Source organism: Actinomycetota bacterium (assembly GCA_035765775.1).
GTDB lineage: Bacteria > Actinomycetota > CADDZG01 > JAHWKV01 > JAOPZY01 > DASTWV01.
Genome location: DASTWV010000009.1, coordinates 56,996 through 146,064 on the forward strand (window position 1 = coordinate 56,996; position 89,069 = coordinate 146,064).

Annotated in this window: 92 protein-coding genes, 1 tRNA gene and 2 pseudogenes (1 of these 95 cut by a window edge); 48 read left to right on the top strand and 47 right to left on the bottom strand. The window is 70.7% G+C overall.

What is annotated here, in order from left to right:
- From VFW71_01495 to VFW71_01560, 14 genes are all read right to left on the bottom strand, one after another.
- A protein-coding gene (locus VFW71_01495; protein HEU5001440.1) for a Rieske 2Fe-2S domain-containing protein crosses the window boundary here: on the bottom strand, positions 1-180 show its beginning. Its footprint begins 579 nt before the window's first position; only the first 180 of its 759 coding nucleotides appear in the window; its start codon is at positions 178-180; its stop codon lies off the left edge, out of view.
- A 52-nt stretch (positions 181-232) separates the two neighbouring features.
- Positions 233-1,276, bottom strand: a complete 1,044-nt coding sequence (locus VFW71_01500; GenBank protein HEU5001441.1) for a menaquinol-cytochrome c reductase cytochrome b subunit — start codon at positions 1,274-1,276, stop codon at positions 233-235.
- Positions 1,277-1,320: 44 nt separating this feature from the next.
- Entirely contained in the window at positions 1,321-2,094 is a 774-nt protein-coding gene (extP, locus tag VFW71_01505) for a selenite/tellurite reduction operon b-type cytochrome ExtP (GenBank protein HEU5001442.1), read from the bottom strand.
- A 63-nt stretch (positions 2,095-2,157) separates the two neighbouring features.
- Positions 2,158-2,550, bottom strand: a complete 393-nt coding sequence (locus VFW71_01510) for a 4Fe-4S binding protein (GenBank protein HEU5001443.1) — start codon at positions 2,548-2,550, stop codon at positions 2,158-2,160.
- A gap of 93 nt (positions 2,551-2,643) precedes the next feature.
- Positions 2,644-3,009: a hypothetical protein gene (locus tag VFW71_01515; GenBank protein HEU5001444.1), complete on the bottom strand. Its 366-nt coding sequence runs from the start codon at positions 3,007-3,009 to the stop codon at positions 2,644-2,646.
- A gap of 178 nt (positions 3,010-3,187) precedes the next feature.
- A complete protein-coding gene (locus VFW71_01520; GenBank protein ID HEU5001445.1) occupies positions 3,188-3,337 on the bottom strand; it encodes a CcmD family protein in 150 nt (49 codons plus the stop codon).
- Positions 3,334-4,098: a cytochrome c biogenesis protein CcsA gene (gene ccsA / locus VFW71_01525; protein HEU5001446.1), complete on the bottom strand. Its 765-nt coding sequence runs from the start codon at positions 4,096-4,098 to the stop codon at positions 3,334-3,336. The genes VFW71_01520 and ccsA overlap by 4 nt, the downstream gene beginning before the upstream one ends.
- A 49-nt stretch (positions 4,099-4,147) precedes the next feature.
- The gene (locus VFW71_01530) at positions 4,148-4,843 is read right to left on the bottom strand and encodes a heme exporter protein CcmB (protein ID HEU5001447.1); all 696 of its coding nucleotides are present in this window, start codon (positions 4,841-4,843) and stop codon (positions 4,148-4,150) included.
- Between the two features lie 115 nt (positions 4,844-4,958).
- Positions 4,959-5,567 (bottom strand): heme ABC exporter ATP-binding protein CcmA, encoded by a 609-nt coding sequence (ccmA, locus tag VFW71_01535; protein HEU5001448.1) that lies wholly within the window; start codon positions 5,565-5,567, stop codon positions 4,959-4,961.
- The gene (locus VFW71_01540) at positions 5,564-6,781 is read right to left on the bottom strand and encodes a hypothetical protein (GenBank protein ID HEU5001449.1); all 1,218 of its coding nucleotides are present in this window, start codon (positions 6,779-6,781) and stop codon (positions 5,564-5,566) included. Before VFW71_01540 ends, ccmA begins: the two co-directional genes overlap by 4 nt.
- Before the next feature lie 16 nt (positions 6,782-6,797).
- Positions 6,798-7,250 (bottom strand): hypothetical protein, encoded by a 453-nt coding sequence (locus VFW71_01545; GenBank protein ID HEU5001450.1) that lies wholly within the window; start codon positions 7,248-7,250, stop codon positions 6,798-6,800.
- Positions 7,247-7,768 (bottom strand): cytochrome c-type biogenesis protein CcmH, encoded by a 522-nt coding sequence (locus VFW71_01550; protein HEU5001451.1) that lies wholly within the window; start codon positions 7,766-7,768, stop codon positions 7,247-7,249. The genes VFW71_01545 and VFW71_01550 overlap by 4 nt, the downstream gene beginning before the upstream one ends.
- Before the next feature lie 10 nt (positions 7,769-7,778).
- Entirely contained in the window at positions 7,779-9,794 is a 2,016-nt protein-coding gene (locus VFW71_01555) for a heme lyase CcmF/NrfE family subunit (GenBank protein ID HEU5001452.1), read from the bottom strand.
- A 16-nt stretch (positions 9,795-9,810) separates the two neighbouring features.
- Positions 9,811-10,227 carry a cytochrome c maturation protein CcmE gene (locus tag VFW71_01560; protein HEU5001453.1) on the bottom strand — a complete coding sequence of 139 codons (417 nt, stop codon included), beginning with the start codon at positions 10,225-10,227 and terminating at the stop codon, positions 9,811-9,813.
- 91 nt (positions 10,228-10,318) lie between these two features.
- Here VFW71_01560 and VFW71_01565 point away from each other — a divergent pair, with 91 nt between their 5' ends.
- A complete protein-coding gene (locus tag VFW71_01565) occupies positions 10,319-11,347 on the top strand; it encodes a hypothetical protein (protein ID HEU5001454.1) in 1,029 nt (342 codons plus the stop codon).
- Positions 11,348-11,587: 240 nt separating this feature from the next.
- Here the strand turns inward: VFW71_01565 and VFW71_01570 are convergent, their stop codons facing one another.
- Positions 11,588-12,064 (bottom strand): hypothetical protein, encoded by a 477-nt coding sequence (locus VFW71_01570; GenBank protein HEU5001455.1) that lies wholly within the window; start codon positions 12,062-12,064, stop codon positions 11,588-11,590.
- A gap of 168 nt (positions 12,065-12,232) precedes the next feature.
- Between VFW71_01570 and VFW71_01575 the strand changes: the two genes are divergently transcribed.
- The 16 genes and pseudogenes from VFW71_01575 (at position 12,233) to VFW71_01650 (ending at position 28,970) form a co-directional block, all read left to right on the top strand.
- A complete protein-coding gene (locus tag VFW71_01575) occupies positions 12,233-13,636 on the top strand; it encodes a geranylgeranyl reductase family protein (GenBank protein HEU5001456.1) in 1,404 nt (467 codons plus the stop codon).
- 2 nt (positions 13,637-13,638) lie between these two features.
- On the top strand, positions 13,639-13,995 hold the full coding sequence (ndhC, locus tag VFW71_01580; protein HEU5001457.1) for an NADH-quinone oxidoreductase subunit A: 357 nt from the start codon (positions 13,639-13,641) through the stop codon (positions 13,993-13,995).
- A 92-nt stretch (positions 13,996-14,087) separates the two neighbouring features.
- Positions 14,088-14,528, top strand: a pseudogene (locus VFW71_01585) (NADH-quinone oxidoreductase subunit B family protein).
- A 142-nt stretch (positions 14,529-14,670) separates the two neighbouring features.
- Positions 14,671-15,168, top strand: a complete 498-nt coding sequence (locus tag VFW71_01590; protein HEU5001458.1) for an NADH-quinone oxidoreductase subunit C — start codon at positions 14,671-14,673, stop codon at positions 15,166-15,168.
- 5 nt (positions 15,169-15,173) lie between these two features.
- The gene (nuoD, locus tag VFW71_01595; protein HEU5001459.1) at positions 15,174-16,430 is read left to right on the top strand and encodes an NADH dehydrogenase (quinone) subunit D; all 1,257 of its coding nucleotides are present in this window, start codon (positions 15,174-15,176) and stop codon (positions 16,428-16,430) included.
- Entirely contained in the window at positions 16,427-16,924 is a 498-nt protein-coding gene (locus VFW71_01600) for an NAD(P)H-dependent oxidoreductase subunit E (GenBank protein HEU5001460.1), read from the top strand. The genes nuoD and VFW71_01600 overlap by 4 nt, the downstream gene beginning before the upstream one ends.
- Positions 16,921-18,267, top strand: a complete 1,347-nt coding sequence (gene nuoF / locus VFW71_01605) for an NADH-quinone oxidoreductase subunit NuoF (protein ID HEU5001461.1) — start codon at positions 16,921-16,923, stop codon at positions 18,265-18,267. The genes VFW71_01600 and nuoF overlap by 4 nt, the downstream gene beginning before the upstream one ends.
- The gene (locus tag VFW71_01610; GenBank protein ID HEU5001462.1) at positions 18,264-18,782 is read left to right on the top strand and encodes a hypothetical protein; all 519 of its coding nucleotides are present in this window, start codon (positions 18,264-18,266) and stop codon (positions 18,780-18,782) included. Before nuoF ends, VFW71_01610 begins: the two co-directional genes overlap by 4 nt.
- On the top strand, positions 18,775-21,468 hold the full coding sequence (gene nuoG / locus VFW71_01615) for an NADH-quinone oxidoreductase subunit NuoG (protein HEU5001463.1): 2,694 nt from the start codon (positions 18,775-18,777) through the stop codon (positions 21,466-21,468). Before VFW71_01610 ends, nuoG begins: the two co-directional genes overlap by 8 nt.
- Complete coding sequence (nuoH, locus tag VFW71_01620) at positions 21,465-22,535, top strand: NADH-quinone oxidoreductase subunit NuoH (GenBank protein HEU5001464.1); 1,071 nt, start codon at positions 21,465-21,467, stop codon at positions 22,533-22,535. The genes nuoG and nuoH overlap by 4 nt, the downstream gene beginning before the upstream one ends.
- A complete protein-coding gene (gene nuoI / locus VFW71_01625; GenBank protein HEU5001465.1) occupies positions 22,535-23,155 on the top strand; it encodes an NADH-quinone oxidoreductase subunit NuoI in 621 nt (206 codons plus the stop codon). The genes nuoH and nuoI overlap by 1 nt, the downstream gene beginning before the upstream one ends.
- On the top strand, positions 23,152-23,688 hold the full coding sequence (locus VFW71_01630) for an NADH-quinone oxidoreductase subunit J (GenBank protein HEU5001466.1): 537 nt from the start codon (positions 23,152-23,154) through the stop codon (positions 23,686-23,688). Before nuoI ends, VFW71_01630 begins: the two co-directional genes overlap by 4 nt.
- A gap of 10 nt (positions 23,689-23,698) precedes the next feature.
- The gene (gene nuoK, locus VFW71_01635) at positions 23,699-24,004 is read left to right on the top strand and encodes an NADH-quinone oxidoreductase subunit NuoK (GenBank protein ID HEU5001467.1); all 306 of its coding nucleotides are present in this window, start codon (positions 23,699-23,701) and stop codon (positions 24,002-24,004) included.
- Positions 24,005-24,011: 7 nt separating this feature from the next.
- Positions 24,012-25,916: an NADH-quinone oxidoreductase subunit L gene (gene nuoL, locus VFW71_01640; GenBank protein ID HEU5001468.1), complete on the top strand. Its 1,905-nt coding sequence runs from the start codon at positions 24,012-24,014 to the stop codon at positions 25,914-25,916.
- Between the two features lie 25 nt (positions 25,917-25,941).
- Positions 25,942-27,498 carry an NADH-quinone oxidoreductase subunit M gene (locus VFW71_01645; GenBank protein HEU5001469.1) on the top strand — a complete coding sequence of 519 codons (1,557 nt, stop codon included), beginning with the start codon at positions 25,942-25,944 and terminating at the stop codon, positions 27,496-27,498.
- The gene (locus tag VFW71_01650) at positions 27,495-28,970 is read left to right on the top strand and encodes an NADH-quinone oxidoreductase subunit N (protein HEU5001470.1); all 1,476 of its coding nucleotides are present in this window, start codon (positions 27,495-27,497) and stop codon (positions 28,968-28,970) included. Before VFW71_01645 ends, VFW71_01650 begins: the two co-directional genes overlap by 4 nt.
- Positions 28,971-29,013: 43 nt before the next feature.
- Here VFW71_01650 and VFW71_01655 read toward each other — a convergent pair whose 3' ends face one another.
- From VFW71_01655 to VFW71_01665, 3 genes are all read right to left on the bottom strand, one after another.
- Entirely contained in the window at positions 29,014-29,760 is a 747-nt protein-coding gene (locus tag VFW71_01655; GenBank protein HEU5001471.1) for a hypothetical protein, read from the bottom strand.
- 119 nt (positions 29,761-29,879) lie between these two features.
- On the bottom strand, positions 29,880-30,869 hold the full coding sequence (locus tag VFW71_01660; GenBank protein HEU5001472.1) for an NDP-sugar synthase: 990 nt from the start codon (positions 30,867-30,869) through the stop codon (positions 29,880-29,882).
- A gap of 59 nt (positions 30,870-30,928) precedes the next feature.
- Positions 30,929-31,417, bottom strand: a complete 489-nt coding sequence (locus VFW71_01665; GenBank protein ID HEU5001473.1) for a YajQ family cyclic di-GMP-binding protein — start codon at positions 31,415-31,417, stop codon at positions 30,929-30,931.
- A gap of 68 nt (positions 31,418-31,485) precedes the next feature.
- On the opposite strand from VFW71_01665, the gene VFW71_01670 reads away from it, so the two are divergent.
- A tRNA-Tyr gene (locus tag VFW71_01670) sits at positions 31,486-31,567 on the top strand.
- A gap of 117 nt (positions 31,568-31,684) precedes the next feature.
- Here VFW71_01670 and VFW71_01675 read toward each other — a convergent pair.
- Positions 31,685-32,254, bottom strand: a complete 570-nt coding sequence (locus VFW71_01675) for an ankyrin repeat domain-containing protein (protein ID HEU5001474.1) — start codon at positions 32,252-32,254, stop codon at positions 31,685-31,687.
- Positions 32,255-32,405: 151 nt separating this feature from the next.
- Here VFW71_01675 and VFW71_01680 point away from each other — a divergent pair, with 151 nt between their 5' ends.
- Entirely contained in the window at positions 32,406-33,068 is a 663-nt protein-coding gene (locus tag VFW71_01680; GenBank protein ID HEU5001475.1) for a hypothetical protein, read from the top strand.
- Positions 33,069-33,483: 415 nt separating this feature from the next.
- Here the strand turns inward: VFW71_01680 and VFW71_01685 are convergent.
- Positions 33,484-33,909 (bottom strand): annotated as a pseudogene (locus tag VFW71_01685) (Clp protease N-terminal domain-containing protein).
- Between the two features lie 81 nt (positions 33,910-33,990).
- Between VFW71_01685 and VFW71_01690 the strand changes: the two are divergent.
- A complete protein-coding gene (locus tag VFW71_01690) occupies positions 33,991-34,335 on the top strand; it encodes an excisionase (GenBank protein HEU5001476.1) in 345 nt (114 codons plus the stop codon).
- Between the two features lie 45 nt (positions 34,336-34,380).
- Here the strand turns inward: VFW71_01690 and VFW71_01695 are convergent, their stop codons facing one another.
- On the bottom strand, positions 34,381-34,668 hold the full coding sequence (locus VFW71_01695) for a hypothetical protein (protein ID HEU5001477.1): 288 nt from the start codon (positions 34,666-34,668) through the stop codon (positions 34,381-34,383).
- A gap of 95 nt (positions 34,669-34,763) precedes the next feature.
- On the opposite strand from VFW71_01695, the gene VFW71_01700 reads away from it, so the two are divergent.
- A complete protein-coding gene (locus tag VFW71_01700) occupies positions 34,764-35,858 on the top strand; it encodes a PaaI family thioesterase (protein HEU5001478.1) in 1,095 nt (364 codons plus the stop codon).
- Here VFW71_01700 and VFW71_01705 read toward each other — a convergent pair.
- Positions 35,836-36,501 (bottom strand): response regulator transcription factor, encoded by a 666-nt coding sequence (locus VFW71_01705; protein ID HEU5001479.1) that lies wholly within the window; start codon positions 36,499-36,501, stop codon positions 35,836-35,838. The genes VFW71_01700 and VFW71_01705 overlap by 23 nt on opposite strands.
- A complete protein-coding gene (locus VFW71_01710) occupies positions 36,501-37,781 on the bottom strand; it encodes a PspC domain-containing protein (GenBank protein ID HEU5001480.1) in 1,281 nt (426 codons plus the stop codon). The genes VFW71_01705 and VFW71_01710 overlap by 1 nt, the downstream gene beginning before the upstream one ends.
- 261 nt (positions 37,782-38,042) lie before the next feature.
- On the opposite strand from VFW71_01710, the gene VFW71_01715 reads away from it, so the two are divergent.
- From VFW71_01715 to VFW71_01725, 3 genes are all read left to right on the top strand, one after another.
- Positions 38,043-39,449: a PspC domain-containing protein gene (locus tag VFW71_01715; GenBank protein ID HEU5001481.1), complete on the top strand. Its 1,407-nt coding sequence runs from the start codon at positions 38,043-38,045 to the stop codon at positions 39,447-39,449.
- A gap of 50 nt (positions 39,450-39,499) precedes the next feature.
- Entirely contained in the window at positions 39,500-39,757 is a 258-nt protein-coding gene (locus tag VFW71_01720; GenBank protein ID HEU5001482.1) for a hypothetical protein, read from the top strand.
- Positions 39,758-39,823: 66 nt separating this feature from the next.
- Positions 39,824-40,183, top strand: a complete 360-nt coding sequence (locus tag VFW71_01725; protein HEU5001483.1) for an OB-fold nucleic acid binding domain-containing protein — start codon at positions 39,824-39,826, stop codon at positions 40,181-40,183.
- A 46-nt stretch (positions 40,184-40,229) separates the two neighbouring features.
- On the opposite strand, the gene VFW71_01730 is transcribed toward VFW71_01725, so the two are convergent.
- Together VFW71_01730 and VFW71_01735 are read right to left on the bottom strand one after the other, a co-directional pair.
- Positions 40,230-40,973 (bottom strand): TrkA family potassium uptake protein, encoded by a 744-nt coding sequence (locus VFW71_01730; GenBank protein HEU5001484.1) that lies wholly within the window; start codon positions 40,971-40,973, stop codon positions 40,230-40,232.
- Positions 40,974-40,977: 4 nt separating this feature from the next.
- Positions 40,978-41,643, bottom strand: a complete 666-nt coding sequence (locus VFW71_01735; protein ID HEU5001485.1) for a TrkA family potassium uptake protein — start codon at positions 41,641-41,643, stop codon at positions 40,978-40,980.
- Positions 41,644-41,789: 146 nt separating this feature from the next.
- Here VFW71_01735 and VFW71_01740 point away from each other — a divergent pair, with 146 nt between their 5' ends.
- Positions 41,790-44,213, top strand: coding sequence for an APC family permease (locus VFW71_01740; GenBank protein ID HEU5001486.1), 2,424 nt, complete (start codon positions 41,790-41,792; stop codon positions 44,211-44,213).
- 99 nt (positions 44,214-44,312) lie between these two features.
- A complete protein-coding gene (locus VFW71_01745) occupies positions 44,313-45,059 on the top strand; it encodes a hypothetical protein (protein ID HEU5001487.1) in 747 nt (248 codons plus the stop codon).
- 17 nt (positions 45,060-45,076) lie between these two features.
- On the opposite strand, the gene VFW71_01750 is transcribed toward VFW71_01745, so the two are convergent.
- The 6 genes from VFW71_01750 to VFW71_01775 form a co-directional block, all read right to left on the bottom strand.
- Positions 45,077-46,354 (bottom strand): glutamine synthetase family protein, encoded by a 1,278-nt coding sequence (locus tag VFW71_01750; GenBank protein ID HEU5001488.1) that lies wholly within the window; start codon positions 46,352-46,354, stop codon positions 45,077-45,079.
- 3 nt (positions 46,355-46,357) lie between these two features.
- The gene (locus tag VFW71_01755; GenBank protein HEU5001489.1) at positions 46,358-47,251 is read right to left on the bottom strand and encodes a PP2C family serine/threonine-protein phosphatase; all 894 of its coding nucleotides are present in this window, start codon (positions 47,249-47,251) and stop codon (positions 46,358-46,360) included.
- Between the two features lie 74 nt (positions 47,252-47,325).
- Positions 47,326-48,903 carry an APC family permease gene (locus tag VFW71_01760; GenBank protein HEU5001490.1) on the bottom strand — a complete coding sequence of 526 codons (1,578 nt, stop codon included), beginning with the start codon at positions 48,901-48,903 and terminating at the stop codon, positions 47,326-47,328.
- A 166-nt stretch (positions 48,904-49,069) separates the two neighbouring features.
- Positions 49,070-50,026 (bottom strand): type IV toxin-antitoxin system AbiEi family antitoxin domain-containing protein, encoded by a 957-nt coding sequence (locus VFW71_01765; GenBank protein ID HEU5001491.1) that lies wholly within the window; start codon positions 50,024-50,026, stop codon positions 49,070-49,072.
- Between the two features lie 172 nt (positions 50,027-50,198).
- Entirely contained in the window at positions 50,199-51,614 is a 1,416-nt protein-coding gene (gene glnA, locus VFW71_01770) for a type I glutamate--ammonia ligase (protein HEU5001492.1), read from the bottom strand.
- A 232-nt stretch (positions 51,615-51,846) separates the two neighbouring features.
- Positions 51,847-53,688, bottom strand: coding sequence for a hypothetical protein (locus VFW71_01775; GenBank protein ID HEU5001493.1), 1,842 nt, complete (start codon positions 53,686-53,688; stop codon positions 51,847-51,849).
- 322 nt (positions 53,689-54,010) lie between these two features.
- On the opposite strand from VFW71_01775, the gene VFW71_01780 reads away from it, so the two are divergent.
- Positions 54,011-54,454, top strand: a complete 444-nt coding sequence (locus VFW71_01780) for a cupin domain-containing protein (GenBank protein ID HEU5001494.1) — start codon at positions 54,011-54,013, stop codon at positions 54,452-54,454.
- Here VFW71_01780 and VFW71_01785 read toward each other — a convergent pair.
- Positions 54,451-56,136 carry an ABC transporter family substrate-binding protein gene (locus VFW71_01785; protein ID HEU5001495.1) on the bottom strand — a complete coding sequence of 562 codons (1,686 nt, stop codon included), beginning with the start codon at positions 56,134-56,136 and terminating at the stop codon, positions 54,451-54,453. The genes VFW71_01780 and VFW71_01785 overlap by 4 nt on opposite strands.
- Positions 56,137-56,176: 40 nt before the next feature.
- On the bottom strand, positions 56,177-56,578 hold the full coding sequence (locus tag VFW71_01790) for a hypothetical protein (protein HEU5001496.1): 402 nt from the start codon (positions 56,576-56,578) through the stop codon (positions 56,177-56,179).
- Between the two features lie 111 nt (positions 56,579-56,689).
- On the opposite strand from VFW71_01790, the gene VFW71_01795 reads away from it, so the two are divergent.
- The 6 genes from VFW71_01795 (at position 56,690) to VFW71_01820 (ending at position 62,880) form a co-directional block, all read left to right on the top strand.
- Positions 56,690-57,424 carry a DUF5995 family protein gene (locus VFW71_01795; protein HEU5001497.1) on the top strand — a complete coding sequence of 245 codons (735 nt, stop codon included), beginning with the start codon at positions 56,690-56,692 and terminating at the stop codon, positions 57,422-57,424.
- A gap of 186 nt (positions 57,425-57,610) precedes the next feature.
- A complete protein-coding gene (locus VFW71_01800; protein HEU5001498.1) occupies positions 57,611-59,185 on the top strand; it encodes a class I adenylate-forming enzyme family protein in 1,575 nt (524 codons plus the stop codon).
- Positions 59,182-60,435, top strand: coding sequence for an acyltransferase (locus VFW71_01805; GenBank protein ID HEU5001499.1), 1,254 nt, complete (start codon positions 59,182-59,184; stop codon positions 60,433-60,435). The genes VFW71_01800 and VFW71_01805 overlap by 4 nt, the downstream gene beginning before the upstream one ends.
- A gap of 52 nt (positions 60,436-60,487) precedes the next feature.
- Positions 60,488-61,252: a phosphosulfolactate synthase gene (locus VFW71_01810; protein HEU5001500.1), complete on the top strand. Its 765-nt coding sequence runs from the start codon at positions 60,488-60,490 to the stop codon at positions 61,250-61,252.
- 1 nt (position 61,253) lies between these two features.
- A complete protein-coding gene (locus tag VFW71_01815; protein ID HEU5001501.1) occupies positions 61,254-61,652 on the top strand; it encodes a VOC family protein in 399 nt (132 codons plus the stop codon).
- A gap of 28 nt (positions 61,653-61,680) precedes the next feature.
- Complete coding sequence (locus VFW71_01820; protein ID HEU5001502.1) at positions 61,681-62,880, top strand: hypothetical protein; 1,200 nt, start codon at positions 61,681-61,683, stop codon at positions 62,878-62,880.
- A gap of 132 nt (positions 62,881-63,012) precedes the next feature.
- On the opposite strand, the gene VFW71_01825 is transcribed toward VFW71_01820, so the two are convergent.
- A complete protein-coding gene (locus VFW71_01825) occupies positions 63,013-63,720 on the bottom strand; it encodes an HAD family phosphatase (GenBank protein HEU5001503.1) in 708 nt (235 codons plus the stop codon).
- Between the two features lie 123 nt (positions 63,721-63,843).
- Between VFW71_01825 and VFW71_01830 the strand changes: the two genes are divergently transcribed.
- From VFW71_01830 to VFW71_01840, 3 genes are all read left to right on the top strand, one after another.
- Positions 63,844-65,055 (top strand): FAD-dependent oxidoreductase, encoded by a 1,212-nt coding sequence (locus VFW71_01830; GenBank protein HEU5001504.1) that lies wholly within the window; start codon positions 63,844-63,846, stop codon positions 65,053-65,055.
- Positions 65,056-65,460: 405 nt separating this feature from the next.
- Positions 65,461-65,592 carry a hypothetical protein gene (locus tag VFW71_01835; protein HEU5001505.1) on the top strand — a complete coding sequence of 44 codons (132 nt, stop codon included), beginning with the start codon at positions 65,461-65,463 and terminating at the stop codon, positions 65,590-65,592.
- A gap of 65 nt (positions 65,593-65,657) precedes the next feature.
- Positions 65,658-66,605 carry a CPBP family glutamic-type intramembrane protease gene (locus tag VFW71_01840; GenBank protein ID HEU5001506.1) on the top strand — a complete coding sequence of 316 codons (948 nt, stop codon included), beginning with the start codon at positions 65,658-65,660 and terminating at the stop codon, positions 66,603-66,605.
- A 30-nt stretch (positions 66,606-66,635) separates the two neighbouring features.
- Here VFW71_01840 and VFW71_01845 read toward each other — a convergent pair whose 3' ends face one another.
- Positions 66,636-67,286 carry an NAD(P)-binding domain-containing protein gene (locus VFW71_01845; GenBank protein HEU5001507.1) on the bottom strand — a complete coding sequence of 217 codons (651 nt, stop codon included), beginning with the start codon at positions 67,284-67,286 and terminating at the stop codon, positions 66,636-66,638.
- A gap of 124 nt (positions 67,287-67,410) precedes the next feature.
- On the opposite strand from VFW71_01845, the gene VFW71_01850 reads away from it, so the two are divergent.
- Together VFW71_01850 and VFW71_01855 are read left to right on the top strand one after the other, a co-directional pair.
- Positions 67,411-67,746: a dksa/trar family transcriptional regulator gene (locus VFW71_01850; GenBank protein ID HEU5001508.1), complete on the top strand. Its 336-nt coding sequence runs from the start codon at positions 67,411-67,413 to the stop codon at positions 67,744-67,746.
- A complete protein-coding gene (locus VFW71_01855) occupies positions 67,743-68,252 on the top strand; it encodes a GNAT family N-acetyltransferase (protein HEU5001509.1) in 510 nt (169 codons plus the stop codon). The genes VFW71_01850 and VFW71_01855 overlap by 4 nt, the downstream gene beginning before the upstream one ends.
- Here VFW71_01855 and VFW71_01860 read toward each other — a convergent pair.
- Positions 68,231-68,926 carry a DUF899 family protein gene (locus VFW71_01860; protein ID HEU5001510.1) on the bottom strand — a complete coding sequence of 232 codons (696 nt, stop codon included), beginning with the start codon at positions 68,924-68,926 and terminating at the stop codon, positions 68,231-68,233. The genes VFW71_01855 and VFW71_01860 overlap by 22 nt on opposite strands.
- Before the next feature lie 96 nt (positions 68,927-69,022).
- Here VFW71_01860 and VFW71_01865 point away from each other — a divergent pair, with 96 nt between their 5' ends.
- From VFW71_01865 to VFW71_01875, 3 genes are read left to right on the top strand one after another with little or no spacing between them, the layout of a single operon-like run.
- Positions 69,023-69,373 carry a DUF488 domain-containing protein gene (locus VFW71_01865; protein HEU5001511.1) on the top strand — a complete coding sequence of 117 codons (351 nt, stop codon included), beginning with the start codon at positions 69,023-69,025 and terminating at the stop codon, positions 69,371-69,373.
- A gap of 50 nt (positions 69,374-69,423) precedes the next feature.
- Positions 69,424-70,329 (top strand): formate dehydrogenase accessory sulfurtransferase FdhD, encoded by a 906-nt coding sequence (gene fdhD, locus VFW71_01870; GenBank protein ID HEU5001512.1) that lies wholly within the window; start codon positions 69,424-69,426, stop codon positions 70,327-70,329.
- Entirely contained in the window at positions 70,326-70,931 is a 606-nt protein-coding gene (locus VFW71_01875) for a molybdenum cofactor guanylyltransferase (protein ID HEU5001513.1), read from the top strand. The genes fdhD and VFW71_01875 overlap by 4 nt, the downstream gene beginning before the upstream one ends.
- A 320-nt stretch (positions 70,932-71,251) precedes the next feature.
- Here VFW71_01875 and VFW71_01880 read toward each other — a convergent pair whose 3' ends face one another.
- Positions 71,252-72,301 carry a hypothetical protein gene (locus VFW71_01880; protein ID HEU5001514.1) on the bottom strand — a complete coding sequence of 350 codons (1,050 nt, stop codon included), beginning with the start codon at positions 72,299-72,301 and terminating at the stop codon, positions 71,252-71,254.
- A gap of 23 nt (positions 72,302-72,324) precedes the next feature.
- The gene (locus VFW71_01885; protein HEU5001515.1) at positions 72,325-72,777 is read right to left on the bottom strand and encodes a helix-turn-helix domain-containing protein; all 453 of its coding nucleotides are present in this window, start codon (positions 72,775-72,777) and stop codon (positions 72,325-72,327) included.
- Between the two features lie 70 nt (positions 72,778-72,847).
- Here VFW71_01885 and VFW71_01890 point away from each other — a divergent pair, with 70 nt between their 5' ends.
- Positions 72,848-73,678 (top strand): hypothetical protein, encoded by an 831-nt coding sequence (locus tag VFW71_01890; GenBank protein ID HEU5001516.1) that lies wholly within the window; start codon positions 72,848-72,850, stop codon positions 73,676-73,678.
- Between the two features lie 12 nt (positions 73,679-73,690).
- Here the strand turns inward: VFW71_01890 and VFW71_01895 are convergent, their stop codons facing one another.
- Together VFW71_01895 and VFW71_01900 are read right to left on the bottom strand one after the other, a co-directional pair.
- Positions 73,691-74,227 (bottom strand): GNAT family protein, encoded by a 537-nt coding sequence (locus VFW71_01895; GenBank protein HEU5001517.1) that lies wholly within the window; start codon positions 74,225-74,227, stop codon positions 73,691-73,693.
- 25 nt (positions 74,228-74,252) lie between these two features.
- Complete coding sequence (locus tag VFW71_01900; protein HEU5001518.1) at positions 74,253-75,203, bottom strand: transcriptional regulator; 951 nt, start codon at positions 75,201-75,203, stop codon at positions 74,253-74,255.
- A gap of 98 nt (positions 75,204-75,301) precedes the next feature.
- Here VFW71_01900 and VFW71_01905 point away from each other — a divergent pair, with 98 nt between their 5' ends.
- Positions 75,302-76,210 (top strand): DNA-3-methyladenine glycosylase 2 family protein, encoded by a 909-nt coding sequence (locus tag VFW71_01905; protein HEU5001519.1) that lies wholly within the window; start codon positions 75,302-75,304, stop codon positions 76,208-76,210.
- A 315-nt stretch (positions 76,211-76,525) separates the two neighbouring features.
- On the opposite strand, the gene VFW71_01910 is transcribed toward VFW71_01905, so the two are convergent.
- On the bottom strand, positions 76,526-77,077 hold the full coding sequence (locus VFW71_01910; protein ID HEU5001520.1) for an SRPBCC family protein: 552 nt from the start codon (positions 77,075-77,077) through the stop codon (positions 76,526-76,528).
- A gap of 114 nt (positions 77,078-77,191) precedes the next feature.
- Positions 77,192-78,754: an HD domain-containing phosphohydrolase gene (locus tag VFW71_01915; GenBank protein ID HEU5001521.1), complete on the bottom strand. Its 1,563-nt coding sequence runs from the start codon at positions 78,752-78,754 to the stop codon at positions 77,192-77,194.
- Positions 78,755-78,861: 107 nt separating this feature from the next.
- Here VFW71_01915 and VFW71_01920 point away from each other — a divergent pair, with 107 nt between their 5' ends.
- Positions 78,862-79,242, top strand: coding sequence for a cupin domain-containing protein (locus tag VFW71_01920; protein HEU5001522.1), 381 nt, complete (start codon positions 78,862-78,864; stop codon positions 79,240-79,242).
- Positions 79,239-79,652: a hypothetical protein gene (locus VFW71_01925; protein HEU5001523.1), complete on the top strand. Its 414-nt coding sequence runs from the start codon at positions 79,239-79,241 to the stop codon at positions 79,650-79,652. Before VFW71_01920 ends, VFW71_01925 begins: the two co-directional genes overlap by 4 nt.
- Here the strand turns inward: VFW71_01925 and VFW71_01930 are convergent.
- Genes VFW71_01930 through VFW71_01945 form a run of 4 tightly spaced genes read right to left on the bottom strand, consistent with a single transcriptional unit; the run spans position 79,633 to position 85,026 of the window.
- Positions 79,633-82,767, bottom strand: coding sequence for an AAA family ATPase (locus VFW71_01930; protein HEU5001524.1), 3,135 nt, complete (start codon positions 82,765-82,767; stop codon positions 79,633-79,635). The genes VFW71_01925 and VFW71_01930 overlap by 20 nt on opposite strands.
- A gap of 11 nt (positions 82,768-82,778) precedes the next feature.
- Entirely contained in the window at positions 82,779-84,041 is a 1,263-nt protein-coding gene (locus VFW71_01935; protein ID HEU5001525.1) for a sigma-70 family RNA polymerase sigma factor, read from the bottom strand.
- Positions 84,042-84,062: 21 nt separating this feature from the next.
- Positions 84,063-84,410, bottom strand: coding sequence for a YciI family protein (locus VFW71_01940; GenBank protein ID HEU5001526.1), 348 nt, complete (start codon positions 84,408-84,410; stop codon positions 84,063-84,065).
- A gap of 28 nt (positions 84,411-84,438) precedes the next feature.
- Positions 84,439-85,026 carry a dihydrofolate reductase family protein gene (locus VFW71_01945; GenBank protein HEU5001527.1) on the bottom strand — a complete coding sequence of 196 codons (588 nt, stop codon included), beginning with the start codon at positions 85,024-85,026 and terminating at the stop codon, positions 84,439-84,441.
- Between the two features lie 230 nt (positions 85,027-85,256).
- On the opposite strand from VFW71_01945, the gene VFW71_01950 reads away from it, so the two are divergent.
- Complete coding sequence (locus VFW71_01950) at positions 85,257-86,258, top strand: ester cyclase (protein HEU5001528.1); 1,002 nt, start codon at positions 85,257-85,259, stop codon at positions 86,256-86,258.
- Between the two features lie 156 nt (positions 86,259-86,414).
- Here the strand turns inward: VFW71_01950 and VFW71_01955 are convergent, their stop codons facing one another.
- A complete protein-coding gene (locus VFW71_01955) occupies positions 86,415-86,933 on the bottom strand; it encodes an OsmC family protein (GenBank protein ID HEU5001529.1) in 519 nt (172 codons plus the stop codon).
- Positions 86,934-87,070: 137 nt separating this feature from the next.
- Here VFW71_01955 and VFW71_01960 point away from each other — a divergent pair, with 137 nt between their 5' ends.
- Together VFW71_01960 and VFW71_01965 are read left to right on the top strand one after the other, a co-directional pair.
- Entirely contained in the window at positions 87,071-88,612 is a 1,542-nt protein-coding gene (locus tag VFW71_01960) for a long-chain fatty acid--CoA ligase (GenBank protein HEU5001530.1), read from the top strand.
- A 50-nt stretch (positions 88,613-88,662) separates the two neighbouring features.
- On the top strand, positions 88,663-89,069 hold a 407-nt coding region (locus VFW71_01965; protein ID HEU5001531.1), incomplete at its 3' end, for a fructose-bisphosphatase class II.

Here is an 89,069-nt window from a genome sequence, read left to right on the forward strand (position 1 = left end):
GACGCCCGCGGCGTCGTCGAAGGAAGCCCGGGGCCGCGGGTTCCGCTCCCCGGACGAAGCCATGATCGAGCCCTCGATTTCCGGGGCAGCGTCCGGCTTGGCCCGCAGGTAGACCATGAAGAGGACCCACGCGGCCAGCGTGATGAAGACGATCAGCGCTACAAGGCTACCGATACTCATATCCGGACGGCTCCTGAACCAGTGGACGGGCGCGCGACAACAGCGGGGTGCATCACAACTCGAATCCGTGTTCCCCGAGGGAGTCGAGGTTCCGTAAGTAGAACAGCCCGTCCTTCCAGGGGTAGACCCAGTTCTGGCCGGGGCCTCGGAACAGGACGCCCACGGAGACCAGCACCGCAAAGAAGCACATGAAGATCGTCATCAGCACGATCGCCAGCTTGCGGTCCGCCGGCTTGGTGGACGGGTTCCGGTCGACGAAGGGGGCGGCCATGAAGCCCACGATGATCCACTGGGGGATGGTCACTCCGGCCACCTGCGGGTGGAAGTAGCGCAGCAGCTCCTGCAGGCCGAGGAAGTACCAGGGGGCCTTCGAGGGGTTCGGCGTCTGGTTGATGTTGGCCATCTCGCGGAACGGGGCGTTGATGACCAGCGCCATCACCAGCAGGAAGAGGGTGGCCGCCAGGATGGCCAACATCTCGGCCGCCATCAGGTGGGGCCAGGTGTTGACCCGGTCGATGGGCTCCTTCTCGACCCGCTGGATGGCCTCGGGCTTGACCACCGCCAGCAGGCGCTGGATCCGCTCGGGGACCGGCTCGGAACTGGCCGCGCGGGCGGCCCGGGCGGCAGATCCCCGGCCCCGGGGCGCCGCGGAGGCCGCGGGCGCCGCAGCGGTGGCGGCGGCCACCCCGGCACCCACCGGGACGCCCGCCGACGCGGTGGGCAGGGAGGTGCCCCGTTGGGCACGCATCCGGGCGGCCTTGGCCCGGGCCTGGGCCACCGCCGGGGATGATCCCTTGGCCTGCTCCTCGGCGAGCACCCGGGTGAAGGCGGCCTCCGGGTCCTCGCCTCCGGCGGTCGGGCCTGCCGGAGCGGCGGCCGCGGCGGCAGGAGCCTGGGCGGGGGGCGGGGCGGCCTCGGCTGCGTGGGCCGATTCCGCCGACCGCGCCGCGGCCGCCTCGGCCGCAGTGGTGGGCAGGCCCTTGGACGCCCGCATCCGGGCAGCCTTGGCCCGCGCCTGAGCGACCTGGGGCGAGGAGCCTTTCCCCTGCTCCTCGGCCAGTACCCGCTCGTATACCTCGTCTGGTGTTTCTGCCATATTCAGCCTCAATCAGCCCGTAGTCAGCCTGTGTCAGCTCGTGGTTAGAGCGGACCGGAGATACCGCCGTCCTTCCGCACCCGCCAGAAGTGCACCGCCATCAGGATGACGATCACGAAGGGCAGGGCTAAAACGTGTAAGGTATACCATCGTACTAAGGTGGACGCACCGATCTGCGAGCCACCAAGTAAGACGAAGTAGACTTCTTTGCCGACCACCGGCGAGTTGTTCATCATGTTGGTGCCCACGGTGACCGCCCAGATGGCCAGCTGGTCCCAGGGCAGCAGGTAGCCGGTGAAGGCCAGCAGCAGGGTCACCAGCAGGAGGGTCACGCCGATGATCCAGTTGAACTCCCGGGGCGGCTTGTAGGCGCCGGTGTAGAACACCCGGCCCATGTGCAGGAACACGGTGATCACCATGAGGTGGGCGCCCCAGCGGTGCAGGTTGCGCACCAACTGCCCGAAGGCCACCGTGGTGTGGAGGTTCACCATGTCGGCGTAGACCACGTCGGTGGAGGGCCGGTAGAAGAACATCAGGAAGATGCCCGTGATGGTGAGGAAGATGAACAGGAAGAACGAGAGGCCCCCCAGGCACAGGGTGTAGGAGAGCTTGATCCCGTGCCGCTTCACCTTTACCGGGTGGAGGTGGTACAGGACCGAGTTCATCACCACGTACGCCCGGTTGCGGGGCGAGTCCTGGTAGCCCTTCCGGAAGATCGATCCGGGCCGGAAGATGGCGCGGAAGAGCTGCGTCTCCCGGAACTTGCTCGCCTTTTCGGCGATCTCCGCCGGGCTCGGTGGCCGCAGTTTCGTTGCCATCTACTCGTTAGCCTCCCTACTGGCGCTACTTGGGTGCTGCTGGGTCAGGTCGGTGCAGCCCTTCTAGTCGACCCGCTGTTCCCCCGACACCGTGCCGAGGGCCCGGGCGCCGCCACCCTTGGCGGCCTCCAGGCGGCCCATGGTGAGGGCGCCGGTGGGGCAACGCTCCACGCACAGGTTGCAGCGCGTGCAGGCGTCGTCGTCGATCACGAAGAGGATGTCGTTCTCCCGCATGTCCCGGGCGATCTCGTCCGAACCGGTCTCAGAGACGATGTCCGAGGTGAGCATGAAGATGGTGTACCAGGGGCAGATGTCCACACACCCCTCGCACAGGATGCAGAGCTCAGGGATGAAGTTGATGTAGCGCGGTGGCTTCCGGATGGACTTCAGCCACTCCGGCGCCACCTCTTGGGCGACGTAATCCGAGCGCAGCGTTGGCCTCTCGATGTCTTCCATAGCCTCACCCCTTGCCGGAACGGTGCTACTTGCCTGGTACCTACCTGCTACCTGGTGCCGTGCTGCTACGTACCTGCTGCGATGCCCGTACTGCTACTTGCCTGGGAGATAGCCCTTCACATCATCCGCCCCCCGCTGCCCCAGCCGGCGGCGCTTCCGCTCGCCGTGGATGTAGGCGGCGGCCAGCACCACGGCCAGCACCGTCGTCTGGTAGCCCATGCTGATGGCGTCCCGCACCCTGGTCGAGGTGTAGGGCTGGATGGTGTGGTGCTTGAAGCCCGGGATCCAGTGCACGACGTCCTGGACGTACTTCTGGGCTGAGAGGTCCCGCGCCGTCCACCAGTAGGTGTAGTAGGACGGGATCCACGCCAGGAGCACGAGCAACAGGGCCACGATCGCGAGCCCGAGAACGATGGCTTTCACCCAGGTCGTTTCGGTGGACTGCGGTCGTCTTAGCATGCGCAGTTCATGTGGTGGCGGGGGTCCTTGGTGAGTGGCCTTGGTCCAATGACGGGCCGCATTATAGCGGAGCGGCCAACGCCCACAACTCCAGCATGAACGGGGTGTGAGCGACTACCTTCGACACGCGAGCAGGCATCAGGAGCATCTCCTGCACGGGTGTGCGCGCCGAACCGGGCTAGTCGCCGGGGCGCTGCTCGGCGGCCTGGAGCTGCTCGAGGCGCCGGTCGATGGCGCGCTGGCGGCGGTCCAGGATGATCAGGTAGCAGCCGATCGCCGCCCACACCACGATGAAGGCGAGACCCAGGTAGCCCAGTCCGCCCTTCATCCCGCCGCGGCTCCCCGAGCGGGCTCCACCGGCGGCACCGGGCGGCCCCCGGCCGGCTGGCGGCGGGCACGGGCGTCGGCGGCCTCCTCGAAGGCGGCCTCGGCCTCGGCGAGCGCGTCCTGCGCCATCTCCAGGCGCATGCGCAGCAGCATCAGCAGCACGAACAACCCGGCAAACACCACCGTCATCCACAGGAACGTCACCAGCATCTGCCAGGGCAGCGACTGGGGGCCGTTCAAGTTGATGAGCCGCATGTCGGGGTGCAGCCCCCGCCACCAGGTCACCGAGTAGTGCACGATCGGGATGTCCACGAAGCCCACGATGCCGATCACGGCTGCGATGCGGGCGCCCCGGGAGGCGTCGGTGGCCATCGCCCGGAACACCAGGTAGCCGACGTAGATGAGCAGCATCACGAAGGTGGTCGTGAGCCGCGGGTCCCAGGTCCAGTAGGTGCCCCAGATGGGCCGGCCCCAGAGCATGCCGGCCACGATGCAGGCCCCGGTGAATAGCACACCGACCTCCGCCGAGGCGTGGGCCAGCGCATCCCAGCGCCGCTTGCTGGTCTTCAGGTAGCCGATGGAGCCCAGCAGTACGAGGCCGAAGGCGAGGTAGGACACCAGGGCGGTGGGCACGTGGACGTAGAAGATGCGCTGGGGCAGGCCCTGCACCGCGTCGGTGGGCACCCAGAAGAAAATGGCGATCATGCCCGCCAGGCCGGCCAGCGGGACCGCGAGGCTCAGCCGCCGGATGGCAGACTGCATCGAGGTTTCTCGGGTCATGGGTTTTTTTGGGTCATGCACGTTCCTCGGATCATTCGTTCACCACGTATTCGAAAACCGCGGCGCCGATCGCCGGGATGACGAGATCGAAGGTACAGAGCAGCATAAACCACTGCCCCTGGGAGGCTAGGCCGCCCCCGGTGAGCAGCGATGCGGTGAGCCGCTCGGCCCCCATGATCAAGGGGAGGACCACCGGGAAGAGCACCAGCGGCAGCACCAGCTCCCGGGCCCGGACGTACTGCGAGGCCGCCCCGAACAGCGTGCCGGCCGACGCCAGCCCGATGTTGGCCACCAGCGCCACCAGCAGGATGCCGGGCAGGAGCGTGCCGGGGGAGACGTCGAAGAACAGCACGAAGGCGGGGAACAGCACCAGCTCCACCACCCACAGGTAGAGGAAGTTCGCCAGCGCCTTGGCGGCGAAGATGGCCGCCGGGTCCACCGGTGCCAGGAGCAGGCCCTCGATGCGGCCCCCCTCGCGCTCCATCGCCGCGCTGCGGCCGAAGCCGAGGATGCCGGCGAACAGCAGGCAGACCCACAGGAAGGCCCCCGCCAAGTCCCGGCTGCCCACCCCGCCCGCGGTCGGGGGCGGGATGGGGGCCCGCCCGGCGCCGGGCGGGAAGTCCAAGGTGAAAAGGAACACGAGAATCAGCCCGAACAGGACCATGAGCGGGGCGATCTCCTTGCCCCGCACCTCGGACCGCAGGTCCTTGCCCGTGAGGAGGAGCATTTTTCGCAAATTGCTCATTGTCAAGAGGCTCCCCGGACCCGTGCTGGATTCTGTCTACACCGGGAGCCGTGGGCAGCCCCTGGGTGCACACAGAATGCAAAAGCCCGCGAAACGGTCATGGGTCCACCAGGCGGCCGCGCTCGAGGGTGGCGATGCGGGTGGCGATCGCCTTGCCCCGGTCCACGTCGTGGGTGGCCACGACCAGCGTGCGCCCCTCCCGGGCCAGCACGGCGGGCAGGGCGGCCGCCGACGCCTCATCGAGGCCCGAGAACGGCTCGTCCACCAGGAGGACGTCGGGGTCGTGCAGCGTCGCCCGGGCGAGCGCTGCCCGCTGGGCCTCGCCCCGGGACAGGGTGCGGCCGAGCGCCTCCGCCTTGTGCACCAGGCCCACGGCCGCCAGCGCGGCCTCGGCCTCCGCCGGGCTCCGGTCGAAGAGGCGGGCGGCCAGGACGAGGTTCTCGGCCACCGTCAGGTAGGGGTAGAGGTAGTGCTCGTGGCCGAGGTAGCCCACCCGGCCCCGCACCGCCCGGGGCGGCTGGCCGTCGATGGCCACGTCCCCCGAGGTCGGCCGCAGGAGCCCGGCGAGGACCTTCAGCAGCGTGGTCTTGCCCGAGCCGTTGTGGCCGAAGATGACCAGGGTCTCACCGGTGGCGATGTCCAGGCTGATCCCGGAGAGCGCCCGGGTGGAGCCGTACAGCCGGGACACCTTCCGCAGGGTGATCACGTCTCTCCTGCGCCCTCGTCTACCTCTGCATCGAGGTTTCCCTCCCCAATGCCGGCCGCGGTCAGCGCCCGAAGCTTCGTTTTCAACAGCTTCCGGCGGGAGGTGTAGGTGTCATCCTCCACCTCGCCCGCCTCATGGGCTTCGTCGAGTGCGGCGATCTCCTCGACCAGATCGTCCCGGGAGGGCGCCTCCAGCCCCGGCTGCGCCGGCCGGGTGGCCTTGGCCCAGCGGAACAGGCGGGGGAAGCCCAGGGCCGAGCCGATGGCCAGGACGAGCAGGAAGGCCAGGCTGATCCACAGCGTGAGGCTGTTGGAGCTGGCGTAGGTGATGCTGGCGCTCAGCGCCGTCCCGGGCGCCAGCGCGCCACCCTGGTAATCGGTATAGGGCTTCTTCTGGATGGTGACGGTCTTCAGCTTGTGCAGCCCGGGCCCGGTGAGCGACAGCCCGGAGTCCAGAAGGATCTCCTCCCGGCCGGTCGGGTAGATGACCGGGCGCGAGAGCGGCCAGCCGCTGCGCGCCACGGTGACGTCGTAGAAGTAGGTGACGCTGGTGGTGCCCGGGTTGACCGGGTCCGAGGACATGGGCATCCCGTCGGCACCGGTGGAGAGCTGCCCGGTGATCCCCGGACCGGGGGCGAACTGGGAGAAGCCGGTGGGGGCGGGAAGCTCGACGGTCTGGCGGAGCCCGGACCCGGCGGGGTCGGGGGCTCCGATGTAGGTGCGGTCCGAGCTGTTGCGCACCGCCAGCACCTGGATGACGTTGAACGTGTCGCCCTTGGTGGTGAGCACGGTCAGCGTCTCGGAGGGCACCGAGAGCACGGTGGGGTCGGTGGTGGTCTCGTAGATGCTGAGCACGGTCGATGTCGGCGGGTGGGCCTCGGCAACGTAGGTCACGCCCAGGTAGTCGGCCGTGATGGCGAAGCGGTCCCCGGGCTTCGCCGGCAGGTTGCCGATCGACCAGGCCCCGCCCGGCCCCACCACAACCGTGCTGCTGGCGACCTCCGTGGTGGCGCCCGAGTCCAGCTCGTGGGCGGTCACGGTCAGGCCCGCCGGTACGGACCCGCCTGCCGTGGCGTTCTTCACGGTGCCCTGCAGCGGGGTGGCGGCCGGCGCCTGCGCCCGGGCAGCGGGCGCACCGCCTGCCACCAACAGGCACAAGAGGAGAGCGGCGAGGGCGGCCAGGCGCGCCTGAGTCCGCGAAGAAACCGAAGTCATGCCGGCAGTATCGCCCTCAGGCCCCCGTCTGGGGGCGCAACCGGCTCCGGGCGGCCGCGATCTCGGCCTCCAGCCGGTCCTCCAGCGATGTGCCCGCCGGGGCGTCGCCCGACTCCAGGCCGGCCCCGGCCTCAGAGTCTGCTGCCAAGGCCCCACCCGCCCCCTCCGTCCCGGGCGCGCCCCGCTCCGCCGCCATGGCGTCCATCCGGGCGAGCACCCCGAGTGCCTCGGCCTCCTGCTGGCGGCGCAGGAACACGTAGTCGGCGTCGGAGACCTTGCCCACGGCCTGGTCGAACTCCAGGTCGAGGATCGAGCGGTACAGGGCGTGCTTGGTCTCCACCAACTCCCGCCAGCGGGCGTCCTCGGCGGCCCGGGCGTGGCGGGCCGGGTGGCGCAGCGGGCGCAGGACCCACGCCAGCGCCCCGCCCAGCAGGACGACGATCAGGCCCTCCTCCACCACCGGGCTCACTCCGACGTCCCCTCGGCGAACCGGCGCAGGTCCTCGGTCAGGCGGGCGTGGTCCCCGGGCGTGATGGGGGGCAGGGCCGCCTCCGCCTGCTCGGGGGTGAGGCCGCCCGGCTTCCCGCCCCCGCGGGCCACCACGACGATCACCACCGCCAGCCCGGCCAGGACCACCAGGGCCGGGATCAGCCAGGCCACCGGGCTGCTGGGCGACCCCAGCACGGTCTTGGGGTAGGTCGCCAGCAGCCAGCGGTTGATCTGGCGGTTGGTCTCCCCGGCGGTCACCTTGGCGGCGATCGTCGCCCGCAGCTCGATCGCCTGGTTGCTGGGGCACGCCGCCAGGGTGAGGCCGGTGCAGAAGGGCGACATCGTGCGGTCGTAGACCTGTTGGGCGGTGGGGACCGCATTGGGGTCCGGTCCCCGGGCGGCGAAGATGCCGACCAGGGCGGCGATCACCACGATCGCGGCGATGGCCGCCAGCACCCCGGCGCGCCGCCGGGTGCCCGCCGCCGGTTCCCGGCTCACGGGGCAGGCCTCAGGCCGGGACGGCGACCTGCCGCCGGCGCCGGGCCTCCGCCGCCACCTCGGACGGGCCGGGCTCCGGCGGGCCGGTGGGCGGCCGCCCGCTCAGGATGATGCCCATGCCCAGCGCCATCACCGCTCCGCCGATCCAGATCCACATCACGAGGGGATTGACCCACGCCCGGATGACCAGGGCGCCGGTGACCGGGTTGAGGTCGGTCAGGACCAGGTAGAGGTCCTCGGCCGGGGTGGAGCGCAGGGCCACGTTGGCCTGCGACTGCTGCTGGGCGGTGTAGAAGTTGTCCTGCGGGACCATCGTGGCGATGTGGTGGCCGCCCCGGGAGACGTCCATGACCGCCTCGGCGATCAGCTCGCCCGGCCTCGTGCCCGTCCGGGTCGACAGGTACTTCACGGTGTAGGCGCCCACCGTGAAGCTCTGGCCCCGGGACAGCGACCCCGACCACTCGGTCACGAACGACGCCCCGGCCAGGCCCAGGAAGATGAGGACCACGCCGAAGTGCACGATGTAGCCCCCGTAGCGCCGGCGGTTCCGGCCGATGGTGCGCCCGAGCGCCCGGGGGAACGCGAGACCCTCCGCCCGGGAGTGGGCCCGGGCCCCCTTGAGGAACTCGCCGCCGATGGTCACCGCCACGAACGCCCCCAGCCCCACGGCGAACGCCGCCCCGGCCGAGCGCACGCCGCGCAGGTACAGGAGCACGATGACCGCCGCCCCGACGGCTCCGGGCACGGTGAACGAGCGCTTCACGCTCCCGGGCGAGGCCCGCCGCCAGGCGATCAACGGCCCGATGCCCATGAGCGCCAGGAGGGCGAGCGCCAGCGGGATGACCACCGCGTCGAAGAAGGGGGGGCCGACCGAGATCTGCTGCCCGGTCACCGCCCCGACCAGCACTGGGTAGAGCGTGCCCCACAGCACCGTGAAGGCGATGGCGGTGAACAGCAGGTTGTTGAACAGGAACATCGACTCCCGGGACACCGCGGCGTCCAGGTGGCGGTCGGAGCGCAGCTTGTCCATCCGCCACCCCAGGAGGGCGAACGACCCGAGCGCCACCACGCCGAGGAAGGGGAGAAAGAACTTGCCCACCGGCGACTGCGAGAAGGTGTGCACCGACGCCACCAGGCCGGACCGGGTGAGGAAGGTGCCCAGCACCGCCAGGGTGTAGGTGGACAGCACGAGGGCGACGTTCCAGGTCTTCAGCATGCCGCGGCGCTCCTGGATCATCACCGAGTGGAGGAAGGCCGTCCCGGTCAGCCAGGGGAGCAGCGAGGCGTTCTCGACCGGGTCCCATGCCCAGTAGCCGCCCCAGCCCAGCTCCATGTAGGCCCAGGCGGCGCCCAGGATGATGCCGACGGTCAGGAAGGTCCAGGCCAGCATCGTCCAGCGCCGGGTGGAGGTGAACCAGGCCGAGTCCAGCTGGCCGGAGACCAGGGCGGAGACCGCGAAGGCGAAGGGAACAGCGAACCCGGTCAGCCCGGCGTAGAGCATCACCGGGTGGATGTTCATGAAGGGCGACTGGAGCAGCGGGTTCAGGCCCTGCCCGTCGGCCGAGATGGGCGAGGCGGCGGCGAAGGGGTTGGAACCGAAGGACAGCACCACTCCGAAGAAGCACAGCGCCCCGCACAGCACCGCGGTGGCCACGGGCACCAGCTCCGGCCGGCGGGGAGCCTGCACCGCCACCGCCGACGTGGCGTACACCGAGGTGAGCAACGTCCAGAACAGCAGGCTGCCTGCCATCCCTGCCCAGAGCGCCGAGACCGTGTAGGGGAATTTCAGGGTGCGGCTGGAGATGTCGGCGACGTAGGCGATGGAAAAGTCGTGGCGGGCGATGGCCATCACCAGCATGCCGGCCGCCACCAGGAACAACCCGCTGGTGACATACAGCGCCCGCCGGCCGGAGCTTGTGAGGCGCGGGTCGCCCCGCTGCCTGCCCACCAGCGACGCCACGATGCCCCAGGCCGAGGCGGCCACCGCGGCGTAGAGGACGAGGCGCCCCGCCAGCCCGGCTTCCATGGTCTAGGTCGTCACCCTACGAGGTCCCCGAAGAGGTCCCGGAAGCGACCTTGGTGCTGAACTTGGAAGGGCACTTCGCCAGGACGTCCGAGGCGTTGAAGGTCCCCGCCGTGCTCCCTACCCCCATCGCCCCCTCGGCCACCACCGTCACCCCGGCGGCGAAGGTGTCGGGTAGGACGGCATCGGTCTTGACGGGCACCGAGACGTGGTTGTCGGTGATGCTGAAGGAGGTCTCGGCGCCGTTGTGCACGATCGACCCCTTGTCCACCACCCCGGCCACCCGGATGGTCTGGTTGGCCTTGTAGGAGCCGGCGAGGAGCTCGGCGGGCGTGCGGTAGTAGTCGGTGGCGCCGGACAGCGAGAAGCCGATCAGGCCCGCCACCGCAAGCACCACGACCGCGGCAGCAATACCAAAGCGGACCCGGGGGCTCATGACTCGACCATCTTAGTAAAGGGTGCCCACTGGAAAGGCTGTGGAACGCTGCCGGAAGGGTGGGCGCGTCTTCCTTGTAGGGTGACATCTCATGCGGGGTGGTCGTGCGGGCTGGGCGGTCCTGGGGCTGGCGCTGCTCCTCGTGGTGCCCGCGTGCTCCTCAGGCACGCCCAAGGCGGCAAGCTCCACGGGGCCCGCGGCCTCGGCGCCCGCTCCCTCACCGTCGCCCTCCCCGTCGCCCATCCCCATCCCGAGCGGCCCCCCGGTGACCACCGGCCAGGCCGCCGGCAACAATTTCCTGCTCTTCCTCGGAGGCGACCTGAACAGCTACGCCGTCACCCGGATCGAGGGCCAGCTGTTCCCGGGCAGCGGCGCCCCGGCGTCGATCGTGCCCCAGGTGCCCTCCCAGGACCCGGGCGACGCCGTGTTCGCCCCCGCCCTCTCGCCCGACCACAAGCGGGTGGCCTACGTGGAGCTGCCGGCTGCCACGCTGGCGTCGGCGAGCAACGACGGCGGCGGCCCGCTGGTGGTACAGAACGTGGATGGCACCGGGGCCAAAATGGTGGCCACCGGCGACAACCTGTCGCCCGCCTGGTCACCAGACGGCACCAAGCTCGCCTTCGTCCGGGGCGGCCAGCTGTACACGATGGGGGCGGACGGCTCCAACCAACAGTCGCTCGGGATCAACGGCACCGTCGACTTCCACGTCTCCTGGTCGCCCGACGGCACCCGGATCGCCTTCGGCGCCGGCAACCCGGCCCAGGTAGAAATCGTCACGTTGGCGGACAAGTCCGTGGCCCCGCTCGGCTCGGTCCCGCAGGCCGGCAACCCCACCTGGTCGCCCGACGGCTCCAAGCTGGTGTTCTTCGAGAGCGGGTCGAACGCCCTGTTCGTGGCCAGCGCCGACGGGTCGGGCGCCCAGCAGCTCACCACCTGTGCCGACCCGTGCACCCGGGACCTCGAGCCCTCCTGGTCCAAGGACGGCACCTACATCGCCTACACCCGGGCGACGAACACCAACGGGGTGCTCGACCAGCAGATCTGGGTGGTGCCGGCCGCCGGCGGCACCCCGCAGCAGGTGACCACCGGGCCGGAGGGCCACGCCTTCCCCAGCTGGTAGGGCCGCCGGCTGCCGGGCCGAGCGCGGCGTTCGATTCGCACGCGAAAAGCGGGCGAAGTGACCTGCGATGATGTGGGCGGCGCTCCGAGTCCGCTGAGGTCGGGGACATTCGTCCCGGGCAGTGGGATAAATGTCCCTGCGATGATGTCTTCGGCGGCCCCGGGTTGGCGTCTGACCCGCAAATGTCCTGGCCTTGTGCCCTGTTTGAGATCTGTCGACATCAGTCCGGGCCGCCCCGCCCTACGGCGTCGGCGAGGTGGGGATCTGCGGGATGGCCCCGCACGAGACGGTGGTCGAGTCCGTTCCCGAGCGCTGCACCACGATGACGTAGGGGGTCGAGGACAGCTCGTTGATGGTGGTCGTCGCCAGTGGGCTTGTCGTCGAGGAGCCCCGGATGACCGGGCTCAGCTGGAAGGCCACGGTCTGGTTGAAGGTCGTGCACGTCCCGGCGTGGATGCCGGCCGGCTCCTGCGTGGCCGCGGGGGCAGTCGGCAGGGCGATCTTCACCGTCAGCTCCAGCTGGGGCGACTCCAGGAGCTCGGCGGTCCCCGCCTGGCCGCCGTTGACCGCAGTCATGGTGACGTCGCTGGTCTGGCCGATCGCGTTGCCGCCCCCGATGGTGGGATTGTCGTTGGCGTTGGTGCACGCCGCCAAGGCGCCGGACAGGAGCACGGCGGCCAGCACCATGGCCCCCCGGCGTAGCCTCACGCTCGTCACGCCCGATACGCTACCGCTTGTACAGCCACCGGGGCGAGGGGGGAAACCTACGGGCCGCCCCGACCTCGTGCGCGGGCACACTAGGATGGAGAAGCGGCCTGGTGCCCCGGCTGGCAAGCACCAGACAGCACCGGAGCACGCAGGCACAGGCGACAGCGAGGAGGCGGCGTGTCCGAATACGACGTTGTGGTGGTCGGAGGCGGCCCAGGCGGGTCGTCGGCGGCCTACTTCCTGGCCCGGGCCGGTGCCAAGGTGGTGCAGCTCGAGAAGAAGGCGTTCCCCCGGGCCAAGACCTGCGGCGACGGGCTGACGCCCCGCTCGGTGGCGGTCATGCGGGAGATGGGCCTGCACAGCGAGATCAAGACCTACCACAAGGCCGCCGGGATCCGGATCATCGCCACCAACAAGGAGCTGGAGCTCCCCTTCCCCAAGGCCTCCACCGCCCCGGACTACGCCCTGGTCCGGCCCCGCAAGGACTTCGATGCCACGCTCTCGGCTCGCGCCCAGGAGGCGGGGGCCGAGGTCCACACCCGCACCGAGGCCATCGCCCCGGTGATGGACGGCGACCGCCTCACCGGGGTGCGCTGGGTGCGCAAGGAGCCGGTGGAGGGCGGGGGCGTCGTCAAGGCGGACGAGGGGGTGTTCTCGGCCCCCTTCGTGGTGGTGGCCGACGGGGCCTCGTCCTCGTTCGGCCGGGCGCTGGGGATTGCCCGGCGGCCGGACACGCCGCTGGGCTTGGCGGTGCGCACTTACTACCAGTCCGATCGTCACGACGACGGCTACCTCGAGGCCTGGCTGGAGGTCCGCAAGGACGACAAGATGCTCCCGGGCTACGGGTGGCTCTTCCCAGTCGGCGACGGCACGCTCAACATCGGCGTCGGCCTTCTGTCCACCACCCGCCGGGAGCAGAAGATCAACCTCAACGAGCTGCAGCGGGCGTTCATCGACGGCCTGCCCAAGCACTACGGCGTCAGCCACGAGGGCCAGGTGGGCCCGTACAAGTCGGGCCGGCTGCCCCTGGGCTGGAACGTGCCAAAGCCGTATGGCAAGGGCTGGCTGGCCATCGGCGACGCCGCCGGGGTCATCAACCCGCTGACCGGCGAGGGCATCGCCTACGCGCTCGAGACCGGCAAGCTGGCGGCCGGGATGATCGCCGGGGCGCTCACGGACGGCACCAGCAACGAGCTGCCCGCCTACCGAGAGGCCATCCGGGACACCTACGGCGGCTACTACAAGCTGGGCCTGGACTTCCTCAAGCTGATCTCGCACCCGCGGACATTCGAGACGCTCACCAACATCGGCATGCGCTCCAAGGCCTGGATGACCTTCCTGGTGCAGGTGATGGTCAACGTGGCCGAACCCCGGGGCGGCGGCCCGGGCGACCGGACCTTCCGGGCGGCGGTCAAGGTGTACGAAAAGCGTCTGGAGGATCTCCCCGACCCGGTGATCCCGCCCCCCAGCGCCCGCCGGGTCAGCGGCAACGGCGTGCAGACGGCCAACGGCGTGCAGACGGCCAACGGCGCCAATGGGGCAGGCACGGCGGCCAAGGAGCCCACGGAGGTCGGTTCGTGAGCCTGGGCGCCTATACCCCGATCCTGCTGCTGACGCTGCTGCTCCTCGTCTTTGCCGCGGGCTCCTTCGTCGGCGCCACGATGCTGTCGCCCAACCGCCCGACGGTGGCCAAACTCTCGCCTTACGAGTGCGGCATCGAGCCGATCGGCATCGACGTCACCGAGCCGTTCCCGGTCAAGTTCTACGTGATCGCCATGCTGTTCATCGTCTTCGACGTGGAGTCGGTATTCCTCTTCCCGTGGGCCGTGGTCTTCCGGTCCCTCGGGCCGGGGGGCGTCGCCGAGATGGCGGCCTTCGTGGCCTTCCTGCTGGCGGCGTACGTCTACGTCTGGAAGCGGGGTGGCCTCGAATGGGAGTAGACGAGAAGATCGATCCGCAGGGCCCGCCGGTCCCGCCCCCCGGGCTGCGCCTGGGTGGGGGGTCGCTCGGGCGGCGCGACGCCGAGCCGCACATGGGCCTCAGCATCGTCACCGGGCTGCTGGACAAGGTGGTGGACCAGGCCCGGCGGGCAAGCCTGTGGCCGGCCACCTTCGGCCTGGCGTGCTGCGCCATCGAGATGATGGCCTCGGGTGCCAGCCGCTTCGACCTCGCCCGCTTCGGGATGGAGGTCTTCCGGGCCTCGCCCCGCCAGAGCGATCTCATGATTGTGGCCGGGCGGGTGTCACAGAAGATGGCTCCCGTGCTGCGCCAGATCTACGACCAGATGCCCGACCCGAAGTGGGTCATCTCGATGGGGGCGTGTGCCTCGTGCGGGGGCGTCTTCAACAACTACGCCATCGTTCAAGGGGTGGACCAGGTCGTCCCGGTGGACATGTACGTGCCGGGATGTCCGCCCCGCCCGGAGATGCTGATGGATGGCATCCTCCGGTTGCACGACCAGATCGTTGCAGGGCGGTACCGGGAGCGACTCGAGCAAGCCTAAGCGGCCAGTAGGCTTTGCCCCGCCCGGGTGGCCCCCCACCCGGCCGAACCGGTCCGGACGCAGTACCAGCTTCGCAGGGTGTGCACCTTAGGCGCGTAGGAGCGGCACGACGATGAGCGATGTGGCAGCGGCGACAGTCGAGACCGTGATGGCCAAGTTCCCGGGAGAGGTCAACGCCCGGGCCGGTGGCCCCGGCGAGGCCGTGGTGACCGTGGAGCTGGCCGCCTGGCCGAAGGTGGCCCGCTGGCTGGCCACCGAGGGCCGCTTCACCTTCCTCTCCGACCTGTGCGGGGCCGACTGGCCGCACCGCCGCCCGCGCTTCGACGTGGTGGTCTCGCTCCTCGACATGAGGGGCCCCCGTCGCCTGCGGGTCGTGGTCGGCGTGGAGGACGGCAGCCCGCCGACCCTCCCCAGCGTCACCGAGATCTGGCCGGCAGCAAACTTCTTCGAGCGGGAGGCCTTCGACATGTTCGGGATCGTGTTCAGCGGCCACCCGGACATGACCCGGATCCTCATGCCCGATGAGTGGGAGGGCCACCCGCTGCGCAAGGACTACTCCATCGGGAAGGTGCCCGTGGAGTACAAGAACCTCTCCCCCGGGCGGGGCTGATCACCATGAGCAAGCGACCACGGGTGGGCTCCAGCCAGGAGCTGGCCGACGAGTTCGAGGCCCGCTCCGCCGGCGCCTACGTCGAGGAGTGGGACGACAGCGGCCAGATGGTCATCAACATGGGGCCGCAGCACCCCTCCACCCACGGCGTGCTGCGCCTGCAGCTCACCGTCGAGGGCGAGATCGTCCGGGACTGCAAGCCCATCATCGGCTACCTGCACACCGGCATGGAGAAGGAGTGCGAGGACTCCACCTGGCGCCAGGCGGTGACCATCGTCACCCGGATGGATTACCTGGCCCCGTTCCACAACGAGCTGACCTATGCCCTGGCGGTGGAGAAGCTCCTGGGCATCGACATCCCGCCCCGGGGCCAGGCGATCCGCATCCTCATGACCGAGCTGAACCGCATCAGCTCGCACATCGTGTGGCTGGCCACCCAGGGGATGGACATGGGGGCGGTCTCGGTGATGCTCTACGGCTTCCGGGAGCGGGAGCTGCTGCTGGACTTCTTCGAGATGGTCACCGGGCTGCGGATGAACCACAACTACATCTGCCCGGGCGGCGTCTGGCAGGACCTGCCCGACGGGTGGCGGGCGCCGGTGGAGGACTTCGTGTCGATCTTCCCCGGCCGCCTGAAGGAGTACGAGGGCCTGCTCACCAAGAACCCCATCTGGCGCCAGCGCACCCGGGGCGTCGCGGTGATCTCCAAGGAGCAGGCGCTGGCGCTGGGGGCCAGCGGGCCCGTCCTGCGGGCCACCGGCATCCCCTTTGACCTGCGCAAGGCGTTCCCCTACTCGGGCATCGAGCAGTACAGCTTCGAGGTCCCCACCGCCACCGAGGGCGATGTCTTCTCCCGCTACGAGGTGCGCCTGGAGGAGATGCGCCAGTCCCTCGGCATCGTCAAGCAGGTGCTGGCCACCATCCCGGACGGCGACTACAAGAACATGGACGCCAAGATCACGCCGCCGCCCCGCTCCGAGCTCACCCGCTCGATGGAGGCCGTGATCCACCACTTCAAGCTGGTGACCCAGGGCTACCCGGTGCCGGCAGGCGACGTGTACTCGGCGATCGAGTCGCCCCGGGGCGAGCTGGGCTGCTACGCCATCTCCAACGGGGAGACGATGCCGTACCGGGTCCACGTGCGGGACCCCTCCTTCGCCAACCTGCAGAGCCTGCCGCCGATGATGAAGGACACCCTGGTGGCCGACACCATCGCCGCGATCGCCTCGGTGGACCCCGTGATGGGCGGCGTCGACCGGTGACCGGACCCCTTCCCGGGCCTGCCGTGCAGGAGATCCTCGGCCGCTACCCGGCGGCCCACCAGCGCTCGGCCGTGATGCCGCTGCTGCGCCTGGCGCAGGAGCGTGAGGGCCACGTCACCCAGGAGGCGATGCACGAGATCGCCGGCATCCTGGGCCTCACCCCGGCTGAGGTGCTGGCCGTGGCGACCTTCTACTCCATCTTCCACCTGAAGCCGAAGGGGCGCCACGTGATCAGCGTCTGCCACAACCTGTCGTGCAGTTTGATGGGGGCGGAGGAGATCCTCGAGCACCTGGAGGAGGCGCTCGGCGTGGGGCCGGACAGCGAGACCACGCCGGATGGCGCCTTCACCCTGGAGCATGCCGAATGCCTGGCGGCGTGTGACATCGCCCCGTGCGTGCAGGTGGACTACGACCGCATGCTCGGCCCGGTGACCCCCCGGGATGTCGATGCACTGCTGGCCGAACTGCGGACCGGGGCCGGGGGAGCCGCATGACCGACCGCATGATCGATCCGGTGGTGACCAAGCGGTGGAAGGCCCACCCCGAGGACTCGTTCACCATCGAACGGGCAGTGGCCGATGGGGCCTACGAGACCCTGCGGCTTGCCCTGTCTACCGAAACCCCGCAGAGCCTGGTGGACAAGGTGAAGGCGTCGGGGCTCCGGGGCCGGGGCGGGGCCGGCTTCCCGACCGGCACCAAGTGGTCCTTCCTGGCGAAGGACGTCTACCCGCGCTACCTGGTGGTCAACGACGACGAGGCCGAGCCGGGGACCTTCAAGGACCGGGAGATCACCGAGCGCGATCCCCACGGGCTGCTGGAGGGCGCCCTGATCTCGGCCTACGCCACTCAGGCCTCCCGGGTCTACATCTACTGCCGGGGCGAGTTCAGCCTCGGCTACCGGCGCCTGCAGCAGGCGATCGAGGACGCCCGGGCACGCGGGTTCATCGGGGAGCACATCTTCGGCTCGGACTTCTCGTGCCAGGTCGAGGTGCACCGGGGGGCGGGGGCCTACATCTGCGGCGAGGAGACGTCCCTGCTCGACTCGCTCGAGGGCTACCGGGGCCAGCCCCGCCTGCGCCCGCCCTTCCCAGCGGTCAAGGGACTCTACGGCGCCCCGACGGTGGTGAACAACGTCGAGACTATGGCCACGGTGCCGCACATCGTCCGCCACGGGGTGGACTGGTTCCGCTCGATGGGCACCGAGCAGTCGCCGGGCATGAAGATGTTCTCGGTGTCCGGCCACGTCGCCCGCCCGGGCAACTACGAGGTGGCCCTCGGGCTCACCTTGGGCGAGCTCATCGACGTGGCCGGGGGCATGGCGGCCGGGAGCACCTTCAAGGCGGCGATCCCGGGCGGCTCCAGCGCCCCCTGGGTGACCGATCTCAACATCCAGATGTCCTTCGAAGCGCTGGCCGCCGCCGGGACCATGCTGGGCTCGGGCGCCGTGGTGGTCTTCGACCAGACCACGTGTGCGGTCCGCATGGCCACGATCAACACCCGCTTCTTCAACATCGAGAGCTGCGGCAAGTGCACCCCCTGCCGGGAGGGCACGTGGTGGATGCGCAAGGTGCTGGAGCGCCTGGAGGGGGGCGAGGGCCGGCAGGAGGATGCCGACCTGCTGTTCCAGCTGTGCGAGGACATGCTGCCCGAAGCCGGGGCCCCCGCCAGCGGGCGGTCGTTCTGCGCCCTGGGCGACTCGGCGGCGTGGTCGCTGCGCTCGATCCTGAAGCTGTTCCCGGAGGAATTCCAGGCGCACGTGGACGAGGGCGCCTGCCCCCTGCCCCAGCGCCGGCTCTTCCCGGCGCACGCCTCGGCCGGTCACGGGAGCGCGGCATGAGCAGCGTGCGCCGGCTGGCGGCCGGGACCGCCTTCCTCACCTGGATCTTCTGCTACTCGCTCCTGCACGACGCCGAGCAGTTCTACTCCCACAAGCAGGTGACCAAGGGGCTGCCCGGCTGGCTGGTGGTGGTGCTGGGCCTGTCGCTGTTCATCACCATCGCCACGGCGGTCAGTGCCCTGATCAAGCTGCCGCTGTGGCCCTGGCTGGCGATGGCGGGCGGGCTGATCGTCGTCGGCGCCACCCTGGCGACGCACTGGGCCGCCCTGCACAGCGCCGCCACCGCCCTGCGGGCGGCCGGATCGCCGCATCCGGCGGAGGGATTCGGCGCGGCGGTGAGGGAGTCACTCAAAGCAGGGGTGCTGCCGGTGTTCTTCTCCACGGCGGCGCCCGTGGTCCTGGTCGCCACCGGCCTCATGGGCTGGCGCTGGGGCCCCCGCCACCTCTTCGCCGTCGAACCCGGAACCGGGCCCGGAACCGGGCCTGGAACCGAGCCGGGAGCTGCCGGTGCCTGATCCCGTGACCATCACCCTCAACGGCACCGAGGTGGTTGCCGATCCGGGCCGCATGCTCATCGACGTCGCCGAGGGCCTCGGCATCTTCGTCCCCCGGTTCTGTTACCACCCGGGGATGGCCTCGGTGGCCGCCTGCCGCATGTGCCTGGTGGAGGTCGAGGGCCAGCGCAAGCTGCTCCCGGCCTGCGCCACCCCGGTCACCAACGGCATGGTGGTGCATACGGACTCCAAGCCGGCGGTCGAGGCGCAGAAGTCGGTCCTGGAACTGCTGCTCATCAACCACCCGCTGGACTGCCCGATCTGCGACCGGGGCGGCGAGTGCCCGCTGCAGGACCAGGCCCTCGGCTTCGGCCCCGGGGTCAGCCGCTACCGGGAGCCCAAGCGCCATTTCAAGAAGGCCCTGCCGCTCTCCGACCTCGTCACCCTCGACCGGGAGCGCTGCGTGCTGTGCTGGCGCTGCGTGCGCTTCTGCCGGGAGGTGTCGGGCGACAAGGAGATCGAGCTCATGGACCGGGGGTCGGTCTCGCAGATCAACCGGGGGGCGGCCGAGCCGTTCGACTCCTACTTCTCGGGCAACACCATCCAGATCTGCCCGGTGGGGGCGCTGACCGCCACCCCGTACCGCTTCGTGTCCCGGCCCTGGGACCTGCTGGCCACGCCCACCGTGTGCTCGTTCTGCGCCGTGGGCTGCCCGTTGTCGATCGAGCGCCGGGGCAACGAGGTGCTGCGCGCCCAGGCCCTCCCCAACGAGGCGGTCAACCGGTACTGGAACTGCGACAAGGGCAGGTACGGGCACCGCTACGCCTCGCACCAGGACCGCCTGACCAGCCCGTTGCTGCGCCAGAGCGTCACCGCGCCGGACGGCACCACGCAGGACACCTTCGAGCCGGTCACCTGGTCGGACGCGCTCGACGCGGTCACCGAGGCGCTCGCCCAGACCGAGGCGGTCTTCGGGCCCGGCTCGGTGGGGTTCATCGGCGGCTCGCACGCCACCAACGAGGACCTCTACGCCGCCTCGGTGCTGTTCCGGGACGCCGTGGGCACCGCCAACCTGGACTTCCGCACCTTCGACGCCGCCTTCGAGTACGGCAACTTCGGCCCGGGCGGCATCGTCGGTTCCACCGCCAAGATCGAGGACCTGGACCACGCCTCGGCGGTGCTCTGGTTCGGCCCCGACCCCAAGGAGGAGCTGCCCGTGCTCTTCCTGCGCCTGCGCCAGGCGGCGATGGCGGGGGCCAAAATCTTCGTGGCACATCCCCGGCGGATCAGCCTGTGCGCCTTCGGCACCCACCTTGCCTACACCCCGGGCAAGGAGGCGGAGCTGCTGGCGGCGCTGCAGGGCGACGAGGCCGGCTGCGGGGTGCCCGCCGAGACCCTCGCCACTGCCCGGAGCGCGCTGGCGGGGGAGGGGGTGGTGCTGTGCGCCGGGCAGCAGTTCCCCGGCCGGCGCTGCCCCGAGGCCACCGAGCGCCTGGGACTGTGGGCCGCGGCGGTACACCGGGAGGGGCGCGGAGGGCTGTTGCTGTGCGTGCCCAACGCCAACTCGCAGGGGGCGCTCGACCTCGGGGTCTACCCGGGTCTGGCCCGCGGGCAGGTGCGCGCAGGGTCGGGGCTGGGCACCATCGACATCCTGCGGGCCACCGCCGAGGGCCGCATCAAGTTCCTGTGGGTGATGGGCGCCGACCTCACCCGGGACGTGCCCGACGCCGCCCTGGTGGACCGGGCCCTCCGGTCGGGGGCCTACATCGTGGTCTCCGAGCTGTTCCCCACCGCCACCGCCCTGGCCGCCGATGTCGTCCTCGCCGCCGCCTCGATGGCGGAGAAGGAGGGGACGATGACCAACCTCGAGCGCCGCATCCAGAAGGTCAACCCGGTGGTCGGCTCCCCCGGGGGTGCCCGGGCGGACTGGAACATCTTCCTGGAGGTCGCCACCCGCCTGGGGCACCACCCTCCCGAGACCGCGGAGCCGGAGCGCGAGGCCCGACACGGGAGCTGGTTCACCGCCAAGGGGGTCTCCGAGGAGATCGCCCGCACGGTCCCCACCCACGCCGGCCTGGACTGGGATGTCCTGGGCGACCCGTGGGCCCCAGTATCCGGTCCCGCCGACATGCCGCCCGAACTCTGGCACGCCGCCGGCGAGAGCGGGCCACTGCCCCGCAACCAGCTGGCCCCCAGCCAGGAGGCCGCCCTCCCGGGGCGGGAGCCGATCCTGCCCGGCCGGCGCATGACCACCTCCTGGCCGCTGGCCTGGGAGCTGCGGGCCGTGGACGCCACCAAGCACCAGGGCTGGGTCTGGCCGGCGGTCGCCGGCGAGGCCGGGGTCGCCCCGGCACAGCCGGCCATCGTCGGCTCGCTGCCGGCGGCGCCACCTGCCGGGAGCCTCATGCTGCTGGCAGGCCGGGCGATCTATGACGGCGGGGCGATGGTCACCCGCGCCCCGGACCTCACCTCGGTCACACCGCCGGCCTTCGTCGAGCTGCACCCCGACGAGGCCGCCGCCCGGGGCCTGGCCGAGGGCCGGGTGGTCACGGTGCGCTCGGCCCGCGGCTCGCTGTCCGCCCCGCTGCGCTGCTCGGCCGACACGCCCCAGGGCGCCGTCTTCGTGCCCTATGACCAGCCCGGCTTCTCGGCCAACACGCTGATGGATGCCGGTGAGGCCGCCACCTATGTCGAGGTGGGCGCATGACTGTGACCGCACTGATCAGCCTGCTGATCGTCATCGTGAAGATCGTCATCGTCTTCATGGTGCTCAGTGTGTTGGTGGTGTTCATCGTGTGGTTCGAGCGCAAGGTGGTCGCCCACATGCAGAGCCGGATCGGCCCGAACCGCTGGGGACCCTACGGCCTGCTCACCAGCCTGGCCGACGGTGTGAAGCTCTTCTTCAAGGAGGGCATCGTGCCCACCACTGCCGACCGGGTCACCTTCCTGCTGGCGCCCGGGGTCTCGGTGATCGCCGCCTTCCTGGCCTTCGCCCCCATCCCCTTCGGCACCCAGGTGGTGATCTTCCACCGGCACGTCAGCTTCCAGATCACCGACCTCAACGTCGGGCTGCTGTGGGTGCTGGCGATGGGGTCGCTGGCGGTGTACGGCGTGGTCCTGGCCGGCTGGTCCAGTGGCTCCAAGTACCCGCTGCTGGGCGGCATCCGCTCCAGCGCCCAGATGATCTCCTACGAGATCGCCCTGTCGCTCTCCCTGGTGCCGGTGGTGATGTCGGCGGGCTCGCTGTCGCTGCGCTCGATCGTGGCCAAGCAGGGCGGCACCATCGGCCACATCAACTGGTTGGGGCCGCTGGGCAACGTGGGCAAGGCGGTGCCCCACTGGTACGTCTTCTACCACCTGCCCGCCTTCCTGATCTTCCTGCTGGCGGGCGTCGCCGAGACCAACCGGCCGCCGTTCGACCTCGCCGAGGCCGACTCCGAGCTGGTGGGCGGCTACCACACCGAGTACTCCGGCATTAAATTCGCCATGTTCTTCCTGGCTGAGTACCTGCACGTCGTGACCATCTCGGCCGTGGCGGTCCTGCTGTTCTTCGGCGGGTGGAACGGGGTGCACTTCTCGTTCCTGGGATGGCTGTGGCCGCTGGCGTGGTTCGTGGCTAAGACCTTCTTCTTCGTGTTCTTGTTCGTGTGGCTGCGGGCGACCCTCCCCCGGCTGCGCTACGACCGCCTGATGGAGGTGGGCTGGAAGGTGCTCATCCCGGCAGCGCTCGCCTGGCTGGTCATCTCGGGCGCCGCCATGGCAGGAGGTGTCTGATGCCGGACAAGCCCGAGAAGCGCCAGAGCGTCCTGACGGCCACCGCGGCCGTGGCCCAGGGTCTGTGGATCACGCTGCGCCACCTGGGCCGCAAGCCCATCACCATCCAGTACCCCGAGCAGCACCGGGAGCCGTTCCCCCGCTTCAAGGGGCGCCACGTGCTGGACCGCCACCCCGACGGCCTGGAGAAGTGCATCGGCTGCGAGCTGTGCGCCGGTGCCTGCCCGGCGGACGCCATCCTGGTGATCGGGGCGGAGAACACCCCGGAGGAGCGCTACTCGCCCGGGGAGCGCTACGCCCGGGTCTACGAGATCAACTACCTGCGCTGCATCTTCTGCGGGCTGTGTGTCGAGGCGTGCCCCACCGAGGCCCTGGTGATGTCGCACGCCTACGACCTGTCCGCCGATGCCCGGGACAAGTTCATCTTCACCAAGGAGATGCTGCTGGCCGACGCCCCGCTGCAGCGCCGCCCGTCGCAGGAGGACCTGGCGGCGGGCGAGGAGGTGGGTGACTTCCGCATCCTGAAGGAGGGCCTCGCCCGGGCCCGGGCACTCAGCGCAGCCGAAGGCGCAGCGCCGGGCAACACCGGCGGCGATGCCGGGGGTGGTTCGCCGGCGTGAACGCCCAGATCGTCGTCTTCATCATCGCGGCCATCGTGGCCATCGGGGCCGGGATGGCCCTGGTCCTCAGCAAGAACGCGGTGCACGCCGCCCTCTTCCTGGTGGCGGTCCAGCTCGCCCTGGCCATCTTCTTCCTGCTGGAAGGCGCCTTCTTGGTCTCGGTGCTGCAGATCATCGTGTATGCCGGGGCCATCATGGTGCTCTTCATCTTCGTGGTCATGCTGCTGGGCGTCGACCAGGAGGAGGTCCTGGTGGAGCCGCTCAGCTACCAGCGCCCCTTCGCCGTCGGGCTGGGCCTCCTGCTGGCCGCCGAGGGCACCTACCTGGCCCTCACCCAGCACATCCACGTGAGCACCACCTCGGTGGCCGCCGGGGCCACCGGCCTGTCCCGCCCGGTCCCGGGCGAGGGCAACGTGGCGGCGGTGGCCCGCTACCTCTTCACCAGCTGGGCGCTGCCCTTCGAGGCCACCTCGGTCCTGCTCGTGGTGTCGGTGGTGGGCGTCATGGTGCTGGCCCGGAGGCGCACGGTATGAAGGTGAGCCGATGAAGGTCCCGGGTGCCGCCTATCTCATCATCTCCGCCCTCCTCTTCACCATCGGCGTGGTGGGCGTGCTGGTACGGCGCAACGTCCTGGTGATGTTCATGTGCATCGAGCTCATGCTCAACGCCGTCAACCTCAGCTTCGTGACCTTCGGCCGCATGCTGAAGGGCCTGGACGGCCAGGTGGCGGTCTTCTTCGTGCTCGTCGTGGCGGCCGCCGAGGTCGTGGTGGGCCTGGCGATCATCGTGGCGATCTTCCGCCGCCGGGCCTCGGCCGACGCCGACCAGATCAGCCTGCTCAAGTGGTGACCCTCCCATGAGCCAGGCCGTGTGGATCCCGGCCCTGCCCCTCGCGGGCGCGGCCATCCTGTTGGTGTTCGGCAAGCGCCTGGCCAAGTTGGCCGGCATCCTGGCGACCCTGCTGGTCGCCTCATCCTTCGTCGTCGCCATCACGGTGGCGGCGGACCTCGCCAAGCGGGCGGCCGAGAACCGGGTGGTCGTCCAGAACAGCTTCTCGTGGGTGGTGGCCGCCGGACTGAGGGTCTCGGTGGCCTTCCGCATCGACCAGCTCACCGTAGTGATGCTGCTGGTGGTGACCGGCGTGGGCAGCCTCATCCACCTGTACGCCATCGGGTACATGGCCCACGACCCGCGCAAGGGCCGGTTCTTCGCCTACCTCAACCTGTTCGCCTTCTCGATGCTGATCCTGGTGATGGCCGACAACTTCCTCCTGATGTTCGCCGGATGGGAGCTGGTGGGCCTGTGCTCCTACCTCTTGGTCTCGTTCTGGCACGAGCGGCCCTCGGCCGCCGCCGCCGGCAAGAAGGCGTTCATCACCACCCGCATCGGCGACCTGGGGTTCATCATCGGCCTGTTCGCCATCTTCAAAGTCTTCGGCAGCCTGAACTTCGCCCAGGTCTTCTCGGCGGCCGCCGCCCACGGGGCGCCGCAGTACTGGACCACGGCCATCCCTCTGCTGCTGTTCTGTGGGGCGGTGGGCAAGAGCGCGCAGATCCCGCTCTACGTCTGGCTCCCCGACGCCATGGAGGGCCCCACGCCGGTGTCCGCCCTGATCCATGCCGCCACCATGGTCACCGCCGGGGTCTACCTGGTGGCCCGGGCGCACGTGCTGTTCGAGGCATCACACGCCGCCGGGGTGATCGTGACCGGCATCGGCATCGCCACCGCGCTCTTCGCCGCCACCATGGCCATCACCGAGGACGACATCAAGCGGGTCCTGGCCTACTCCACCATCTCGCAGCTGGGCTACATGTTCGCCGGGGTCGGGATCGGCGCGCTCTACCACTCGGCGGTGGCCTACGAGTCCGGCATCTTCCATCTGGTCACGCACGCCTTCTTCAAGGCCCTGCTGTTCCTCGCGGCGGGCTCGGTGATGCACGGGATGCACGACCGCACCGACATGAAGCAGATGGGCGGGCTGCTGAAGAAGATGCCCGTGACTGCCGTCACCTTCATGATCGGCGGCCTGGCACTGGCCGGCATCCCGCCCTTCGCCGGCTTCTGGTCCAAGGACGCCATCCTGGGCCAGGCCTGGGTGCACGGGGACTACGTGGTCTGGGCGGTGGGCATCCTGGCCGCCATCTGCACCGCCTTCTACGTCGGCCGGCAGATCTTCATGACCTTCCTCGGCCGCTCCCGGGTGCCCAAGGAGATCCATCCCCACGAGGCTCCCTCGACCATGACGATCCCGCTCATGGCCCTCGCCGTGCTGGCCACCGTGGGCGGGGCGCTCGGGCTCAGCGAGGGCGGGTTCCTCTACAAGTGGCTGGACCCGGTCTTCACCGAGCCCGGTGCCAAGGCAGTCCCCTCGCCCACCGTGCTGCTGGCCGGGGGGGCGGTCGCCCTGGCGGTCATCGGCCTGGCGGCGGCGTTCCGCTACTACCTGCAGGACGGCTACCTCGAGCGCCGCCAGCGGGCGACGGCGCACCTGGGGTGGCTGCGCACCCTGCTGAAGCGCAAGTACTACGTGGACGAGATCTACGGCGGGGTGTTCGTCCGCCCGGCTCTCGGTCTCGCCACCTTCGCCGCCGAGTTCGACCGGGTGGTCATCGACGGGGCGGTGATGGGCACCGCCCACCTCATCGGCCTGGTGGCCTCCTACGGCCGGCGCATCCAGACCGGGTTCGTCCGGCGCTACGTGATGACGATGCTGGGCGGCGCCGTCGTGGTGGTGGCCATCCTGTTGCGGGTGCGAGGGTGATGCGGGTGATGCGGGTGATGCCCTTATGAATTTCCCCATCCTCACGGTCACCCTGGCCCTCCCCCTGGCGGGGGCGGCGGCGGTGGCGCTGGTGCCCAAGGAGTCCCACGGCACGATCCGCACCGTGGCGCTCGTCTCCTCGGTGGTCACCTTCCTGGTGTCGCTCGACATCCTGTTCCGCTTCCACGGCTCCAACGGCGGCCAGCAGCTGGTGGAGCAGGTCCAGTGGGTCCCCTCCGCCGGGGCGTCCTACAAGCTGGGCATCGACGGCATCAGCCTGTGGATGGTGCTGCTGACCACGTTCCTGATGCCGGCGTCGATCCTGGTCAGCTACCACGTGTCGGCCAAGGTCAAGCAGTTCTTCATCACCCTGCTGGTCCTGGAGACGAGCCTGCTCGGCGTGTTCCTGACCCTCGACCTGGCGCTGTTCTACGTGTTCTGGGAGGCGATGCTCGTCCCGATGTACTTCCTCATCGGGGTCTGGGGGTACGACCGCCGCCGCTACGCCGCCATCAAGTTCTTCCTCTACACCCTGGCCGGCTCGCTGCTGATGCTGGTGGGGATCCTGTTCCTGTACGGCGCCGGGCACACCTTCGACATCTCCGCCCTGGCGCACATCCACCTGTCCGGGGCGCAGCAGGACTGGCTGTTCTGGGCCTTCTTTGCCTCGTTCGCCATCAAGGTGCCGCTGTTCCCGCTGCACACCTGGCTGCCCGACGCCCACACCGAGGCCCCCACCGCGGGCAGTGTCCTGCTGGCCGGAGTCCTGCTGAAGATGGGGGCGTACGGGTTCCTGCGCTTCTCGATCCCGCTCTTCCCCGACGCCGCCCACCGCTTCGCCCCGATCCTCGCCACCCTGGGTGTCATCGGGATCCTGTACGGCGGCGTGGTGGCCATCGTGCAGAAGGACCTGAAGCGGCTGGTGGCCTACTCGAGCATCTCCCACCTGGGCTTCGTGATCCTGGGCATCGCCGCCCTCACGCCGCTGGCGGCCACGGGCAGCGTGCTGCAGATGCTGAACCACGGCCTCTCCACCGGGGCGCTCTTCCTCCTGGTGGGCATGCTGGTCGACCGCGCCCATACCCGGCTGATCGCCGACTTCGGCGGGGTGGCCTCGCTCTTACCTGTCTACGGGGGCATCTTCCTGTTCGTATGCCTGTCGTCCCTCGGTCTACCGGGGTTGAACGGCTTCGTCGGCGAGTTCCTGATCCTCAACGGCACCTTCCCGGTGGACAAGGTGCTCACCATCCTGGGCGTCGGAGGCATCCTGTTGTCGGCGATCTACCTGCTGTGGGCCTACCAGCGGGTGTTCACCGGCCCGCAGAAGGTGCCGCACGCCGACCGCCTGTCGCTGTGGAAGGACCTCTCCTTCCGTGAGCTGGCCGCCCTGGTGCCGCTGCTGGTCATGGTGGTGGTGATCGGCGTGTACCCCAAGCCGTTCCTGTCCCGGATCGAGCCGTCCGTACGCCAGGCCATCCACCAGGCGGCGACGGTGCACCCTGCCCCCCCGCCGGGCACGGCGGCCGGCACGTCGGCGGGCTCCGCAGGGTCGGCCGGCCCAGCCGGGAAGGGGGCGCCGTGATCGCGTCGGTTGCCCACCTGCCGATTCCCGGGGCCACCTTCCGGGCGGTCGGGCCCGAGATCATCCTGGCGGGCGGCGCCATGGTCACCCTGGTGGTGGGGGCGTCGTTCACGAAGAAGCGCCCCGGCGCCCTGGCGGGCATGAGCCTGATCCTCCTGGCGGCTGCCGGCGTGGTGGCGCTGCTGGGGATCGGCCATACCCAGGGGGCCTACGACAACCGGATCGCCCTCGACGGCTTCGCCGTCTTCTTCAAGGTGCTCCTGGTGGCGGTGGCGGCGGTGGGCATCGCCGCCTCGTACGGCTACCTGAAGGACGAGAACGGGCCGCAGCCCGAGTTCTATGCCCTCCTGCTGTTCGCCACCGCGGGCATGATGCTCATGGCCTCGGCGGGCGACCTCATCGTGGTCTTCGTCGCCCTGGAGACGTTCTCCTTGGCGTTCTACGTGCTGGCGGCGTTCCGGCGGAACCGGCGGGACTCCCAGGAGGCGTCGTTCAAGTACTTCCTCACCGGGTCGTTCTCCTCGGCCTTCTTGCTGTACGGCATCGCGCTCACCTACGGGGCACTGGGCACCACCCGCCTGATCGGGCTGGGTGCCCTCCACAGCTTGCCGCACAAGGGGTTGCTCCCCGCCGGCCTCGCCCTGGTGATCGTGGGCCTGGCCTTCAAGGTGGCGGCGGTGCCGTTCCACATGTGGACCCCGGACGCCTACGACGGTGCCCCGGCGCCCATCTCCGGCTTCCTGGCGGCGGGGTCGAAGATCGCCGGCTATGCCGTGCTGCTGCGCCTGTTGACCAGTGCCTTCCCCCTGATGCAGGCCCAGTGGCGCCCGGCGGTGGTCACGCTGGCCGTGGTGACCATGGCCGTCGGCAGCATCCTCGCCGTGGTCCAGACCAACGTGAAGCGCATGCTGGCCTACTCCTCGATCGCCCACTCCGGCTTCCTGCTGATCGGCGTCGCCGCCGCCAGCCCCCGGGGTGTGTCCAGCTCGCTGTTCTACCTGGTGGCGTACGCCTTCACCGTGCTGGGGTCGTTCGCCGTGGTGTACGCCATCGGCGGCACCGGCGAGCAGCACATCCGCCTGGACGACTACCGGGGCCTCGCCCACCGGCGGCCGTGGATGGCGGTGGCGCTGACGGTGATGCTGCTGTCGCTGGCCGGCATCCCACCGACGCTCGGCTTCTGGGCCAAGTTCGAGGTCTTCGGGGCCGGCATCTCGGCGGGCCTGACGCCGGCGGTGGTGGTCGGCGTGCTGTCCAGCGCCATTGCGGCGTTCTTCTACCTCCGGCTGGTGAGCATGATGTTCCTCGAGGACGCCCCGGGCGAGGAGGGCGGCTGGGCGCCGGCCCCGGCGTCGGGCTCGCTGTCGGCCCTGGGCCTGTCCGTCGGCGTGGCGTCGCTGGCGGTGATCGTGGTGGGCCTGGCGCCTCAGTGGCTGCTGAACCTGGCCGGCAAGGCGACGTTCCTGCACTGATTGCCCTGGCCCTTACTTCTGCCAGGAGCGTTCTGGGGAGCCCCTACTCGGGCCAGCCGTCTTCCCGCAGCTTGGCTCGCAGCGGCGTCTCGACGCAGGCGGGGTTGCGGTCGATGTAGATCTTCGCCTGCTCCTGGAGGCTCTTCGGCAGCTCGGCCAGGTACCGGTAGGCGTTGTCGACGCTGAACGGGCGCCCGGTGTGGTCCTGGAAGTTGGACGGTAGCTCGGCCCAGATGACGCAGTCCACGCCGATCTCCTTGGCCCACTCCTTCACAGGCTCGGCCATGGCCATGTGGAGGCGGGCCCGGTGGCGGTTCTCCTTCACGTCCACGAAGCCGATCCGCTTGGGGTTCGAGCTGCCCTCGCGGCGCATGAGGTCCACGATGGCGGCGTCCAGGTCGTTGCGCCGGCTGCGCGCCCACAGGGTGGGCACCGGGACGCCGTGCTCGGGGTCGATGACCGGGATCAGCCGGCAGTCCACCGCCACCCGGGAGAACTCGACCGGCACTTCGGGGCCGCCCTCGGAGAACGCCGATTCGGGATGCTCCTCGTCCTCGCAGACCAGCGGGAGGTTGCCCGGGTCCCAGGCCAGGGCGCCCCAGGACATCACGACAATGGATTTCGGCAGCTTGAAGTAGTCGTCGCCCACGTCCGGACCGTGGAGGTCGGCGAAGCGCTCGGCTTTCGGGTCGGCCTCCATGTCGGGGCCGAAGAAATTCTGGTCGGTGAGCCGGCTGGGGAACGGCCGCAGGGCCTGCTTCTTGCGCTCAATCTCGTCGTCGTCGTCCATGCTTCGAGCCTATCACTGGCCCCCGGGGATGCCTCCCGATCGGGAGGGCGACCCGGCCTAAACTCCCGCACTGCTCCTGCCGATAGTCCACCGGCACCAAGAAGCGGCCGACGCCAACGTCAAGGCCGGGTAGTCCCCTCCTCGGGGAGGTCGTGGCTCCGGTGGTGACCCTGGCGGAGCGGTAGGACCCGCGTCGGCGTGACCACCGTGTCCCGGTACTCGCCCCTCGGCAGGTGGGCACCCGGCCACACGATGCACCGCTCCAGGTGCGAGCCGGCGGCGACCGTCGCCCGCCGGCCGACGACGCTGTGGCGCAGGTCGACGTCGTCGGCAGTCGCGCCTTCGCCCACGTAGGCCATCACGTCCCAGCGCTCGCACGCCTCACCCACCGCCGAGGCGGCGAGCTTCGGGTCCCGCATGCCGGCCAGGACATCGAGGTTGGCCTGCAGGTGGTCCAGCGGGGCGGCAATGTCCAGCCAGTAGCCGTCCCATTCCACGGCCGCCAGTCCCTGGTGGGCGGTGACCAGGGGAGTCATCACCGTCTCGTAGAGGCCGGACGGCCCGGCGGGGATCGTGTCCAGGACCGAGGGCTCGAACACCGCCAGGCCGCCGTAGCGGTGCCCGGAACGGACCTGCTCCCGGCGGTCGACGAGGTCGATGACCCAGCTCTCCTCCAGGACGAAGTCGGCGGCATCCTCCACCGGGATTGCCAGGAGGGTGGCGGGCGACCGGGCGGAGCGGTGGGCTTCAACCAGGCGCTCGACCGGGAAGTCGGTGGCGACATCGGCATTGGCCACGAGGAAGGCGGCGGTGAGCTCGTTTCTCAGTGCCCGCAGGGCTCCAGCCGTGCCCAGCGGCTCGCTGCCCTCGTCGGAGACCGAGATCGTCATCGCCCGCCGGGAGCTCTCCCGCCCGACGGCCTCCCGCACCAAGTCGGCCCCCTCGCCGTGGGTGTTGACCCAGGCATGGTCGACGCCCGCCTGCTCCAGGGCGGCGAGCAGCCAGACGAGCTGGGGGGCGTCCAGGGTGGGGAGCAGGGCCTTCGGCCGCTCGGGGGTGAGCGGGGCCATCCGGGAACCCAGGCCCGCGGCCAGGACAACAGCCAGCATCGGGCGATCTTACAAAGGTGTTGTCCCGCCGGTCACCCTGAGGCTGTGGCGCCGCTGCCCTACCGGTAGTTGGTGAACTGCAGCGGGATCCCGAAGTCCCCCTCCTTGAGGGCCTTGATCACCGCCTGGAGGTCATCCCGGGACTTGCCGGTGACCCGGAGCTGCTCACCTTGGACCTGCGACTGGACCCGGACCGGGAGGCCCTTGATGAACTTGTTGAGCTCCCGGGCCTTCTCCTCGCTGATGCCCTGCACCAGCGTGATCTTCTGGCGGTAGGTGCTCCCGGCCGCGGGCTCGATCTTGCCCTCCTGCAGCGCCTTGAGCGAGACGTTTCGGCGCACCATCTTGTCCTTCAGCACGTCGAGTGCGGCCTCCACCCGGCCCTCGGAGTTGGCCCGGATCTCGATGACCGGGTCGGTGTGGTCCACCTCGGTGCCGGTGTTCTTGAAATCGAAGCGGGTGGCGATCTCGCGCCGGGTCTGGTCGAGGGCGTTGCGCACCTCCTGCGCGTCGACCTCGCTCACGACGTCAAACGATGCCTGGGCCATGGGCCGTATCCTAGTGGGAGGCCGAGTGGGGGTCGGGCGCGTGCTGGTGCGTTACCCTGCTGGCCGACGGTGGGATACCCAAGTGGCCAAAGGGAGCGGTCTGTAAAATCGTTGGCTCAGCCTTCCAAGGTTCGAATCCTTGTCCCACCACCGAGTTGCACCCAAGGCCGCTAGAGGTCCGTTGTCCCTGGTGGCTGATCTTTTGTGCATGACTGAACAGCATATACGTGTTCAGATCGACAAAAAAGGTTGGCGGGCCTCGATCCTTTAGCCCTCCCGGCTGAGCAACGCCCGGATCTCGGCCAGCTGCGCCCGGGCCGCCGGGGATCCCGAGCCGCCCCGGCCGGTGGTCCTGGTGGCGAGGTCCCCGGGCGTCGAGCCATGCTTGTTGCGCAGCGAGGTGTCGGCCCCGCCCTCGAGCAGAGCGGCGACTGCCGCGGCGCACCTCGTACGCACCGCCCGGTGCAGGGGGGAGGCCCCACCCTTGTCCTGGGCATCGGGGTCGGCGCCTGCGGCGAGCAGCCGCTCGACGGTGGCCCGTTGTGCTTCATGGTCCCAGAGCGCCGACCCCGGCTGGCCGTCGGCGGCGTAGTGCAGGGGCTGCGCCCCGCGCCGGTTGCGGGCCCCCACCTCCGCACCGCACGCCACCAGGTCCGAAACCATCGTGACCCGGTACCCGGCGGCGGCAATGTGGAGCCCGGTGTCGCCCCGGTAGAGCTGGTGGCGGATGGCCTCGAGGAACGCCTCGCTGGTGGACGAAGCCATGGCCAGCTCCGGAGTCTCGACAAGGAGGGCCGAAACGGCTGCGTGATCCCCGGTAACGATCGCCGCGATCATGTGGTCATACTTGGGTGTGGATCGCCGGTTAGCCATTGTTCTCCTGTTGGTAGCCCTGGGGGTTACGTGCTGCGGCCGGGTCCGCCATCCGGCAGCAGCGTTGCCGTCCCCCAGTCTGCCAAGTCCACCGCCGACAGCGACCGCTCTGCCCGTGGCCTCGCCCCCCGACGTCGCTCCGCCGACGCCGACCAGCACGACCGACCTGCTGCAACTGCCGACCGCGCGTCTGGAGCGCACTTTGCCACCGGGAGCTGGGTGCGGTGCACTGGCCGACGCCGGCTGGACCGCGCAATGCGGCCAGATCGAGACTGCCGGCGGCCCGGTGGTCTGGGTGATCGAGGCCGTGCCGGCTGCCGAGCCGGTCAGCTGCACGAACTGCACGCCGAAGCGGGTCTATGTTTTTGTCCCCTCCGGGGCCGAGCAATGGGATCTGGCGCTGGTGGCTTCCGACGACATCGGCCACGCCTTCGTCTATGTCACGGCCACAGCCGTGGCTCTGCCCTCGGGGGGCTCGGACCTCGTCGTCGCGGCCCGCCGGACCGGGTCGGGGGCTGCCCTCGATGTGGATGTGGTGAGCGGCCGGTCGATCGTCGCCCACCCCGACACCGTGTACGACAGTGGATACGCCCAGCTGAGTCCGGGGCGCATCGACCTCTTCGGCCGCCTGGAGTCGCCCGGCGTGGCCCACGCTGGGTGGACCTACCGGGAGCATGACGTCCTGGACTACGCCGGAGGGCATTGGACCCTCCAGACCACCACGAGCCCCACGCCGCTGCCCTCGCCCACTGGGCCCTTGTCCTTCTATCCCTACTAGCTGGGCAGGCGGCGGGGACCTCAGTTCACGACGCCTCGGCCCGCCGCCCGAAGTAGTGCTGCAGCGCCGCCTTCAGCTCTTCCGGCGAGAGCCCGCTCAGGGCGGCTGCCACCTCGGGATCCTCGATGGTGGTGGTCTGGTCGCCGATGCGTACCTCCACCGCCTTCGGGGGCGGCGGGGCGTCTGACGTTGCTCCCACCGGGATGGTGGTCAGCTGCTCGTCGACGGCGCCCGCCGTCACGCCCAGAGCGGCAAGGATCTTGGCTCCCTGGCTCTCGGCGTCGCCCAGGATCCCGGCAATGACCTGGCCAGTGGAGGTCAGCCCGCCGGCCGCCAGCTGGCGGGCGCGGGCCAGCGCCTCGGTCAGTGCCGGGGTCCACGGCATCGGGGGAGCGCCCGCCCGGCCGGTGCTCGGAAGGAGCTCCACCAGGTGGGTACGCACGTCGGCGATGTCCAGCTTCAGGACCCTCACGGCGGCAGCGGGGTCCGACTCGGCCTCCCGCAGCACCCCGAGCAGGAGGTGCTCGGTCCCGATGTAGTTGTGCCCCAGGCCGAGCGCCTCCCGGAGCGAGAACTCCAGCACCTTCTTCGCACCCTTGGCGAAGGGGATGTGGCCCTCGGGCGCCGGGGTCGTCCCGGTGCCAAGACGCTGCTCCACCTGGCGCCGGACGGCGGGCCGGTCGACCCCCAGCGAGTCGAGCACCTGGGCGGCCAGCCCATCGGTCTGCAGCAGGGCCAGCAGCAGGTGCTCAGGCCCGATGTAGCTGTGGCGCAGGCGGCGGGCGTCCTCCTGGGCCAGGGCGACGGCGCGGCGGCCGCGGTCCGTGAACCGTTCGAACATACGTGAACCTCCTCGTGATGTACTGGTCTTGAGAATAAAACCCCTGTCAATACACTGTTTTATGATAGAGTGAGCTGCACCGTGAGCGATCAGCCCCCCGTCGACTGGGACCGCGTCCTGGCCCAGCTCTCCGGCCAACCGCAGGAGGATGGCTGGGTCACGCTGCGGGAGGCGTCGGCGGCCTCGGGCGTGGCCCTCTCCACGCTGCGCTCCTGGTACCGCTCGGGCCGGATCCCCTCCCGCATGGTGGCCAGCCCCCACGGTCCGCAGCGGCTCGTGCCCCTCGAGGCGGTGGTCACCCGGGGCCTGGAGTCCCCCCGGGTGCGGCGGCAGTTGGAGCGCTCCCGCTCGCTGGAGGTCGAGGTGGACGAGCTCCGGCGCCGGGTCGAAGCTCTCGAACGCCGCTTGGGCCTGGCCGGGCCCTAGGCGGGCCGTGGTTCGACCGCAAGGGCTGGCGGGCCCGAAGGACCCTCAGTCGACCAGGTGGAAACCCACCCGGTACACCGGGGTGTCGTCGTCGATGGGCCCGGCGTGGGCCGCCCGCCGGCGCAGCGCCTCCCGGTCGGCCTCGCCGCAGGCCGCGACGTCACCCGCGGGCAGCGCGCCGAATGGCAGCAGCTCGATCGAGTCCACCTCCACGACGCCCGGCCCGACCCGGTACCGGCCGCCAACCCGAACCTGGGGTCGCTTCCAGAGCCGGACGGACATTGTGATGTCGCCGGACAGCACGCCGCCCCGCAGATCCCGGGCGAATTGCATCAGGCAGCGAGCGTACGCCCGCCGGAGAGCAGGCGGCGAAACACGCCGCAAGCGAAGAGGACGTTTCATCCCAAATGCAATAGCATGTGTCTAATATGGGTTCATTGGCTGAGCCGTGGCAGGAGTCGGTTCGTGGCGGGTTGGTGAACCCAGCGATCCTCAACCTCAGCGGCCTCGACCAGATCAGGGCCTGGGAGCGGGGCCTTGTCCCCCGCCCGCCGATCGCCCGGCTGACCGGCCTGCGCATGGAGGGGGCGGCGGAAGGATCGTCCTCGTGGTCGATGCCCGCCTCGGCATGGATGGTCACCCCCCAGGGGGCAATCGCCATCGGGATGCTGGCCGTGCTGGCCGACCCGGCGCTCGGGTGCGCCGTCCAGACCATCCTGCCGCCCGGCACCCCGTACACGACCGCCGAGCTCTCGCTCACCATGGTGCGCCCGGTCCCCGGCAGCGGTGACCTGCTGCACGCCCACGGGCGGGTGGTCCACCCCGGCCGCCGGATGGCGCTTTCGGCGGTGTCGATCGAGGACCGCGCCGGGCGCCTCGTCGCCCACGGCACCTCCCGCTGCATGATCCTGCCCCGGCTGTACCACCTCCCGCCAGCGGATTCCCTGGAGCAGGAGCCGCCCGGCCCGGGGGACGACGACGCCGACGACCCGTGGCGCAGGCCGGACGTCCAGGGCGCATCGCTGGCCCAGGAACTCTGGGATGCCGAGACCGGGCTGGAGATCATGTGCCGGCTCCTGACCGGCGAGCTGCCCCGCCCACCCCTCTGCATGCTGACGGGGCTGCGGGTGACCAACGTGGGTTATGGGTCGTGCGAGTTCACCCTCCCGGCCACCGGATGGCTGGCTTCGCCCACCGGGCTGGTGGAGGGCGGGATGATCGCCATGCTGGCCGACGCCGCCCTGCAGAGCGCCATCGCCACCACCGCACCGCCCGGGTGCGCGGTGGCCTCGGTGGACCTCAAGGTCAACTTCCTGCGGCCCTGCCCCACCGACGGCCGGTTGCTCCTGGGCAAGGGATCGGTGGTGCACCAGGGAAAATCGTTGGTGATCGCCAACGGCGAGGTGCTGAACGCCGATGGCAAGCGGGTGGCCATCGGCACCGGGTCCGCCCTGCTCCTGCCCGGCACGCCTGCCACCCTGGACCCCGAGGGCGACTACCTCAGACCAGCCTCCGCTCCGTAGCCCAGCGGGTCAGCTGGTGGCGGCTGGACAGCTGCAGCTTGCGCAGCACTGAGGAGACGTGGGTCTCCACCGTCTTGATCGAGATCGACAGGTGCTTGGCCACCTGCTTGTAGGCGTAGCCCCGGGCGATCAGCCGCAGGACCTCCCGCTCCCGGGGGGTCAGCTGCTCCAGCTCGCTGTCGGCATCGTGGATAACGGCGCCCTCGGGGCCGTGGCCGGCGAAGGCATCGAGGACGAAGCCGGCCAGCCGGGGGGAGAACACCGCGTCGCCGTCGTAGATCCGGTGGATGGCCACCCGCAGGTCGGCGGGCGAGATGGACTTGGTCACGTAGCCCCGGGCGCCGGCGCGGATGACGGCGATGACGTCCTCGGGAGCGTCGGACACCGAGAGGGCCAGGAAGCGGGTCTCGGGCGCCGTGGGGAGCACCCCCTCGATGACCGCCCGGCCCCCGCCCCCCGGGAGGTGGACGTCGAGGAGGACAACGTCGGGCCGGCTGGCGAGGATGCCCGCCACCGCCGCCGGGGCGTCGCCCGCAGTCCCCGCCAGGGCGAACTCCAGCGGGGGAGAGGCCAACTCGGTCTGGACGCCGGACAGGAACAGCCGGTGATCGTCCACCACGAAAACCTTGATGGGCGTGGCCATCAACGTGCCCCCGCGCCTTGCCGGGGCAGCACCAGCTGCACTTCGGTGCCGCCCCCCGGCTCTGTGGTGATGCATGCCGAGCCCCCGACCCGCTGCATCCGCCCCCGGATCGACTGGGCGATGCCCTGCCGGTCTGTGCCCACCGATTCAGGATCGAACCCGGACCCCTGATCGCGCACGTAGGCGGTGACCTCGCGGTCCTCCACCTCGAGGTAGATCGAGATCGAGGGTGCCCCGGAGTGCTTGGCGGCGTTGACTGCCGCCTCCCGGGCGGCTTCCAGCACGGCCTGGAGCCGGTCGTCCATGGGGGTGTCGCCCACGGTGACCACCTCGACGGGCACCTTGAACTGCAGCTCGACCGCCGCCGCCGCCCGTTCCAGCTCGCCGGACAGCGTGGAGGCGTCCGGGCCGGACCCGTTCAGGGCGAGCGACGGCCGCCCGCTCAGCCAGGCCCGGAGTTCCCGCTCCTGGTTGCGGGCCAGGGCGACCATCTCCCGGGGTTGGTCGGTGCGCTGGATGAGGGCCAGGGTCTGGAGCACCGAGTCGTGCAGGTGGGCAGCTAACTCGGCCCGCTCCTCGGAGCGGATCCGCTCCCGGCGTTCGGTGTTGAGGGCGGTGGCCATCCGCCACCCCCACGGTGCGGCGACGAGGCCGACGCCGACCGCGGTCAGGGCCACCGCCAGCACGGCGTTGGAATGCACCGAGAGGGCGTCGGTGCCGGTGAGGAAGACGGCGACGCCGGCGGCAAGCAGGCCCGCCGCTGCCAGGATGCGGATGCGGCCCCGCCATGTGCCTTTCAGGGCGTCGATCGCCGTCTCGGGCACGGCCTGGGCGGCGCTCGCCCACCGAGCCCGGTCGGAATCGTTGCCCCGGAACCAGATCAGGGCGACGGCCAGGACCACGAGGCCAACCGACCAGGCCAGGGCCGTGCCCACCCAGATTCCGGCGGCGTGCAGCAGGATCACGACGCCGGCGATCACCAGGCCCACCCCGACCGCCCGCTGCCCGCCGGCGTCCAGGTGCTCCACCGGCACCTCGGCGGTGGGCAGGCTCATCCAGCCCACGATGTACACCAGGACGCCGACCCCCCCGCACAGGCTGAGCAGCACGAAGCCGGCCCGGACGAGGGTGGGGTCCACCCGCAACTGCTCGGCGAGGCCGCCGGCCACCCCGGCGACGATCCGCCGGGTGGGGCTGCGGCGCAGGCCGAACGACGCCCAGCTGGGCATCGGGCGTGGCCGGGCCGGGGATGGGGCGAACGGGCGGTCGGCGTGAGGCATGGGCGCTCGATCCCTGCGTCGTGTGGGGCCCTCATGTTCGCGCACCGCACCCCCGATCCGGCATCGGGTCCTTCCCTGAGATCAGGCCCGCAGGGGGCTCCGGGTCAGGGTTTCCCGGGGGCAATCGGGGGTGAATCCCGATGGTGGCCCCGCCCGGCGAGGCCGAGGATTGCACCAGGACCTGGGAACCCGCCCAGACGACCGGCCGGGGCCGACCCGAGGGTCACCCGGCAACGCAGCATCGAGGGAGGGAGGGACCCGATGGATGCACCGCAACAGTTCTCCCAGCAGCCCCCGCCGGGCGGCGGCCGGCCACCGCTGGTGCGCAGCCGAACCGACCGCAAGCTTGCCGGGGTCGCCGGCGGGCTTGCCACCCACTTCGGCGTCGAGCCGCTCTGGATCCGCCTCGCCTTCGTCGCCTTGGTGATCCCCGGTGGCTTCGGCATCCTGCTGTACGTGGTGCTGTGGGCCTGCCTGCCGGACGAGTCCGGCCAGCGCCCGATGGCCGAGGGTCTGCTGGAGCGACTGAAGCGAGCCCCGTCCTGGGTTCCGGTGGTGCTGGTGGTGGGGGCGGTGCTCTTCTTTTTCGGCACCCCCTGGTGGGGCGCTCACCCCGTCACCATCTTCTGGGCGCTGGCACTCATCGCCGCCGGCGTCTGGCTCTACCACAACGACGCCTCCCGATCCGTCCTCGCACCCCGCGCGGCGACCGCCACAGGACCACTCCCGCCCTCCCCGGCGAGTGCCCCGGCTTCGCCGCCGGTCACCCCGGTCACCCCGTCCGCCCCGGTCAGCCCGGTCTACGCCGCTGCCTATCCGCCGCAATACGCCCCGGGCGCGGTCGCACCGACGGTCCCCTACTGGGCGCCGCCACGGTCCTACGCCCCGGCGGCGGCACCGCTCCCCGCCCCCAAGCGGGAGCCGTCGCCCCTTGGCCGCATCACGATCGCGGTGGCGCTGGTGGCCCTCGGCGTCATGGGCGCCTTCCAGCGTCTCGGCGCCTGGCACCCTCCGCTCCGGGACTATCCCGGCCTTGCGCTCCTCGTGGTGGGTGCCGGCTTGCTCGTCGGCATGCTCTGGGGCCGGGCCCGGCTCCTGATTCTGGTGGGCCTGCTCATCGTCCCGTTCGGCCTGGTGGCCAACCTGACCGACATGGTGGCGCACGACCGGGCGGGCAACTACATCTACACCCCGTTCACCCCCACCAACGTGCGGGCGGAGTACCACCTGGGAGCCGGCCATCTGCGGGTGGATCTGACCCGGTTCGCCTGGACCCCGGGCATGACGGTCCGGACCCGGGCCGTCATGGGCGCCGGCAACCTGGAAGTTGTGGTCCCGGACGGTGTCCGGGTGCGCTTCTCCGGCCACGTGGGCGGCGGCGTCATCCAGTTCCTCGGCCGCCAGGAAGCCGGGCTGGACACCGACTACTCCTCCCAGGCCGGTCCGGCCGGCGGCCCGCTCCTCATCCTGAAGGCGAACGAGTCGTTCGGGAGGATCCTGGTCGAGCGTCCCTCGGTTGCTGCCAAGGAGTCTCCGGTCCCGGTTCCGAAGGTGCCGAGCCCAGCGGTGCCCGCCCCGCCAGGCCCAGCTGCCCAGCCAGCCCCGGCTGCCCCGGCGGTTCCGGCTGCCCCGGCGGTTCCGGCTGCGGCCGTGGCTCCAGCTGCGTAAGGAGGCGGTAGGCGACAGCCTGTAGACCCGACACAGAGGGAGGCACGACCATGAAGCGGCACCCGTTCGATCTGTTCTCCGGCTTTTTCGGCGCCCTGTTCGCTGTGCTGGGCATCCTGCTGCTCTCCGGGCCGCACGGCTTGCAACCCGGCCACCTTGCGGTGGTGGGGCCGGCGGTCGTGATTGCCGCCGGCGTCGCCCTGCTGGCCTCCGTGGTGCGGGGTTTCCGGTCCCGGCCCGGGACGCCCGACGCCTATGCCGAGGAGCCCGCTGACCCGCTGGTGGAGGAGGTCCCGCCGGAGTCCTAGGAATTCACCGCCAGTTCACACCGCGACCACAGTCGCAGCCGGTACTCTTGATAGCCCATGCGCCTGATGCGTCGCGGTTCTGCCGCCAACAACGGCCACGAAGGCCCCCAGTGGACCCGCGGCCTCGGCGTCGAGGCCCCGGGCTGCACCAGCATCGGCGGCTTGCAGCCCCGCCATCCGGCCCGGGTGGTCGGCGTGGTGGGCAGCATCAAGGTGTTGCCCCGCCCGGACATCACCCGGCTGGAAATCACCATCTCCGACGGCACCGGAGAGATCAGCGGCGTCTGGTTCGGCCACCACAAGATCGGCGGTCTCGACCTGGGTGAACGGGTGGTCTTCGAGGGCATGGTGGGCAGCCCGGGCCAGGGCAAGCTGGAGATCCTGCACCCGACCTACCAGCTCCTGGGCAGCTCCGACCGCAACTGACGCCCGGTTCCCTCGGCCGCCGGAAGCCCCCGGGGATGTCCGATTTCTACGAGCGAGCCCTACTGCCGGGAGTGCCCGCCACCCAGGGCTCGGCTCGCAGGCCGGGCGCGGCGTCCGCTTCGGGTGGGCGCTCCCCGGAGAGGAGTTCCTCGATGGCCGCCTCGGCCTCGGTGACCGCCAGTGCCAGGACCTCGTCGCCGGCGATGAGCGGGGTCTCGTCCCGGGGCACGATGACGTGCTGATTGCGCACGACCGCCACCACGGCGCAGTCCTGGGGAAGCCCCAGCTCGCCGATCAATCGGCCGGCGGCGAAGGAGCGCTCGCTCAGGGTGACCTCCACCAGCGAGACCTTGCCCTTTTCGAGGGTCAGGAGGCGCACCAGGTCGCCCACCGACACCGCCTCCTCCACCAGCGCGGTCAGCAGGTGCGGCGGGCTGACGGCGGCGTCAACGCCCCAGGACTCGTTGAACAGCCAGTGGTTCTTCGGGTGGTTCACCCGGGCCAGCACCCGGGGGATGGCGTACTCCTGCTTGGCCAGCAGCGAGATCACGAGGTTGTCCTCGTCGTCGCCGGTGGCCGCCACCATGACATCGCAGGTGTCCAGGCCGATGCCCTTCAACTCGAACGGCTCGCAGGCGTCGGCATGGACCCAGGTGCAGGGGATGGATCCGGAGAGGCGGGTGATGATGTCCTTGTTCTGCTCCACGATGAGGACCTCGTGGCCGCGCTGCACCAGGTCGGCGGCCACGTACTGGCCAACCTTGCCCGCACCTGCGACTGCCACCTTCATGCCGTCACCGTACCGCCGCCACCGTCTTGCCCCGGCTGGCGAGGTTTGCCCCGACGTTGCCGAGCTCGCTGCGGACCACGATCAGGTTGAGGAAGTCACCCTCCTGGATGATGGTGTGCGGTTCCGGCACCTGCGTCTTGCCGAAGCGGGTGAGGGCGGTGACGATGATCTTGCCCGCCACGTTCAGCTCCTGGACCCGGGCGCCGGCGGCCGACTCCGGCACCTCGGTGCCGATGGCCACGACGTCGCCCGATCCGATGGTGCCCAGGATGGCCTGCGGGGCGGGGATCACCCGGGCCATCACCTGGTCGGTCGTCCACGCCACGGTGGCGACCGTGGGGATCCCGAGGCGCTCGTAGATCTGGGCCCGCCGGGGGTCGTAGATCCGGGCCGCCACGGTCTTGCAGCCGTAGTGCTCCTTGGCGATCCGGGCGCAGACGATGTTGGAGTTGTCGCCGTTGGTGACGGCGATGAACACGTCCGCCTGCCGGATGCCGGCGGCCTCCAGGATGTCGCGGTCGAAGCCCGGCCCGACGAAGGTCTTGCCCTGGAAGCCGGGGTGGAGGTGCTCGAAGGCAGACGCCTTCTTGTCGATGACGGACACGGTGAACTCGCGCTCACACAAGGTGTCCGCCAGTTCCGCACCAACCCGCCCACAGCCTACGATCACCGCATGCACGCTCTCACGATACACGTCCGGTGCCGCGCCCCAAAACCTCACTAGTAGCTGGTGCTTCTTTCTTTATGTTTTATTAACGCCGGTATGGATGTGCCGGTTGGGGGGCCGCCCTAGGCTGAAGGTGAGAGGAGGCCACCGTGTCGGACAACGATGTCCTGCCGCCCCCCGGAGTCGACGAGGCCCAGCACCGGCGCAACTCGCTCCGCCCCGAGGTCCCCACCCGGTTCCGCCGGCTGAAGGCCGTCGTGGTGGGCCGGCCGCTGTCCACCGAGCGGCTGGTGCACGAGCGCCTGGGCAAGCCGACCGCCCTGGCGGTGTTCGCCAGCGACAACCTCTCCTCCTCGGCGTACGCCACCGAGGAGATCCTCAATGTCCTGGTCAAGGCCGCCGCCGTCGGCATCTTCGCCATGGTGGTGCCCATCACGCTGGCGCTGCTCGGCGTCCTGGGGATCCTGCTGTTCTCCTACCGCCAGACCATCAAGGCGTATCCGGGCGGCGGCGGCGCCTACCTCGTCACCCGGGACAACTTCGGTCTGCTGCCCGCCCAGGTGGCGGGCGTCGCCCTCATGACCGATTACGTCCTCACGGTCTCGGTGTCGGTCGCCGCCGGCACCGCCGCGCTCACCTCGGCCTTCGGGGCGCTGTTCCCCTACCGGGTGATCATCTCCCTGTTCTTCATCCTCATCCTCACGATGGGCAACCTCCGGGGCCTCAAGGAGGCCGGGCGGATGTTCGCCCTGCCCACCTACTTCTTCATCACGATGATGGGCGTGATGTTTGCGGTCGGGGGCTACCGCTGGGCCGCCGGGGCGCTGCACCCGGTGCCGACGTTCCCCCATTCGGAGATCGCCGCCGTCGGGTTCTTCGTTGTCCTGCATGCGTTCTCGTCCGGCGGGGCGGCGGTCACCGGCGTCGAGGCGATCTCCAACGGGGTCCCCGCCTTCAAGCCGCCCGAGTGGCGCAACGCCCGGACGACGCTCATGTGGATGGGGAGCCTGCTCGGGGCGATGTTCCTCGGCCTGTCGATCCTGGACGCCAAGCTCAAGGTCATCCCCGACCCCACCGGCGCCAAGACCGTGCTGGCGCAGGTGGGCCAGGGCGTGTTCGGCCACTCGGGGTTCGGGACGGTGGCGTACTACGGCCTGCAGGCGGCCACCATGCTGATCTTGGTGCTGGCGGCCAACACCAGCTACGCCGACTTCCCCCGCCTGGCCAGCTTCATCGCCATCGACCGCTACCTGCCCCGCCAGCTGGCCCGCTACGGCGACCGGCTGGTGTTCTCCAACGGCATCGTCGTCCTGGCGGCGCTCGCCTCGTCGCTGGTCATCATCTTCAAGGCGAGCGTCACCGGGCTGATCCCGCTGTACGCCATCGGAGTGTTCACCTCGTTCACGTTCTCGCAGTCGGGTATGGCCCGGCACCACCGCCGGGAGCGGGAGCCCGGGTGGAAGCGCGGCCTGCTGATCAACGGCTTCGGGGCGGTGGTCTCGGGGCTGATGACCGTCATCATCGCCGCCACCAAGTTCACCCAGGGGGCCTGGGTGATCCTCGTGATCGTCCCGGTGGCGGTCGCCGGCCTGGTCACCATCCACCGCCACTACCAGGAGGCCGCCGTGCTGCTGCGGCGCCCGGACCGCACGGTGCCCAAGGACTTCCCCCGCCAGCGGGTGATCATCCCCGACATCGGCGATGCCCAGAGCCTGCGGGCCACCCTCGCCTATGCCCAGCGGGTGTGGCCCACCGAGATCCGGGTGGTCCGCCTGGCCCGGCCGGGCGAGGACACCACCGAGTTCCTCCGGGCCCGGCCGCTGGCCGGCGAGGTCCGGGAGGCCGCCCTCATCCGGGACGGCTCGAAGGCGGCCGCCCTGCGGGGCTACCTGCGGTCGGTGCGCCGGGAGGTCGGGCCGGGCGAGGTGCTGAACGTCATCATCCCCGAGACGGTCGAGGGCATGGGGCTGCGCTACATCCTGCGCCAGCGCCGTATTCAGCGGCTGAAGTCCACCCTGCTGGCCGAACCCGACGTCGTCCTCACCAACCTGCCCACCCGGCAGGGCTACGAGCACCTGGAGCCCGGCGAGCGGGCCGCCCGGGGCCAGCACGCCACCCAGCCCTGGCGCCATGTGGCCGTGGTGCTGGTGGCGGGCGTCCACAACGCCAGCCTGTCGGGGCTGCGCTACGCCCGGTCCCTGGGGGCCGACGAGCTGCACTGCCTGCACGTCGAGACGACGGCCAAGGAGACCGAGGCCGTGCTGGCGGAATGGCACGCCATGGTGGGCAGCCCGTCCCTGGAGGTGCTGCCGTCGCCCTACCGGGAGATCGTGCGGCCGATCCACGAGCGGGTGCGCCGCATGCTCGACGCCGACCCCCACACCTACGTGACGATCGTGATCCCGGAGTTCGTGGTGCGCAAGACCTGGCACAACGCCCTGCACAACCACACCGCGCTGCTGCTGAAGCGGGCGTTCCTGTTCGAGCCGTCGGTGGTCGTCTCGGCCGTGCCCTACCGCTTGGACAAAATCGAGGAGGCGCCGGCCTCTGCGGGCGCGACGTCGGCGCATTAGGAAAGCGGCACGAAGAAATCTTCCTGCATTTTCGGCCCGGCTGGTATCAAAACCGTCTCCTCGAGCGTCTTACCAGACAGGGTCGATGAGGAGGCAGGCATGCAGGGCACGACATTCGCACGGGTGCAGTTCACCAACGGACGCGGGGAGCGGCTCTCCGGCGTCCTGGCGACCCCCGCCGGGGGTGCCCAAGCCTGCGCCCTGCTCCCGCCCGCCCTCGGGCACCAGCCCGTGCAGGGCTCACTGCTCTCCGACCCGCTCACCCGCCGCGGGGTGGCGGCGCTCCAGTTCAACTCGGCGCCCCACCCGAGCCGGGAAGGCACCCAGGCCGACACCGACGAGACCGGCCTCACCCTGACCTCGGCCGCCGCCGACGTCCTGGCGGGCATCGACGCCGCCGGCGACCTGGGCTGGGACCCTGACCGGGTGGTCGTGGTTGCTCAGGGCCTGGCCGCCCGGGCGGCGATCCGGGCCCTCGCGCTTCCGATCCCGGTGGCGGGCCTCGTCCTCGTGCAGCCCCTGGTGGACGTCCGGCCCTCCGCCGACGGCCCCTTCGCCCTCGACGCCCTCGACGCCCTCTGGCTGGGCGTGCACGCCACCCGCAAGGAGCTCGGCGGCGTGCTGGCGCCGGTCGCCGCCATCGCAGCCCGGCGGGATCCCATGGTGGATGCCGCCGACGTCAGTGCCGCACTCACCGGCTGGTCGCCGTGGCCCCGCGGCCTGCAGATGGTCGATTCCCTGGAGGATCTCGTCAACCAGCCCGCGGCCCTCGCCGAGGTGCTCGGCCTGGTGGCCGGGGCGGTCGAGGAGGCCTTGGGGCTGCCCTCCGGCCAGCGGGTAGCCTAGGCCCCGGCCAAAGCCCCTCAGGCCTCGTCGAGGTACCGGTCCAGCTCCCAGCCCGTGATCTGCGTCTCGTAGGCCACCACCTCGGCCCGGCGGCCGTCCACCAGCAGTGACAGCAGCTGGTCCTGGAAGGTGTCCACCAGGATGTCGTCGGCCAGCAGGGCGTCCAGGGCGCCGTCCAGGGTGCGGGGGAGGGACTCGAAGCGCACCGAGTCGCTGCCCGCCGGGCCGGCCGGGTCAAAGCCCTCCAGGTCCTCCTCCATGGGTGGGGGCAGTTCCAGCTGCTTCTCCAGGCCGTGCGCCCCCGCCGCCAAGAGCCCGGCGACCAGGAGGTAGGGGTTGGCCAGTGGGTCCGACGCCCGGAACTCGATCGAGGCCTCCGGAGCCCGGTAGGTGCTCAGGCGGATCAGCGCCCCCCGGTTGACGTGCGCCCAGACCACGGCGCTGGGCGCCTCGGCCCCCGACGCCAGCCGCTTGTACGAGTTGACCGTCGGTGCCGCCAGGGCGCACAGCCCCCGGGCGTGGTACAGCTGCCCGGCCACGAACGCCTGGCCGTCCTCGTCCAGCGTCCCGTCGGCGTTGAACAACCTCCCGGTCACCCGCTGCTGCAGGTGCATGCCCGACCCGGCCTCGCCCGCCACCGGCCGGGGCATGAACGTGGCCCGCATCCCGGCCCCGGCGGCCACCGCCCGGATCACCCGCCGGGCGAGCACGATGGAGTCGGCCAGGTCCACCGGTCCGTGCGGGGCCAGGTCCAGCTCGTACTGCCCGGGGCCGGCCTCCTGGTGGCAGCCCTCCACCAGCACGCCGAAGTCAGCGAGGCGGTCGGCCGCCTCCCGGACGAGGCCCATGCCGATGCTCTCGGCGTCGTTGAAGTACCCCGCCTGGTCGATGGGCTGCGTGCCGTCCCCCGAGAAGATGTAGAACTCGATCTCGGCCCCGGCGGTGTAGCCCTCGGCCAGTTCCTCGAGGTCGCCCACCACCCGCTGCAGGGCGGTGCGGGGGTCGCCCAGCCACGGCCGCCCGTCGCTGGTGACCACGTTGCAGAACGCCCGGGCAACGTGGGCGTCCACCCGGCACAGCGTGGTGGCGTCCGGGCGCAGGCGCATGTCCTTCTCGGCCAGCCGGGCCCTGCCCTCGAGGGCCGAGCCGTCGAAGGGGTACCCGCTGGCCACGGCCTCGGGGAACAGCCGGGCGGGGATCTGGAGGGAGTGGCCGCTGCCGAAGACATCGACAAACGTGAGGCGCACCCAGGACAGGCCGTCGGGCAGCTGGATGGCCGCGGCGCCCTCGTTCATGGCTCAGCCTCCTCTCGAGAACCGGCGGAAGAGGCGGCGCCCCCCGCTGGTCGGACCGTGGGCCACGAGGCGGATCACCGCCACCGTGACGTTGTCGGGCGCATCGCGTTTCAAGGCTAGCTCAATCAGTCGGGCGGCAGCAGTCGGGCAGTCGGGTGCCTCCTCGTCCTCCGAACCCGACACGATCTCGGCGATCTCGCCCCGGGCGACCGAGTCCCACAGCCCGTCGGAGCACAGCACGAAGCTGTCCCCGGGCTCGGCGGGCTCCCGGACGAGGTCGATCTGCAGCATGGGCTCGGTGCCCAGCGACCGGGTGAGCATCGACCGGGCCGGGTGGCGGGCCGCCTGCTCGGCGGTGATGAGCCGCATGCGCAGCATCTCGCCGACCCGGGAGTGGTCGGCGGTGAGCTGGGAGGCCTGACCCTCCCGGATCAGGTAGGCCCGGGAGTCCCCGGCGTGGGCGATCACCGCCTCCTTGCCCGCCAGCACCAGGGCGGTGAGGGTGCTGCCCATCCCCCGGCGCCCGGCGTCATGGCTGGCGTCGAAGACCGCGACGTTGGCGGCCCGCACCGCCGAGCGCAGCCGCTGGTGGGCCGCCCCCGACCCGACCGAGTCGCCCGCCCAGGAGCCGACCACGGTCTCCACCGCCAGCCGGCTGGCGACCTCCCCGGCGGCGTGGCCCCCCATCCCGTCGGCCACCACGAACAGCGGCTCGGCCCTCTCGGGCGTGCACGCCCCGGCATAGTCCTCGTTGTTGTCCCGGCCGGTGCCGATGTCGCAGATATAGGCCCACTCGACGGTGTCCGAGGCCCCCTCGGAGGCCATTCGGCCGGGCGCCTCCGAGGGGGATTGCGGGTCGGGTGCCACGGGCACGGGCTGCTCGTCTGCGGGGCACATGGTGCTGCTCATTGTGACTTACCGGCTTCCCCGGGCCGGAGCGGGAGCCGACCCGGGGAAGCCGCTACCAGCGGTCAGGCTTCCAGCGGGACCTGCTCCTCGGCGGCCAAGCGGGGCCCCTTGTGGTCGTGGAACACCTTCACCCCCCGCATCCTCGGGTTGAGGGCCACCCAGACTATGCCCGCCACGCACCAGGCGGCCACCACGCCGAGGGCCTTGGTGGTGTCGGTGGCCGTGGTGCCCCCGGCTTTGAGGGCGAGGTACACCACCCCGCACAGCTCGGCGAAGTTCATCAGCAGGCCGAGACCGGGGACAAAGAAGTGCTTGATGAACGCCTTGTCGTGCCGGCTGGCGAAGGCCACGATGCAGATGAAACAGCTCATGCCGTACACCAGGAACGTGCCGATGTTGGACGCCAGGGTGATCTGGGTCAGGTTGTCGACGTTGTGCACGCCGTAGATGCCCAGCACGGCGGAGAGGCCGGTGAGGATCCAGATGCCGCCGTGCGGGGTGGCGTACTTGCCGTGCAGGAGGCCCAGGATGCCGGGCATCTCCTTGTCCCTGCCCATCACGTAGGTGATGCGCACGCCGGTGTTCAGGCAGGCCAGTGTGGTGCCGATGAGGGCGAACAGCACGGTGGCGGCCATGATCAGCGCCAGCGTCTCGCCGGTGTGGCCCAGCATCTTGTTGCCGATGTTGGTGATCATGTCGCCGATCGGGGCCCCGCTGCCCGCGGCCGAGGGAAACCCGCCGGCAACCGCGCTGGCTCCGCTGCCCGACGCCGGGTTGGTGACGGTGGAGAAGGCGAAGTTGGAGGCGAAGTACTCGAACAGGTAGCAGATGCCGCCCTGGATCAGCAGGCTGAGCAGGATGCCCCGCCGGATGTCCTTCTCCGGGCGCAGCGCCTCGGCGCCCAGGGCGGTCACCGACTCGAAGCCCACCAGCAGCAAGATGGCGATGGTGGACTGGTAGATGACGTAGAGCAACTTCCGTGGGAAGACGATGTGGATGGCGCTGGGCTGCATGTAGGTGCCCAGGTGCGGGTGGCTCAGCCGGAAGATGATGGCCACGATGCTGAACGCCACCAGCGTGGTGATCTGGATGACATTGACTGCGATGGCGGCGTTGGTGGAGCCGCTGACCCCCCGGTAGGCGATGTAGCCGCACAGCAGGGCGAACAGCAGGCAGACGACGGCCAGGACCCCGTAGCTCAGCGTGTTGTGGGTGATCGTGGTGTAGATGTAGCTCACCAGGATCCCGCCGAAGGCCACCATGATCCCGGGATAGATCCAGTAGTACAGATGCGAGATCCACCCGACGGTGAGCTTCATGAACCGGGCCATCTTGCGGTGCTGTTCCTTCTCCTTGTCCAGGAGGGCGGCCTCGGCGAAGTAGTAGCTGGACCCGGCCCCGGCGTCGGGGTAGATGCGGGCCAGCTCGCTGTAGCTGAAGGCCGTGAGGAAGGCGAGGATCAGGGCGAAGAACAAGCCGGTCCACATCTCGGTGCCGGTGTAGCCGCTGCCTGACTTGAGCGCCGACTGGGCCTCGAACGTGGTCCACAGGAACGCCCCCGGGGCGATCAGGGCCATGGCGTTCACGGTGATGCCGGTGAGCGTCAGGCTTCGCTTCATCTCCACTTCTTCAGCTGCCATCCCGCATCCCTTCTTCCAGGTGGTGCGGTTCGGATCCCCCCGGACGCACCAGGCCTCCACGGACTGGATGGGCCGCTCTCCCACGACCCGCCCCGAAGATAGGGGGCCAGGATTTCGCCGGTGTATCCCCCAGGTAACGTTTTTGTTACGGGCCTTAACGGGTTCGTTATGCCGCGCCGCCCGGTGTGCACCCACCGGCGCCTCCCCTGTAGCCGCGCCGCTCCAACCCCAGCTCGATCAGGTCCCCGACCGCCTCGGGATCGGTGCGGAGCCGGTAGGGCGTCACGGGCAGCAGGTCCCAGCCTTCGGCTATGGCTGCCGCAGTGCGCTCATGGTCGGAGGCCCACTGGCTCATCTGCGAGTGGTGGCGGTAGCTGTTGACCTCGACGCCGAAGCCGACCTCCGGGCAGGCGGCGTCCACGTAGATCACCCGGCCGTCGCGCAGATCGATGCGGTACTCCTGCACCCAGCCGGACCAACCCCGTGCCTGGATGAGCTTCCAGAGCACCCGCTGGGGACGGCTGTCGGCGAAGCGCGCCTGGCCCGCCCGCTCGGCGAGCAGCTGACCCATCACCGCCGCCCGGCGCCGCCCCTGGGCGCCGAGGGCCCGGTAGCGCTGCACCACGTAGGGCAGGGGCATAAGCCGCCGGGCGAGGGCGTAGTCCAGAGCGTCGGCGGCCTCTTCGGGCGGCAGCACGCGGGAGATGTCGATGAGCGTCCGGGTAACTGACGTGCAGGGGATTCCCAGCCAGTGGTCCTGGTCGGACCACGCAACCTCGCCGATGCGATGCAGCGTTACGCCCTTCGGGCTTCTCTGATGCCGTTGGGCCCCCAACTCGACGGCGTCGGTGCTCACCGGGAGACCCAGCAGCCGGGCGGCGGTGACGCCGTAGGCAAGCGAGCCGGGCACCGCCAGCGTGGCCGCTTTCAGCGACTGCTCCCACGAGGCCGGCATCCCCGCCAGCCGGTAGACGCCGTGGTGCATCCGTTGCCACTGACCGGTGCGGATCCGCCGGTCGCACGCGTCCGGTGAGTAGCCGTGCGCGATGCACTGGCTCCTGGTGACGAGTCCGTACTGGCGCGTGGCCAGGGCGTCCACCCGGATGCGGTCCGAGACGTCCATGCCCGCAATACAAGCAGGAGGGTATGACAATGAACGCTTAGACGCCTAAGTAAGCCACAAAAGCCGTGCCCACCACGGCTTTTGTGCCCCACCTCCGCCCGAGGTCAAAACCGGCCCACAAGAAAGGGCGCCCCGGCCAGGGGCGCCCTTCCCAAAACGGACAGAAGCGGAATTAGCAGTCGTAGTACAGCATGAACTCCCACGGGTGCGGCCGCAGGCGGATCGGGTCGACCTCCTTGGAGCGCTTGTACTCGATCCAGGTCTCGATGACGTCGTTGCTGAAGACGCCGCCCTCGGTCAGGAACTGGTGGTCGCCCTCCAGGGCGTCCAGCACGGCGTCGAGCGAGGCCGGCACGTGGTTCAGCGTGGCGTGCTCCTCGGGCTCGAGGTCGTAGATGTCCTTGTCGATGGGATCCGGCGGCTCGATCTTGTTCAGGACCCCGTCGAGGCCCGCCTGCAGCATGGCCGAGAACGCCTGGTAGGGGTTGGCTGACGGGTCCGGGCAGCGGAACTCCACCCGCTTGGCCTTCGGGTTGGAGGAGTACATCGGGATCCGGCAGGCGGCCGAGCGGTTGCGCTGCGAGTACACCAGGTTGATGGGTGCCTCGTAGCCCGGCACCAGCCGGCGGTACGAGTTGGTGGTGGGGGCGCAGAACGCCAGCAGGGCGGGGGCGTGGGCCAGGAGGCCGCCCACGTAATGCCGCCCGGTGTCGCTCAGGCCGCCGTACCCGGCCGGGTCGGCGAACAGCGGGGCGCCGTCCTTCCACAGCGAGGAGTGCACGTGCATGCCGGAGCCGTTGTCGGCGAAGATCGGCTTGGGCATGAAGGTGGCGGTCTTGCCGTGCTTCCAGGCGGTGTTCTTGACCACGTACTTGTAGTTCATCACCTTGTCCGCCATGGCCAGCAGCGGGCTGAAGCGCATGTCGATCTCGGCCTGGCCGGCGGTGCCCACCTCGTGGTGCTGCACCTCGACGTCGATGCCCATGGCGATCATGGTGAGGATCATCTCCGAGCGCAGGTCCTGGTACTGGTCGATGGGCGGGACCGGGAAGTAGCCCTCCTTGTAGCGGGGCCGGTTGCCCCGGGCGCCCGGGTCGCCCGAGCCCCAGATGCCCTCGGTGGAGTCCACCGCGTAGTAGCCCTCGTGACTGTTCTGGTCGAAGCGGGCCTCGTCGAAGATGTAGAACTCCAGCTCCGGCCCCCAGAACGAGCTGTCCGCCACGCCCGTGGCGATCAGGCGGGACTCGGCTTTTTTGGCGATGTAGCGCGGGTCTCGCGAGTAGCTCTCCCGGGTGATCGGGTCCTCGATGAAGCAGTTGATGTTCATCGTCACCACGTCGCGGAAGGGGTCCAGCACCGCGGTGGCCGGGTCCGGGATCAGCAGCATGTCGGACTCGTTGATCGCCTGGAAGCCGCGGATCGACGACCCGTCGAAGCCAAACCCGTCCTTGAACCCGTCCTCGTCCAGTTGGCTCACCGGGACCGAGAAGTGCTGCATGAGTCCGGGGAGATCGCAGAACCGCAGGTCCACGATCTGGACGCCCTTTTCCTTCGCGAGCGCGAGGACTTCTTGTGGCGTGTCTGGCATGTCCACCTCCTTGGGTGCTGCTGGCCGGTAGTGCCGGAGGCGCGGAGGCTTCCGGAGTGGGCCAAAGATTACGTTGCCTGATCGGCAAGTTTCAATGCCCAACGAACCGCAGCATCGCGCGCGGCCCGCAACGGGGTGTGCACCGGCCCCCGCGGACCTACGTGGCCCCCGGGCGCGCCAGCGGGGCCCTCAGGCCCCGCTGGGTTGCAGCGCTGTTACGTCGGGTTGCGGATCAGTAACGCCGTACCCCGCTGAGTCCGCCCGGGTTCCAGGTGGGCACCGGGGCGGGTGCCGGCCGCCAGGTGCCATTGCCGTGGCCGTTGCCGTTGGTGGCCGGCTGCGGGCTCTGGTAGGGCTTCATGAAGCTGTTCCACCCGCTCCCGCCGCCGGTCATCTGCTCGCCGGTCTCGACGTCGGTGTCCGAGTCGTAGGCGGCAGCGGCGATCAGGGCGATCAGCAGGCCGGTGGACAGGACCAGCCCGGCGTAGCCCAGCTGCTTGGGCCATGCCGGACCTTCGTGTGCTTCCCGGAGCAGCAGGGCGGTGTTGCGCACCATCTTGGCCACCCGGACCGGCTCTGCCGGGATCTCGGGAGCGTGGATCAGCGGGTCGATCGGCATGTATACCGGGGCCGCCATGTTGATGCTCCCCTTGACCAGGATCACCAGGGACTTCCACTTGCCCACCACCGGGACGGGCGCCGACTCGGTGTAGTTGCCCGGCGAGGTCTCCTTCAGGACGACCCGCTTGGTGCCGCCGCCCTGCCAGGAGGAGATGCCGAAGAACAGGGCGTTGTCGGCGGCGTTGGCCGGCTGCAGCTGGACGGCGACGTGCACGGTGCTGCCGTTGCCGATGGGCGTGCTCTTGATGGTGGCCGTCACTGGCGTCACGTTGCGGGGCAGCGGGATGGCCAGGACGGCGATCAGGACTGCGCCGGCGGCGCCCAGGGCGACCAGCGGCATCTTGGCGGTGTCCCGCCGGAACAGCCGACCGGCTCCCGAGCCGATGATGGCGCCCGCCACTGCGGCGAGGGGGGCCAGCTCGAGGGTCATCGGGAGGAGCTGGGGCGCCGAGCCGAACCAGCCCGAGGCCTGGATCCAGATGCCCTCGCCCACCAGGCCGACGGTGCCGATGAGGATGCCCGCCACGGCACCGAACTTCAGGCGGTTCTTGGTGCCGACGGCGAAGGCGGCCAGCTCGACCATCAGGGCCGACGGGAGGTAGAGCGGGAAGTGGGCGAACTCGTGGTGCAGGCCCGCCACCAGGTAGCTCAAATAGAGCCGGATGACGAGGTAGGCGACGACCGCCTTGATGGCGCCCCAGCGGCCGAGGGCCAGGCGGGAGAACGTCAGGGCGATGCCGGCGCCGGCCATGATCAGGATCGGGAGGTAGACCGGGTTGAACTGCGGCACCCGGAAGTCGAACTCGCCTTGGTAGGTGGTGACTGCGGTCAGCACGGCGCCGGCGGCGACGACCATCCAGAAGCGACCGAAGGCGTTGGGCTTGGAGTAAGGGAGGGCCTCAGCCAGGATCACCATGACGGCGAACACGCCGAGGGCACCGCCGGTGACCAGCTGCAGGTGGGTGGGGCTCCACAGCGTGACGTCCAGGCCGTAGGCCTTGTGCCACAGGGCGTCCAGCGGGAAGGCGGCCACCGCGAGGGTGCCCATGACGCCGAAGAGGAGGCCGCCCCAGGGAACCCGCAGCGCCCCGAAGCGCAGCTTGACCGGGGCTTCCTGCAGCGAGGCGAAGGTGATCGAGACGGCGGAGGCGAACATCAGGCCGCCCAGGCCGGCGAGGATGGTCACGTGTGCCGGGGTGAACAGGGTGCCCACGTCACGGCCGAAGTCAACGTGCCAGGCGACGTCCCAGTACAGGCCCATCGCAGCGGAGAGAAGGGCCATCAGCCCGGTGAGGGCGCCGGCCATTGCCCAACCTTGGAAGCCAGTCAGGCGCTCGAGACTGTCGGCGATGGAGCCGAAGAAGTACTTGAAGGGGTTCTTCTCCTCGCTGCGCCCGTAGAAGGCCAGCAGGCCGACGCACGCCAGGTAGAAGGCGATGGGGATCAGAACCACCAGCCAATAGGAGCTTGGCCAGTACTCTTGCCTCGGGACCTGCTGTGAAATCGGGTTGTTCACCGCTTGTGCCACCAATCGGATCATGGGCTCCTCCTCTCGCTCCCAGTCCCCTCCCGCGGGGACGTCGGCATATTAGCATGTATCACCGTTCGATGTCACATACATCCTTCGAAAGGACTAGCCCGGGGATCCGAACACCGCAACCCACCCAATCGTGCGGACCATACGCGTGCTTTGCGAGGCGCCGGACGGGGGCGAATGGCTGTGCCCGGGTTCCTCTGCCATTGTGGACCCGATCGGTGAGCGGTGGAGGACGGACGTGGACGAGGTAGAGCAGGAGACAGGGGGCGCCCGGCTGCGGGTCATCCACGCGGCGGACCGGGTGCCGGACGCCGCCAGCGGCGCCATGCGCCGGGAGGCGGCGATCTCCCACAGCCTGGTGGGGGCCGGCCGCCTCTGGATGGGCTACGTGGAGCTGGCCCCCGGGGCGGTGTCGGCCGTCCACCACCACGGCGAGTCCGAGAGCGCCATCTACGTGATCTCGGGGTCGGCCCGGTTCTGGTCGGGCGACGCCCTGGAGGGTGCCTACGACGCCCGGGCGGGCGACTTCGTCTGGGTGCCGCCCCACCACGTCCACGTCGAGGCCAACCGGAGCACCATCGACCCGGTGTGCATGGTGGTCGCCCGCTCCACCCAGGAGGCCATCGTGGTGAACCTGGCTACCCCGGACGGCTGGCTGCCGGAGTTCGGGACGCTCTTTTAGGACTTGGCGAAGCCAATCGCCTGGTAGTCCGGGTTGGCGAAGCCAAAGGCCCCGAAGTTGGCCAGGCTGGATTTCTGCACCACGATCTGGGGCTGCTCGTACAGCGGCAGGGAGTGCACCTCGCCCCAGATCATGATGTCGATCCGGTTGCCCAGCGTGATGGCCCGGGTGGGGTCCAGCTCGGCGAGAGCCTGGGCGATGAGCTGGTCCAGGGCGGGCGAGCCGACCCGGGCGTAGTTCTGCCCGATGGCCTCGGCCCCGTTGCTGCCCCGGAGCGGGTTCTGGTAGACGGACTGGCTGGACACGATGGGACTGGTCGATCCCTGCTGCGAGTACAGCGTCAGGTCGAAGTCCCCCGCCGCGACATAGGACGGGAAAAACGTCTGGGCCGGGACGCCCTGTACCTGCACCTTGATGCCCACGCCCTCGAGATCCTTCTTGATAAGACCCGCCTCCTGCGCGGCGGCGGCGTTGTCCGACGGGATCACCATCCGCAGTTGCATGGCCTGGCCGTTCTTGGTGCGCACGCCCTTGACCAGTTTGAAGCCGGCCTGGTCCAGCAGGGTCCCGGCTCTCCTGGCGTCGGACGTCCCGAACATGCCGGCGTTGTCCTGGTAGCCCCGCTCATCGGCCATGAAGATGTGGTTGTTCAGGGTGGCGTCGGGCACCCCGAGCGGGCCGAGGATCGCCTTGGCCAGGGCCTGCCGGTCGATCGCCAGCCCCACCGCCTGGCGGACCTTGATGTCCTGCAGGTTGGGGCTCTCAGCGTTGAGGGTGAGCACCCGGAACTGCGGGCCGCCCGCCGTCCGGATGGTGGTGCCCTTGATGTCCCGGGCAGAGGTGAGCGGGCCCTTGAGCGCCGGGAGCTGGACGAAGTCGATCGTCCCCCTACGCAGGGCGGCCAGCTCCTTGGATGCATCGGTGCCCACCGAGTGGTAGACGATCGAGTTCAGCACCGGCTTGGTGCCCCACCAGGCCGGGTTGCGCACGACGGTGGCGGTCTGGACGCTGTGGTCGATGCCCTGCATCACGAAGGGGCCGGCCGAGGTCACCGTCCCGGTCACCCAGCCGGCGTTGAACGTGGCCGATGTGGCGTTCAGGGCCGCCGGGTACAGGGGCGTGAACAACCCCTGCCAGGCGCTGAACGGGCTGGTGAAGCTCACCAGGACCTCCCCGGCACCCGTGCCCTGGGTGACCGAGGAGATGTCCTCGTAGCCCGCCGTCGAGGCAGCATTGAAGGTGGGGTCCTTGCCGTTCAGGGCTTTCCACTGGGCGATGAAGTCGGCGGCGGTGATGGGCGTGCCGTCCGACCACTTCGCCTGGGGGTTGATCTCGTAGGTGACGACCTGCGGGGAGGACGAGGTGACGGAAGCCTTGGTGAGGTAGTCGGTGTCCAGCACCGGCTGGCCGAGGGCGTTGTAGTTGAACAGCGTCGGCATCACCGCATAGATGAGTGAGGCCTCGTCGCCCAGCGAGCCCACGTTGCTGTTGAAGTTGTAGTTGTCGGGCAGCTGCGACAGCGGCCAGTTCAGGGTGCCGCCGCTGGCGAGCTGGCCCGCGGGCATCGGGTTGATGTCGTTCGCCCCGACCTTGAACTGCGAGGTTTTCTGGCAGGCGGTGGCCACGAGCAGGAGGGCCGGCAGGCACGCCACCCAGACGCGCCGGGATCGGGAAAAGATCACGGACGGGGATCCTACCGGTGTACGCCGGTCAGCAAGCCGGTCAGTCCGACACCGGGGCCCGGCGCGGGGAAAGCCGGGGCGCCACGAAGCCGCTGGCCAGCCCGGCGACGACCCCCAGCCCGCCCAACACCATCAGCTTCGGCTTGTGCTTGCGGGCGCCGGTCACCATCAGGGTGTCGCCCGCCGCCCGGATGGCGTGGCCCCCCTGGGGCATCGCCAGGATGGCCTTCCCGGCGGCCGTCGAACGCAGGCGGGAGAGGTCGCGCTGGAGGACCAGCAGCGACGCCGCCATCGGGACCAGATAGTGCACGGCGAGGCCGGTGATCGTGCGGCCCCGCCAGAGCAGCCAGAGCGAGAGGGCGCCCGCCCCGGCGTCCACCACCAGCTTGGCGGGGTGGGCCTGGTGCAGCGCCAGGGCGTCGGGGTCCTCGAGGCCTTTCATACGCCGATAAGCCTATGACGGCGGGCTGCGGAGCGCCGCCGGCTGCGCGAGGCTTGTGGCTTGATGTCCCGGTCGGGGGAGGTCGGGGCTCTAGGGGGAGGGGGGTAGCTCATGGCTCTTTCGGCGTCGCCGTACGGGAAGGGTCCGGTAAAGACGATCGACGAAGTGCTGGATCGGCAGCACGAGATCGAGGACTTTATCAAGAATCAGAACAAGCCGGACGGGATCGGTACCTTCAATTCGCTCTACATAACCATCACCGAGCAGGTGAGGGACGGCTGCGAGGCCAGCACGTACAAGGACAACGACTTCATGCGTGCCCTCGACGTGGCCTTCGCCAACCGGTACTTCGCCGCCCTGCGGCGCAACGAACACGACCCTGGCTCCGCTCCCGCTCCCTGGAAGGTGTTCCTCGAGCACCGCGCCACCGAAGGTATCCAGGCGCTCCAGTTCGCCGCCGCCGGGGTCAACGCCCACATCAATTTCGATCTCGCGCCGGCGGTATTCGCAACCTGGCGGGAGGTTGGGCCGGGAACGGGCCCCGAAGAGCACCTCACCTACCAGGCAATCGATGCGGTTTTCGCCGCCGAGATGGAATCGCTGCGCCAGAAGTTCGAAGAGAAGTGGGAACGTGAGGTTGACGGGGGGCCGATCGCGAAGTTTCTCGACCTGCTGGGCGACGTCATGGTGGACGGGGCCCGTGACCTCGCTTGGCACCACGCCATGACCCTGTGGAAGTGGCGCCGGGTCCCCCTTCACTACCACCTGACCATGGATTGGCTCTCCGTGACTGCCTTCGCCGCGGGCGAACTACTCCTGCTGCCCCTTCCCTCACTGCCTAACTGACCTTCACGAAACCCCCCTTGTTGTCGATAGACGAGGGTGGGCACATACAATGACCTCCGGCTCCGGCGAGCGGAGGGACTCGGCGCGAGCGGTGTTCACGCGGATCCACAGTGGACGCACAAGTGACCATCAAGCCCGGTCCACGCTGCTCCGGCACGCTGCCCGAAGACCAACCTGGAGGTTCGTGTGCGCAGTGAGGTTGCCCGGCTTCTCCAGGAGGCCGCCCAGGACCGGGGTGATCGCCCGGCGGTCATCGAAGGGCGCACGGGCGCCACACTGAGCTGGTCCGCTCTCGGGCAGGCGGCGGAGGCCTGGGCACACCGCCTCGAGGCAGCCGCCCTGCCGCCCGGCACCGCGGTCGGGCTCCTGGCCGAACACCCACTCGCCTTCATCCCCGCCTACCTCGGCCTGCTGGCCGCCGGTGCCGTGGTGCTGCCTCTGGACCCCTCCGCCCCCTCGGCGGGGGGCCAGTCCGAGGCCGCCTCTGCCCTCGCCGAGTTCCAGGTGGCTGTGCTGGTGACCGACACCGAGACCGGCCACGGCGCCGCCTCGGTGGCCGGCATCCCGGCATGGCAGTCCGCCTGGGGCGCCGCTGCGGCCGCCTTGGGGGACGCCTCCGCCGGGCCCTTGCCCCCGCGCAGCGCCCGCCCGGCCGTCTGGGTGGAGCCGGCGTCGGTGGTGCTGCGCACATCGGGGACCACCGGGCGCCCCAAGGGGGTGCCGCTGCACGAGGCCCAGCTGCTCCATGGCGCCCGGGCGGTGGCCGGCCACCACGGCTTCCAGCCCGGCGAGCGGGTCTACAGCTCCCTGCCGCTCTTCCACATCAACGCCCAGGTGACCGGCCTGATGGCAGCGGTGGTGTCCGGCACCACGCTGGTGGTGGACGGCCGCTTCCACCGCCAGGAGTTCTGGGATGTCCTCGACTCCTGGGAGGTCGGTGTGCTCAACGCCGTCCCGGCCATCCTCGCCCTGCTGGCCGACGGCTCCCCGCCGCCCGAGGCGGTCACCCGCCGGATCCGGTTCGCCCGCTCCGCCTCTGCCCCGCTGCCCCTGGCCACGCTCACCGCCTTCGAGGCCCTGACCGGCATCGGCGTCCTGGAGACCTACGGCATGACCGAGGCCGCCGGCCAGATCTGCGCCAACCCGCTGTGCGCCGCCGAACGCCGCCCGGGCACGGTCGGCCGGGGGGTGGGAATCGAGGTTCGGGTGGCCGACGACGTCGGGGCCGGCGCCGCCCCAGAGGTCCCCGGTGGGGTGCAGATCCGCGGCCCCAGCGTGACGCCCGCCTATGCCATCCCGGATCCCGCCGGGGGTATGGCCAGCCGGCGGCCGGCGGTCGACCGGGAGGGCTGGCTCACCACCGGGGACGTCGGTTCCCTGGATGCCGGCGGTTTCCTCACCCTGCTCGGCCGCACCGACGGCGTCATCAACCGGGGCGGCGAGAAGCTCTACCCCCGGGAGGTGGAGGAGGTGCTCCGCCGCCACGCCGGTGTGGCGGAGGTCGCCGTCGTGGGCGAGCCGGATCCCGTCCTGGGTGAACGGCCGGTGGCCTTCGTCGTCCCCCGGGTGCCCGGGGGCAGCGACCAGCGCCTGCACGACGAGCTGGTGGCCCTGTGCGCCGGGGCGCTCGGGCGCCACAAGCGCCCCGCCCGCATCCAGGTCACCGAGCGGCTCCCCGCCACCCCCACCGGCAAGGTGCGCCGGGACCAGCTCAAAGCCATGGTGGTGGCGGCGGCGGCCGGCGAAGGGACGCTGCCGTGAGCAGCACCATCACCACCCAGCCGGTCAACGAGCCCGACCCGAGGTCCCGGCCCACCCCGACCGCCCCTGCCAGCCGCACCAGGTCCGGCAGCGCTGCCCCCCGCCACCTCGATGCCGTCGACTTTGTCCGCATGTACATGGTGGCTGGGGTCATCGCCATCCATCTCGTGGGCTACACCACCAATCCCACCGACATCCTCGCCGGCGGGGTGGGCGCCATCCTGCACCTCAACCGGGAGGTGTTCTTCGTCCTCACCGCCTTCGTCCTCACCTATGGCTACGGCTCGCGGACGGGCTGGTCGGTGTGGAAGTTCTGGAAGAAGCGCTACCTGCTCATCGGGGTGCCCTACCTGGTGTGGACCGGGATCTACTTCCTCGCCGACGGCAGCGAGCACAAGCCGTGGGTCCAGGTGCTCCACCGCCTGACCACCGACCTCGCCCAGGGGCTCGCCCGGTACCACCTCTACTTCCTGCTGGTCACCATGCAGATCTACCTGCTCTTCCCGGCCATGCTGTGGCTGCTGCGCAAGACGAAGGGCCATCACGGCGTCCTTGTGGCGGTCGCCCTGGCCTACCAGTTGGCGTACACGGTCCTGTTCCACTACCGCATGCACCACCCGGCGGTCATCAACGTGCTTTTTGCCCATGCCGATCCCCTGATCACCAGCTACCCGCTCTACATGATCGGGGGCGGGGTGGCGGCCTTGCATCTCGACGAGCTGCGCACCTTTGTGCGCACCCGGCCCCGGGCTGTGGGGGCCCTGGTGTCTGCCGGGTTCGGCGTGGCGGTCATCGCCTTCCTCGTGGACGTGTACTGGGTGGGGCAGAACGCCGCCCAGGCAGGCGAGGTCTTCCAGCCCAGTGTCATCTTCAGCTCGGCCGCCGCCGTCCTCGGGCTCTACACCCTCGGGCTGCGATGGGCGGACAAGGGAGAGGAGCGCCGCTGGCGCCGGTCGGCGGCCATCGCTGCGGACACGTCGTTCGCGGTCTACCTCGTCCACCCCTTGCTCATCCAGTGGCTGATCGCCCTGGCAGCCCCGGTGGTGACCCTGGGGGTCGACAACAAGATCCCCAGCGCCGCGGTCCTGCCGGTCGACCTGTTCGTGGTGGTCCCGCTGCTGTTTATCCTCAGTGCCAGCGCCATGCGGCTGGTCCGCTACACGCCCCTCAGCCTGCCGGTCACCGGGCGGCCCCGGCGGGAACGGGCGTCGGCTGCGGTGGCCAAGGCACCGGCGGGTGCGGCCGCATGAATCGCCGCCGCCAGCACCCGTGTGTTAGGAAAGACGATTCACGGAGGTGCCGATGATCCCCACAAGCCTGCGTCTGCCCGACCGTCCCGGCAAGCCCCGCCGCATCGGTCTCACCATGGTGATCGACAATGGGGCGCCGGTCGGGATGCTGCGCGACTACCTGGACAGCGCCGGCGAGCTGATCGACTTCGTCAAACTGGGGTGGGGCACGTCGCTGGTCAGCCGGAAGCTGCCCGAGAAACTCGCGGCGCTGGCCGCGGCGGGCATCCCGTGGTTTTTCGGCGGGACGCTCTTCGAAAAGTTCCTCTCCCAGGGCGGCTTCGACGACTTCCGGGCCTTCTGCATCGAGCAGGGCGCCCGCTACGTCGAGGTGTCCAACGGCACCCTCGACCTGCCCAACGGCGAGAAGGCCCGCTACGTGGACAAGCTGGCTGCCGACTTCGTGGTGATCTCCGAGGTGGGCTTCAAGGACGCCGCCCGCTCCGAGGCGATGGAGCTGGAGGACTGGGTCCGGGAGATCAACCGGGACATCGACGCCGGTGCCACCCTCGTGGTCACCGAGGCCCGGGAGAGCGGGCGCAGCGGCATCTGCCGTTCGGACGGCATGCTGCGCCGCGAGCTGATCGAGGGGATCCTGGACTCCGGGATCGAGCCGCAGTCGCTCCTCTTCGAGGCGCCTACCAAGGACCTGCAGACCTGGTTCATCAGCCGCCTGGGGCCGAACGTCAACCTGGGCAACATCGCCCTGGGCGACATCATCGCCCTGGAGACCCTCCGCCTGGGGCTCCGCTCCGACACTCTGCTGGCCTGGGACTGACATGCGGACCAGCGACGACTGCTTCCACCTGGCCATCCCGGCCAAGGACTTGGACGAGGCCCACGATTTCTACGTCAAGGGCCTGGGCTGCAAGCTAGCCCGGCGCTACGGTGACCGCATCACCCTCGACTTCTTCGGGGACCAGGTGGTCTGCCACCTGTCGGACCGCATCGAGGAGGACCCGCAGATGTACCCCCGCCACTTCGGGGTGACGTTCCGTCACAAGGACGGTTTCGACGCCCTGGTACGCCTGGCGACCGTCCGGGGGCTGCCCTTCTTCGCCGAGCCGGCCCGGCGCTTCGAAGGGATGGTCGAGGAACACTGGACGGTCGTGCTCCGGGACCCCTCCAATAACCTGATCGAGTTCAAGCACTACGTCGACCCAAGAATGATGTACTAAGCATGAATGTACTGAGGGTGATGTACGGATGAAGCCCATCCCTCGGGAAGGATCCCGGGTGCCGTCCCCGGGCCCGCCGCTCCGGCTCACCCCGCAGGCGTACGCCGTCCGCCCCCGGAGGCGCTATGCCCGCTGGTACCTGTACGCCCCGGTGGCCCTCGGCCTCATCCTGGCCCTCGCCGTAGTGGAGATGGTGCTCTCCTCGGCGGGGGGGCCTGACGCCTCTTTCGCCGAGAAAGCCCAGACCGCCACCCGGACCCACGCCTCCACGTCGCACGGCACGTCGGCGCACCCGTCCTCAGGGCGCCCCGCCCACGGGCGGTCGGTCTCGCTCCCCAAGCAGCCCTCGCCCCAGCCGCCGGCGCCGCCCCCAGCTCCCCCGGCACCCTCCCCGTCGCCGAGCCCCACCGTGGCCCCGTTGGCCTCGGTGACCAACACGGTCTCCGTGGGCAGCACCCAGCGCAACTACGTCGAGTTCTTCTCGCAGGCCTTGAACGCCAAGGTGCCGGCGCTGGTGGTGCTCATGGGCGGCAACGCCAGCGTGGCCCAGGAGGAGAGCCGGGACGGCCTGTTCCCCTACGTGTACGCCCAGCAGGCGGTGCTGGTCTACCCGCTGGACTACCGGGAGTCGTGGAACGCGGGCGCATGCTGCGGGGCGGCGGAGGCGCAGGGGGTCGATGACCTGGGCTTCATCCAGCAGGTCGTCCACTCGCTGCAGGGGCAGCCCAACATCGGGCCCATCTACCTCATCGGCTACAGCAACGGCGGCAAGATGGCCTACGACGTGGCCTGCAAGGACCCCGGCCTCGTCAGCAGCTTCGCCGTGATCGCCGCCGTCCCCGTCGTCGGCTGCCCCAACGGCGCCCCGATCTCCCTGCTGGACATCGACGGCACCAGGGACCCGCTCACCGCCTTCGACGAGTCCAGCCCCCAGCACAGTGCGAACGGGTTCCGGGAGGCCTCGACCACCGCCGAGGTCCACGCCTGGGCTAAACGCAACGGGTGCACCGGCCAGCCCGGGTCCACCACCATCGGCACGGTGGTCCTCACCACCTGGGCCACCTGCGCCAACGGCACCGCCGTGGAGCTGGCCGGGTACCAGGGCGGGATGCACGAGTGGCCCGGGCCCGTGGGGGCGTCGCCCTCGGCGGCATCACTGATGTGGAATTTCTTCACCCAGCCGCACGCCGGCCCGTCCGCCGCCCCGGGGAGCCCGGGCCTGGCGTAGCCGTCGCCTGCCGCCGGGCTGGCCAGGGGGCCGGACGCGCCTGGGCGGACCTGGGCGGACCTGGGCGCCGGACATTTCTGCACATCTGAACAGGATAATCCTGCTCAGAGCGACACAAAGAGACGTCTAATTCTAATGGATGGGCAGGTCCACCCCGCCGGGCACCAGGCCCGCCACGACCTGCGCCGTCAGTTCGTCCAGGCACCCGATGGTCACCGCCGCGCCCGCGAGCGCGTCGGGGGCCGGTGGGTACTCCGGGCGGGGCACGGCGACCACCCGGCAGCCGGCGGCGGCGGCCGAGCGCAACCCGTTGGTCGAATCCTCGATGGCCACCGCCCCGGCCGGGTCCACACCCAGGCGCTCGGCGGCCAGCAGGTAGACGTCAGGCGCCGGTTTCCCCCGGGCGACCTCGTCGCTGGAGGTCACGGCGCGGAACTCGCTCGCCAGGCCGGAGAGCTCCAGCACGCGCACGATCACCGGCAGGGGCGACGAGCTGGCCACCGCCAGCAGCCCGAACGCCGCCCGCATGCGGCGCACCGCGTCCCCGGCTCCGGCCAGCAGGGGGAGGTGGCCGGCGAAGGCCTCGATGATGCGGGCGCTGACGTCCCGGGCGATGGCCTCGGGGGCATCGGGCACGCCCCGCTCAGCGTGGAGGAACGCTGACCACTCCCGCGTGCTCATGCCCATCATCGCCTCCTGGGTGCCGGGCGGCCAGCGCCCGCCCCGCTCCCGGGCATAGGTCTCCCGGACGCGCTCCCAGACCGGTTCAGAGTCGATGAGCACGCCGTCCATGTCGAAAATGACAGCAAGGGGGAGGGCCGCATGGCCATTGGGGCGCACGGCCCGGCAGGCTAGCGGGCCCGCCGCCGGCCCGGGCCTGCCCACCCCCGGAAAATCCGCGGAATGGACGGATTCTGGTGTAAAAGTCTTCGCCAGGAAGCGGCTGGCACGGGAGGTGGAGAGATGGCTGAGATCACGATCTATGGCGCCGCCTGGTGCCCCGAGTGCCGCCGCACCAAGCGACTGCTGGGCGAGGTGCGGGTGGATTTCGACTGGGTTGACCTGGACGTCGACCCGTCGGCCGAGGGCTACGTCCGGCGCCATGACTCGGGCAAGCTCACCCTCCCGCTGGTGGTGCTGGAGGGGGGCAAGGCCCTCGTGGCGCCCTCGGGGGCCGAGTTGCTGGAGGCTCTGGGGGTCGAACAGCCCCGCGACCGGCGGTTCTTCGACGTCATCGTCATCGGGGCCGGCCCCGCCGGGTTGACCGCCGCGCTGGGGGCGGTTCGGGAGGGCATGCACTGCCTGGTGATCGAGCAGGGCGAGCCGGGCGGGCAGGCCTCCGCCACCCCGCGTGTCCACGGGATCCCGGGCTTCGCCGAGGGTGCCTCCGGGGCCGAGGTCAAGGAGGGCCTGCTGGGCCAGGCCCGGCGCTACGGGATCCGGATCCTCGCCGGCCAGGGGCTGAAGGAACTCTCGCGCATCGACGGCTACCTCCTGGCGGTCACCGGTGACGGCGAGGAGTTCGTGTCCCGCTCGGCGGTCATCGCCACCGGGGTCAGCTACGCCGAGCTGGGCTTCCCGGGCGAGGACCAGCTGCGGGGGGCCGGGCTCCACTCGTGCGCCAGCTGCGAGGGCCCCTTCTACCGCAAGGCGGAGGAGCTGCTGGTGGTGGGCGGCGGCGACCTCGCCGGTGAGGAGGCCCTCTTCCTGACCCAGTTCGCCGGCAAGGTGCGGGTGCTGGCCGAGTCCGCCGAGTTCAAGACCTCCCCCGTGATGCTGGAGCGGCTGCGCCGCAACCCGAAGATCGAGCTGTACCCCTCGACCGAGGTCGCCGAGCTCAGTATCGGCTCCGATGGCAAGCTCACCGCCGCCGTGGTCCGGGACCGCACCACGGGCTACACGTTCTCGTTTAACCCCACGGCGGTGTTCGCCTACCCGGCGATGACCCCCAACACCGACGCCCTGGTGGGGGCGGTGGACCTGGACCCGGTGGGATTCGTCATGACCGACGGCATGCTGGAGACCTCGATGCCGGGTGTGTTCGCCGCCGGCGACGTCCGGGCGGGCAGCACCAAGCAGCTCGGCTCAGCCATCGGCGAGGGCATGACCGCCGTGGTCATGGTGCGCTACTTCCTCGAGCAGCTGGGCGACCTCGCCCCGCGCGCCCCGGCCTGACCGCGCGCGGACGACGAGGTCGGGGCGGCAGGGGGCCGGTGGCCCGCCCCGCGGGCCCGGCCGCAAGCCCGGGAAGGCTACGAGTTGAAGAGAAAGATCAGGAAGAACACCATTACGATCAGCAGGAACAACGCGGGCAGTACAAGGGTCACGTGTAGCCTCCTCCCGTTCGGTTCAACCGCTCTTCCCCGGTCGTGCCCGGGATTCTCGCGCTTAGCGCCGCCCTCAGGTCGGACGTCGCTCGGACCAAGGGGTTCGGCAGCGCCGCGTAGCCCGAAATGACCACGCGCAATTCCCCCCGGACGGACCATGGTCTGCGTCCGCCATGTGGCCGACATTGGTGTACGGGGATGCGTATCCCCAAAGAGATTCCTTGCAGATTCCTTGGAGATCAGGGAGGCCGCCATGGACGAAGGGGATGTGCAGGTCCGGGCAGAGGAGTGGGAGAACCCCGCCGACGGCGTGGGGGCATTCGGCGTTGTGTGCGCCGTCACCGCGCTGATGCTGGTCCTGGCGATGCTCCACCTGCTGGCGTAGGGCCTCCTGAGCGGTTCCGCACGCCCGCCGGCTGGCTTGATCATGATGGGGATCATGATGGTGCTATGGCACGCGTGACGCCGGGCGACCCGGTCTACTCCCCGCCCCCTCCGCCGGTGTGGCCCCCTGCGGGCGCTCCTGCGGGGCCGCCGCCGGGCTGGTACCCGGACCCGTCCGGCGTGCACCAGCTCCGTTACTGGACCGGGTACGGCTGGACGCCGGGAGTGTCCGACAACGGCTGGGTCACCGAGGACTGGCGGCAGCCCGGTCCCGCCGCCGCCGGGCAGAACACCCCGCCTGCGCTCCCGGGCCCCGACACCCGCATCCACCTGCCCAAGAAGGTCTTTGGCTTCGCCCTCATCGGGATCGTGCTCGCCCTGGCGCTGGCCGTGATCGGGGCCACGATCGCATCCGTCATCGCCCCGCACAACACCCTCCTGGCCCTGCTGCTCAGCCAGGCCGGCCTGTGGGCGGGCCTGCTGTGGCCGGTCCGGCTGGCGAGTGCCCGGTACGGCTCGGGCAACATCTGGAAGGACTTCGGCGTGCGCGCCGAGACGATGGACGTCGGCCGCGGCCTCGGCTTCTCCATCGTCGGGCGGGTGGCCGGGGTCCTGGTGCTGCTCCCGGTCGTCGCCCTGAACAAGAGATTCTCCGGGACCGAGCTGCAGCCCCTGAAGGACGCCCGGCACCACCCGGCGGTGCTCGTCGCCCTGGTCCTGATCTCCCTGGTGGGCGCACCGTTCGTCGAGGAGCTGTTCTTCCGGGGCCTGCTCCAGCGGGCATCGCTGCCCCTGGTGGGCGCCACCGGCGCGATCGTGCTCCAGGCGCTGGTGTTCGCCTCGCTGCACATGCGGCCCTCCTACGGGCTGGGCAACGTGGCGGTGTTCCTGGGCATCGCCGTCTTCGGGCTGGTGCAGGGGTGGATGGCCGACCACTACCGGCGCCTCGGGCCTGGCATGTGGTCCCACGGGTTCTTCAACCTGGCGGCGGTCCTGGCCACCACGGTCCGGTAAGCCCCCACCCAGCCTGGAACTCGGTCGGGACTAGTTTTTCACCAGCTTGAAGGCGTGGTTCCAGCCGCCCGTGCGCATGCCGTAGACGACCCACAGGATGCACAGCGGCTCCAGGAGCCGGGCGCCCTCGATGCCCCCGATGTCGGTGATGTGGTCCCGCCAGCCGAAGGCCTCCAGGATGCCGGTGACCTCAGCCTTGGCGGGGTCGTCGTTGCCGCAGATGAACATGTCCGGCGCCCCTTCGGCGAAGCTGGGGTCGACCATGTAGGGCGCTCCGATGATGTTCAGCGCCTTGACCACCCGGGCGCCCGGCAGCCAGCGCTGCACCTGCTCGCCGCCCGAGTCGGTATGCCCGAGGGCCAGGCCCGGCGGTGCCCCGTGGGAGAAGTCCAGCGGGTTGGTGACGTCGATGAGCACCTTGCCGGCCAGCCGCTCGGCTCCCGCCAACTGGAGCGCCTGCTCGGTCCCGGTCCAGGAGGTGGCCAGCACCGCCAGCTCGGCGAAGGCGGCGGTGTCGGCGAACGTCCCCACCGAGGCGCCCGCTCCGGCCGACTCCCTCCACGCAGTGACCTTCTCGCCCGCGGGGTCGCGGGTGCCCATCATGACCTGGTGACCCCGGGCGGCGAATCCGGTCCCGAGCGTTTGCCCCACCACTCCCGACCCCAGCACGCCGATCTGCATCGTGAGGCTCCCTTCTCGATCTCAGCGACATATGCGTGACTCCGGGGGCCTACCCGAACTAAGGTGCACCCCCACGGAGCAGGGTCAAGCATTCCACCAAATTTGGACAACACTGGAGGGGCGGATGGATGACGAGCGGGCAGCGGCCTTGCTCAAGGCGGAGCGGGAGCGGGTGACGGAGTTGCTGGAGCAGCGGACGGCCATCCGGGAGGCGGAGAAGCAGGCGGCGGGAGAGACCGGGGATTGGATCGACCGGGCGGTCCCGTTGACATCCGAGGAGATCAACGACGCACTCGCCAACTCGCTCCGGGCACGGCTGGACGCTGTGGGCCGCGCCGAGAAGCGCCTGGCCGGCGGCACCTATGGGCGGTCGGTACGCAGCGGCCAGCCGATCCCCGATGAGCGTCTGGAGGCGGACCCGACCGCCGAGCTGACGGTGGAGGAGGCCCGCCGGCGGTGAGCCTCGCGGTCCGGCCCGCGGTCCCGCCCGACTGCCCGCGCCTGGTGGGCCTGGTGCGGGAGCTGGCCACCTACGAGCAGGCCGCCGACCGGGTCCTGCTGACCGAGGAGTCCCTGGCGGCAACGCTGTTCGCCCCGGACCCCAAGGTGTTCGTCCATGTGGCCGAGCTGGACGGCGACGTCGTGGGCATGGCCCTGTGGTTCCTCACCTTCTCCACCTGGCGCGCCTGCCACGGCATCTGGCTCGAGGACCTGATCGTCACCACGCCCGCTCGGGGCAGGGGCGCCGGCCGGGCACTGCTCGCCCACCTGGCGGGTGTCGCCGAAGCGGCGGGCTACGCCCGGGTGGAGTGGTCGGTGCTGGACTGGAACGACCCGGCGATCGGCTTCTACCGCCACCTGGGGGCCGAGCCGATGGACGAGTGGACCAACTACCGGCTGTCGGGGGCGGCGCTGGCGGCGCTGGCCGCCGAGGCCGGACCCCTTCAGGAGCCCGTTGCGGGGTAGGAGAGCTCGGCGTACCAGTCGCCCCGGCCCTGCGGGGTGAGGTCCAGCAGGTGCCAGGTGGGGGTGAGCTGGTCGATGCCCCGTTCCCAGAGGTCTTCGGAACGCTGCGGCTTGCCGGTGTAGGTGTGGCGCACCGCCCCGTCGGCGTCCTGGACGAACACCGACACCGTCGAGCCCTGGTTGCCCTCGGCGTCCTCGCTGCCCAGGTCGAACTTGAAGGCGCTGTCGGCGGCACTCAGGAGGCGGAGGTGGTCCCAGCCCCGGTCCCGGGCGTGGGCACGCAGGGCCGGCAGGTCGGCGGCGGCCACCACCACGAGGTCGGCGTTCTGGGCGATGTGGTGCGCCACGCCGTTGAAACCGTCGATCCACATGGTGCACATCGGGCACGGGGTGGCCTGGGCCTTCCCGTACATGAGGTGGTACACGATGAGTGGCCGTCCGGGGGCGGTGAACAGCTCGCTCAGGCGCACCCGGCGCACCGGCGCATCGCTGGCCGCCAGGTCGGCCGGGCCCTCCAGGAAGGTGTAGTCCTCCACCACCGGGCCGCGGGGCAGTGCCCGGCGCTGGGCGGCGACCCGTTCCCGGGCAGCGATCAGTTCGACCTCGGCCAGGCGGAGCTCCTCACGCCGGGCGAGGTACTCCTCGGTCTCTCCTGCCAGCCGGGTGTAGCGCACGGGAACCTCCTTTGGGTTGGTGACCCCAGGGTAGGAGGGTCGCGTCGAAAAGTCAACCGTTCGGTTCAGTATTGCATTTGGGTAGAAACTCTGGACATGGTCCAGGTGCGGCGGGTGTATGAGGAGCCGGGCCCCGGGGATGGTTCCCGGGTGCTGGTGGACCGTCTGTGGCCGCGGGGGCTGGCCAAGGAGGCGGCCCGGATCGACCAGTGGTGCAAGGCCGTGGCCCCCTCCAACGAGCTGCGCCGGTGGTACGGGCACGACCCGGAGCGTTTCACCGAGTTCGCCCGCCGGTACCGGGCGGAGCTGGAGGAGCCGGAGCGGGCGGAGGCGCTGGAGGACCTGCGGGCCCGGGCGGGGGCCGGGCCGCTGACGCTGCTGACCGCCACCAAGGACGCCGGCCACAGCCAGGCGGCGGTGCTGGCGGACCTGCTCGGGGGCGGGTAATGCGGCTCCGTGTCCGCCTGCGTGAGCCTGCATGCGACGATGGCTTTCTGATGACATTTGACGCCGGGAATCTCAAGCCGCACGACATCGACGCCCCCGAGCGGGCCAGGCCCGGCAGCCGGACCCCCGCCCGGGTCCACGTGGTGGACGAGGGCCGGGTGACCAGCCGGTCCGACTACCTCGCCACCGAGGAGCCCCTCGAGATCCGGGTCGCCGGCCCCACCGGCACCGGCAGCCAACGCCTCGCCATCACCATGCGTACGCCGGGGGCCGACTTCGAGTTGGCGGTGGGGTTCCTGCACGGCGAGGGCATCCTCGGCGGCCCCGGGGACCTGCAGAGCATCCGGTACTGCGTGGACGACGAGCTCGACGCCGAGCAGCGCTACAACGTGGTGACGGTGGACCTCGCCGGCGGTGTTCCGGCCGACTTGGCCGAACTTGAGCGCCACTTCACCATCAACAGCGCCTGCGGCGTCTGCGGGTCGGCGACCCTGGCGTCTCTCCACCAGCGGGGATGCGCCCCGGTCGCCCCCGGCCCCCAGGTGGCGCCGGACACGATCACCGCCCTCCCGGACCGGCTCCGGGCCGCCCAGGGGGTCTTCCGGACCACCGGTGGCCTGCACGCCGCCGGGCTGTTCGACGCATCCGGCACTCTGCTCGCCGTCCGGGAGGACGTCGGGCGGCACAACGCGCTCGACAAGCTGATCGGGTGGGCGCTCCTGGGCGGCCGGCTTCCCCTCGAGGGCCACATCGTCATGGTGAGTGGGCGGACCAGCTACGAGATCGTCCAGAAATGCGTTGCCGCGGGTGTCCCCGTCGTCTGCGCGGTCTCGGCGCCCAGCAGCCTGGCAGTCTCGCTTGCCCGGGAGTTCGGCATGACGCTGGTGGGGTTCCTGCGGGGCAGCCGCTTCAATGTCTACGCCGGCTGGGAGCGGATCGCCGCAGACCCCGAATGACGCTCTCCGGGTTGGTGCTGGCCGGCGGGCGGAGCCGGCGCATGGGCCGGGACAAGGCGTTGATCGGCTACGAGGGTGAGACGCTCGTGGAGCGGGCCGCCCGGCGCCTGGCCGAGGTGTGCGACGAGGTGATCATCGCCTCCGGCGACGGGCTCCGGCTACCGGTGCCGGGATGCCGGCAGGTGGCGGACGCCGTTGCCGGGGCCGGTCCCCTGTCCGGCCTGGTGGCAGGCTTGGAGGCGGCCGGGCATCCCCTGGTGGCGGTCGCCGGCGTGGACATGCCGCACCTCAGCCCGGCGCTGTTCCGGCTCCTGTTCGTGCGCCACGCCGGTGAGCCGGCGGTGGTGCCCGAAGTCGGTGGCCAGCTGGAACCTCTCCACGCCCTGTACGCCCGATCGGCGGCCCCGGCCCTCCGCTGCCGGCTGGAGGCGGGCGAACGCCCCCTGCGGGCGGCGGTCGAGGGCCTGGGGCCGCTGGTGGTCGGGCCGGAGGTATGGGGCGCGGTGGATCCGGAAGGCCGCTTCGCCGAGAACCTCAACCAGCCGGGCGACCTCGACATTGTCCCGAAGGCCTTCGGGGCCGAAGGCCGTTACCGGCGGTAGTGGTTCCGCGGGCTCCCGTCGTAGGAGCCGGTCGCCAGGCAGCACGCCTTGAAACCGGCGTCCGGAGCCGCACGGGCAGGGGTCGTGGCTGCCGAGCTTCTCGGTCAGTTCCCGGTCGCCGTGGACGACGCGGTCGCCGCGCTTGACGTGGCTCTCGCTAAGGAAAGCCCCGTCGTCGTTTGCCGTCCTCTCGAAAGGACGCCAGCTCGCCGTCGTCTGCCATGGCCCTGACCTCCGTGCGGTCACCCCAGAGTAGCCCTACCGGGCGATCGCTCGCGAGGGCCAGGGCAGCATTCAGTAGCATCGTGCAACTCATTCCCTCACCGGGGGCGCTGCCAGCTCGCTTCCGGGTAGAGGGCGCTGGTGGTCACGATGCCGTCCCGGGCGCCGGAGGTGGCATCGACCACCTCAATGGTGATCGGGCCCGAGCCGATGCTGACCAGGAGGCGGGTGCCGGAGGGGTCCCAGTCGTCCAGGGTGCCGTTGGCCCCCGGCACCACCTGGGCCTTGCTGCCGTCCGAATTCTCGATGGTGATCTGCGGTACGTCGGCCGTGCCCGAGTTGAAGGCGATCCGGTTGCTGGTTGGGGACCAGACGGCGTTCCTTCCCGGGCCGAGGGTGCGGAGCCCGGAACCGTTGACGTCGACGGTCTTGATGGAGCCGCCGTTGGTGGTGGTGAACGCGAGCTGGGTGCCGTCCGGGGACCAGGTGGGATCCACGCCGTCGGGGGCCACCATGTGGGCACCCGACCCGTCGGCGTTGGCGATGAACACGGCGTTCAACTGGGTCTCAGTGCGGAACATGGAGTAGGCGATCTTGGTCCCGTCGGGCGACCAGCGGGGGTTGTAGGCCGGGGCCGCCAGTTGCCGGGGCGCCCCGCCATCGACGGCGGCGATGTCGAGCTGGTTGGTGTGCGGCACCGGAGCGCCGGGGTTCACCGAGAAGGCAATCTGTTGGCCGTCGGGCGAGAGATCGGCCGGCGTGATGTAGGTGGTGTAGGGGGTGTTGACTGCGGTCCCGGTCGGGTTGGCCTCCACCACCTGCGCCCCAGAGCCGTCGGGGTTGGACACCACGACGCCCCGGCTGTCGCTCCATATGACCTTGCCGGTGGCCGGCCCCGGCGATGGCGCCTGCGGGGGCGAGGCAACCGGGACGGGCGCCGACGGCGACGGCCGGCGCGCCGGGGTGGGCGATACCCCAGCGAGACCCGGTGAGGGCGAGGATGACGGGGACGCCGAGGGCCGCAGCGTCGGTGTGGGCGTGGGCGTGCCGGACGACCCAGTGCTGACCGCCGTCGGCGAGGACGAACATCCCACCGCCACCAGGCCGGCCATCAGCAGTACCGCCACCTGCGCGCGCCGTGTGCCCACGAGACCTCGTTGTGCCCGACGCTCTAGACGGCGCCCGGCCCGGGCTGCGGCCGGATGTCCTCGAGGCGCACGACCTCGCCGCACTCCGAGCATGTGGGGGTTGCGGCCATGGCGTGCCCGCACGGGGCGTGCACCAGCAACAGGGGAGGGCCGTGCTCCCCGGCCCGCCAGCGGTCGCCCCAGGCGATGAGCGACGAGATGATCGGGAACAGCTCCCGGCCGGCCTCGGTGAGGTGGTACCCGAAGCGTTCCGGGTGCTCGTGGTAGCGCACCTTCTCGAAGATCCCCTGCTCCACCAGGCCCTGGAGGCGGGCGGTGAGCACGTTGCGGGCGATGCCCAGGCTGCGCTGGAACTCGTCGAAGCGGGTGGTGCCCAGGAAGGCGTCCCGCAGGATGAGGGGCGTCCACCACTCCCCGACCACGTCCAGGGTGCGGGCCACCGAGCAGGCCATGTCGGCGAAGCTGGTGCGGTGCATGCCATCAGGCTAGCACCTGGTTGCATCATGCAACTCAGCACCGGACGCACCACCGCCGTATCCTCCGACCATGCCCGACACCCCCGATCTCGCGCCAGCTCTCGGACCCGATCTCGAGGCTGCCCTCGACGCCCTTTATGCCGCGCCCCAGGACGGGTTCATCGCCGCCCGGGACGCCCTGGTGAAGGATCTGCGAGCCGGGGACGCCACCGCCAAGGCCGCCGCCGTCCAGGTGAAAGGTCTGCGCAAGCCCTCAGTGACCGCGTGGGCACTCAACCGCGTGGCCCGGTCGAACCGCGAGGACGTCGCCGCCCTCTTTGACGCCGACCAGGCTCTCGCCCGGGCGCAGCGGGAAGGCTCTGGACCCGAAGCCCTGGGGCAGGCCACCCGGAAGCGGCGCGAGGTGGTGAAGCGGCTGCTGGATGCCGCCCTGGCGGCGCTCAGGGAGGGGGGCCACCCAGACTCGCCGGGAGCCCGGGACCGCATCGCACAGACTCTGACCGCAGTCGCCACCGACGACGCCGGCCGGGAGGCCTTCCGCCGGGGCCGGCTGGCGTCCGATCTCGAGCCCGCCTCGCTCTGGGAGGCGTCACCCTCGGGGGGCCCTTCGGGCCGGCCGGCACACGAGGACGGGGAAGCCCGGCGCGCGCCCGAGAGCCCGCTGCGCCGCCAGGCCGCCGACCTGCAGGCCCGGGCCGATGTCCTCGCCCAGGCCGCCGCCGATGCAGAGAAGGGGGCGGCCGCCGCCGAGCTCCAGTCCCAGGAGGCCGCTGCCGAGGCGGCCCGGCTCCGCCAGGTGGCCGACCGGGCGATGGATGTGGCCGTCGCTGCCCGCGCCCGGGCCGAGGAAGCTGCCGTTCGGGCCCGGGAAGCCGCCGAGGCCGCGTCCGGTGAAACCTGACCGGCCAGATCGCTACCCGCCGGGACCTTCCCGCCTGCCCCACTCGTCGCTCAGGATCGCCCAGCGCTCGTGGTCCCGCCAGTGGCCCGCGATCTTCAGGTAACGGGGCGAGAAGCCTTCCAACCGGAATCCCAGGCGCTGCGCCAGGGCCTTGGAAGCGAAGTTCTCCGGCTGCACATTGGCTTCCACCCGGTGCAGGCTCAGAGGCCCGAACGCCTGGCTGAGCACCAGGCCCAGCCCCTCGGTCATGTAGCCCTGGCGGGCGAAGGGCGCAAAGACGAAGTAGCCCAGGGAGGCGCTCTGGAACAGCCCCCGGACGATCTGGCTGAGGTTCGCCACGCCCGCCACGGCGCCGTCTTCGCGGCGGCAGATGAGGAAGGCTTCGAAGTCGGGCATGAGGGCCCGCGCCGCGTAGGCAGCGAACGCCTCGGCGGAGGCCGGCGGCGTGACCCACGGATGGTGCAGCGGGCGGCTGGCCTGCACGCCGGCCAAAAACTCGTCGGCGTCATCGAGCACCGGTCCTCGCACGAACACCCGGCCGTCAGCCAAATGCCACAAGTATGGAGCCGGTGCCTCAGCCCCCGTACCGGGCCGCCAGGGACCGGCCGATCTCGGCGAGGCGCTCCCGCACCTCGGGTGGGTCCAGCACCTCCACCATCCCGCCGAACGAAGCCAGGAAGAACGCCGCCTCACCCGGGGCGGCGAACTCCAGGACAACGGTGTCCTCGCCGGGGCCGGATGGGGGGTCGGCCGGACGGATGAAGCGGGCGGCGAACCGCAGGAACTGGGCCGCCTCCACCGGGTCCGCCCGGACCGTGACCGGGAACCGCTCCGGCGGGCGCATCGTGGCCGTGTGGGTGTGCCATGCCTGCTCCAGGTCGAAGCCGGCAGGCCGCTCGAGCGGTTCCTCGGTGACCGCCGCCTCCTCCACCCGGGAGACCCGGAAGGTCCGCACACCGGTCGGGGTCCCGGCCAGCAGGTACCACACGCCGTTCTTGGCGATCAGCCCGTACGGGTCGACCACCCGTTCCGACACCGTGCCGTCGCCCCGGCGGTAGCGCATCTGCAGGCGGCGGTCCGCCCAGAGGGCGTCCTGGACCCGGGCGAGGTGGGGCGGCACCCGCCGGGGCGCCATCCAGGGGTCGTTGTCGATGAGGATCCGGTCCTGGAATCTCGTCCCTCCCGGCGCGCCCCGGCTGGCCGCCGCCGCCACCTTCTGGGCAGCCCGGCCCACGTCCTCACCGAGGCCAAGATCGGCAGCCGGCCCGCTGCTGGCGAAGGCGAGCAGGGCGGAGAGCTCCTGCTCGGTGAGACCGGTGACGTCGGTCCGCCAGCCCGCCAGCAGCGACACGCCCCCGTCCCGCCCCTGGTCGACCACCACCGGCACGCCCGCTGCCCCCAGCGCCTCGACGTCCCGGTAGATCGTCCGGCGGGACACCTCCAGCCGGCGGGCGAGGGTCCCGGCGCTCATCCGGCCGTTGGCCTGCAGGAGCAGCAGGATCGACAGCAACCGGTCGGCACGCATACCCCGAGAATACGCCGATAATGATGACAATCGATGTCATATATGCCCCGGTAGCCTGTCTCTCGTCCGGCATTCCATCTGCGAGCTGAGGAGGCGGCGTGACAACCTTTGAGCTGGTCCCCAGGGGGCCCTTCTCGCTGGAGGAGTCGGCCATGTTCGGCTTCGGCCAGCGCCACCAGGACGGCTACGACTCGATGATGCGGCTGGCCTTCTGCGTCGATGGGTTCGCTGGGCAGGCGGCCGTGGCCCTCACCCAGCCGGGCGGGCTGGACGGGGTCGTCCACGGCGAGATCTACGCCCGGGTGGGCGATGCCCCCACCGAGACGATCGTCGCCCAGGTGGCCCGGGTGCTGTCGCTGGACCACGACGCCACCGGATTCCTGGCGGTCGGCGATCGTGACCCGGTGATTGCCGACCTTCACGCGGCGGCGCCCGGCCTGCGGCCGCCGCTGTTCTACTCGCCCTATGAGGCGGCGGTGTGGGCCGTGATCTCCTCCCGCCGGCCCCACGGTGTGGCGGAGCTCTGGCGCAGGCGCCTGTCCACCAGCGGCGGTCCGCCCCTGGCTGTGGCCGGCCAGACGATGTGGGCCCTGCCCACCCCCGCATCCATCGCCGTGATGGGGCCGAGACGGGTCGCCGAGGCCACGGGGATCGAGCTGGTGCGGGCGAAACGGGTGGTCGATGTCGCCGAGGCGGCTTGGGCGGGGGCGCTGGATGCCGACCGGCTCCGGGCCATGGACCCGGCCGCGGCCCGCACGCAGCTGCGGGCGATCCCGGGCATCGGACCGTTCTACGCCGACCTCATCCTGATCCGGGCCACTGGGGCGACGGACCTGTTCCCGGCAGCGGAGCCGAAGCTGCTGGCCCTCTTGGGGGACCTCTACGGCCTCGGCCGCCCGGCGACGCCGGAGGAAGCAACGGCGGCGGCCGAGGTCTGGTCGCCCTGGCGGACGTGGGCGGCGGTGCTGGTACGGGCCGCGGGCCGGCGGGTGCTGGCCGCGGCCTGACCCGCCGAGCGCTCCGGGGGCCGGCGAAGACTGCCCGGTGACCGCCCGCCGCCCCCGCCGCCCCCGCCGCCCCGGGCCCTCCGCCGGCCGCTCCGCCGAAGTCTGTGAGTGTTTAAGGGTGCTATAGGGTACTGAGCACTCACAGACTGCGTCGAGCATGAACGCCGCCGCCCAGCAGTCGATCGCCAACGGCCGGCTGCGGGGGCGCCCTCCAGGCGGCAATTTGGCCGGTCCCAACCAGGTACCTCCGGGGGCGCGCCGGGGGCACCGGCGGTTCCTCTCTCGGGTTGGTCCGGTGGCCCGGGCTTGGGACCGCTAAGCCTCGCTGTGAGCGTTCTTCTGGGCGGGCGCCGCTGCCTCGGCCAGCCGGGCCAGGTTCTTGAGGTTGGAGCGGATCATGCGCTGCACCATGAACGGGGTCATCAGCCGCATGCCGGGCTGGAGCCAGTAGGGCTTGTAGTTCTGCGGCCGCACTTCGCACGTGTAGTCGATGACGGTGCCCGTGCCCGACGCCGCGAGCGCGTAGCGGTGCGAGAAGCGCACGTGCCAGGTGGGCCGGCGGGCGCGGTCCAGCCGCGACTGGGTGTCGAAGCCGAAGCGGTGGCCCGGCTCCGCCTCCACCACCACTGAGGTGTCGACGAAGGACGCGGCTGCGCTGGACGCGCCGCTGGACGAGAACCGGTCCCCCACCACTGCCTGCCCCCGCGGGGCATCCAGGCTCAGGAGCTTGAACGCCTTGTGCTTGGCCTGCTCGCCGGCCCAGACCTTGTGGGCATTGACGTCGGCCAGCAGGTCGTAGACGCCGGCGGGCGAGGCCGTGGTGGGCACAGCGACGTGGAAGGTGAGGATGGGCTTCTGCTCGGACATGGCTGGCCTCCCGGCTTTGGGGCCCGACGGGTCGCCGGGCCATGTGCCAACGCTACGGAGGCAGCCGCCCTGGGTCATGAGGAGTTCTCCTCACGTGCGGTCGCACGGACGGGTTCAGACCGGTTCCAGAGTGGCCAGCATCCCGTGCTGCATGGCGAACAGGGTGGCGGTCGACCGGCTGGATGCGCCGATCTTGGTGTAGATCCGCTCGATGTGGTTGCCCGCGGTCTTCGGGGTGATGCCCAGGGTCCGGGCGACCTGCCGGGTGGTCGCCCCCCGGGCCACCAGCACGAGGACCTCGACCTCGCGCGGCGTCAGCCCCGCCGGGGCGGCGGGCGTCCCCACCGTGCGGTGGCCGGAGACCTCCAGGACGGCATCCACCGCCGATGCCTCCAACCGCCCGGCGTGCGCCTCGGAGCGCAGGTGGGCGGCGGCGTCCTTCTCTGACCAGCCTGGGCGGTAGGGCCGGTCCTCCAGGAGGGCGTGGTAGACGTCGGCCACGGCCAGGTAGCGCCCCAGCAGGGGGATGTCCGCCCCCCGGGCGCCCCGGTGGTAGCCGGAGCCGTCCAGGCGCTCATGGTCCGACGACGCCACGTGCGCGAGGGTCGCCAGCGCAGCCGGCCGGCGCAGCATCCGCTCACCGAAGTAGGCGTGGAGGCGCAGCCGCTCCCGCTCGCCCTCGGTCAGCGGACTGGCCTTGTCCCAGACTGCGTTGGAGATCCCGGTGCGCCCGATGTCGTGCAGCATCCCCGCCCGGCGCACGGTCACGGCGTCCTGGTCGGGCAGCCCGGCGGCCCGCACCGCCCGGGAAGCCAGATGGGCAACGCCCCGGGAGTGGCCGGAGAACCAGGGCGACTTGAGGTCGGCGATGTCGGCCATCACCTCCAGCACCTGGTCGAACTCCTCCGCCGAGAGCGCCGGCCGCGGGCAGGGCTCGGCGGCCACCACCCGGTCCCAGGTGGCTTCGTCCAGGTCGGTGAGGATCTCGGGTGCGGCATCGGCGAAGGCGTTGACCAGCTCGGGCGAGTACTGGGTCCCGGCGAAGGCCCGGGCATGGTCGACGGCCCCGCCGATCCCGTCCCGCCGGTAGTGCACCTCCGTGCTCTCGGCGAGGTGCATCAGGGCCACGGAAGCGGGGATCTCGTCGCCGGCGCAGCCCCGCGGCAGGCCCTTGCCGTCCCAGCGGGCGAAGGTCTTCAACAGAGCCTCGCCCACCCGCCCGTCGAGGCCAACCCTCCCCGCTACCGCCGAGGTGATGGCGCAGTGCGCCTGGAAGGAGGCCTCCACGTTGTGCCCGGCCGACAGCACGATCCCCGCCGCCGCCTTGACCCGGGCGCCCGGCGACCGCCCGGACCCGGCCCGGCCGAGCGAGTACAGCATCATGGCCAGCTGCGACGGCCCGACGTGGTAGACGCCGGCCCGGAAGGCGATGTCGTCGCCGAAGATCTGGACCAGCTCGAAGGACTCGGCGGTGCAGACCGTGGCCAGCAGAGTCACCCAGTAGACCTCGGTGCGCTGCTCGTCATCCAGGCCCAGTCGCTCTGCCATCCGCTGGGCGATGAGGCAGGCGCGCAGCACGTGCTCCATCGGCTGCCCCAGGGAGAGGTCGGTGGACAGCGACAGCACGCCGAGCAGCTCTGACAGCCGGATGCCCGGCGCAGCGGTTCCCGTCGCCATGTCCCGCCCTCCCCGGAGAAACGGTACCTCACGGCGTGAGGCGTGATCTCACGCCCTGTGGGGCAGAGCCATCCCAAGCCCCGTGGGGGGAGAGAGGAGCAGCATTCATGCCTCGCACATCAAAGCAGGAGGCGCCCGTCCTGGTGGACGAGCCCGTGATCGAGGCCCGCTACGTGGACCTCAACGGCACCACGGTGGGCTACGAGAACCACAAGGCCGACATCGACCCCGGATTCCTGTTCCAGGGTCTGCCCGACGACCGCTGCCAGTGCCACCACTGGGGCACGGTGGTCACCGGCAAGGTCGTGTTCCGCTACGCCGACCACGACGAGGAGTTCGTGGCGGGCGATTCCTACGTTGCCGGCCCCGGGCACCTGCCCCTGATGTTCGGCGGGACCGAGCTCATCGAGTTCACCCCGACCGCGGAGCTGCACCAGACCATGGCTGTGATCGGCGCCAACCTCGAAGCCGCGAAAGCGCGCCAGTGAGTGCCGCCAACGGGAGCGCCATCGAATCGCTTGCCGATGGCCTCAGGCGCTTCCTCCTGACCGGTATCGCCGACGAGGAGGTCTTCGCCGCCGACGTGTTCGTGGACTTCACCCTGCCGCAGTGGTGGGTGCAGCTCACCGGGCGGGATGCCCTGGTGAACCTCCGGCTCCGGTCGCACCCGGCCATGGGCAGCGTGCCGTCCTGGCGGGTGGACCCGACCCCCAGCGGGTTCGTGGCCGAGTTCACCGAGCGCTGGAACGCCGACGATGGGGATTGGTACTGCCGGGAGATGGCCCGGGCCGACGTGACCGACGGCAGGATCTCGGCGCTGTCGGTGTACTGCACCGGCGACTGGGACCCGGCGCTGCAGGCCAAGCACCGGCAGGCGGTCACCTTGTTGCGGCCTTGACGGCGGTAACAGTCCAGGCGACCGGTTCTTCGGGGTCGTAGCGGCACCAGGCCCCGGTTTTCACCGAGTGGCGCAGGTGGCGGCCCAGCTCGGGGTGCGAGCCCTCGATCAGGCCGATGGCGTGGCGGATGCGGGCCGTCACCGTGCTACGGGCTCGTTCGGCGGGGTGCCCCGGGTGTCGGGGGCGCCCCCCGAGCCCGTAGGCGGCCCGTAGGGCATCCAGAAGGGCGTCCCGCTCCGCCCGGGCCCGGCTGGCCCGCTCCAGGTCCGAAGCGGAGTCGGCATCGTCGATCTCTCCGTCCAGGTCTCGCAACCGGCGCTTGAAGGTCTCCCTCCCGGTGGCGTCCAGCACCTCGCCCAAGTCACCGGGCGTACCGGGCAGATCCCCGCGTTCTGGTGCGGGTGCGCCCCCGGGCGTCGATCGTGCTCCGGTGGCCAGGTCCAGGGCGGCCATGGCCTTGCCCGGGTTGGCCACGAGGCGGGCGAGGTCACGCAGCCCCTTGGAGTCCGGCAGGCGGATCTCCCGACCGGCGAAGCCGAGGGTCCAGACCCTGCCGTCCAGGCGGAGCGTGCCGCTGGACTTGGCGCCCGCGCTCCCGAGCGGGTTCGCTGCCGGCCCGCCGCGGATCCGGTCGAGGGCGGTGCGGGCCTCGGCTTCCAGCAGGGGGGCATCCAGAGACCGGGCCCGGGCGGCCGCGGCCTCGAAATGCTGCACCGCGGCGTCGAGGTGACCGAGCGCGGTCGCAAGCTGGCCCAGGGGGCGCTCCACGGAGCCGCGCACCGCGGCACCGCCACCCTCCACCAGCATCAGGCCACGGTAGGGGTGCAGCATGTCGTACGCGACGGATGCCACCGGGTGGCCCCCCAGCTCCCATACCACCTCCGCCAGCTGGCCCAGCATCGCGAGCAGTTCCGAGTCCCTGGGGGCGTGCTTGAGCAGGGGTGCGGCCCGGTCGAGGGAGGCCCGGGCCGCCGCCGGCTGACCCAGGGCAATCTGGCTCCGGGCCAGGGCAACGACGGGCCACACGCCGGGGATCGCACCAAGGTCGCTCTCCTCCAGGACCCGGGCGACATCCTCCCCGTCGCCGGTCACCAGGTCCAGGCACCAGCGCAGCGTGTAGCCGTGGATGGTGGCGTTGAAGCTGCCGGTGCGTTGGCTGAGGGCCACGAGCTCGCTCAGGTGTCGCCGGGCACCATCCATGCTGCCGTCCAGCAGGGCGGCCATCGCCCGCCACATCGGCACGTACCAGCCGTACAGGGCCTGGTGGCGGGCGGCCGTGCTGCGGGCGAAGGCGTCGATCTGTTCGCCGGCGGCGGCGAGGTCGCCCACCTCCAGCAGCGCCGCCACCCGGAGGCGCCGGGCCATGAGCTCCAATTGCTCGTCGCCCAGACCGGTCGCCAGGACCAACATTTCGGCCGTCTCCTCCAGCCGGGTGGCGACGTGGTCGGGCCCGGCGACGGCGTCGCAGTGCGCCGCCAGCGCCCCGGCCACCGCCCGGGGATCGCCCACCGAGCGGGCGACGGCGACCGCCTGCTCGGCCAGCTCGACCCGCCGGGCCTCCGACTCCACATAGGTGAGCGCCAACGACAGACGGGCAAGTAGCTGCGACCGCAGTGCCGATGGGTCGGGACCCAGCGCCCGCAGCGCCTCTTCGACCGCGGCGATCTGGATGTCGTCCAGCATCGTCACGTCGAAGCCCGCCGGTCCCGACCCCATCCCGAGTGCCGCTTCAGCGAGTACCTGGGTGTCGCCCCGGTCGCGGGCCCGGGCCGCTAGTTCGGCATAGGCTGCCCGGGAGGCGGTGGTGTCGCCAGCAGCCAGGAGGGTGGAGGCCAGGCACCGGAGAAGCCAGACCTCGTCGCCGGCACCGGGACTGCGGTGGGCCGCCGCATGCGCCTGGGCATACAGCCGGGCGGCCTCTTCGTAGGCGAAGCGGGCCATGCACCGGTCAGCGGCGGCGGCGGCGTAGCGCACTGCCTTAGCGGGCGCCTCGGGCCCGGCCGCGGCGGTGAAGTGCCGGGCGGCATCTCCGGCCAGATCCGGCCGGTTGGGGAGCAGGGCCTCGAGCGCCTCGCCGGCGCGCTGGTGGAGTTCCGCCCGCTTTGCCGCCGGGATCCGTCCGATGACCGCCTCGCGCACCAAGTCGTGTACGAAGGATGCCTGTGCGACGTCGGCCGTGACAATCAGTCGTGCATGACGCGCCTCGTCAAGCAGGTCCAGGACCTCGGAGAGGGGCCGGGCCGCGATGCCGGCCACGACGGCCGGGTCGACGGTCTCGCCCATCACCGAGGCGGCTTCCAGCACGGAGCGGCAGCCGGGGGAGAGTCCGTCGAGTTGCCGGCCCAGGACTGCCCTGACCGTCACCGGCAGATCCGCCGGGTCCCCGGGCAGGTCCAGCAGCCGGGCCAGCTCGCGCGCGAAGAGGGGGTTGCCGCCCGTTCGCCGGTGGATGCGCCGGGTGGCGCCGGGCTCCGCCGCTTTCGGCGATACGGCGGCGACCAGATCCCCCAGCTCCTCTTCCGGGAGGCCCCGCAACTCGATGGCGTGGGCCGGCCGGATGTCTCCGCCCGGCTCGCCCGACCGTTGGGTGGCCACCAGCACGAGGGCGGCCGCCGGCAGCATCGGTGCGAGGAACCCCAGCAGCAGCCGGGAGGCGGCGTCCGCCCACTGGAGGTCGTCGATGACGATGATCCGTGGCTGGCCCGCAGCCATGCGCAATACCTGGACAGTAGCGTCGAAGAGGCGGAGCCGTCCGAGCTGGTCGCCGTCGTGCGCTAGCCCAGCCGCCCCGTCGGGCGTGCCCTCCATGGCGCCCAGCGGCCCAGCCGCCTCCGGGCCCAGATCCCGCAGCACCTGGATCCAGGGCCAGTAAGGATGGGCCTCGGCTCCCTCCCCGCACTGGCCCCAGGAGACCGCGAACCCGCGCCGCCTTGCCTCCGCGACGGTCTCCTCGGCCAAGCGCGTCTTGCCGATGCCTGGCTCGCCGCCGATCAGCACCAGCTGCCCCCGCCCGCCGGCAGCCTGCTCGAGGATCGCGACCAGCTCTGCCAGCTCGCGCCGGCGCCCAACGAAGCCCGATCGCTGCCCTGCGGGGCCGCCCGCCCCTGTTGCCATCAGGTGAATTCTTACGGCACCGCCTCCTTCGTGCCCAGGGCGAGCGCCGCCCGCGCCAGGAACGCCTTCTCCTGCGCGTTGGCGGTGAGCTCCGTGGCCTGGTGGTACTCGCTCCGGGCTTCCTCGATGCGCCCCATCCGCTTGCACAGGTCGGCCCGGACAGCGTGGAAGAGGTAGAAGCTGGCGAGGTCAAGGCCATCGACTGCCCGCAGGCCCGCCGCCGGGCCATGGACCTCGGCCAGGGCCACCGCCCGGTTGAGTGCCGCTACCGGGGTCGGTGCGACGGCGAGCAGCTGGTCGTACAGCGCCAGGATCTGCCCCCAATCGGTGTCCGCCATCGTCGGGGCGTCGCTGTGCACCGCATTGATGGCCGCCTGGATCTGGTAGGGACCGGGCTGGTTGCGCCGCAGGCACGCCCGCACCAGGGCCTGGCCCTCGGCGATCAAGGCCCGGTCCCAGCGGCTGCGGTCCTGGTCGGCCAGCAGCACGAGCGCCCCCTCGGCGTCGGTCCGGGCGGCGCTGCGCGACTGGGTGAGCAGCAGGAGGGCGAGCAGGCCCAGCACCTCGGGCTCGTCCGGCATGAGCTCGGCGAGGAGCCGGGCCAGGCGCACGGCCTCGGCGCTGAGGTCGGCCCGGCCCAGATCGCCACCGGCACTGGCGGTGTGGCCCTCGGTGAAGATCAGGTAGACGACCGCCAGCACCCCGCGCTCCCGGGCCGGCAGCTCGGCGTCGGCGGGGATCCGGTAGGGGATCCGGGCGTCCCGGATCTTGGCCTTCGCCCGGAAGATGCGCTGGCCCATCGTCGGCTCCGGTACCAGGAAGGCCCGGGCGATCTCCGCCGTGGTCAGCCCGCCCAGCAGGCGCAGCGTCAGGGCCACCTGGGCGCTCAGGGCCAGGGCGGGATGGCAGCAGGTGAAGATCAGGCGGAGCCGGTCGTCGCGCACGGGATTCTCCTCGTCCGTCTCGCCTGCCTCCCCGGGGGCGAGCAGGAGTTGGGCCTGGGCCTGCCGGTCGCCCCGGGAGGCTTCCCGGCGGAGCTGGTCGATGGCCCGGTTGCGGGCCGTGGTGATGATCCAGCCGGCGGGACTGGGCGGGATCCCGCCGGCTGGCCAGCGTTGCAGTGCCACGCTGAACGCCTCCTGGATCGACTCCTCGGCCAGGTCGATGTCGCCCAGGACCCGGGCGAGGACCGCCACCGCCCGGCCGTACTCGGCCCGGAAGACGGCCTCGACGGCCTCGGTGCCCGCCCCGGCTGGGACCGGGTCCTGGATCACATCAAGCCCCCTGTGCCCGGCTCACTCGCTCTGGAAGGGGCGCACCTCGACCGGCTCCATGCAGGCCGCCGTGGCCTTGGCGGCCCAGGCGAGGGCGGCATCGAGGTCGGGGGCCTCGATCACCCAGAAGCCACCGACGTGTTCCTTGCCCTCGACGAATGGCCCGTCGGTCATCAGGACCTCTCCCTCCTGCACCCGGACGACAGTGGCCGAGCTGGGCGGGTGGAGTCCGCCGCCGAACACCCAGACGCCCTTGGCCTGCATCTCGCCGTTCAGGGCGTCGACCTCCTGGTACGCCCGCTGCAACTCGTCGCCCTCTCGGGGTGCGTTGCCCTCCACCGAGTGCACCGTCAGCATGTACTGGGTCATGGCTCCTCCTCTGGGGCTTGGTTGTGGGCTACTGGGTTGCCGGGATGGGGCGGTAGGTGAGCATGACCACGCCGTCGTCGGCCGGGGCCACGTCCTGGAGCGCCAGCCCGGTCGGCACGCCGTGATCGCCGAACAGGCGCTTGCCGCCGCCCAGGATGAGCGGGTAGACCATCAGCCGGTACTCATCCACCAACCCGTTGGCCACCAGGGTCTGCACCAGGCTGCGGCTGCCCGCCACCAGCAGGTCGCCTCCGGGCTCGGCCCGCAGCTTGGTGAGCTCAGCGACGACGTCGCCCCGGATCACCTGGGAATTGTTCCAGGTGGCCTCCGCATCGCGGAGCGTATTCGAGACCACGTAGTGCTTGACCCCGTTCATCCGCTCGGCGAAGCCCTGCTCGTCCTTGATGTTCGGCCATGCCTGGGCGAATCCCTGGTAGGTGGTGCGGCCGAGCAGCAGGGCGTCGGCAGCGAACAGCTCGTCCAGCTTGTATTTGTCGCCCGCCGGCCCCCGCTGGAACTTGAAGGCCCACCCGCCCCCCGGGGTGCCCTCGGCGCCGCCCGGGTCCTCCATGACGCCATCGAGGGTGATGAACTCGCTGACCACGATCCTGCCCATCGCTGCGCTCCCTCCGTGTGGTGACCGGCGCTTTCCGGTTCCTCACCCTCCAAACGAACGGGTTCCGGCGCCTTCGACAACCCGGGCCAAGAAAAGTCGCAAGATTTCGGACCGGGGGTTCCGCCCGTCGTCCTTCGGTCGGCGGGGCCTCCCCGTGCCACTCCGTGGGAGGCTGTTCGCCATGCGATAGTTCTCGGCATCCAAGCAGGCAAGGGGGGCGGATGGAGCCAGTGGACGTTGCACGGGGGTACATCGAGGCCTGGAACACCCGGGATCCTGAGCAGATCCTCGCAGTGTTCACGGAGGGAGGGACGTACGAGGACCCCACGAGCGGCGGCCCGATCAGCGGGCCGGGGATTGTCGGCTACGTCACCGGGCTGCTCACCATGTTGCCCGATCTGTCTTTCGACATCGTCGACGTGGGGGCGGTGAGCGGCAGCGCGAAGGTGACCCTCCAGTGGGTGATGCGGGGGACGAACTCCGGCCCGCTGCCCGCAGGGCCGCCCCTGGGCCGCACGATCGCGGTGCCCGGTGTGGACATCATCACGGTGTCGGGAGACAAGGTGGCCTCGGTCCAGGGCTATTTCGACATGCAGACCACGTACCAGCAGCTGGGCCTGAAGGCCGAGCCGATGCCCGCCGATGCGATCGGTCCGTTCACCTTCGGTACGGCGGCCTACGCCCAGATGGGCAACCTCACCAAGCCCGGCGCCCTCAGTTTCACCGCCATCGACGTGCGGAACGACGCCGACCGGCAGGACGTCTTCCAGCGGTCCCAGCTCATATCGATGGAGCTGCTTGGGCTGCCGGGGTTCATCGGCTTTCTCGGCATCACCACGCCGGACCGGATGTTCACGGTGACCGCGTGGGACGACGCCGATGCGCCTGCCCGGCTGCGTTCCCAGGGCACGCACTCCGAGGCAGTGCGGGCGTTCTTCAATGGCGACGTGGGAGGAACGGTGACCCTCACCGTATGGGCCCGGAGCGGATCAAGCAGCACATCCGCTGCCCGGAGTGCGGCAAGGTCACCGAATCCAGCCGGGGCACGTGCGCCAATGGCCACGCCCTGCCTGAGGAGCGGTACTTCTGAGATTCCCGGCTGCCGGGGCCGGGCTCTGACGCGTTCGGGGTCCACCCATGCGGCCCCTCCGCCGAACTCGGGGACATTCGTCCCGGCCAATGGGACAAATGTCCCTCGAATGATGCGGGCGGCGATCCGGGTCCGGCCCTGACGCGTTCTGGGTCCACCCATGCGGTCCCTCGGCCGCCGCCCACATCATTGCAGGTGGATTCACACGCTTTTCGGGTGCAGATTGACCTCAATGCAGCAGCCCCAAAGGCAGCGGCCTCAAAGGGAGCGTCCTCAAGCGCCCAAGCCGGCCGACTGCCTACCCGGCCGGCGACTGGCCTGCCGACACCGTTACCTCCGGGTTCCGCAGCAACGTCTGCAGGACCACGCAGTAGCGCTCGGTGGTGGCCACCAGGCTCTCCACCTCCTCGGCGCTGGCGTTCGTCCGCAGATCGAACGACAGCCGGATGTTCGAGAACCCCACCGCCACGTCCGGGTCCATGCCCAACGTCCCCCGCATGTCCAGGTCGCCCTCGGCCCGCACCGTGCCGCCCTGGACCTCGATCCCCCGGTTGATCGCCACCGCCCGAAAGGTGACCCCGGCGCAGGCAACGAGGGCCTCCAGGAGCATGTCGCCCGAGCAGAGCAGCGTCCCGTCGCCGCCCGTGGTGGGGTGCAGGCCCGCCTCCGCCAGGGCCTTGCCGGTGCGGACCGAGCACGAGACCCCCTCGTCGCCCAGCTCCCCCTCGGCCCGCAGCACGACGAACGCGGCTGCGGGGTCCTCCCGGTAGCGGGCCTTCAGAGGCCCCTGGATGCTGCGCAGTGCTGCTCTATCCACCCGTCCCTCCTCATCCCTTCCGATCACGTGAGCCTACGCCGCCCCAGCGATTGCGGGGCCCCGCTCTGCTGCCGCACACTGAAGGGCACCAGCGCCCGGGGCAGCCGGCCCGACGCCCGGCCTCAGGAGGGGGAACAGTGAGCCTCAATCTCGGCCTGCTGCTGCGGGAGAGCGCCTCGGCCTACCCGGACAACATCGCCCTTGCCATCGGCGACACGGATCTCACCTACCGCACCGTCGATACCCTCGCCCGCCGATTCGCCGGCGCCCTGCGCGCCCTGGCTGTCGAGCCCGGCCGGCCCGTGGCCTTGCTCATCCCCAACGTGCCCCAGTTCACCATCTGCTACTTCGGCTGCCACTACGCCGGGAACCCCGTCGTGCCCCTCAATGTGCTGCTGACCCCCGACGAGATCGCCTACCACCTGGAGGACTCGGGGGCCGCCGCCCTGGTGGCTTGGGAGGGCTTCGCTCCCGGCGCCCAGGCCGCCCACCAGCGGGTGGACACCTGCGCCCACCTCATCCTCGCCAAGGCCAACCCGACCGACCTGACGGCACCTGAGGGGGCGTACAACCTCACCGCCGTCATCCAGGCCGCCGACCCGGTCGGCGAGCTGCCCCCCACGGAAGCCGACGACACCGCCGTCATCCTCTACACCTCGGGCACGACGGGGAAACCGAAGGGCGCTGAGCTCACCCACTTCAACCTGTTCTTCAACGCCCTCACCTTCGCCACCAAGGTGGTGCTCCTGGAGCCCGGTACCGTGGCGCTGGCCACCCTTCCCCTCTTCCACATCTTCGGCCAGACCTGCATGCAGAACGGGCCGCTGGTGGTGGGTGGCACGGTGGTTCTGGTGCCCCGCTTCGAGCCCAAGGCGGTCTTCGATGCCATGGAGAGCCGGAAGGTGTCCTTCTTCGGCGGTGTCCCCACCATGTATGTCGCCCTCCTGCACTACCCGGAGGCCGCCCAGTACGACCTCAGCAGCCTGCGCCGCTGCGTGTCGGGCGGTGCGCCGATGCCGGTCGAGGTCATGCGGGCCTTCGACGAGAAGTACGACGTCTCCATCCTCGAGGGCTACGGGCTCTCCGAGACCTCGCCCGTGGCCACCTTCAACCACCTGCACCGGCCCCGGAAGCCGGGCTCCATCGGCACGCCGATCTGGGGCATCGAGCTCCGCCTGACCGACGAGGGGGGCCGCGTCATCGACGCCCCCGACACCCCGGGCGAGATCGAGATCAAGGGCCCCAACATCATGAAGGGCTACTGGCGCCGCCCGGCGGCCACCGCCGAGTCGATCCACGACGGCTGGTTCTCCACCGGGGACATCGCTATCCGGGATGCCGACGGCTTCTACTTCATCGTCGACCGCAAGAAGGACATGATCCTGCGGGGCGGCTTCAGCGTGTTCCCGCGGGAGATCGAGGAGGTGCTCTACGCCCATCCCGCAGTCGCCGAGGCGGCCGTGATCGGGCTCCCCCATCCGGCGCTGGGCGAGGAGATCCACGCGCTGATTGTCCTCAAGCCCGGGGCGGCCGCCACCGAGGAGGAGCTGATCGCCTACTGCCGCGAGCACCTCGCCGCCTACAAGTACCCCCGGGGCGTGGTGTTCCGGGACGCATTGCCCAAGACGGCGACGGGCAAGATCCTGAAGCGGGAGCTGCGGGCCGACCTGAGCGGCTGACCCGAACCGGCCCCGAACCGGCCCCGGGCCGCCGCGGATAGCATGCGCACATGGAAACCCACCGCACCCCCCTCGCCCCGGGCCGCAACCTCGGCATGGACCTCGTGCGCGTCACCGAGGCCGGTGCCCTGGCGGCCGCCCACTGGCTGGGCCGGGGCGACAAGGACGGCGCCGACGCGGCGGCGGTGGACGCCATGCGCTCCATGCTCTCCAGCGTGTCGATGGACGGGGTCGTGGTCATCGGCGAGGGGGAGAAGGACGAGGCCCCCATGCTCTACAACGGGGAGCGGGTGGGCGACGGCTCCCCGCCGGTCATCGACATCGCCGTCGACCCGATCGAGGGGACCACCCCCACCGCCCTCGGCCGGCCCAACGCCCTGGCGGTGATCGCGGCCAGCGAGCGGGGCACCATGTTCGATCCCGGCCCGTGCGTCTACATGGAGAAGCTGGCGGTCGG

Excerpts from the sequence above, each read along its gene's own strand:
- VFW71_01500 (HEU5001441.1), bottom strand. The coding sequence starts at position 1,276 with ATGGCAGAAACACCAGACGAGGTATACGAGCGGGTACTGGCCGAGGAG.
- extP (HEU5001442.1), bottom strand. The coding sequence starts at position 2,094 with ATGGCAACGAAACTGCGGCCACCGAGCCCGGCGGAGATCGCCGAAAAG.
- VFW71_01510 (HEU5001443.1), bottom strand. The coding sequence starts at position 2,550 with ATGGAAGACATCGAGAGGCCAACGCTGCGCTCGGATTACGTCGCCCAA.
- VFW71_01515 (HEU5001444.1), bottom strand. The coding sequence starts at position 3,009 with ATGCTAAGACGACCGCAGTCCACCGAAACGACCTGGGTGAAAGCCATC.
- VFW71_01520 (HEU5001445.1), bottom strand. The coding sequence starts at position 3,337 with ATGAAGGGCGGACTGGGCTACCTGGGTCTCGCCTTCATCGTGGTGTGG.
- ccsA (HEU5001446.1), bottom strand. The coding sequence starts at position 4,098 with ATGCAGTCTGCCATCCGGCGGCTGAGCCTCGCGGTCCCGCTGGCCGGC.
- VFW71_01530 (HEU5001447.1), bottom strand. The coding sequence starts at position 4,843 with ATGCTCCTCCTCACGGGCAAGGACCTGCGGTCCGAGGTGCGGGGCAAG.
- VFW71_01540 (HEU5001449.1), bottom strand. The coding sequence starts at position 6,781 with ATGACTTCGGTTTCTTCGCGGACTCAGGCGCGCCTGGCCGCCCTCGCC.
- VFW71_01555 (HEU5001452.1), bottom strand. The coding sequence starts at position 9,794 with ATGGAAGCCGGGCTGGCGGGGCGCCTCGTCCTCTACGCCGCGGTGGCC.
- VFW71_01560 (HEU5001453.1), bottom strand. The coding sequence starts at position 10,227 with ATGAGCCCCCGGGTCCGCTTTGGTATTGCTGCCGCGGTCGTGGTGCTT.
- VFW71_01565 (HEU5001454.1), top strand. The coding sequence starts at position 10,319 with ATGCGGGGTGGTCGTGCGGGCTGGGCGGTCCTGGGGCTGGCGCTGCTC.
- VFW71_01590 (HEU5001458.1), top strand. The coding sequence starts at position 14,671 with ATGAGCGATGTGGCAGCGGCGACAGTCGAGACCGTGATGGCCAAGTTC.
- nuoD (HEU5001459.1), top strand. The coding sequence starts at position 15,174 with ATGAGCAAGCGACCACGGGTGGGCTCCAGCCAGGAGCTGGCCGACGAG.
- nuoF (HEU5001461.1), top strand. The coding sequence starts at position 16,921 with ATGACCGACCGCATGATCGATCCGGTGGTGACCAAGCGGTGGAAGGCC.
- VFW71_01610 (HEU5001462.1), top strand. The coding sequence starts at position 18,264 with ATGAGCAGCGTGCGCCGGCTGGCGGCCGGGACCGCCTTCCTCACCTGG.
- nuoH (HEU5001464.1), top strand. The coding sequence starts at position 21,465 with ATGACTGTGACCGCACTGATCAGCCTGCTGATCGTCATCGTGAAGATC.
- nuoI (HEU5001465.1), top strand. The coding sequence starts at position 22,535 with ATGCCGGACAAGCCCGAGAAGCGCCAGAGCGTCCTGACGGCCACCGCG.
- nuoK (HEU5001467.1), top strand. The coding sequence starts at position 23,699 with ATGAAGGTCCCGGGTGCCGCCTATCTCATCATCTCCGCCCTCCTCTTC.
- nuoL (HEU5001468.1), top strand. The coding sequence starts at position 24,012 with ATGAGCCAGGCCGTGTGGATCCCGGCCCTGCCCCTCGCGGGCGCGGCC.
- VFW71_01645 (HEU5001469.1), top strand. The coding sequence starts at position 25,942 with ATGAATTTCCCCATCCTCACGGTCACCCTGGCCCTCCCCCTGGCGGGG.
- VFW71_01655 (HEU5001471.1), bottom strand. The coding sequence starts at position 29,760 with ATGGACGACGACGACGAGATTGAGCGCAAGAAGCAGGCCCTGCGGCCG.
- VFW71_01660 (HEU5001472.1), bottom strand. The coding sequence starts at position 30,869 with ATGCTGGCTGTTGTCCTGGCCGCGGGCCTGGGTTCCCGGATGGCCCCG.
- VFW71_01665 (HEU5001473.1), bottom strand. The coding sequence starts at position 31,417 with ATGGCCCAGGCATCGTTTGACGTCGTGAGCGAGGTCGACGCGCAGGAG.
- VFW71_01675 (HEU5001474.1), bottom strand. The coding sequence starts at position 32,254 with ATGATCGCGGCGATCGTTACCGGGGATCACGCAGCCGTTTCGGCCCTC.
- VFW71_01695 (HEU5001477.1), bottom strand. The coding sequence starts at position 34,668 with ATGCAATTCGCCCGGGATCTGCGGGGCGGCGTGCTGTCCGGCGACATC.
- VFW71_01700 (HEU5001478.1), top strand. The coding sequence starts at position 34,764 with ATGGGTTCATTGGCTGAGCCGTGGCAGGAGTCGGTTCGTGGCGGGTTG.
- VFW71_01705 (HEU5001479.1), bottom strand. The coding sequence starts at position 36,501 with ATGGCCACGCCCATCAAGGTTTTCGTGGTGGACGATCACCGGCTGTTC.
- VFW71_01710 (HEU5001480.1), bottom strand. The coding sequence starts at position 37,781 with ATGCCTCACGCCGACCGCCCGTTCGCCCCATCCCCGGCCCGGCCACGC.
- VFW71_01715 (HEU5001481.1), top strand. The coding sequence starts at position 38,043 with ATGGATGCACCGCAACAGTTCTCCCAGCAGCCCCCGCCGGGCGGCGGC.
- VFW71_01720 (HEU5001482.1), top strand. The coding sequence starts at position 39,500 with ATGAAGCGGCACCCGTTCGATCTGTTCTCCGGCTTTTTCGGCGCCCTG.
- VFW71_01725 (HEU5001483.1), top strand. The coding sequence starts at position 39,824 with ATGCGTCGCGGTTCTGCCGCCAACAACGGCCACGAAGGCCCCCAGTGG.
- VFW71_01730 (HEU5001484.1), bottom strand. The coding sequence starts at position 40,973 with ATGAAGGTGGCAGTCGCAGGTGCGGGCAAGGTTGGCCAGTACGTGGCC.
- VFW71_01745 (HEU5001487.1), top strand. The coding sequence starts at position 44,313 with ATGCAGGGCACGACATTCGCACGGGTGCAGTTCACCAACGGACGCGGG.
- VFW71_01750 (HEU5001488.1), bottom strand. The coding sequence starts at position 46,354 with ATGAACGAGGGCGCCGCGGCCATCCAGCTGCCCGACGGCCTGTCCTGG.
- VFW71_01755 (HEU5001489.1), bottom strand. The coding sequence starts at position 47,251 with ATGTGCCCCGCAGACGAGCAGCCCGTGCCCGTGGCACCCGACCCGCAA.
- VFW71_01760 (HEU5001490.1), bottom strand. The coding sequence starts at position 48,903 with ATGGCAGCTGAAGAAGTGGAGATGAAGCGAAGCCTGACGCTCACCGGC.
- VFW71_01765 (HEU5001491.1), bottom strand. The coding sequence starts at position 50,026 with ATGGACGTCTCGGACCGCATCCGGGTGGACGCCCTGGCCACGCGCCAG.
- glnA (HEU5001492.1), bottom strand. The coding sequence starts at position 51,614 with ATGCCAGACACGCCACAAGAAGTCCTCGCGCTCGCGAAGGAAAAGGGC.
- VFW71_01790 (HEU5001496.1), bottom strand. The coding sequence starts at position 56,578 with ATGAAAGGCCTCGAGGACCCCGACGCCCTGGCGCTGCACCAGGCCCAC.
- VFW71_01795 (HEU5001497.1), top strand. The coding sequence starts at position 56,690 with ATGGCTCTTTCGGCGTCGCCGTACGGGAAGGGTCCGGTAAAGACGATC.
- VFW71_01810 (HEU5001500.1), top strand. The coding sequence starts at position 60,488 with ATGATCCCCACAAGCCTGCGTCTGCCCGACCGTCCCGGCAAGCCCCGC.
- VFW71_01815 (HEU5001501.1), top strand. The coding sequence starts at position 61,254 with ATGCGGACCAGCGACGACTGCTTCCACCTGGCCATCCCGGCCAAGGAC.
- VFW71_01820 (HEU5001502.1), top strand. The coding sequence starts at position 61,681 with ATGAAGCCCATCCCTCGGGAAGGATCCCGGGTGCCGTCCCCGGGCCCG.
- VFW71_01830 (HEU5001504.1), top strand. The coding sequence starts at position 63,844 with ATGGCTGAGATCACGATCTATGGCGCCGCCTGGTGCCCCGAGTGCCGC.
- VFW71_01835 (HEU5001505.1), top strand. The coding sequence starts at position 65,461 with ATGGACGAAGGGGATGTGCAGGTCCGGGCAGAGGAGTGGGAGAACCCC.
- VFW71_01840 (HEU5001506.1), top strand. The coding sequence starts at position 65,658 with ATGGCACGCGTGACGCCGGGCGACCCGGTCTACTCCCCGCCCCCTCCG.
- VFW71_01845 (HEU5001507.1), bottom strand. The coding sequence starts at position 67,286 with ATGCAGATCGGCGTGCTGGGGTCGGGAGTGGTGGGGCAAACGCTCGGG.
- VFW71_01850 (HEU5001508.1), top strand. The coding sequence starts at position 67,411 with ATGGATGACGAGCGGGCAGCGGCCTTGCTCAAGGCGGAGCGGGAGCGG.
- VFW71_01865 (HEU5001511.1), top strand. The coding sequence starts at position 69,023 with ATGGTCCAGGTGCGGCGGGTGTATGAGGAGCCGGGCCCCGGGGATGGT.
- fdhD (HEU5001512.1), top strand. The coding sequence starts at position 69,424 with ATGACATTTGACGCCGGGAATCTCAAGCCGCACGACATCGACGCCCCC.
- VFW71_01875 (HEU5001513.1), top strand. The coding sequence starts at position 70,326 with ATGACGCTCTCCGGGTTGGTGCTGGCCGGCGGGCGGAGCCGGCGCATG.
- VFW71_01885 (HEU5001515.1), bottom strand. The coding sequence starts at position 72,777 with ATGCACCGCACCAGCTTCGCCGACATGGCCTGCTCGGTGGCCCGCACC.
- VFW71_01890 (HEU5001516.1), top strand. The coding sequence starts at position 72,848 with ATGCCCGACACCCCCGATCTCGCGCCAGCTCTCGGACCCGATCTCGAG.
- VFW71_01900 (HEU5001518.1), bottom strand. The coding sequence starts at position 75,203 with ATGCGTGCCGACCGGTTGCTGTCGATCCTGCTGCTCCTGCAGGCCAAC.
- VFW71_01910 (HEU5001520.1), bottom strand. The coding sequence starts at position 77,077 with ATGTCCGAGCAGAAGCCCATCCTCACCTTCCACGTCGCTGTGCCCACC.
- VFW71_01915 (HEU5001521.1), bottom strand. The coding sequence starts at position 78,754 with ATGGCGACGGGAACCGCTGCGCCGGGCATCCGGCTGTCAGAGCTGCTC.
- VFW71_01920 (HEU5001522.1), top strand. The coding sequence starts at position 78,862 with ATGCCTCGCACATCAAAGCAGGAGGCGCCCGTCCTGGTGGACGAGCCC.
- VFW71_01930 (HEU5001524.1), bottom strand. The coding sequence starts at position 82,767 with ATGGCAACAGGGGCGGGCGGCCCCGCAGGGCAGCGATCGGGCTTCGTT.
- VFW71_01940 (HEU5001526.1), bottom strand. The coding sequence starts at position 84,410 with ATGACCCAGTACATGCTGACGGTGCACTCGGTGGAGGGCAACGCACCC.
- VFW71_01945 (HEU5001527.1), bottom strand. The coding sequence starts at position 85,026 with ATGGGCAGGATCGTGGTCAGCGAGTTCATCACCCTCGATGGCGTCATG.